At 49.2% G+C, this 115,343-nt stretch carries 83 protein-coding genes and 2 tRNA genes (2 of these 85 running past the window's edge); 31 read left to right on the forward strand and 54 right to left on the reverse strand.

The window, feature by feature from the left end:
- Window positions 1-2,069, forward strand: the 3' portion of a protein-coding gene (locus NZM05_03840; GenBank protein ID MCS7012748.1) for a glycogen/starch/alpha-glucan phosphorylase. It extends 457 nt beyond the left edge of the window; 2,069 of the gene's 2,526 nt are visible here — the last part of the coding sequence; its start codon lies off the left edge, out of view; it ends in the stop codon at window positions 2,067-2,069.
- Window positions 2,070-2,299: 230 nt separating this feature from the next.
- Entirely contained in the window at window positions 2,300-8,032 is a 5,733-nt protein-coding gene (locus NZM05_03845; protein MCS7012749.1) for an MG2 domain-containing protein, read from the forward strand.
- Between the two features lie 84 nt (window positions 8,033-8,116).
- On the opposite strand, the gene NZM05_03850 is transcribed toward NZM05_03845, so the two are convergent.
- The 15 genes from NZM05_03850 to NZM05_03920 all read right to left on the reverse strand — a co-directional run bounded on the left by NZM05_03850 (window position 8,117) and on the right by NZM05_03920 (window position 25,596).
- Window positions 8,117-8,899 carry an alpha/beta fold hydrolase gene (locus NZM05_03850; protein MCS7012750.1) on the reverse strand — a complete coding sequence of 261 codons (783 nt, stop codon included), beginning with the start codon at window positions 8,897-8,899 and terminating at the stop codon, window positions 8,117-8,119.
- A 24-nt stretch (window positions 8,900-8,923) separates the two neighbouring features.
- Window positions 8,924-9,271: an ATP-dependent Clp protease adaptor ClpS gene (locus tag NZM05_03855; protein ID MCS7012751.1), complete on the reverse strand. Its 348-nt coding sequence runs from the start codon at window positions 9,269-9,271 to the stop codon at window positions 8,924-8,926.
- Window positions 9,272-9,501: 230 nt separating this feature from the next.
- Window positions 9,502-11,859, reverse strand: a complete 2,358-nt coding sequence (locus NZM05_03860) for a tetratricopeptide repeat protein (GenBank protein MCS7012752.1) — start codon at window positions 11,857-11,859, stop codon at window positions 9,502-9,504.
- Between the two features lie 125 nt (window positions 11,860-11,984).
- Window positions 11,985-13,796: an ABC transporter transmembrane domain-containing protein gene (locus NZM05_03865; GenBank protein ID MCS7012753.1), complete on the reverse strand. Its 1,812-nt coding sequence runs from the start codon at window positions 13,794-13,796 to the stop codon at window positions 11,985-11,987.
- A 133-nt stretch (window positions 13,797-13,929) separates the two neighbouring features.
- Window positions 13,930-15,546 carry a M20/M25/M40 family metallo-hydrolase gene (locus tag NZM05_03870; protein MCS7012754.1) on the reverse strand — a complete coding sequence of 539 codons (1,617 nt, stop codon included), beginning with the start codon at window positions 15,544-15,546 and terminating at the stop codon, window positions 13,930-13,932.
- Between the two features lie 23 nt (window positions 15,547-15,569).
- Window positions 15,570-16,097, reverse strand: a complete 528-nt coding sequence (locus tag NZM05_03875) for a cupin domain-containing protein (protein ID MCS7012755.1) — start codon at window positions 16,095-16,097, stop codon at window positions 15,570-15,572.
- On the reverse strand, window positions 16,094-16,756 hold the full coding sequence (locus NZM05_03880; protein MCS7012756.1) for an adenylate kinase: 663 nt from the start codon (window positions 16,754-16,756) through the stop codon (window positions 16,094-16,096). The genes NZM05_03875 and NZM05_03880 overlap by 4 nt, the downstream gene beginning before the upstream one ends.
- Window positions 16,753-17,376, reverse strand: a complete 624-nt coding sequence (locus NZM05_03885) for a hypothetical protein (GenBank protein ID MCS7012757.1) — start codon at window positions 17,374-17,376, stop codon at window positions 16,753-16,755. The genes NZM05_03880 and NZM05_03885 overlap by 4 nt, the downstream gene beginning before the upstream one ends.
- A 16-nt stretch (window positions 17,377-17,392) precedes the next feature.
- On the reverse strand, window positions 17,393-18,520 hold the full coding sequence (gene rlmN / locus NZM05_03890; GenBank protein ID MCS7012758.1) for a 23S rRNA (adenine(2503)-C(2))-methyltransferase RlmN: 1,128 nt from the start codon (window positions 18,518-18,520) through the stop codon (window positions 17,393-17,395).
- Between the two features lie 72 nt (window positions 18,521-18,592).
- Window positions 18,593-18,667, reverse strand: a tRNA-Gln gene (locus NZM05_03895).
- Between the two features lie 212 nt (window positions 18,668-18,879).
- A complete protein-coding gene (locus NZM05_03900; protein MCS7012759.1) occupies window positions 18,880-19,620 on the reverse strand; it encodes a DUF481 domain-containing protein in 741 nt (246 codons plus the stop codon).
- A gap of 56 nt (window positions 19,621-19,676) precedes the next feature.
- Entirely contained in the window at window positions 19,677-20,633 is a 957-nt protein-coding gene (locus NZM05_03905) for a class I SAM-dependent methyltransferase (GenBank protein MCS7012760.1), read from the reverse strand.
- A 6-nt stretch (window positions 20,634-20,639) separates the two neighbouring features.
- On the reverse strand, window positions 20,640-21,524 hold the full coding sequence (locus NZM05_03910) for an ATP-binding cassette domain-containing protein (protein MCS7012761.1): 885 nt from the start codon (window positions 21,522-21,524) through the stop codon (window positions 20,640-20,642).
- A gap of 193 nt (window positions 21,525-21,717) precedes the next feature.
- Window positions 21,718-24,936, reverse strand: coding sequence for a hypothetical protein (locus tag NZM05_03915; protein ID MCS7012762.1), 3,219 nt, complete (start codon window positions 24,934-24,936; stop codon window positions 21,718-21,720).
- 276 nt (window positions 24,937-25,212) lie between these two features.
- A complete protein-coding gene (locus NZM05_03920) occupies window positions 25,213-25,596 on the reverse strand; it encodes a (2Fe-2S) ferredoxin domain-containing protein (GenBank protein ID MCS7012763.1) in 384 nt (127 codons plus the stop codon).
- 315 nt (window positions 25,597-25,911) lie between these two features.
- On the opposite strand from NZM05_03920, the gene NZM05_03925 reads away from it, so the two are divergent.
- The 3 genes from NZM05_03925 (at window position 25,912) to rpoC (ending at window position 35,697) form a co-directional block, all read left to right on the forward strand.
- A complete protein-coding gene (locus tag NZM05_03925; protein ID MCS7012764.1) occupies window positions 25,912-26,919 on the forward strand; it encodes an FAD-dependent oxidoreductase in 1,008 nt (335 codons plus the stop codon).
- A gap of 312 nt (window positions 26,920-27,231) precedes the next feature.
- Entirely contained in the window at window positions 27,232-31,134 is a 3,903-nt protein-coding gene (gene rpoB / locus NZM05_03930; GenBank protein MCS7012765.1) for a DNA-directed RNA polymerase subunit beta, read from the forward strand.
- An 87-nt stretch (window positions 31,135-31,221) separates the two neighbouring features.
- Window positions 31,222-35,697: a DNA-directed RNA polymerase subunit beta' gene (rpoC, locus tag NZM05_03935; protein MCS7012766.1), complete on the forward strand. Its 4,476-nt coding sequence runs from the start codon at window positions 31,222-31,224 to the stop codon at window positions 35,695-35,697.
- Between the two features lie 58 nt (window positions 35,698-35,755).
- Here rpoC and NZM05_03940 read toward each other — a convergent pair whose 3' ends face one another.
- The 5 genes from NZM05_03940 to efp all read right to left on the reverse strand — a co-directional run bounded on the left by NZM05_03940 (window position 35,756) and on the right by efp (window position 41,251).
- Window positions 35,756-36,874 carry an undecaprenyl/decaprenyl-phosphate alpha-N-acetylglucosaminyl 1-phosphate transferase gene (locus NZM05_03940; GenBank protein ID MCS7012767.1) on the reverse strand — a complete coding sequence of 373 codons (1,119 nt, stop codon included), beginning with the start codon at window positions 36,872-36,874 and terminating at the stop codon, window positions 35,756-35,758.
- Window positions 36,875-37,100: 226 nt separating this feature from the next.
- Window positions 37,101-38,474, reverse strand: coding sequence for a T9SS type A sorting domain-containing protein (locus tag NZM05_03945; protein ID MCS7012768.1), 1,374 nt, complete (start codon window positions 38,472-38,474; stop codon window positions 37,101-37,103).
- A 186-nt stretch (window positions 38,475-38,660) separates the two neighbouring features.
- Window positions 38,661-40,016 carry an acetyl-CoA carboxylase biotin carboxylase subunit gene (gene accC, locus NZM05_03950; protein ID MCS7012769.1) on the reverse strand — a complete coding sequence of 452 codons (1,356 nt, stop codon included), beginning with the start codon at window positions 40,014-40,016 and terminating at the stop codon, window positions 38,661-38,663.
- An 88-nt stretch (window positions 40,017-40,104) separates the two neighbouring features.
- Window positions 40,105-40,614 carry an acetyl-CoA carboxylase biotin carboxyl carrier protein gene (gene accB, locus NZM05_03955; protein ID MCS7012770.1) on the reverse strand — a complete coding sequence of 170 codons (510 nt, stop codon included), beginning with the start codon at window positions 40,612-40,614 and terminating at the stop codon, window positions 40,105-40,107.
- 61 nt (window positions 40,615-40,675) lie between these two features.
- On the reverse strand, window positions 40,676-41,251 hold the full coding sequence (gene efp / locus NZM05_03960; GenBank protein MCS7012771.1) for an elongation factor P: 576 nt from the start codon (window positions 41,249-41,251) through the stop codon (window positions 40,676-40,678).
- 236 nt (window positions 41,252-41,487) lie between these two features.
- Between efp and NZM05_03965 the strand changes: the two genes are divergently transcribed.
- The 3 genes from NZM05_03965 (at window position 41,488) to NZM05_03975 (ending at window position 43,547) form a co-directional block, all read left to right on the forward strand.
- A complete protein-coding gene (locus NZM05_03965; protein ID MCS7012772.1) occupies window positions 41,488-41,763 on the forward strand; it encodes an HU family DNA-binding protein in 276 nt (91 codons plus the stop codon).
- A gap of 164 nt (window positions 41,764-41,927) precedes the next feature.
- Window positions 41,928-42,635: a YebC/PmpR family DNA-binding transcriptional regulator gene (locus NZM05_03970; protein MCS7012773.1), complete on the forward strand. Its 708-nt coding sequence runs from the start codon at window positions 41,928-41,930 to the stop codon at window positions 42,633-42,635.
- Window positions 42,636-42,707: 72 nt separating this feature from the next.
- Window positions 42,708-43,547 (forward strand): MBL fold metallo-hydrolase, encoded by an 840-nt coding sequence (locus NZM05_03975; protein ID MCS7012774.1) that lies wholly within the window; start codon window positions 42,708-42,710, stop codon window positions 43,545-43,547.
- Here the strand turns inward: NZM05_03975 and NZM05_03980 are convergent.
- The 7 genes from NZM05_03980 to NZM05_04010 all read right to left on the reverse strand — a co-directional run bounded on the left by NZM05_03980 (window position 43,540) and on the right by NZM05_04010 (window position 51,842).
- Window positions 43,540-44,823 (reverse strand): HAMP domain-containing histidine kinase, encoded by a 1,284-nt coding sequence (locus tag NZM05_03980; protein MCS7012775.1) that lies wholly within the window; start codon window positions 44,821-44,823, stop codon window positions 43,540-43,542. The two genes, NZM05_03975 and NZM05_03980, sit on opposite strands and share 8 nt — an antisense overlap.
- A 273-nt stretch (window positions 44,824-45,096) precedes the next feature.
- On the reverse strand, window positions 45,097-46,560 hold the full coding sequence (locus NZM05_03985) for a glycine--tRNA ligase (GenBank protein ID MCS7012776.1): 1,464 nt from the start codon (window positions 46,558-46,560) through the stop codon (window positions 45,097-45,099).
- 130 nt (window positions 46,561-46,690) lie between these two features.
- Entirely contained in the window at window positions 46,691-47,323 is a 633-nt protein-coding gene (locus NZM05_03990) for a hypothetical protein (protein MCS7012777.1), read from the reverse strand.
- Between the two features lie 21 nt (window positions 47,324-47,344).
- Window positions 47,345-48,745, reverse strand: coding sequence for a hypothetical protein (locus tag NZM05_03995; GenBank protein ID MCS7012778.1), 1,401 nt, complete (start codon window positions 48,743-48,745; stop codon window positions 47,345-47,347).
- 14 nt (window positions 48,746-48,759) lie between these two features.
- A complete protein-coding gene (locus NZM05_04000) occupies window positions 48,760-50,103 on the reverse strand; it encodes a glutathionylspermidine synthase family protein (GenBank protein MCS7012779.1) in 1,344 nt (447 codons plus the stop codon).
- 20 nt (window positions 50,104-50,123) lie between these two features.
- Window positions 50,124-50,999 carry a DUF350 domain-containing protein gene (locus tag NZM05_04005; protein ID MCS7012780.1) on the reverse strand — a complete coding sequence of 292 codons (876 nt, stop codon included), beginning with the start codon at window positions 50,997-50,999 and terminating at the stop codon, window positions 50,124-50,126.
- A gap of 51 nt (window positions 51,000-51,050) precedes the next feature.
- A complete protein-coding gene (locus NZM05_04010) occupies window positions 51,051-51,842 on the reverse strand; it encodes a lipoate--protein ligase family protein (protein ID MCS7012781.1) in 792 nt (263 codons plus the stop codon).
- A 46-nt stretch (window positions 51,843-51,888) separates the two neighbouring features.
- On the opposite strand from NZM05_04010, the gene NZM05_04015 reads away from it, so the two are divergent.
- The 3 genes from NZM05_04015 to NZM05_04025 all read left to right on the forward strand — a co-directional run bounded on the left by NZM05_04015 (window position 51,889) and on the right by NZM05_04025 (window position 54,599).
- A complete protein-coding gene (locus NZM05_04015) occupies window positions 51,889-52,296 on the forward strand; it encodes a CoA-binding protein (GenBank protein MCS7012782.1) in 408 nt (135 codons plus the stop codon).
- A 107-nt stretch (window positions 52,297-52,403) separates the two neighbouring features.
- A complete protein-coding gene (locus tag NZM05_04020) occupies window positions 52,404-53,873 on the forward strand; it encodes a BamA/TamA family outer membrane protein (GenBank protein ID MCS7012783.1) in 1,470 nt (489 codons plus the stop codon).
- 3 nt (window positions 53,874-53,876) lie between these two features.
- The gene (locus NZM05_04025) at window positions 53,877-54,599 is read left to right on the forward strand and encodes a TIGR04283 family arsenosugar biosynthesis glycosyltransferase (GenBank protein MCS7012784.1); all 723 of its coding nucleotides are present in this window, start codon (window positions 53,877-53,879) and stop codon (window positions 54,597-54,599) included.
- A gap of 29 nt (window positions 54,600-54,628) precedes the next feature.
- On the opposite strand, the gene NZM05_04030 is transcribed toward NZM05_04025, so the two are convergent.
- From NZM05_04030 to NZM05_04065, 8 genes are all read right to left on the reverse strand, one after another.
- Window positions 54,629-56,152 carry an LPP20 family lipoprotein gene (locus NZM05_04030; protein MCS7012785.1) on the reverse strand — a complete coding sequence of 508 codons (1,524 nt, stop codon included), beginning with the start codon at window positions 56,150-56,152 and terminating at the stop codon, window positions 54,629-54,631.
- Window positions 56,153-56,356: 204 nt separating this feature from the next.
- Window positions 56,357-56,989: a hypothetical protein gene (locus NZM05_04035; protein MCS7012786.1), complete on the reverse strand. Its 633-nt coding sequence runs from the start codon at window positions 56,987-56,989 to the stop codon at window positions 56,357-56,359.
- A gap of 457 nt (window positions 56,990-57,446) precedes the next feature.
- Window positions 57,447-60,983: a chromosome segregation protein SMC gene (gene smc / locus NZM05_04040; protein ID MCS7012787.1), complete on the reverse strand. Its 3,537-nt coding sequence runs from the start codon at window positions 60,981-60,983 to the stop codon at window positions 57,447-57,449.
- A gap of 19 nt (window positions 60,984-61,002) precedes the next feature.
- Window positions 61,003-63,492 (reverse strand): hypothetical protein, encoded by a 2,490-nt coding sequence (locus NZM05_04045; GenBank protein MCS7012788.1) that lies wholly within the window; start codon window positions 63,490-63,492, stop codon window positions 61,003-61,005.
- A gap of 296 nt (window positions 63,493-63,788) precedes the next feature.
- Window positions 63,789-65,342 carry a YifB family Mg chelatase-like AAA ATPase gene (locus tag NZM05_04050; GenBank protein ID MCS7012789.1) on the reverse strand — a complete coding sequence of 518 codons (1,554 nt, stop codon included), beginning with the start codon at window positions 65,340-65,342 and terminating at the stop codon, window positions 63,789-63,791.
- A gap of 129 nt (window positions 65,343-65,471) precedes the next feature.
- Window positions 65,472-67,127 carry an acyl-CoA carboxylase subunit beta gene (locus NZM05_04055; GenBank protein MCS7012790.1) on the reverse strand — a complete coding sequence of 552 codons (1,656 nt, stop codon included), beginning with the start codon at window positions 67,125-67,127 and terminating at the stop codon, window positions 65,472-65,474.
- A gap of 95 nt (window positions 67,128-67,222) precedes the next feature.
- Window positions 67,223-70,060, reverse strand: a complete 2,838-nt coding sequence (gene ppc / locus NZM05_04060; protein ID MCS7012791.1) for a phosphoenolpyruvate carboxylase — start codon at window positions 70,058-70,060, stop codon at window positions 67,223-67,225.
- A 49-nt stretch (window positions 70,061-70,109) separates the two neighbouring features.
- Entirely contained in the window at window positions 70,110-70,637 is a 528-nt protein-coding gene (locus NZM05_04065; GenBank protein ID MCS7012792.1) for an RsbRD N-terminal domain-containing protein, read from the reverse strand.
- A 187-nt stretch (window positions 70,638-70,824) separates the two neighbouring features.
- Between NZM05_04065 and NZM05_04070 the strand changes: the two genes are divergently transcribed.
- The 10 genes from NZM05_04070 to NZM05_04115 all read left to right on the forward strand — a co-directional run bounded on the left by NZM05_04070 (window position 70,825) and on the right by NZM05_04115 (window position 80,491).
- Entirely contained in the window at window positions 70,825-71,136 is a 312-nt protein-coding gene (locus NZM05_04070) for a hypothetical protein (GenBank protein MCS7012793.1), read from the forward strand.
- Between the two features lie 44 nt (window positions 71,137-71,180).
- The gene (locus NZM05_04075) at window positions 71,181-72,218 is read left to right on the forward strand and encodes an NAD(P)/FAD-dependent oxidoreductase (protein MCS7012794.1); all 1,038 of its coding nucleotides are present in this window, start codon (window positions 71,181-71,183) and stop codon (window positions 72,216-72,218) included.
- Window positions 72,219-72,266: 48 nt separating this feature from the next.
- A complete protein-coding gene (locus NZM05_04080) occupies window positions 72,267-73,331 on the forward strand; it encodes a DUF4864 domain-containing protein (protein ID MCS7012795.1) in 1,065 nt (354 codons plus the stop codon).
- A 65-nt stretch (window positions 73,332-73,396) separates the two neighbouring features.
- Window positions 73,397-74,314: a carbon-nitrogen hydrolase gene (locus tag NZM05_04085; GenBank protein MCS7012796.1), complete on the forward strand. Its 918-nt coding sequence runs from the start codon at window positions 73,397-73,399 to the stop codon at window positions 74,312-74,314.
- Window positions 74,311-74,982, forward strand: coding sequence for an outer membrane beta-barrel protein (locus NZM05_04090; protein MCS7012797.1), 672 nt, complete (start codon window positions 74,311-74,313; stop codon window positions 74,980-74,982). Before NZM05_04085 ends, NZM05_04090 begins: the two co-directional genes overlap by 4 nt.
- A gap of 145 nt (window positions 74,983-75,127) precedes the next feature.
- Window positions 75,128-75,784: a hypothetical protein gene (locus NZM05_04095; GenBank protein ID MCS7012798.1), complete on the forward strand. Its 657-nt coding sequence runs from the start codon at window positions 75,128-75,130 to the stop codon at window positions 75,782-75,784.
- A 58-nt stretch (window positions 75,785-75,842) separates the two neighbouring features.
- Complete coding sequence (locus NZM05_04100; GenBank protein ID MCS7012799.1) at window positions 75,843-76,577, forward strand: DUF4412 domain-containing protein; 735 nt, start codon at window positions 75,843-75,845, stop codon at window positions 76,575-76,577.
- A gap of 101 nt (window positions 76,578-76,678) precedes the next feature.
- Window positions 76,679-78,124 (forward strand): proline--tRNA ligase, encoded by a 1,446-nt coding sequence (gene proS / locus NZM05_04105; GenBank protein MCS7012800.1) that lies wholly within the window; start codon window positions 76,679-76,681, stop codon window positions 78,122-78,124.
- A gap of 60 nt (window positions 78,125-78,184) precedes the next feature.
- The gene (gltX, locus tag NZM05_04110; GenBank protein MCS7012801.1) at window positions 78,185-79,687 is read left to right on the forward strand and encodes a glutamate--tRNA ligase; all 1,503 of its coding nucleotides are present in this window, start codon (window positions 78,185-78,187) and stop codon (window positions 79,685-79,687) included.
- 195 nt (window positions 79,688-79,882) lie between these two features.
- A complete protein-coding gene (locus NZM05_04115) occupies window positions 79,883-80,491 on the forward strand; it encodes an NAD(P)H-dependent oxidoreductase subunit E (protein MCS7012802.1) in 609 nt (202 codons plus the stop codon).
- 53 nt (window positions 80,492-80,544) lie between these two features.
- Here NZM05_04115 and NZM05_04120 read toward each other — a convergent pair whose 3' ends face one another.
- Window positions 80,545-82,752, reverse strand: coding sequence for a putative porin (locus NZM05_04120; protein MCS7012803.1), 2,208 nt, complete (start codon window positions 82,750-82,752; stop codon window positions 80,545-80,547).
- 333 nt (window positions 82,753-83,085) lie between these two features.
- Here NZM05_04120 and ftsH point away from each other — a divergent pair, with 333 nt between their 5' ends.
- Genes ftsH through NZM05_04135 form a run of 3 tightly spaced genes read left to right on the forward strand, consistent with a single transcriptional unit; the run spans window position 83,086 to window position 85,692 of the window.
- Entirely contained in the window at window positions 83,086-85,137 is a 2,052-nt protein-coding gene (gene ftsH / locus NZM05_04125) for an ATP-dependent zinc metalloprotease FtsH (GenBank protein MCS7012804.1), read from the forward strand.
- 15 nt (window positions 85,138-85,152) lie between these two features.
- On the forward strand, window positions 85,153-85,431 hold the full coding sequence (locus tag NZM05_04130; protein MCS7012805.1) for an acylphosphatase: 279 nt from the start codon (window positions 85,153-85,155) through the stop codon (window positions 85,429-85,431).
- 60 nt (window positions 85,432-85,491) lie between these two features.
- On the forward strand, window positions 85,492-85,692 hold the full coding sequence (locus NZM05_04135; protein ID MCS7012806.1) for a YtxH domain-containing protein: 201 nt from the start codon (window positions 85,492-85,494) through the stop codon (window positions 85,690-85,692).
- A gap of 3 nt (window positions 85,693-85,695) precedes the next feature.
- Here the strand turns inward: NZM05_04135 and NZM05_04140 are convergent, their stop codons facing one another.
- The 10 genes from NZM05_04140 to NZM05_04185 all read right to left on the reverse strand — a co-directional run bounded on the left by NZM05_04140 (window position 85,696) and on the right by NZM05_04185 (window position 96,580).
- Window positions 85,696-86,568: a CdaR family protein gene (locus NZM05_04140; GenBank protein MCS7012807.1), complete on the reverse strand. Its 873-nt coding sequence runs from the start codon at window positions 86,566-86,568 to the stop codon at window positions 85,696-85,698.
- A gap of 141 nt (window positions 86,569-86,709) precedes the next feature.
- Window positions 86,710-87,240 carry a TlpA family protein disulfide reductase gene (locus NZM05_04145; GenBank protein MCS7012808.1) on the reverse strand — a complete coding sequence of 177 codons (531 nt, stop codon included), beginning with the start codon at window positions 87,238-87,240 and terminating at the stop codon, window positions 86,710-86,712.
- A 62-nt stretch (window positions 87,241-87,302) separates the two neighbouring features.
- Window positions 87,303-88,421, reverse strand: coding sequence for a 4-hydroxyphenylpyruvate dioxygenase (gene hppD / locus NZM05_04150; GenBank protein MCS7012809.1), 1,119 nt, complete (start codon window positions 88,419-88,421; stop codon window positions 87,303-87,305).
- 222 nt (window positions 88,422-88,643) lie between these two features.
- Complete coding sequence (locus NZM05_04155) at window positions 88,644-90,434, reverse strand: amino acid permease (protein MCS7012810.1); 1,791 nt, start codon at window positions 90,432-90,434, stop codon at window positions 88,644-88,646.
- Window positions 90,435-90,530: 96 nt separating this feature from the next.
- On the reverse strand, window positions 90,531-91,400 hold the full coding sequence (locus NZM05_04160) for a universal stress protein (GenBank protein MCS7012811.1): 870 nt from the start codon (window positions 91,398-91,400) through the stop codon (window positions 90,531-90,533).
- A 2-nt stretch (window positions 91,401-91,402) separates the two neighbouring features.
- The gene (gene holA, locus NZM05_04165; protein MCS7012812.1) at window positions 91,403-92,473 is read right to left on the reverse strand and encodes a DNA polymerase III subunit delta; all 1,071 of its coding nucleotides are present in this window, start codon (window positions 92,471-92,473) and stop codon (window positions 91,403-91,405) included.
- Between the two features lie 65 nt (window positions 92,474-92,538).
- Window positions 92,539-92,612: transfer RNA gene (locus NZM05_04170), tRNA-Val, on the reverse strand.
- A gap of 146 nt (window positions 92,613-92,758) precedes the next feature.
- Entirely contained in the window at window positions 92,759-93,676 is a 918-nt protein-coding gene (locus tag NZM05_04175; protein MCS7012813.1) for a DUF58 domain-containing protein, read from the reverse strand.
- A gap of 11 nt (window positions 93,677-93,687) precedes the next feature.
- Complete coding sequence (sppA, locus tag NZM05_04180; GenBank protein ID MCS7012814.1) at window positions 93,688-95,508, reverse strand: signal peptide peptidase SppA; 1,821 nt, start codon at window positions 95,506-95,508, stop codon at window positions 93,688-93,690.
- A gap of 37 nt (window positions 95,509-95,545) precedes the next feature.
- Window positions 95,546-96,580, reverse strand: coding sequence for a dipeptide ABC transporter ATP-binding protein (locus tag NZM05_04185; GenBank protein MCS7012815.1), 1,035 nt, complete (start codon window positions 96,578-96,580; stop codon window positions 95,546-95,548).
- A gap of 199 nt (window positions 96,581-96,779) precedes the next feature.
- On the opposite strand from NZM05_04185, the gene kdsA reads away from it, so the two are divergent.
- The 3 genes from kdsA (at window position 96,780) to NZM05_04200 (ending at window position 99,427) form a co-directional block, all read left to right on the forward strand.
- Window positions 96,780-97,601 carry a 3-deoxy-8-phosphooctulonate synthase gene (kdsA, locus tag NZM05_04190; GenBank protein MCS7012816.1) on the forward strand — a complete coding sequence of 274 codons (822 nt, stop codon included), beginning with the start codon at window positions 96,780-96,782 and terminating at the stop codon, window positions 97,599-97,601.
- A 5-nt stretch (window positions 97,602-97,606) separates the two neighbouring features.
- Complete coding sequence (locus NZM05_04195; protein MCS7012817.1) at window positions 97,607-98,173, forward strand: HAD-IIIA family hydrolase; 567 nt, start codon at window positions 97,607-97,609, stop codon at window positions 98,171-98,173.
- 72 nt (window positions 98,174-98,245) lie between these two features.
- The gene (locus tag NZM05_04200; protein ID MCS7012818.1) at window positions 98,246-99,427 is read left to right on the forward strand and encodes an ATP-dependent 6-phosphofructokinase; all 1,182 of its coding nucleotides are present in this window, start codon (window positions 98,246-98,248) and stop codon (window positions 99,425-99,427) included.
- A gap of 240 nt (window positions 99,428-99,667) precedes the next feature.
- On the opposite strand, the gene NZM05_04205 is transcribed toward NZM05_04200, so the two are convergent.
- From NZM05_04205 to NZM05_04215, 3 genes are all read right to left on the reverse strand, one after another.
- Window positions 99,668-100,303: a 2,3-bisphosphoglycerate-dependent phosphoglycerate mutase gene (locus NZM05_04205; GenBank protein MCS7012819.1), complete on the reverse strand. Its 636-nt coding sequence runs from the start codon at window positions 100,301-100,303 to the stop codon at window positions 99,668-99,670.
- Window positions 100,304-100,470: 167 nt separating this feature from the next.
- Window positions 100,471-101,385, reverse strand: coding sequence for a dTDP-4-dehydrorhamnose reductase (gene rfbD / locus NZM05_04210; protein ID MCS7012820.1), 915 nt, complete (start codon window positions 101,383-101,385; stop codon window positions 100,471-100,473).
- A 233-nt stretch (window positions 101,386-101,618) separates the two neighbouring features.
- Window positions 101,619-102,950 (reverse strand): dicarboxylate/amino acid:cation symporter, encoded by a 1,332-nt coding sequence (locus NZM05_04215; GenBank protein ID MCS7012821.1) that lies wholly within the window; start codon window positions 102,948-102,950, stop codon window positions 101,619-101,621.
- A 280-nt stretch (window positions 102,951-103,230) separates the two neighbouring features.
- Between NZM05_04215 and NZM05_04220 the strand changes: the two genes are divergently transcribed.
- Complete coding sequence (locus NZM05_04220) at window positions 103,231-104,628, forward strand: cobaltochelatase subunit CobN (protein ID MCS7012822.1); 1,398 nt, start codon at window positions 103,231-103,233, stop codon at window positions 104,626-104,628.
- 29 nt (window positions 104,629-104,657) lie between these two features.
- Here the strand turns inward: NZM05_04220 and NZM05_04225 are convergent, their stop codons facing one another.
- Window positions 104,658-105,989, reverse strand: coding sequence for a TldD/PmbA family protein (locus NZM05_04225; protein ID MCS7012823.1), 1,332 nt, complete (start codon window positions 105,987-105,989; stop codon window positions 104,658-104,660).
- Window positions 105,990-105,997: 8 nt separating this feature from the next.
- Here NZM05_04225 and NZM05_04230 point away from each other — a divergent pair, with 8 nt between their 5' ends.
- Entirely contained in the window at window positions 105,998-106,192 is a 195-nt protein-coding gene (locus NZM05_04230; GenBank protein MCS7012824.1) for a hypothetical protein, read from the forward strand.
- Between the two features lie 106 nt (window positions 106,193-106,298).
- Here NZM05_04230 and NZM05_04235 read toward each other — a convergent pair whose 3' ends face one another.
- Together NZM05_04235 and NZM05_04240 are read right to left on the reverse strand one after the other, a co-directional pair.
- On the reverse strand, window positions 106,299-106,997 hold the full coding sequence (locus NZM05_04235; protein ID MCS7012825.1) for a Crp/Fnr family transcriptional regulator: 699 nt from the start codon (window positions 106,995-106,997) through the stop codon (window positions 106,299-106,301).
- 36 nt (window positions 106,998-107,033) lie between these two features.
- On the reverse strand, window positions 107,034-110,321 hold the full coding sequence (locus NZM05_04240) for an ATP-binding protein (GenBank protein MCS7012826.1): 3,288 nt from the start codon (window positions 110,319-110,321) through the stop codon (window positions 107,034-107,036).
- Between the two features lie 307 nt (window positions 110,322-110,628).
- On the opposite strand from NZM05_04240, the gene NZM05_04245 reads away from it, so the two are divergent.
- Complete coding sequence (locus NZM05_04245) at window positions 110,629-110,991, forward strand: hypothetical protein (protein ID MCS7012827.1); 363 nt, start codon at window positions 110,629-110,631, stop codon at window positions 110,989-110,991.
- Window positions 110,992-111,069: 78 nt separating this feature from the next.
- On the opposite strand, the gene NZM05_04250 is transcribed toward NZM05_04245, so the two are convergent.
- The gene (locus NZM05_04250; GenBank protein MCS7012828.1) at window positions 111,070-112,746 is read right to left on the reverse strand and encodes a methylmalonyl-CoA mutase family protein; all 1,677 of its coding nucleotides are present in this window, start codon (window positions 112,744-112,746) and stop codon (window positions 111,070-111,072) included.
- A gap of 158 nt (window positions 112,747-112,904) precedes the next feature.
- The gene (locus NZM05_04255; GenBank protein MCS7012829.1) at window positions 112,905-114,461 is read right to left on the reverse strand and encodes a bifunctional response regulator/alkaline phosphatase family protein; all 1,557 of its coding nucleotides are present in this window, start codon (window positions 114,459-114,461) and stop codon (window positions 112,905-112,907) included.
- Between the two features lie 494 nt (window positions 114,462-114,955).
- Between NZM05_04255 and NZM05_04260 the strand changes: the two genes are divergently transcribed.
- Window positions 114,956-115,343, forward strand: the 5' portion of a protein-coding gene (locus tag NZM05_04260; protein ID MCS7012830.1) for a winged helix-turn-helix domain-containing protein. Its footprint extends 209 nt past the window's final position; the window shows 388 of its 597 coding nt (coding positions 1-388); it begins with the start codon at window positions 114,956-114,958; its stop codon lies off the right edge, out of view.

Genomic DNA, 115,343 nt, shown 5'->3' on the forward strand with positions numbered 1-115,343 from the left:
CGGGCTATGGCTACGGTATTCGCTACGAGTTTGGGATTTTCGCCCAAAAAATTCGAAATGGCTACCAAGTTGAGACGCCAGACAACTGGCTGCGGTATGGCAATCCATGGGAAATCGTGCGCCCCGAATACCTTTACAAGATTCAGTTCTACGGTAATGTGCACGAGTATCTTGACCAGCATGGCAACTTGCGGCACGACTGGGTCAATACGCAAGAAGTTATGGCGCTGGCATATGATACCCCTGTGCCCGGCTACGGCAACAACACGGTCAATAATATGCGTCTCTGGTCAGCCAAAGCCACGCGTGAGTTCAACTTTGAGTGCTTCAATGAAGGCGATTATGACCGCGCTGTAGCAGACAAAGCCGAGTCAGAGACGATTTCAAAAGTGCTGTATCCAAACGACAGCACGCCTGAAGGCAAAGAGCTACGCTTGAAACAAGAGCATTTCTTTGTGTCCGCAACGCTGCAAGACATTATTCGCCGCTATAAGAAAACCCACACGACTTTTGACCAGTTTGCAGATAAAGTGGCAATTCAGCTCAACGACACGCACCCTGCGCTGGCTATTGCAGAACTAATGCGCCTGCTGGTAGATATTGAACACCTGAGCTGGGAGAAAGCGTGGGATATTACAACACGCACTTGCGCCTACACCAACCACACGGTGATGCCTGAGGCACTTGAAAAGTGGCCTGTGGACTTGATGGCACGCCTCTTGCCACGACACTTGCAAATTATCTATGAAATCAATCGCCGTTTCTTGGATGAGGTGCGGCAAAAATATCCAAACGACCTTGAAAAAGTGAGACGGCTATCACTCATTGAGGAAGGTCCAACTCGAATGGTGCGAATGGCAAATCTTGCAATTGTAGGTAGCCATACGGTCAATGGCGTGGCAGAAGTGCACTCCAACCTCATCAAACGCACACTATTCAAAGATTTTTATGAGCTTTGGCCAGAGAAATTCCAGAACAAGACCAATGGCATTACGCAGCGCCGCTGGCTCCGGCTCTGCAACCCCGAGCTTTCCAAGCTAATTGATGAAAAAATCGGCGATGGGTGGGTCACTGACCTCTATGAGCTACGAAAGCTGATTCCACTGGCTGACGACCGTGCATTCCAAGACGCATGGCGCAAGGTGAAGCGTAGCAACAAACTGCGTCTGGCAGAGTATATCAAGTCGCATAATCACATCACGGTCAACCCTGACTCAATGTTTGACTGCCAAATCAAGCGCATCCACGAATACAAGCGCCAACTACTGAATGCATTGCACGTGATTTGGCTCTACAACTGGATTAAGGCACATCCTTATGAGGAGGTAACGCCACGCACCATCATCTTCGGTGGAAAAGCTGCGCCCGGCTACTACAAAGCAAAACTGATTATCAAGCTCATCAACTCTATTGCTGAGGTAATCAATCACGACCGTGATGTGGCAGATAAGCTCAAAGTCGTGTTTCTCGAGAACTACTCTGTCTCGCTGGCTGAAAAAATTATTCCAGCGGCGGATTTGTCCGAGCAGATTTCTACAGCAGGCACAGAGGCAAGTGGCACAGGTAATATGAAATTTGCACTCAACGGTGCGATTACCATCGGCACGCTGGACGGCGCAAACATTGAAATCAAAGAAGAAGTTGGCGATGAGAATATCTTCATCTTCGGCTTAACAGTTGAGCAGGTTGAAGAACTACGCCGAAATGGCTACCAACCTTGGGAGTATTACAACCGAAACCCTGAGCTGAAACAAGTGATTGATATGATTGCAGGTGGGTATTTCTCGCCATCTCAGCCTGATCTATTCCGTCCAATTGTAAACTCGCTACTGCAAGGTGACCACTACCTCTTGATGGCAGACTTTGCCGATTATGTGCGCGCTCAAAAAGAAGCCAGCGCAGCTTACCGTGACACACAGAGATGGACGAAAATGAGCATTCTCAATGTGGCAAAAATGGGCAAGTTCTCGTCAGACCGCACGATTCGAGAGTATGCAAAGGATATTTGGGGAGTAAAGCCCATCACAATTGAGATGAGCCAGAAAGCCGAAGCAACAGCCCATACCTAATGTGCTCAAGAATAGATGAGGAATTCAATTAAAGTCGCTGAGCGCGCAAGCTCGCACAAGCGACTTTCTTTGTTGACGAAGAGGCGCTTGGATACAGGGAAGAGTAAGTCAGTGTCTGATTTGTCACCTCTTTTTGCAAGAAGCCTTGCAATGCTTGCCTACCGCAGAGCACCAGACATTTAGGGACTCAAAATTCATAACTCAAAAGTCACTGAAGATATGCTCAAGATATGCTTAAGCTAATGCGATATTTTGCGTTGGGGCTATGGCTGATAGGCTTTGCTGCCTCAGCCTGCAAAAAAGGAGATGATTTTGCACCGTTTGAAGCAGGGCAACTGGGCGCACTGACAACTGAAGAAAAACCAACTTTGGCCACTAATGAAACCCTGTCAATTCTTTCCGCTACGCCTATGGGCGAGCTGGAATCGTATTCCGATGCGCTGACGATTGCAGTAACTTTCAACCAACCAATGGTGGAAGTGAGTGATGAGACGCAAAGCGAATCGCTGCAAGGACTGCTGAAAATTGAGCCAACCGTGAAGGGCACTTATCGATGGCTTGGCTCTCGCACACTAATTTTTACGCCAAGTGATTCGCTGCCGCTTGCAACCACTTTCAAAGTAATAGTGCCAAAAGGCACAAAGGCACTTTCAGGCAAAGCACTGAACGAAGATTACACATTTGAATTTATGACCCTACGCCCTCGCATCGTGCAGATTGCGCCGATTGAACAGGTTGGTCTGCAGGATGAAATCATCGTGAAGTTTAATCAACCCGTTACAGCAGAAATTGGCGGGAAGCTGGCGCTGCAAAACTCCAGTGGCGCAGAGGTCAAATTTACCGTGCGACCTGTCTCGTTCGATGAGCTACAAAAAAAGCAAGAGATGTTTCGCAAAAGCCAGCAGCATAGCGAGGCATACTTGCTTTCGACAAGCAAGCCCAGTGAACTGCTGTTTCTGAAGCCTGCAGCCTTACAAGTAGGTGAGACCTACAAGCTACTGTTCAAAAAAAGCAGTGTAGAGACACAAACATTTTCTTTTGAGACCTTCCGCAAGTTTGAGTTTGTAGGCGAGCGCGAGCAGCGCATAGCGCCAAGTGATGATATTGTCCTCCAATTTTCCAACCCTGTCTTTCGCTCTGAGTTGATGCAGCGCCTTTCGTTTAGCTCGAAGGTCGATTCCGCATACTTGCGTCTTGACCCAGCAGAAGAAGACTATGCATCGACATTGCACTATCTCCAGCTAGGCTTCAAGCCTGCAACAACTGAGAGAATCACGATTTCAAAAAATCTGACGGATAGATTTGGCAATACGCTTCCAAACGATGTAGTCGTAACAGTGAAGGTTGGCGATTACCCTGAGAGAGTAGTAATGCCAACTGGTTACCTGACGATTGAGCACGATATGCCTTTTCTTGAAGTGCGCGCAATGAACACAGCACGCGCAACGCTCAAACTGGCGGCTCTGACGCCCGAAGAGGTGATGACGGTCTATCCGTACGGGTTTTACGAGACTCAAGAAGAGAAGCTGCCTTTCGGGCTACGCACAGTGTCAATCGTGTTCAAGAATCGGAAAAATCAGCTCAGCGTAGAGCCAGTTGATTTGCGGACGGTTTTGGAAGGCAAGTCTTCTGGCTTTGTGTTTGCACAGCTGGAGAGCGCTCCTTATGATGAGACGACCCAAAGCTATCAAGCCATCTACCAGCGTGCGTTGATTCAAGTAACGCCTTTTGCAGTGTCCGCAAAACATTCCAAAGATGGTTCGCTGGTGATGGTAACGCGTCTTAAAGATGCAAGCCCAGTGGCGGGTGCAAGTGTGCGGGCTTTTACCCGAAACCGCTCGTTACTATGGAGTGGCATGACTAATGCAGACGGAGTAGCAATTGTGCCTGAGCTGCGCGAAGCCCCCACCTACTTTTTTGTCGAGCATAACGGAGAAGTAGGATACTCAGAGTCCAGTTTCTCCGAAGGAATTGAGCCATATCGGTTTGAACTCTATGAGCGGCAGTATGAGTATGAAGAAGATGCAGTTGCTTCGTCGGAGACTTTGCATGGTGTGATTTTCACAGAGCGCGGACTGTATCGCGCTGGTGAAACTGTCTATTTCAAAGGCACACTGCGCGAGTATAGAAATAGCAAATGGCAACTGCCACGGCGGCGAAGTTACTACCTACTGGTCAAAAACAGTCGTGATGAAACCTTGCTGAGGCGCAAAATCACGCTAAATGACTTCGGCTCCTTTGCAGATTCTATCAAGATTGCCACTGCTGCGCCACTGGGCTACTACAACATTTGGCTCAAAGAAGATGAAGGAGACGACTTTTATCCATCGGTGGCGAACGCTAGTTTCCGCGTAGAAGCCTATCGCCCTGCTACCTTCAGCGTAAAGGTGCTGCCGGATCAACAGTCTGTGCTCAACGGTTCTGAACTTCGTGCAACAATTGAAGCGCGCTACCTCTTTGGCGCGCCAATGACGGGCGACAAAGTCTCTTGGTCCATTCAGCGCAGCCCGTTGGATTTCATCACATTTGAGGGCTATGACGGATATACATTCGGCAAAGTTCGCCAATATGGTGAGCCAACTGAAGATGAAACCAATTACTTGCTCGCATCGGGTTCTGGCGTCATTGATAACTTAGGACAGTATAAATTTTCGCAGAAGATTGACCTGAAATTGACGCAACCTGCTGTGCTGACACTGGAAGGCACCGTTACATCCCCTGCACGCCAAGCCATTTCTGAACGTGTCAGTCTGCGATTTCATCCTGCGGAGTTTTATATCGGTCTTAAGCCAAAGTCGCTTTTTGCCAGAGAAAATGAGCCGCTGGGATTGGATGTAGTAACGCTCTCACCAGAGGGCAAGCCGCGTAGCGAGAAAGTAACGGTCGAACTTGTGCATCGCCAGTGGGTGTCAGTCCGCCGCTTAGGAGTTGGCGGTCGCTTAGAGTGGTCATCAGAGCCTGTGGACTCCCTTGTGTTCAAGCAAGACCTAACCACCAAAGAAAATGAGCCGCTGGCGCTATCGCTACCTATTAGAGCTGCAGGGTTTTACCGCATTCGTGCAACAGGCAAAGATGCCAAAGGCAATCTTGCTCTGAGCGAGACGTATCTTTTTGCAACGGGCAGCAGCTATGCCGCATGGGAACGGCGTGACGATGACCGCATTGAGATTAGGTTAGACAAAAAAACTTACAAGCCGGGCGAAATTGCGACGCTCTTTATTCAATCGCCTTATGAGACCGCAACAGCTTTGCTGACGATTGAGCGTGAAGGGGTTTTGAGCTACCGACAATTTGAACTCAAAAGCACCGCTCCTTCCGTGCAAATTCCAATTAAGCCTGAATACCTTCCGAATGCATTTGTCTCCGTTATGCTGCTTAGAGGCAGAACAGCGCTGCCGGGCAAGTTTAAGGAAGGTGATTTAGGCAAGCCATCGTTCAAAATCGGTTATGCAAAGATGTCAGTCGATGCGTCTTCAAAGCGACTGAGCATAGAGCTAAAGCCAAACAAGAAAGAGTATCGTGTCGGTGAAACCGTCGAGATTGAGCTTCTAACCAAAGATGCACAGGGGCAGGGCGTGCGCGCAGAAGTGGCACTGGCAGCCGTTGATGTGGGCGTGCTAAGCCTGATCGGCTACAAGTTCCCGAATATGTTTGAACGGTTCTATGCTGCGCGCCCATTGAGTGTGCAAACTTCTATCAATGTCGTGCACCTTATTGACCAGCGCAACTACGGTGAAAAGGGCGAGACACGTGGCGGCGACAAGGGAGGCGATGGCACAGGGGGCTTTTTGTTCCGAAAAGATTTTCGCGCAACGCCTTACTGGAATCCCACAATTCTCACTGACGCAAGCGGCCAAGCCAAAGTGAGTTTCAAGCTGCCTGATAACCTTACTACCTTCCGCCTGATGGCTGCAGCGCAAACAATTGACCAGTTTGGCAACGCGCAAACTGAAATTCTTACGACGCAACCGCTGGCACTGACTGCTGCACTGCCACGCTTCGTGCGCATTGGCGATAAGTTTGAAGCCGGTGTGGTCATCACCAACAACACTGACCAGAAAACCGCCGTGACCCTATCTGCCGCAGTGCAAGGTCTAAAATTTGTGGGCGATGGAAAAGAGAAACTCACGCTCGAGCCACGCTCCTCGAAGGAAGTTCGCTTCCGCTATGAAGCTGAAGTGGAAGGCACTGCAACCTTTGGTTTCACAGCAGAAAGTGACGCGGGCTATCGTGATGCACTCAAAATCTCAATCCCTGTGCAGACGCCTTATACCAAAGAAACGCTGGCGTTGATAGGTTCAACGGAAGGTGCGCAAACTGAAATTGTCAAAATTCCAAAAGCGGTGTATCCAAATGTGGGCGAAGTATCCGTGCAGGCAGCGTCTACTGCGCTGGTTGGCTTGCGCGAAGCCGTGCAGTATGTCTTTGACTATCCTTACGGCTGCTTGGAACAACGCGCATCGAGTATCTTGCCTTACATCGTGGCTAACGACCTCATTGAGACCTTGGGGCTTAAAACTAAAGCTGACACGGCACAAGGTGGGTTTAGAGCAGTGGTAGAGAAAACCTTAGCAGACTTTGAAAAATACCGTGTGCCGTCAGGTGGGTTTGACTATTGGCCTCAGCCGTGGCGAGCCAGCGACTATGTCTCGGTCTATGCAACCTACACGATGACACTCGCCAAACTCAAAGGATTTGCAGTCTCGAGCAATCTGCATCAACACAGCATTGAATACCTGCGGCGCATCTTGCGCAAGAGTAACGATGCATATTTCGGATACTACGCAACCAGTAGCCTCAAGGCGTTTGCACTCTATACGCTGGCACTAAACGGTGAATTCGATAACTCTGCTGCTGAAAAACTCTATTCGGAACGGGCAACTTTACCCTTAGAAGCCAAAGCATACCTCCTTCGTGCAATGGTGCTACAAGGGGCACCTAAACTGGCAAGCCTGAGTGGCACCGGTACAACTACAAATCGATTCCAAGCACGCATCGCTGAACTCTCACGTGAGATGATAAACCTTGCTAAAATTCAAAACGCAACAGTGCATTTTGAAGATGGTTCAAAAAACGATTGGATATGGACATTTAATTCACCTGTAAAAATCACTGCAGTGGTGCTGCAGGCGCTCTTGGAAGCAGAGCAGGGCAAAGATTTGGCTGAAAAAGTCGTAGCGTGGCTTTTGCAATCGCAGCGCAAGGGACGTTGGGAAACGACGCAAGAAAATATCTTTGTCTTGCAAGCTCTAAACACCTACTTTCGCAAATATGAGGGCGATGTGCCTGACTTTCGGGCAAAAGTAACACTGGCTGCGCAAACACTGCTCGAGGAGAGCTTCAAAGGTCGCTCTCTCAAAGCAAAAGTAGCGACAGAAAGTCTCGATAAATTTGCCAAAGGCGATGCCCTGTCGCTCACTGTCAGCAAAGAAGGACAAGGCAAGCTATACTACGGGGTGCGACTGTCATATTACCCAACCTACGCACTAAAGCCGAAGGACAATGGCATTGCCATTTTCAAGAAAATCGAGCCACTTTCTCGTGAAAAACGAAACAAAGGCGAAGTGGGGGCAGGTGACATTGTAAAGATTACTTTGCAAATCGCTGTGCCAGAAGAATTGCATTATGTTGCAGTAAATGACCCATTGGCGGCAGGTCTGGAAGCTATTAACCCTACGCTAAACACATCGCCACGTCTTCCACAAGAAAGCAGTTATACAGAGGAGGAAAGTGAGGCAGCGCCCGATGCGCCATTGTACAGCTTCGATTTCATTGAGCTACGCGATGACCGTGTAACGCTGTTTGCCGAGCGCTTGCGTGCTGGAATACACACCTACACCTACTATGCTCGCGCAACAACTTATGGCAGCTTTGTTATGCCACCCAGTTATGGCGAAGAGATGTATGCGCCTGAAGTTTACGGCAGAACCGGCACTTCAAGGCTCAAAGTGGTAGCAAAGTAGTAGCAGGAAGCCAGCACGAAGCAATCTTCTTTTGCCAAGCCCATGAGTCAAAGTTGGTGTAAGAGATAGGCTTTTCTGGAACGCTCAGACAGGGGTGCTCTTGGGAAAAGAGACAGGAAGATACTTATCTAAAAAGGCTTTGATACCAGAGAGGTAATTAGGGCTATGAATGGCATCATCATGTCCATAGCGAACCTGCAGAAATTCTTTTGGCGACTTTGCAGCTTCAAATACGCGCTTACCGTGCTCAAAGGGCACGACTTCATCATCGGGACTGTGGATGACAAGAACAGGGCAGTTGGCTTGTGCAATGTGAGCCAAGTTGTCGTAGCGTGAGCGCATAATTTTGCGAAGTGGAAAGTAGGGGTAGAAGCACTTAGCGATTTGTTTCATCGTGGTAAAGGTCGCCTGCAAAATCACTGCCCCAGCTTTGACCTCTTTGCTCAGCCAAGCAGCTACGCCACCACCTAATGAATGTCCGAAAATAATAATGTGTTCAGGTAAGATATGCTTTTGTTCTACCAAGTAGCTCCAAGCTGCTTTTCCGTCACGGTAGAGTCCATCTTCGGAGGGTTGGCCGTCGCTTTGACCAAAGCCGCGATAGTCAAATGTAAAGACATGCAAGCTAAGCTGATGAAATGCCTTGATTTGGTCCAGTTGGTAGGATACATTGCCTGAATTGCCGTGACAGAGCAAAACGGTCGCACGGGCGTGGGGCACAGGCACCCACCACCCGTGCAGCTTAACGCCATCGCTTGCGACGAAGTAGATGCTTTCAAACTCAAGCCCATGTTCGGCTGGAGTGGTGACAAGCGATTTTTGCGGCGCGTAAATAAAGTATCTCTCAATGCTTGAGAGCAGTCCCATACTGTTCTGACCGACAGCACAAACCTAACAGGTCTGTATTTCTGTTTTGAGATGAATTTCTTCTAAGATGGCGCTCACGCGCAGGCATTCTTCCATTCCACCATCAAATACAATTGCTTTGCCTTTGGTATGTACTTCCCACGTATAGGCCTCTGCTTTCTCACGCCCACACCGAATCGCTTTCATAAGCTGGTTGATAACTTCTTCGAAGGTGTGATAGTCGTCATTGAAGAGCACGACCTTGTAAGGTTCATCAGTGATGGTATCTGTATCATCTTCGCGCTCTTGCGTTAGAAGAGAGGCTTGAATAGGCCTGATGGCCTGATGAATGAACTGCACGAAGTCTGGTTTTACGGCAACAAGTTCCTGCATAGCAATCGTTACATTTTTGGTTTCGTTGAGTTTCGAGAAGATAATCGGAAAATGCGTATTTGAAAACTTCTATGCAATTGGAAAAGTTCAGGTGCGCGGAATGCTGGCTCAATAGCAGGGGCTTGATGGAATCACCCGATATGCTGCTTTGCGTGAGACTTCAGTCGCTACACACCCAATTTACGCTCTATCGGGAGAAGCAAGCTTTAATCAGCGAGAAAATCAGGGGCTTAGTGGCGCGGCGGCAAGTACCGCTCTTGACCACTCTCGGAAACAGGAAGCTCTACAAAGAATGTAGCCCCTTTGTCTTTGCCTTCGGATTCAGCCCACACTTTTCCACCGTGTAGCTCGACAATTTGCTTTACAATCGCCAGTCCTAAGCCTGTGGAGCTTTCTCCGCCCGTAGGCTTTGCTGAAAGACGCTGGAACTTGCCGAAGAGTTTTTGCATATCTGCCTCACTGAGACCTTGCCCTTCATCTTTGACAGCAATGCGCACCACTTTTTGCAAGGTTGCAACATCTTGGTGTTCCTCCATGCTAACCCAAATGTGCTTGCCGTGTGGCGAATACTTGATAGCATTCGAGATGAGGTTATCGAACACCTGCTGAATTTTCTGACTATCCACCTCCGCTAAAATGTTAGATGCACTGCTAAGGTGTAGGGTTTGCGATTTTGCGTGTGCATTTGGCAAGTTGGTCTCAACAGTTGCACGCAGTATGTCAGAGATGTTGACAAAAGATTTCCTAAGTCCAACGCGTCCCATATCGTAGGCAGCGACATCAAGCAAGTCAACGATGAGCTTATACATTCGTTGTGAGGAAGCAACGATAATATCCGCCATTTCTTTGTTTTCTTTGCTGGTTTCTTCTTCAGCTAAAAGCGATGCAAAGCCCATAATTGTCTGCAACGGATTCTTGAGGTCGTGCGCAGCAATCGCCAAAAATTCGTTTTTCAGTTTGTTGGCTTCAATGAGTTCATCGCGCTGACGCTCAACGAGCGCTTTCTGTCGAGCAAGCTCGAGATTTTGCGCTTCAATGAGACGGTTTTTTTCTTCCAGCGCTTTGGCTGCACGCCGTGTTTGTCGGTATGCGACGCCCCCACCAAGAATGACAACCAATGCAAACGCAATGCTGCTTAGGAAAAGCAAGCGCTGCTGCTCGGCTTCCAATTCTTTGACCTGATTGGTCTTTGCCAGTAGCTCAATTTCTTGCTGCTGGCGCAAGCGCTCCGCTTCTTGTTCTCGTAGCTTAAAGGCTTGTTCCATTTTATCTCGCTCTAAGCGTGCAATCTCAGCGAGTCGTTTTTCTTCAATGAGCTTAATCTTGACATCACGCTGCTTGATTTGAAGCGACTTGATTTCCTGAGATTTTTCTAAGAGTGAAATAGACTGCTCTTTTTCTTTCAGGGCAGCCTGTTGGAGGGCTCGATCGCGCTGCAAAATTTCAATTTCCTTCTGGCGCTGCTCCGCTTCGTAATACTCTTTGAGTTCCGCAAAACGCTTGGCGGCCTGCATTGTGAAGATAGAGTCTTTGTAGGCAGTGTAAAGCGTGTAGGCATCTAAGGCATCGCGCGTGTTGCCAAGTTGAAACTGAATGGTGTAAAGCTGATGATAAGCATTCTTCAGGTCTGGCTTGGCGTTGATAGCTTTTGCGGCATCAAGGCTTTTGAGTGTGTAGCTCAGCGCATCTTGAATTTTCCCTTGCAAGCGGTAGATGCGTCCGATATTAAGCAGCGTGGCGGGCAAACCCTGCGCATCACCCATATCATTTTTGAGTTTGAGCACAGTAAAGTGGTAATCTAGTGCGTCGTAATACTTGCCTTGCTGCTCGTAGATATCGGCAATGTGGCTAAACGATGCAGCCACGCCTGCTTTATCGCCTAATTCTGCACGCACTTTCAGGGCTTGAATGTGGTAGTCAATTGCTTCTGTGTATTTGCCTTGTGAGAGATAAAGATTGCCAATGTGGTCTTGTGTAACGGCAAGTGCCCAGCGGTCGCCCAGCCGCTCTTTCATTTCGGCGGATTTTTTGTAGTAAGTGAGTGCATAATCATACTCACCCTGAGATTGATACATCTGTGCGAGATTGTCATAGACGATTGCAATGCCGCGTTGATCATTGGTTTGCTCAAAGAGTCGCAGAGCTTGAAGATGATAGTCTAAGGCATCTGCAAATTTCCCTTCAGCGCGATAGACGGCAGCCATGCTTGCCAAAGTATGAGCAATGCCGCGCTGATCACCTAACTCGTGCTTCAAGGCAAGAGCACGGCTGTAATAGTTAATTGAGCTACGATAACGCCCTCGCACGAAGGTGATAAAGCCGAGATTATCAAGCGATTGTGCAATACCTACCTTGTAGGCTAATTGCTCAGAAAGTTCCAGTGCTGCCTGTGCCAAGCTATCTGCAAAGCGGTAGTTCCCCTTCTGGCACGACTTAATAGCCATCGCGTTTAAGACTTGCACTCGTGCGCTGTCCGTTGCGCCATAAAGAAAACCAGCTAATTGCTCAGGATAGTAAGGCTGTGCCGCCGCTGTATTGGCAGCGGTAACTAAACCAAGTATGAGTAAAGCAGCAGAGACGACATACATATCCTTGACTCCCTTTCTTCATTCAATAGCAAGTTATGCCAGCAAGTTTATTGCAATTTTAAGCAAGTAGCTTTGGGGCGTATGTGATTTAGGCAACGCTGTTTTGCTGGGCGCAAACGCTGTGCTTAACTGAGGTCAAACTGCAACTCGGACAAAGTCCGATAAATGCCATGTTCTAACTCCATCAGTTCTTGATGTGTGCCTTGCTCCATCACTTGCCCATCTTTAACCACAATGATTTTATCCGCTGTGCGCACGGTTGAGAGCCGATGTGCGATGATGAATGTCGTGCGCCCTTGCATTAAGGTTTCCAGAGCATCTTGCACCAGTCGCTCCGACTCAGAGTCCAGTGAGCTGGTGGCTTCATCTAAAATGAGGATAGCTGGGTTTTTAAGAATAGCGCGTGCAATCGCAATGCGCTGGCGCTGACCACCTGAGAGCTTGATGCCTCGCTCGCCAACGATGGTCTTGTAGCCCTCTGGAAACAAAGATACAAACTCGTGGGCGTGTGCTTTCTTAGCGGCTTCAATAATTTCAGCCTCACTTGCATCAGGCTTGCCATATGCGATGTTTTCAGCAATCGTTCCCCCAAAAAGTAAAACATCTTGCGGCACAATTGACATCTGCTTTCGCAACGCGGTTAAGTCATATTCTTGGCTGTCTTTGCCGTCGATTAAAATGGCGCCAGCATCAGGAGTGTAAAAGCGTAGGAGCAGGCTCACAATGGTTGATTTCCCAGCACCAGACGGTCCGACCAGTGCCACGCGCTCGCCTGAACGCACGGAGAACGAAACACCTTTTAAGACCTTCACCTCCTTGCGAGAGGGATAGCTGAACTCCACATTTCGAAACTCTACATCCCCTTTAAGGCGTGGCAGCGCCGCGGCGCGCTCGGTAGCGTGGAGCGAACAATCTACGGCTTCCGTCGGCTCACGCAGAATTTCACGAATGCGCTCGGTGGCACCTACAGCACGCTGAATCTGACTGTATAGCTCCGCAAAGCTACCCATTGCAGCACCGACAAACGTCGTGTAGAGAATAAACGAAGTTAGCTCGCCCACAGTCAACTCGCCAGCCTGCACAAAGCGCGCACCAACCCATAACACCAAAATAATTGCTCCAAAAAGACCAAAAATGATAAACGAAAAGAAAGCACTGCGAAAACGTGCGTTGCGAAGCACAGTAGCCAGATAAGTCCCAATGGCACGCTGGTAGCGTGAGATTTCATAGTGTTCGTTTGCAAATGCCTTGACATTTGCAATACCCTGCAGCGTCTCTTCTACAACCGTGCTGCTGTCTGCTAGCTTATCTTGCGCCTCACGTGAGAGCTGGCGAATCTTACGCCCAAAATAAACTGCCAGCGCAATAAGCAAAGGCAGCGACAGCAGCATCACAGCAGTAAGTTTGATGGAGGTGTAAAAAATCAAAATCAAGCCGCCAACCAGAATTGTAGCTTGGCGAAGCAATTGCGCAAGCGTAAGCGTCAAGGTCTCCTGCAGCTGTGCAAGGTCGGCTGAAAGTCGGCTTGTAAGCTCACCGACACGCCGCTGAGCAAAAAACGACATAGGCAAGGCAACAATCTTAGCATATGTCTCTTTGCGGAGGTCGCTAAGGCTACGCTCACCTACTTCCACAAACCAAAGTGACTGGTAGTAGCTTAGCACGGCTTGCAAGGCTAAGGCAGTAAAAAGCACCAGAGCAATGTGGTCAATGTCGCCAAAGAATCCCTGACCTGTGCCGCGCAGCGCACCGTCAATGAGCTGACCTGTGATATATGGGAAAACCAAGCCCAGCAGGCTTGAAACCAACAGCGCAAAAAGCGCCGCAAAAAATTTCGTGCGATACGGCAGAAGGTAGCGAAAAATCGCAAGGGCTTCTTTCAGCGATTCTTTGCTTAGCTTCGCAGGTGCAGCGTCTGGTTTTTCTTTGCGTACCATAGTCACTTGCCTTGTTCTCAGAGCAAATTAAAAAACGCCACGAGTTTAGAATCTGTTCTGCAATCCTGCCCTGGAAAGAAAAAGTTTTCACAGAAAAAGGGGTGTCTCTGTTGTGCTGTAGAGACCAAAGCGCTTAGTGTCGTCGCAGCGGTTCAGTTCGATGTGCAAGCTCCCAACCTACGGCAAAAGTTAGCTTGACAATCTTCACCATTTTCTCGAGATGAATTTTCTCAAAGTCATCGCTGGGCTCGTGATAGTCAGCATGCGTGCCATTGAAAAAGAAAATGACAGGAATCCCGTTCTTGGCAAAGTTGTAGTGGTCGCTGCGGTAGTAAAATCGGTTGGGGTCGTTGTCATCGTTGTATCGGTAATCCAGTGTGAGATTGACCGTTGCACGATTCTGCCGTTGTAAGACGGCGTCAAGGTCTTTTGAGATTTTGTCTGAACCAATCACATACACATAGTTTGGGTTGCCAAGCTTTTCATACTTTTCATCAATGCGACCAATCATATCAATGTTGAGGTTTGCTACAGTGCGTTGAAGCGGAAACTTGGGGTGTTCGGTGTAGAAGCGTGAGCCTAAAAGTCCCTTTTCTTCGCCAGCGACCGTAAGAAAAATGATAGAACGAGGCGGGCGCACGCCATTTTTGGCAAAGGCTTCGGCAAGCATCAAAACGGCTGTTGTGCCTGAGCCATCATCATCTGCACCGTTAAAGACCCGTCCGCTGATGCCTACGCCCACGTGGTCGTAATGTGCAGAGTAGACAATTGCTTCGTGCTTCATGACGCTGTCGCTACCCTCTAACATGGCGCACACATTTTCGCTTGCTAAGATGTCTTCCTCAACATCAATCGTAAGCTCGAGCCGAACAGTTTTTAGTTCAAACGACGCAGAGCGAGAAAGTGAAAAAGCGGTTGCAAGTTCATTGACCGTCTTTTTGCGTGGCGAAAGGATGGCATTAGCGACTTCTGCCGAGATGAAAATGAGCGGTGCTCGTTCTGCACGGCTGAGCGTAGAAACTGGCTCTGACTCAGGCTGATGAAGCGACATTGTACTCATTGCAAGCTGGTCTTTCATAGTGGCGAACTGCTCGGCTAAACTCGGTGTACCACTATGTCCAACAACAATGCACACAGCGGCAGGTTGTGCGTCCAAAGCGGCAACATACTTAGTGTATGCATCACTCCAACGCTCCAGCGCAGCGGATTGAGCTTGCGTGCGCGGTGCACCAGCAAGCAAGAGCACCATTTTACCTTTTGCATCAACGCCATCGTAGTCGGAATAACCTAACTTCCTATCACGAATGCCATAGCCGCAGAACACAACGGTGCCACTCAGCTCTGCGGCGTGTGCACTGCGAAGTGAGAACGCAAAGTCTTCAAAGAGCTTGCGGTATGTATGAACGGTGTTTCCAGCTTTGACCACCAATTGACTCTTTTGCCCAAGGCGACGCTCTTTGACAGTGAAGCGCTGGAAAAAAGTGCCGCTATCGCCTAAGGGAGTCAGTCCCAAGCGCTCAAAGTGCGAAGCGATATATCGGGCAGCAATTTTTTGTCCGCGCTTCGCCGTTTCTCGACCTTCCAATTCATCGCTGGCTAAAAAACGCAAGTGAGCACTGGCTAACTGCGGTTGCAGAAGCTGATAGCCTATCTGCTCAGTGGCAGGGGGAACAGTTGGACGTGTAGCCAAAAGCAGCATCGCTAAAAGCGACGCTGTAAGTAAAAACCCTTTGAACCGATGGTGAGACATTGACTTTGCTTTTTTTGCGAATACTAAGCTATGCGTTCTCGTGTAAGCGCTTCAATAAGTTGGCGGTGCTGTGGGTAAGCCTCTATCAGTTTTTGGCGAGAAGCTAACTCAAAGTCTGCAAAATCAAAGCCGGGTGCAACAGTGCAACCTGTCAGTGCAAAAGAATCAGGCTGAGTTACTTTTGCAGCAAACCAACATTGTGCAGGCACAGTGGCTTGAAAAACTTGCCCATCTTCAATAGCACGACCTAACACAACGGTTTGCAGCGTTCCATCTTGATGAAGCATATACAGTGCAAGTGGCGAACCGTCATAAAAGTGCCATATTTCGTCAGACTGAATGCGGTGAAAAGCCGAAAAATCGTCGCTGCGCAAAAGAAAGTAGATGGAGGTGCCAAAGCAGCGCTCACCTGAAAAGCGTGCAGGCAAAGCAGTGTGTGCAATCATTTCCTGAGAGCGATAGACTTCTCGAAAGAAACCGCCTTCTGGATGAGCTTGCAAGCCTAACGCAGCAATGAGGTATTGAGCTTTGGAATAGGTGTGCGGAGTCATTCGACCTCTTTGCCATTGAGCGCAATTGCTTCAATCGCCTGCGTCACTTCCTCAATGCTTCGGTTAGCGTCTATGTCAATAGCTAAGCCTTTGGCGCGGTAGTATTCCAACACAGGCTCCGTTTTAGCGTGATACTCCCTGAGGCGTCGGCGCACAGTGTCTTCTTTGTCATCATCGCGCTGTCGCAAATCGGTGCTGCCGCATTTATCGCATTGACCAGCCACTTTGGGCGGCTGATAGAACTTGTTGTAAATCGCGCCGCAATTGGCGCAGGTAAGTCGGCCAGACAAACGGCGGATAACCTCGTCTTCTGGCACAGTAAGATTAATCACATGGTCAAGCGTTTGACCAGCACGCTGCAGCAAGTCACTTAGGGCTTCGGCTTGAGGCACAGTGCGAGGAAAACCATCAAGCAAAAAGCCTTTGCAAGCTTGCGGAGAGCTAAGCACTTGCTCAATCATTTCAATAATGACGGCATCTGGCACCAGCTCACCCCTGTCCATATATGCTTTGGCTTTTAGACCAACAGGCGTTTGTGCTGCAACGGCGCTGCGCAGCATATCACCTGTAGAAAGGTGAAGCACATGATGTTTCTCAGCCAAAATTTTGGCTTGTGTGCCTTTGCCAACCCCAGGCGTGCCAAATAAAATCATTCTCATTGTTCAGCCACATTTGTTTTGTCACTTTTCGGAATTTGCTTGATTTGGATTTTGCCGCCTTTTGTGCCTTGCACCACGATGGGTTTGCGTTCAGGCGTGGGCGTGGCAGGTGATTCAGGTTTGAGAGAAGGTTCGCTGTTGGGCGCTTGCGACGGTGCGGACGAAACGGTCTGGGTAATAGGCGTTTCAATCACTTCATCATCAAGGGCAGAGAGGAAAAATGCAATGGCGCGTCGAGTTTCGCCCAAGTCGCCTTTTGTTGGGGCATTAGAGATGCATTTGCAGTTGACGCTGGTTTGCTTTGTGCCGTCAGGCAACGTCTCTTCGGTAAACCAGATTGAAAGCTCAAGCGTATTGCCGCCAAGCGCCAGCGAGGTAACTTCACACTTAAGCAGCGCCATGCCGCCCAAATTTTTTTGGCGCGTCTTGATTTGCCAGCCAAGCCAGCGACTCAGCACCGTTACAGCCGCATCGTAGGTTTCACCAACAGGGGCGCGGTATCGCCGTGTTTTAAGTTCCAAAAATTCGGGATTGTCCGAGGTTTCAGACTCGCGCTGGGTAAAAGCCAGCACAAATTTTCTCAGAAGGGCTTCGGGGCGTAAGTCTAACTGAAAAGGCATACTTCAAGTGTTAAGATTAAGGTGATTCTTCAGAACAGACCGACTGTGCCAAACGAATGCGTTTTGCAGAGCGTGTTTGGGTTGCCAGTTGCCCACAGGCAGCATGGATATCGCGACCACGACTGCGACGCACCGTTACGGTTAGGTTCGCTTCGACCAACTTGCGAATAAATGCATCTCGGGTGGCATCGTCAGTGCGCGCATAATCGATGTTAACAATCGGATTGTAATCAATCAAATTGATTTTGCAAGGGACGGCGCGTGCAAATTTGATAAGTGCCTTCGCATCGTCCTCGCCATCATTGATACCGCGCAGCAAAAGGTATTCAATGAAGATGGGCTTATGTTGTTTGTGTGCATAGTGCTGCAGCGCAGTTTTTAGCTCCCCTAGTGAATACGTTTTCGCAATAGGCATGATCGCTTGGCGTTTTTCCTCAATCGCCGAATGCAGCGAGATAGCCAAGCGGCACTTATGGGGACTTTCTGCCAAATCCAAGATACCGGGCACAATTCCTGCGGTTGAAATCGTAATATGCCGCTCACCAATTTTGAACTGGTAGCGGTCATGCGAGAGAATATCAATCGCTTCTTTGACGCGCTCCAGATTAAGCAGTGGCTCGCCCATTCCCATAAAGACAACATTGGTAATGCGCTGGCTGTAGCGCGCCTGAGCAAGCTGCATCGCACCCAACACTTGGTCAGTGATTTCGCCAATTGTAAGGTTGCGGGAAAAGCCCATATAACCCGTTGCACAAAATGTGCAAGCAAGCGCACAGCCAACTTGCGACGAGACGCAAACAGTCATTCGCTTGCGTCCTTCACGCAAGTCAGGAATGAGCACGGTTTCAATGTGTGCGCCGTCCGAAAGCTTATAGAGCAGCTTAATTGTTTGGGCATTGTCCGTCTCACTTGATACGGTACTGACGACTGGCTCTAAACGAGAGATGAAGAAGCGTTGCGACAGTTTCTCCCGCAGAACTTTGGGCAACGAGGTCATTGCGGAAAAGTCCGTTGTGTCAGATGCGTAGACCGAGTGTCGCACCTGTTCCGCACGGTAGGCAGGCTCTCCCATGCTAATAAGCACGTGCTGAAGCTGTTGAAGGCTGAGCGACTTGAGGTCTTGCTTGCCTGTTTCCGCCGTCATTGCTCTACGATTTTAGCACATCGAAGAAAAAACGCCTGCAACGCTTTCAGCAGGCGTTTAAGCTAATCAGGTTGGTTGGGGTACCAGGATTCGAACCTGGGAATGTCGGCTCCAAAGGCCGATGCCTTACCGCTTGGCGATACCCCAATACACAAGAGTGGCGGTGATGAAAGCGCCTCGCCTCCAACTGGAAGTCTCCCGAGACTTCGTTGCAAGTAGAGAGGTTTAGGATAGATTTTCGCTTTACCCTGCGAATGAGGTTAAGGCGAGGCGACTTTCGAACTCGCTTGCTGCAAAAATAAGCAAAGTTTCTCTCGAATGCAACAAAGAAGGGGGCTGTGGCAGGAAAAAAGGCCAACCTAAAAGCTCAGCGTAAGTGCATTGCGCAGTTCAATGTCAAAAGGACGAACTGTGGGCACAGGCTCATTGTCATACCGATAATTCAAAATGATAGAAAGAATGAGCTTGTCTGTAATTCCCACAGCAAGGTTGCCTTCAATCAAAATGCGGTGGTCGTCCCAGTGGCGGGTATCCACTTGGAAGTAACCAATAAGCTGCACAGATGTGCGAGCATTAAGGCGCCAAAGAATGCTAAGGTAGTTTGTCGAGCGCAAGAGTTTTGTCTCGGGGTTATCTGCAGCAAAGATTTCATTTTCCCACATTGCACCAATGCCTAATGTAAGTCGGATAGACATCACCGAATCAATTGGCTGCAAATGCAGAAGCATTAGGCGCATTCCAGAGCCGAAAAGTGAGCGACCTTTGAGCAAAATAAACTCATTAAACTCACGCTGGACGAAAAACTCTGGGTGAAAAGTGGTATCGAGATGCCAGATAAAGCGACCGTGCACAAAACCGCGGTACAGCAAAATTTGGTTGTCGGCAGAAGCCTGTGCGATATCACCAACCACAAAAGTGGAAAACAGAGCAGTGTGATAGTCAGCGCGCAAACTGGCTTGCCAGCGAAAAAGCTCTGAATTGCCGGCATTGAAGCCAAAGCTAAGTTCAGCTCGCAATGAAAAGGGGGACGAACTCGATCGAAAAAGTGCTTCAGTGTTGACCTGCGCATAGATGCCTGAGCCAGCGTGTGAAAACAGCATACCCCACAGCAACACACTCCATCGCAGAAAAGGGCGCATCCTAAGAGGCGTAAGATTTAATCAACATGTTTCACATAGTAGCAGACGCTGGAGGCAAGCTCTGGCGTAATGCCGTTGATAGCAGCAAGTGAGCCCCACCAGATAGCGCGCAGCACTGTGCCAATCCCACTTGACTGTCCTTGCATAGCCGCACAAAGTTGCTCGCTGAGAAGCGCATTGTAGTAGCTATCTAGCGGCAAGCCATGCATATCCACAATTCTTAGGCGATGTTTCCCAAGCAAAGCGGCAAAACTCTCAGGTGTAAAGTGATAGAGATGACGGGGGGCATCTAAAGCCACCCAGTATTTGCCATAGTGCTGCGCATCGAGACTGTTTAAGTTAGGCATAGCCGTAACGAATAGCCCATTGCGCCTAAGCAAGCGGCGTAGTTTGTCAAGCGTTTCATTAAGCCGATGAATGTGCTCGAGTGTGTGCCACATCACGATAAGGTCCTGTGGCTCATCAATTTGCACAGTAAGCAATTCGCCGTGATAGACAACAAGTTCGTTTTCGTCGCGGGCGTATCGAGCAGCTTTTTCAGAGATTTCAATGCCAGTCAGGTTGAGCACCGCATCGCTGTGTCGTCTGAGCGCCAAAAGAAAATCGCCTGTGGCACAACCAATTTCCAGCACATTATAGACTCTGCCCGCTAATAGGTTTGCACGACGCAACACTTGTCTGGCTTTGTAGCGTAGCGAGATAAATTCTCGGATAAACTTGTAAGTCCGCTCTCGCCACGAGGTAGCTTGCCGAAGCGAGATGAAAGGATCATAGTCTAATGCATCATAGAATTTACCTATCTCCGCTTGTGTGGGGCGTGGCGACAGCAGGGTCAAGCCTGATGCCCGAGCCGTTACGACCTGCCAAACCTCGCCGCCCGAAAGGTGAAATCGGTCAGGAGCAGTGTAGCGCAGTTCAAACTCTGTAGAGCCAGAGATTGGACAAGCGGCCTGTTCAAGAGCGCAGTGAGACATGTTGCGTCAGGCTTCGGTCAGTTCCAAAAAGGCTTCTTCCAGTGAGCGATGCCGCAAGGCTAAATGCGACAGCACAACTCCCTTCTCAAAAAGGTAGCGGTTGAGGTCGGCTAAGTTGCCATCCGATAGCTCAACCAGTAGAGTGTCGCCTTCCTTAGTCGCTGAGACGAACTTTTCATATCCCTGCACGACGGCTTGCAGAAGCAGCATATCCTCGGCGCGCAACTGGGCAAGCGGATTTTTACTGATAATTTCACGCAAGCTGCCTTGTGTTAAGATTTTGCCTTGCTTGATAATAGCTAAATGGGTGCAGGTTTGCTCGACTTCGCTGAGCAAATGGCTTGAGAGGAAGACGGTCTTGCCCGATTCAGCAAGCGATTGAATGATGCGCCGCACATCACGAATGCCCTCTGGGTCTAAGCCGTTGGTGGGTTCGTCCAGAATAATCAGCTCAGGGTTGGCAAGGGAGGCGGCAGCAATCGCCAAGCGCTGCTTCATTCCTAAGGAGTAGGTAGAAAATTTGTCTTTCTGCCGTGAGGAAAGCTCAACCAGTGCCAGTGCAGCCTGAATTTGCTTTTCAGTAACATCTTTGATTTTGGCAACAATGCGTAGGTTGTCGTACCCACTAAGGTAGGGATAAAAGTTTGGGGTTTCCAGTGTGGCACCAATGCGTCGCCGAGCTGCATTAAGGTCATTTGTCTCAAAGAGCCGAACTGAACCCTCTGAGATGTTGATAATGCCGAGAAGCATACCGATTGTCGTGGTCTTACCGCTCCCATTGGGACCTAAGAAGCCGAAGACTTGCCCTTTCTCCACGTGAAATGTGGCGCTATCGACCACGCGTCGCCTGCCATAGATTTTCGTGAGCGACTCTGCTTCTATAACTCGCATGAAGTCTTGGTTTGGCTTGGCGCAAAGGTAAGGAATCAATGCTAAAAAATCTATGCAGATGTTGTGGCAGAACTTTGCATGAGGGCAGTAAGTAGGTAGTTTCAAAACAAGGAGCAGACCCTCCCCTGCTAAGGAGAGGGTCAGGCTGAAAGCACTTTTGAACGCAGCATCGTATATGAAGGCAAGCTCGAGGCTACTCCGTTGCGCTCTTTGGTTTCCAGTTCAAGTCCAGCGGCTCTTTTAATGTAAAGAAGGTTACTTTGGCAGTTTCAATCAGCTCTTGAAATTTCTTGACATCCGTATCAAAAACACGGTTGAAGTCAGCTAAGGCCTTGGCAAGGGTAGATTCAGCATAGCGAAGGTAAGTAAGCTGCGTTTCAGTCGGGGCGTCCCAAGACGACGAAAGTGAGCTGAGCACGCTGGTCAGTTTGCCAAGTGCATCGTTGTCGTCCCGGAAAATGCCTTGACGGTCTTGGGGCGGAACAAACTTTTCTGCGAGCGACTTAAGTGTTTTCTTCAAGCTGTCGCCAGCGCGCCTGAGTTGAGCAGCGACACTATCTTTGCGGTCACGAACTTGCTCGCTCACCATTTCAATCGAGCGGTTGGTTTGCTGAATGCGTGTCATCGCTTCTGCCACAATTCTGATTTTATCCTGCACGCTCACCATCACATCATATTTCTTTCTGCGCTCTTCAGGAGAGATATTGTAGCGTGGGTCTGGTAGAACCTCAATCGTGGCTGTCGCTTCATCTTTGCCCATCTTGATGCGGGCGGTGTATTTACCGGGCAAAACTTCAATGCCTGGCGGTTCATCGCCTTCTGCCATGCGACGCGAGCCTTCCACACCCGGCACGCGCACCCCATTTTGCCTGAGGTTCCATACAGCACGATTCAACCCCTTCTTCATTGGACCACGAAACGAGCGAATCACCTTACCGCTACCGTCAAGAATTTCAATCTGCACAAACTTTTGCGACTCACTGGCTGTATCGCTTGACGATTTATCTTTTTCCTGCGGTGGATTAAGCAAATAGGTGAGGAGCGCACCACGCGGACGGTTCTCACCCTTGAACATTGCATCTGCTGGGAAGTGATACGACTCTTGCTTTTCTTGATACTGAATAGCAGGTGGCACATCGAAGATATGAACCGGCTTTTTAAGAATCTCAGGTGAGAGTTGGCGTAGCGGACGAATATCGTCCAGAACGTAAATTGCGCGCCCGTGCGTGGCAATAACCAAATCATGCTCACGTGGATGCACGGCGAATTCTGTAACAGGCACGGTCGGCACACCTGCTGTCCACTTCATCCATGTCTTGCCATCATCAAAGCTGATAAAAAAGCCGAACTCTGTGCCTAGATAAAGCAGGTCTTTTTTCACAGGGTCTTGTTCAATGGTGTGCGCAAAACCCCACTTGGCATTTTTGGGCAATCCGATTGGGGTCGTTTTGGCAAGGTCAATCCAAGTCTTGCCGTAGTCAGTGGTCTTGAAGATGTAGGTTTCCCAATTGTTACGGCGGTGGTCATCAAAGACCACGTAGGCAGTGCCTGCGTCAAACTTTGAGGCTTCAATGTGTGGACACCATGTTGCTTTCGGCACGCGTGGAATGCGGCTGGTGAGATTTTCCCAAGTCTTGCCACCGTCTTGCGTCAGCTGCACATTGCCATCATCGGTGCCAACCCAGATGACACCTTGCTTAACAGGGCTCGGCGCAATTGTGAGGATAGTGCAGTGATTTTCAGCAGCCGTTACATCGCGTGTAAGACCGCCGCTCTCATCTTGCCGCTGCTTTTCTTTGTCGTTGGTCGTGAGGTCAGGGCTGATAATCGTCCAGCTATCGCCACGATTAGTAGATTTATGCACAAATTGGCTACCGTAGTAGATGGTGGCAGGGTCAAATGGGTCAATTGCAATAGCAGCGTTCCAGTTAAAGCGCAGCTTGACATCTTCTGATGGTGGGGCAGGACGAATGTTCTTGCGCTCGCCTGTCTTGGCATTAAAGCGTATTAAATTGCCACCTTGCGACATAGCATAACCAATGTTGGGGTCAACAGGGTCAGGCACGGTGCCAAATCCATCGCCGAAACCGACCTCTTGCCACTGGTAATTCTTAATACCACCATTTTCCCAAACAGAAGAAGGACCACGCCACGAGCCATTGTCTTGCAAGCCACCGTAGATGTTGTAAGGCTGCTCATTATCAATTGCCACGTGATAGAACTGTGCCAGCGGGAGGTTATCGACGAAACGCCATGTAGCGCCGCGGTCGTAACTGATAGCAACCCCTCCATCATTACCATTGACCATAAATGCCCCGTTTTTAGGGTGAATCCAGAGTGCATGGTGGTCGGGGTGCACGCTGTTATAGGGAATAAGAGTTTGGAAAGTTTTGCCGCCATCGTTGCTAACGGTGACGGTGACAGCCATATTGTAGAGGCGGTTTTCATTTTCGGGGTCAACGCGCAGGTCGCAAAAGTAAAAGGGGCGAGAAGCGATGTTGATGGTGTTGTTGACGACTTTCCACTTGCGCCCACCATCTTCAGAGCGCAAGAGCACGCTGCGTGTGGCTTCCACGAGCGCATAGACGACATTCGGGTTGCTATATGCAATCGCTACAGTCGCGCGCCCCAACTCACCTTTGGGCAAGCCGTCTTGGTCGGTCAGTTTCGTCCAACTTTCTCCGCCATCAAATGTAACATAGAGGCCGCTGCCCGGCCCACCTGATGTAAAGAACCACGGGTAGCGACGATGTTCCCACATGCAAGCAAAAAGCTTGTTCGGATTTCTCGGATCCATCACAAGGTCGCCACAACCCGTTTTGGGGTTGATGTAAAGAACTTTTTTCCATGTCTTTCCGCCGTCTGTGGTTTTATAAACCCCACGCTCTTCGCTATCGCCCCAAGTAGGACCCATCACAGCGAGGTAGGCGATATCTGGGTCTGTGGGATGCAGCACCACACGGTGAATACGTTCCGTTTTCTCTAAGCCGAGCCACTGCCAAGTCTCGCCACCATCAAGGCTTTTGTAGACACCATAGCCAACGCCTGCACTGTTGCGCGGATTGCCTTCACCAGTGCCGACCCAAACAATAGATGGATTGGGTTGAAAGACAGCAATTGCACCAATCGATGAAGTTGCTTGGTTATCAAAAATCGGTTTCCAAGTAATGCCACCGTTGGTAGATTTCCAGACGCCACCAGTTGCGGCACCGACATACATTATTCTCGGGTCGGACTCTACTACTTCAATTGCAGCCACGCGACCACTCATTCCAGCTGGTCCGATGCTGCGCGCTCGCATGCCGCCAAAGAGCGATGTATCGAGTGCTTGTGCCCAAAGCCCAGAAAGCGGCAAGAAAGCAATGAACAAAATAATGGGGAGATAGCCCAGAGAAAATCGGCGATATTTCATAGCAAAAAAGATTTTGTTGATGGAGATGCCAAAAAACGCATAGAAATCTAAACAAGCTAAACCGCCTGAGCAATGCTGGGACTTAAGCAATAACGAAAGAGCTGAGCAGTGTGGCTAGAGGAGCAACGGATTGGGAAAAGTTTGTAACACCAAAGAATAGCGCCCGAGTAACGGGTGGCAACTTGGAGAACGCTGAATGTCCGAAAACAGCAAATCAGGTTCTTATTAGCACAGATGTCGGGTAGCCAAACTGCGCTCTAAATCTGGCATTCTCCTCTACTGCGATGAAAGGAATTTGCCACTACTTGCTAATTGCGTGTTATGGGAAGATGTAATAGCTGGTTCACCTGCGAAGTGATAGTGTGGGTTAAGTTCTCGCACCATCAATCGCTCGACAGGCTTGCCGCCCAGAAGGTGTTGCTGCAAAATTTCTTCGGCTTCTTCTATGGTAGAGATACGATACCAAATGCCTTCAGGATAGATAACCGTAACTGGCGCAAATGAGCATCCGTCAAGGCAGCCAGACTTGTTGGCGCGAATTTCCCTGTGCAAACGAAGTTCCCTAAGGCGTGCTTTGAGATACTGCTGAATCTCTTCGCTGTTGTGCTGCGCACACGTGGCGGTATTGGTACAGGTGAAAAGATGGTGGCTGAATCTCATTGCAAATCTACTGCTTTGCTTGAAAAGTCCGCTCAAATCTACACTTTTTTTCCTAAGTGAGAAACGCAAGTGCTAAATTTCAGTCAAAGTCAAAGTGCCGAGTTGGTATCACTGAACAAGTTGACTGAAGGCAAGGTCTTGGGGATAAAACTCTGCCGCCAGCGGAATGTGCTTGCAAACTGAGCACTGTAGCATTCCCACGACTTCTGAAGCAAACTCAGCGAAAGCAAAGCAGCACAGCTTGGCACATACCGAGTTTCTACTTAACTTTGAAAGTTCTGTTAAAAGCGAATATTCAACTTATTTCGAACATTTATGGCAAAGAAAATCGCTACAACTTGCCTTATCATCGGGGCAGGCATTTGTGGACTGATTGCAGCCGATATGCTGCATCGTGCAGGTGTCAAAGCAATTGTCTTGGACAAAGGTCGTGGCGTAGGAGGGCGGTTGGCAACACGCCGTATTCAAAGTGGCACCTTCGACCATGGGGCACAGTATTTTACCGTCCGAGACCCAAAGTTCTATGCAATTGTCGAGGAGTGGCTTGCAGCAGGAATTGTTCGTGAATGGACACGGCATTTCCATACCGCAGCAGGACCTTGCGACAGTGATGCTGAGCCGCGATACTACGGCATCGGCGGGATGACGGCTATTGCGAAACACATAGCGCGCCACTTGGAGGTGCATCTCAATGAAACGGTGTCCAAGTTTTACCCAAACCACAAAGCATGGCACATTGAAACTACAGATGGCAAACTCTATCAAGCAGAGTCACTAATCTTGACACCGCCTGTGCCGCAGTCGCTCGAGCTTGTAAGGAAGTCGGGTATCTCTATTCCTATTAGGGAAAAGCGGATGCTGGAAGCGGTAACCTATCTGCCTTGCTTGGGGGTGCTGGCGCTTTTGGAGCAAGAAAGCAAGGTGCCGCATCCTGGAGGATTGTGGCTATACGATGATGCGGTGCTCTGGCTAGGCGACAATCAAAAGAAAGGGGTCTCACAAGTGCCAGCTGTCACCATTCACGCAACGCCAGCTTTCAGCCGCACTTACTGGGACGCAGACGATGCAGCAATTTCAAAGGCTTTAATTGAGCATGCGTCAAAATGGCTGGGTGCGAAAGTGCTTTATGCAGAAGTCAAACGCTGGCGATACAGTGCACCTGATTCCTTCGTGCCAGAGCCTTTCATAGCCCTGAATGCGCCATTGCCGTTGATTTTTGCAGGCGACGCCTTTGTTTCCCCTTGCGTAGAAGGAGCCGTGCTCTCAGGCATGGCTGCAGCAGAGTATCTGCTGCGACAAGATGTCTCAGTAGCAGAATCGTAAGTGCAGCGAACTGCGCTCAAAGCCCTTTGAGACATGCAAGTAGCTAACAGGACTTGGAATTAGAGCGGGAAGCAAGGGAGCACGGTGCTGCAGAGTTGTCGGACGCTCGCTTGCAGAGACTTGCAAAAGTCTAATCTGCGTTGCTATATTACCCGATTGCAAGGGTAGGCGTCTTCTTTCTCAAATGAGAATTCTATAGTAAGACATAGCAAAGACACAGGAAGCGCTTGCGTGCACATTGCTAGCAGGCGCTGGATTTATTTTCTTTCTTCGAGTTGTTTTGCAACTAAACCTATCAAAAGCGAGGCGACCGTGAAAGCGAAGACTTCCAAAAAGAAAGTTGAGCGCATCTCTTTCTCGAAAATTCAGCAGGTAATGGAACCCCCAGACTTGCTCAAAGTGCAACTGCGTTCCTTTAAGGATTTTATTCAAGATGATGTGCCACCTGAGCAGCGCAAGAATAAAGGGCTTGAACAGGTGCTGCGCAGCAGTTTCCCTATCACGGACACGCGTGGACTATACCTTTTGGAATACATTAGCTACAGCATTGACAAGCCGCGCTACACTGTCGAGGAATGCATTGAGCGTGGTTTAACATATGAGGTTTCTCTGAAAGCCAAGCTGCGACTTTCGCTGAAGGACGAACCTGAAGAGCCAGATTGGAAAGAGACAATCGAGCAAGAAGTCTATTTGGGCAAGATTCCGTATATGACGGAGAGCGGCACATTTATTATCAATGGTGCAGAGCGCGTCATTGTGGCGCAGTTGCATCGCTCTCCGGGCGTAGTTTTTAGTGACAGCACGCACCCCAATGGCAAGAAAATTTATTCAGCGAAAATTGTGCCCTTGCGCGGCTCGTGGATTGAATTCGTGACAGACATTAACAACCTGATGTATGTCTATATTGACCAGAAGAAAAAGTTTCTGGCAACCACGCTGCTGCGCGCAGTAGGCTTTCCACGCAACGACCAGATTTTGCGGCTCTTCGACTTAATGGTCGAAATGCCCGTCAAGCCAAACGAATCTAACGAGGATTTGATTGGACGATACTTGGCAGTCGATGTCATCAATAAAGAGACGGGAGAAGTAATTCCGGCAGGCACACAAATTACCGATGAGCATATTGAGCAATTTGTTGCCTCAGGTGTGACCAAAGTGAAAGTAACGCGCGCCGAGAAGGAAATGGATCTTGACCGCACAATTATCCTAAATACACTGGCAAAAGATGAGTCGCACACTGAAGAGGAAGCCTTAGAGACCATTTACCGTGAGCTGCGCTCTAATGAAGCGCCTGACATTGAAGCGGCACGGGGTCTCTTAGACCGCACATTCTTCAACAACAAAAAGTATGACCTCGGCGATGTAGGACGCTACAGGCTCAATAAAAAGCTCTCTACGGAGTTCAAAGAGCTACTCGATATTATCCGGCACGACAAAGAACTGCGTGAGATTAGCAACACTATCACGGAAAAGTTCAATATCGGCAAGTTCGATGAAAAGGGCATCAACCCAGACTTTACGGTGCTCTCGCAGTATGACATCATCGCCATTATGTACTACCTCATCAAGCTGATGAACGGCCGTGTAGAAGTCGATGATGTCGACCATCTCTCCAATCGCCGAGTGAGAACGGTGGGTGAGCAACTCTCTGCACAGTTCTTGGTGGGGCTGGCACGAATGGCAAAGAACATTAAAGAGAAACTCAATGCCCGAGATACAGAGAAAATAAGTCCCTCCGACCTTGTCAATGCGCGCACAGTGTCGAGCGTAATTTCCAGCTTCTTTGGCACAAGCCAGCTCTCGCAGTTTATGGATCAAACAAATCCGCTGGCAGAGCTGACAAACAAGCGCCGCACATCGGCATTAGGGCCAGGAGGGCTGACACGTGAGCGAGCAGGGTTTGAAGTGCGCGACGTGCATTACACGCACTACGGTCGACTCTGTCCGATTGAGACACCTGAGGGGCCGAACATCGGTCTTATTTCTTCATTCTGCATCTATGCCGAAATCAATGAAAAAGGCTTCATTGAGACACCGTATCGCCCTGTAAAGAATGGTGTGGTGGAAAACAAGCCTGTCTATCTGTCGGCAGAAGACGAAGAGAATAAAATCACTGTGCCAGCGACAGTGCCATTGAAAAATGGCAGAATCGCTGTCGAAAGCGTGCAAGCACGTCGCAAAGGAGATTACCCGCTGGTTGAGGCTACACAGGTCGACTATATGGACGTGGCACCTCAGCAAATTGTAAGCGCTGCAGCCGCTCTGATTCCGTTCCTTGAACATGATGATGCAAACCGCGCCCTGATGGGCTCTAATATGCAGCGTCAGGCAGTGCCACTGCTGCGCGCTGAAGCACCACTGGTGGGCACGGGGCTTGAAGAGAAAGTTGCTCGTGACTCACGCACAATGGTCATTGCCGAAGGGTCTGGCGTGGTGGAGTATGTCGATGCCAACGAAATTGTGGTGCGCTACGACAAGCGCTTGGACGATGACACCGAAGGCTCGCTCTTGGATACGGATGAGACGGTAAAACGCTACAAGCTCAAGAAATTTTTCCGCTCCAATCAGGATACGTGCATCAACCAAAAGCCGATTGTGTCGGTTGGACAGCGCGTCAAGAAAGGAGATGTATTGGCAGATGGCTCTTCGACAGACCACGGCGAACTGGCACTGGGTAAAAATGTGCTAGTGGCATTTATGCCGTGGCGCGGCTACAACTTTGAGGACGCTATTGTAGTCTCAGAACGACTGGTTAGAGACGATGTCTACACCTCTATCCATATTCACGAGTTTGAGCTCACTGTACGTGATACCAAACGCGGCGAAGAACAATTTACGCGTGACATTTACAACGTCAGCGAGGAAGCGCTGAAAAACTTAGATGAAAACGGCATTATTCGCGTTGGCGCAGAAGTAAAAGAAAAAGACATCCTCATTGGAAAAATTACGCCAAAAGGAGAAAGCGATCCAACACCAGAGGAAAAACTCCTGCGCGCCATTTTTGGCGAAAAATCCAGCGATGTCAAAGATGCCTCGCTCCATGCCCCGCCCGGAATGCGGGGAACGGTCATCAAGACCAAGCTCTTTAGCCGCAAAAAGAAAGTGGGTGAGGATATTAAAGTGCGCATTGCTAAGCTGGAAAAAGAGTTTGATAAGAAGAAACTCGAGCTGCGTGAAAAATTCATCAGCAAACTGGTGCACTACTTGGGCGATAAGGAATCAATCGGCGTCAAAAATCTGCGAGGCGACACAGAAATCCGCAAAGGCACGCGCTTTACGCGCGAAAACCTTGAACCATATGGTGCGCTAAACAAGCTGGAAAAGTTAGACTTAGAGCACGGCTTTGTAGAGTCCACCAAGACCAACAACCTCGTCTGCCGCCTGATTGAAGAATACCGACGCCGAATGAAGGAGCTGGACGACGATTTAGAGAATGAAAAGTACAAAATTACTGTCGGCGATGAGCTGCGCCCCGGTATTGAGGAGCTGGCAAAGGTCTACATTGCGCAAAAGCGCAAGCTACAAGTGGGAGACAAAATGGCGGGTCGGCATGGCAATAAGGGCGTCGTGGGCAAGGTGGTGCCAATCGAAGATATGCCGTTTATGGAAGATGGAACGCCAGTTGATATTGTGCTCAACCCGCTGGGTGTGCCAAGCCGAATGAATATCGGTCAGCTGTTTGAAACCTCACTGGGCTGGGCGGCTGAAAAGTTAGGGGTCAAGTTTGCGTCACCCATTTTTGACGGTGCAACCTACGAAGAAGTGCAAGAAAAACTCAAGGAAGCGGGGCTGCCCGTCAACGGCAAAGTGAAGCTCTACGATGGACGTACAGGCGAACCGTTTGACCAAGAGGTAACGGTGGGGGTGATTTATATGATGAAACTCTCACACCTTGTTGATGACAAAATTCACGCGCGCTCAACGGGACCATACTCACTCATCACGCAGCAACCGCTGGGCGGCAAAGCACAATTTGGCGGACAGCGCTTCGGTGAAATGGAAGTCTGGGCACTGGAAGCCTACGGCGCTGCACACATCCTGCAAGAAATGCTAACCGTGAAGTCTGATGATGTGCAAGGACGCACAAAGACTTACGAAGCGATTGTCAAAGGACAAAATCTGCCAGAGCCCAGCGTGCCAGAGTCATTTAATGTGCTGGTGCGAGAGTTACAAGGATTAGGCTTAGAAATTCGCATTGATGACAAAGTGCCCTAAAAACGGAAAGCAGCACTTTGCAGTAAGCCGAAAATCGGTGCAGTTTGAGACAAGTTTATTTCAACCTTCCAAAAAAGGAGCAAGACAATGGCATTGTTAGGCCCAACGACCATCAAGCGGGATTTTTCGAAGATTAAAATCAGCATTGCGTCGCCTGAAAGCATTTTAGCGCGCTCTCGGGGCGAGGTCTTAAAGCCAGAGACGATTAACTACCGCACCTATAAGCCCGAGCGTGATGGCCTGATGTGCGAGAAAATTTTCGGCCCCACTAAGGACTGGGAATGCTACTGTGGCAAATACAAACGCGTGCGCTACAAAGGTATTATCTGCGACCGGTGTGGGGTCGAGGTGACGACAAAGTCCGTGCGTCGTGAGCGAATGGGACATATTTCGCTAGCCGTGCCAGTGGTGCATACTTGGTTTTTCCGCTCTGTGCCGAGCAAATTAGGGGCACTTCTTGACCTTTCTACTAAAGAGCTGGAGCGAATCATTTACTATGAAGTTTATGTGGTGATTAACCCTGGTGAGCCGGGCGAAAAGCAAGGCTTGAAGTTTATGGATCGCCTCACCGAGGAGCAGTATTACACCATTATTAGCGAGTATGAAGACAATCAAGACCTTGATGAAAACGATGAGCGGCGATTTGTGGCTAAAATGGGTGGCGAAGCAATTAAAGCGTTGCTAAAGAAGCTAGACCTTAACGAAGAATCCAAGAAATTGCGCGAGATTCTGAGAACCACCACCTCAGAGCAAAAGCGAGCCGATGCTCTAAAGCGCCTAAAAGTGGTGGAAGCCTTCCGCAATAGCTATCACCCTATCCCGAAAGATGCAAAGAAAAAGGAAGAGTTTTCGCTCGAGCCACCAGAGCCATATCAATACGAGGGGAATAAACCCGAGTATATGGTGATGGACGTCATTCCAGTCATTCCACCCGAACTGCGACCGCTGGTGCCGCTTGAAGGAGGACGATTTGCAACATCAGACTTGAATGACTTGTATCGCCGCGTGATTATTCGCAACAATCGCCTGAAAAAGCTAATTGACATTCGCGCGCCAGAGGTCATTTTGCGCAATGAAAAGCGAATGTTGCAGGAAGCCGTTGATGCGCTGTTTGATAACTCACGAAAAGCCAATGCTGTAAAGTCTGGTGAGGGCACACGCGCCTTGAAATCGCTTTCCGATTCGCTGAAAGGCAAGCAAGGGCGTTTCCGCCAAAATCTACTTGGCAAGCGCGTCGACTACTCGGGTCGCTCCGTCATCGTGGTCGGTCCTGAGCTTAAGCTGCACGAATGTGGTTTGCCAAAGGATATGGCAATTGAGCTGTTCCAGCCGTTTGTCATTCGCAGACTGGTCGAGCGCGGCTTAGCAAAGTCGGTAAAGTCCGCTAAGAAAATGATTGACCGCAAAGACCGCGCCATTTGGGATGTGCTGGAAAAGGTGATTGATGGACACCCTGTCTTGCTGAACCGCGCCCCCACGCTGCATCGCTTGGGTATTCAAGCCTTCCAACCTGTGTTGATTGAGGGCAAAGCCATTCAGATTCACCCGCTGGTGTGCACCGCCTTCAATGCGGACTTTGATGGCGACCAGATGGCAGTGCATGTGCCGCTCTCGCAAGAGGCGCAGATGGAAGCCATTACGCTGATGCTATCGGCACATAACCTGATTCTGCCACAATCTGGTAAACCTGTTACCGTGCCGTCTCAAGATATGGTATTAGGTATCTACTACCTCACCAAAGAAGCAAGAGGGCGACGCGGTGAAGGGCGCATTTTCAGTGATGCCAGCGAAGTGATCGTAGCTTACAACGAGGGCGAGATAGATATGCACGCCCGCATTTTCCTACGCTACAGTGGCCTAAGAGACGACCGAGTCGATATTCCACGCGCACTGGAAATTGTGCAAGGCGAAGAAAAGAAAAAGTGGATTGAAGCAAAGCTGAAGAGTAAAGAAATCATGGCAACCACTGTCGGGCGCGTCATCTTCAATCAAATCGTGCCGCCCGAAGTAGGCTTTATCAATAAGGTTCTGGATAAAAAGGCAATGAAAGACCTAATCGCACAGGTCATCAACAAAGCCGGTAATGTAAAAGCCGTTCAGTTCCTTGATGCGATTAAGGATATTGGCTTTGCATATGCAACAAAAGGAGGACTGTCTATTGCGCTCTCCGATGCAATCGTGCCAAGCCGAAAAGAAGAACTTATCAAAAATGCACAGCGTGATAACCTCAAAGTCATCAAGGAATATAATGCAGGCACGCTGACAGAAAACGAAAAGTATAACAAGATTGTCGATGTGTGGCAGAAAGTAACGAACTTGGTGGCAGAAGAATCCTACCAAACCTTGCGTAAAGACCGTGAGGGCTTCAACCCGCTCTTTATGATGTTGGATTCAGGAGCCCGTGGCTCTCGTGAGCAAGTGCGTCAGCTAACTGGTATGCGCGGTCTGATTGCGCGCCCGCAAAAGTCAATGTCGGGTCAGCCCGGCGAAATCATTGAAAACCCGATTATCTCTAACCTCAAAGAAGGGCTGTCCGTGCTCGAATACTTCATCTCGACGCACGGTGCAAGAAAAGGGTTGTCAGATACATCGCTCAAGACGGCAGACGCAGGTTATCTGACGCGCCGCCTGCATGATGTTGCACAAGATGTGATTGTCACGGAAGAAGACTGCGGCACGACACGCGGCATTGTCATATCCAGACAGATTGAAGAAGAGTCGGGCAACCTAATGAAGTTCCACGACCGCATTCGTGGACGAGTGGCAGCGCGTGATGTCATTGACATCAATGATGAGACAGTGGTCGTAAAAGCTGGCGAGTTGATTACCGATGAGCTGGCGGATATGATTCGCGACCGAATGGGCGTAACAGAGGTAGAAATTCGCTCCGTGCTGACGTGCGAAACGCGTCGTGGCGTGTGCGCACGCTGCTACGGCGTAAACCTTGCGACGAACCGTCTGGTCGAAGTCGGTGAAGCCGTAGGCGTCATTGCGTCGCAGTCTATCGGTGAGCCGGGCACGCAACTGACGCTGCGCACCTTCCACCAAGGCGGTGCGGCACAAGGCACGATTACAGAAACTGATATTAAAGCACTCTATGATGGGCGAGTGGAGTTTGAAAATGTGCGCTATGTAGAGTCCACGCAGTTTAACGAGCTGGGCGAGGAAGAAAAAGTGTATGTAGTCGTGCGCAAAAATGGCATTATCAACATTGTTGATGACAATACGGGCAAGTCGCTTAAAAAATACACTGTTCCATATGGGGCAAGGCTTCATTGCTCCGATGGAATGAAAGTGAAGAAAGACCAACTGCTCTACACAATTGAGCCGAACAGCACGCCTATTATTTCTGAATTTAAGGGACGAGCAAAGTTCCTCGATATTGAGAAAGGCACGACCTATAAAGAAGAAATTGACCCGCAAACGGGCTATGTGCAGCGCGTCATTATTAACTGGCGCTCAAAGCTCAAAGCAACTGATGTGCGTGAGCCGCGTGTGCAAATTGTTGATGACGAGGGCAAAGTGCTGGCAACCTACTCCATTCCAATCAAGGCGAGTCTTATTGTCTATGAAAATGAAGAGGTCAAGCCAGGTGATATTCTGGCAAAAGTGCCCAGAGACCTTGCGCGCATCGGTGGTGACATCACAGCTGGCTTGCCACGCGTAACCGAGCTGTTCGAAGCCCGCAATCCTGCTGACCCAGCAATTGTCTCTGAGGTAGATGGTGTGGTCGAATTTGGAGCGCAGAAGCGTAATAACAAGCAAATCTTTGTAGTTACGGAATATGGTGAGCGCCGTGAGTATATGATTCCGATTGGTAAGCACATCTTAGTAAATCACGGTGATGAAGTGCGTGCTGGCGACCCACTGACCGACGGAGCGATTGCCCCCGAGCGCATCTTGGCAATTCAAGGTCCAACTGCGGTGCAGCAGTATCTGGTCAATGAAATCCAGAAAGTCTATCAAATCAATGCGGGTGTAGAAATCAATGACAAGCATATCGAGGTCATTGTACGCCAGATGCTGCAAAAGGTGCGAGTCGAAGATCCTGGCGACACGACGCTCCTACCCGGTGATTTGGTCGACCGATTTACCTTCAAAGAAGTAAATGAGCAGATGGCAAACAAGGTGCGCGTAACTGACAAAGGGGATGCACCACGAAGCATTAAAGAAGGCGAACTCTATCCAAAGGATGAAATCTTGAAAATTAACCGTGAGCTGAAAAAGAATGGCAAAGAGCAAATCAAATTTGAGCCTGCGCAGCTAGCAACATCGCAGCCCGTGCTTCTGGGTATCACCAGCGCAGCACTGCAAACTGAGAGCTTTATCTCAGCAGCGTCGTTCCAAGAGACGACAAAAGTGCTGACAGATGCGGCAGTAGAAGGCAAGGAAGATTACCTCGTAGGTCTAAAGGAAAATGTCATTGTGGGTAAGCTCATTCCCGCTGGCACAGGTCTACGAAAGTATCGCAATATGCGACTTTCAACTGAACAGCGCTATATGGAAATCAGTGAGGAAACCAATGGCCGTGAGCAACACGAGGAGACTGAGGTGGGCGACTGAAAAGCAGTTAGTTTTCGGCGGGGCGACCTTGTGTCGCCTTTTGCTTTTCGAGGGCAACCTAGGAGAGCAGCTTCTCTCTTTGCAGCGATTTTCTCACAAAAGCTGAGCTGTGACGCGTAGCAAATAACATAGCCTCACGCTGAGAATTGCGGCGCGAAACGAACAAAAGCCCAACGCCTAAAATGACATAGAGTATCAAAATGCCCAAAACTGCAAGTGCAGAGTGCACAAACGCAAGCAAGCCAGTCAGCAGAGAGAAAAGGTAGATAAATATCACTGCTTGCCGTTGGTTTAGGCAAAGCTGGTGTAACAATCTGTGGTGTAAGTGAAGCATGTCTGGCTTAAAGGGATGTTTGCCAGAAAGCAATCGCCGCACTGGCGCAAGAACGGTATCCAAGATAGGAAAAGCCAGTGCAAAAACAGGGGTGAAAAGTGAAAAGGAGGAAACAGAATTTGTAGAGGGGGGAATCGTGCTGCAGGCAAGCATAAAACCAATGAACAATGCACCTGCATCGCCCATAAAAATTTGGGCAGGGTGAAAATTGTAGCGCAGAAACCCAAGTATACCCCCTAAAAGCGAAGCATAGATTGCAAGTGAAAGTGTGTCGTGATTCAAGAAAGCACTGGCCATCATAAAGAGAAGGGCAATGCTGCTTACTCCGCCTGCCAACCCGTCTAGCCCATCAACTAAGTTGATGGCATTGCAGATACCTACAATCCAGAGAAATGTAAAGCCAAGGCTTAGCCAGTCACTCAGTAGAAGCGGTTGCTCCAAGAACGGTAATTCAATTGAGCGGACAGAGTAGCCACCGCCAAAAACTACGATTGCGGCGGCAAGAAATTGCATCAAGAACTTACGCCGAAAGTCTAAGCCACGAATGTCATCGAGGAGACCGGTAGCAAAGATGATGACACTGCCTAGTAAAACCGCCCAAAATTGAGTTTTAGTGAAAGCATAGAAGTCGGGCCAGAAGATAAGTGCAACAAGGGTAGTGAGTAAGAAAGTAAGAGCAATTGCAATGCCGCCCAAACGTGGGATAGGTTGACTATGCACCTTCCGATGTGCAGGCTCGTCAAGTAACTGAAAAAGTCGTGAAAGCTGACAAATCTTTGGCGTAAAAAGCCAAGCTGTGATAGTCGACAAGCCAAGCAGAACCGCAATGACATACAGACTCATTTTGCGAATAGAGAGATTTTGGCAAAGACCGCTCCAGCGTGAGAAGGGTAAACGAAGTCAAAAGATAAGCGTTGTGAAGTTAGCAAAAAGCTGTGATGCGGACAACAATAAATGCAAAACTGAGACAGCCTAACCTTATTCTCACTACTTTGAAAGGTGCATACCAGAAGTGCTATACGGACACAAGTAAAACACCTGCCTGCATAGCATGGTTGGTATATTTTGTTTACCGCATCAGTATCATTTTTCGTGTCTGCACGAAGTTACCAGCTTGCAAACGGTAAAAATAGAGCCCTGATGTCAGATTGCCTGCATTGAATTGTACTTGGTAACGACCTGCTTCCTGCTTTGCCTTGACGAGGGTCGCTACTGCACGACCCAGTATGTCATAGACTTGCAAGGTGACTTCACTGGCTACAGGAAGCTGGTAACTAATCACCGTAGCTGGGTTGAATGGATTCGGGTAGTTTTGTGATAGCTCAAATGTTTGCGGTAAGCCTGCTTCCACTTCAATTATAGGGCTATACTTGAATGTGCCGTCGAAGTCAACTTGCTTCAAGCGATATTGAACGAGACCTGATGCGGTTCTATCGATGAATGAATAGGATTGTGCTTCAGCAGTCGTGCCTTTGCCTTTCACGAATCCCAATACTTGCCAGCCTTCAGAGTCTATTCCATATCTCGCAGAGCGACGTTGCACCTCGAAACCAGCATTGTTACTTTCAGAAGCAGTAGTCCAAGCAATGCGTATGCCATTATCGATTGCTTGTGCGCTAAATGAGGTGAGCTCAACAGGAAGAGCAAGTGGACCTGTGTTAAACGGACCTAGTGTACCTACTGGCAATGAGGAAAGCAAGTTGAAGTTCGGATTGAAGCCAACATTGCCTGCACCGCCAGGAGCAGAGGTGCCAGGCACAAAGACATTTGAGAAAAAGGGATCATTGGCGCCAGAAATGATAGCGAAGATACGAACATTCCCTGCGGCAGTAGCGCCGAGTGCGGAGAGTGTGAAACGAATCTCAAAACCAGTGTGAGTCGTGCGAATGTCATTCCCCGTTTGGTTGTTTAGCGCAAAAGTAGCAGCGCCAGCAGGCAGAATGCTACCAGCTGTGTTGTTCGTGGGAGTACTGCTAGCATTACCAAGAAACTGTGCTCCTACATTGCCCCCTGATGTTTTTGCAAGATAGACTGCACCGTCGCTTGTACGAACGGCAAGCATATAATCAACTTCAAAATCAGCACGATAGTTGTTGTTGGTCCAAGTGCTGTCTAAGTAAGTGCCTGTCGAGTGTGCACAACTGAGTCGTGCACCCGCAGCTCGACCAGGGACTTGGTCGAACCCCAGCCAAATTGCAAGTTGATTCCCGTTTGCCTCGACCTTTGAGGGAACACCGATGTAGAAATCAACGCCGTTTGTCCAAGTGCGAATTGCTCCAATATCAGATTGAGGACCAAACCCATTGTTGGCAATAGGATTGACATTAGGGATAGAAACTTGATACTCAGCAGGGCTTGCTGTACCATTGATAACAGGTTGGGCGAAAAGTGGAAGCGTCCTAACAGAGAGCAAGCAGAGCAGAGGTAGTAGTATGTGCTTCATGGCTGCTGCAGTTTGAGTTAAGTGACACTTACAAAAGATACACAAATAAGGTATTTACTACAAGAGGGCAAAGGCGAAGAAATCGGTTGCTAAGCTCTGTTTGTGAGCAAACGTACTTAGATGTGTGGCATACAAAATACTATACCACTTATCTAAACTGATGTTTCCGAATGCAGGTTCAAAGGCTTACTTTGCCGAGAGCATTTTTAGTATCTGTGTTTTTTCAATAAAGCTGGTGTCGAAGTGTCCGCTGCGGAAAATTTCGGACTGGAAGATTTTTTTGTGGAGCGGAATTGTGGTTTTGATGCCCTCGACAATGAACTCATCCAAGGCTCGCAGCATGCGCTCAATCGCTTCTTCACGCGTGTGACCGTAGACGATAAGCTTGGCAATCATTGAGTCGTAGTAAGGTGGAATGCGGTAGCCAGCATATGCGTGCGTCTCAACGCGGACACCGTGCCCACACGGCACGTGGAAGACTTTTAGTTCGCCAGCAGAGGGACGAAAGTCATTTTCAGGGTCTTCGGCATTGATACGGCATTCAATTGCGTGACCTCTGGGGACAAACTTCTTGGTAGGGAGTTTTTTTCCAGCAGCAATTAAAATCTGCTGCTTAATCAAGTCTATATCATAAATCTCTTCGGTTACGGGGTGCTCAACCTGAATGCGTGTGTTCATTTCCATAAAGTAGAAGTTTCGGTGCTTGTCGACCAGAAATTCTACTGTGCCAGCACCCTCGTAGTTAATTGCTTTTGCAGCCTTAACACCCGCCTCACCCATCTTGATGCGCATCTCTTCACTGATGATGGGAGAAGGAGACTCTTCAATTAGCTTTTGATGGCGGCGTTGAACAGTGCAGTCTCGCTCGCCCAAATGAATGATGTTGCCGTGCTGGTCGCCTAAGACTTGGATTTCAATGTGTCGTGGCTCCTCGAGAAATTTTTCAATATAGACGCCGGGGTTTCCAAAAGCTTTCTCCGCCTCGCTGCGAGCCGTATTGAATGCCTTTTCTAAATCTTCTTCGCGAGAAACGACGCGCATGCCTTTGCCACCGCCGCCAGCTGTTGCCTTGATAATGATAGGATAGCCTACTGCTGCCGCGACTGCTTTGGCATCCTCTATCCGTTCTACTAGTCCTTCGCTGCCCGGAATCGTTGGGACATTTGCAGCTCTCATTGTCTCTTTGGCAGTGTTCTTATCACCCATTTTGCGAATCATCTCAGGCGAAGGACCGATAAACTTGATGCCAGAGAGGGCACAAATCTCAGAAAATTCGGCACGCTCAGAAAGAAAGCCGTAGCCTGGATGAATCGCATCGGCATTGGTGACCTCAGCAGCTGCAATGATGCGTGGAATATTGAGATAACTTTCTTTGCTCGGCGGCGGACCGACGCAAACGGCTTCATCTGCATATTTTACATGAAGCGAATCAGCATCAGCCGTGGAGTAAATTGCAACGGTCTGGATGCCCATCTCACGGCAAGTGCGAATAATGCGCATTGCAATTTCGCCGCGATTAGCAATGAGAATCTTCCTAAACAAGGCGCATCTTCCAGTTTAAGTTACAAGAGAGAGCTCACTTCCAAGAAAATACTGCAAATGCCTAAGTTAGGTAAGCTGTACAGCGTGGCTACTCCAGAAGAAAAAGCACTTGGTCATACTCTACGGGCTGCCCATTTTCAACCATGATTTTAACAATCTTCCCATCCACATCGCTTTCAATTTCATTCATCAGTTTCATTGCTTCAATGATGCAGAGGACTTTGCCTTTTGTGACTTGGTCGCCTACCTGCACATATGGATTGGCTTCTGGCGAGGGAGCACGATAGAATGTGCCTACCATTGGCGAGCGAATCTCCTTGTATTTCTTCGCTGGCGGCGCTGGCTCAGCCGTTTGAGAAGAGGTCGCAGGTGCAGCATTAGAGGTCGGAGGGGTTGGCAAAGTCGGTGGGGTGGCTGTAACCATTGGTGGTGCATACTGTGGCATAAAAAGAGACGGCATAGGCGTATGCACAGATGGGGCGGGTTGTTCACTTCTACGCTTCAGGGTAATCTTGAAATCGCCTTCCTCTATGGTCATCTCGTCCAAGCCTGACTCATCAAGCATCTTTAAGAGCTTTTGAATGTCATCGAGATTCATATACAAGCCCTCGGTTTTTTTAGGTTAAGATGAAAGAGCAGGCCACGAGAAATGAGGCATGCTATGCACTAGCCTTCTTGACTCTATCGACATACTCTCCTGTGCGGGTGTCCACGCGCACAACATCGCCGGTCAGCACAAACATTGGCACTTGAATGACCGCACCAGTTTCAAGCGTTGCAGGCTTTGTGCCGGCGGTGGCACGGTCATCTTTCGTAACAGAACTGGTGTCTGTAACCGTTAGCTCGACAAATGTAGGGGCTTCTGCTTGAACAAGCTCACCTGAGGTGGAGAAAACAACCTCAACGGGCATACCCTCCTTCAAAAACTTTGCAGACTCTCGGAAAGCTGAGACAGGGATATTGATTTGCTCGAAGGTCTCATTATCCATCAGCACGAAATCATCGCCGTCACGGTAGAGATACTGGAAATGCTTGCGCTCAGTTTGAACAATTTCGACTTCTTCGCCAGAGCGGAAGCGATTTTCTACAATTCGGCCGTTGCGGAGGTTGCGCATCTTCGCTTGAAAGAACGCATGAAGATTGCCCGGCGTGCGATGCTGAACTTCCTCGAGAATGTGCAATTCACCATTGAAGCGAAGAATAACGCCTTTTGCAAGGTCCCTTGTGGTCGCCATATCCCTTTGAAAGTTGTTGATTTGGTTGCTGACGCTTTGGTTAGAGAAGGCGAATATAATACTGCTGGGAAGGATTTCAAAACAGGCACAAAACGACTGAAAGCCTGCAGCGACTTGATTTTATTAGGGGTTTCGGGTGTATAAGGCTTGACAAGCTCTCTTCTTTTCGTAAATTTGCCTCAGTTTAGCAGGGGCTAAACAACACTTCAAACCAATCATTCGAAAGGAGAAGCGATATGTCAAAAGCCGACATCGTAGAGAAGATTGCCAAAGATGCGGGCATCTCTAAAGCAGCGTCAGAAAAGGCGGTCAATGCGTTCATTGAAGCGGTAACAAACTCGCTAAAGAAAGGGCAGCCTGTAACGCTCATCGGGTTTGGCACATTCTCGGTCGCCAAGCGCGCAGCACGCATTGCACGCAATCCTAAGACGGGTGAGCAAATTAAAGTGAAAGCAAAGAAGATAGCCCGGTTTCGCCCAGGCACAGCATTGAAGAACGCGGTCAACAAGTAAAGTGCTGTTAGAAAGCCGTAGCAGAAAAGCTCATCGCCGAAGCGATGAGCTTTTTTATTAAAAAAGTAAGAAAAGCGTGTTCGCATCTTAGAAATTCTCGCAATTGAGGCGCTTTTGTATCTTTGCGTTCTGTTTGACTGGTTACCAACAATTCGCCAAACCATATGGGACGCATTTTTGAGAAGCGCAAGTATAGAATGTTTGCGCGCTGGGCAAGAATGTCCAAAGCCTTTACCAAAATTGGGCGTGAAATCTCAATTGCGGTTAAAATGGGTGGTCCTGACCCTGATAATAACCCACGATTGCGGCGCGCAATCCAGAATGCGCGTAGTGTCAATATGCCCAAAGACCGTGTGGAGGCAGCCATCAAACGCGCCGTCTCACGAGAAGAGGCAGACTACCAAGAAGTGGTCTATGAAGGCTATGCGCCACACGGTGTGGCGCTGATTGTAGAAGCGGCAACAGATAATCCAACTCGCACGGTGGCAAACGTGCGAATGTATTTTAACCGTAGCGGTGGCTCACTTGCAGCAAATGGCGCAGTGAGCTTTATGTTCGAGCGGAAAGGTGTCTTTAAACTCCAAAAGCCAGACGTCAATCTTGAAGAACTTGAGCTAGAGCTGATTGACTACGGTGCAGAAGATTTCGCCCTTGAAGACGATGACCTCCTAATCTATACCAGCTTCAATGACTTTGCCACGATGCAAAAAAAACTGGAAGAAAAAGGCCTGACGGTGCAAATGTCTGCCTTGCAGTATGTCCCAACCACGACGGTAGAAGTAACCGAAGAGCAAGAAAAAGATGTAATGGAACTAATTGAAAAACTGGAAGATGATGATGATGTGCAAGCAGTCTATCACAATATGCGTTAAAAGAACAAAAGAACGCATCACCTTTTCTTAGAGTGTTAAAAATTCCCAACTCGAACTTAAACCGAAAACGCTATGCAGGTTGGAGCATATCAAATTTTTGCTGTGGAGTGTGAGCGCTTTGCGTTAGATGGAGGCGCTATGTTTGGCACTGTGCCCAAAGCACTGTGGGAAAAGCAAATTCCTGCAGATGAAAAAAATCGCATCGATATGTCGGCGCGCGCGATGCTTATTGTAGGGAATGGGCGCAAAATTTTGGTCGACACGGGAATGGGACAGAAGTGGGAGCCAAAATATCGTGAGATGTATAAAATCTCTGAATCGTTTTTGGAAGCAAACTTGCGCCGTGCAGGCGTAACACCTGAGGAGATTACAGATGTGATTCTGACACACCTACACTTTGACCACGCAGGCGGCGCAACCAAACTGGTTGATGGCAAACTGGTGCCTACCTTCCCGAATGCGACCTACTATGTGCAAGAGGAGAACTACAAGTGGGCGATGAATCCGAATGCTCGCGAGAGAGCCAGCTACCTCAAAGAAAACTTTGTGCCACTTTTAGAGCACAACAAGCTCCAGTTTACCAACGGTGAAATGGAACTTTTCCCTGGCGTGCATCTTATTCTTTCGAATGCGCATACGCGCGCACAGCAGTTAGTAAGAGTAACTGATGGAAAGACGTCCGTGTGCTACTGCGGCGATGTTATCCCCACAGCGGCTCATATTCCGCTCCCATGGGTAATGGGCTACGACCTGTATCCACTTGAAATTATGGAAGAAAAGCGGCGACTCTTGGAACAAGCAGCAGACGAACACTGGACGCTTTTCTTTGAACATGACCCCTTCAAAGATGCCGCCGATGTGGTGCGTAGCGAAAAAGGGATTGTAAAAAACACAACCTTTTTCATCAATTGATAATAAGCTGATTGAGTGAAGTGGATTCTTCCTCTTTGGCGATAGGTAGCTCTACGATGAATGTAGCGCCTTTGCCAGCAGAACTTTCGCACCAGATTCGACCACGCATTGCATCGACAAGTGTTTTGCAAATCCAAAGTCCGTAGCCTGTAGAACTCTCGCCACCTGTCGGCTTTGCAGAAAGTTGCGCTTGCTTTTGAAACAGTAGATTCATCTCCTCTGGCTTGATGCCCAGCCCTTGGTCAGTTACGCTAATGCGCACGCGGCTGCGATGTCGGTAGAGGCGTATCCAAACTTTCCTATCAAATGGCGAAAACTTGATTGCGTTGGAGACCAAGTTCTCTAACACCTGCAGCATAGCAATGCGGTCAGCGCGAGCTTTTGGCACTTCCTTGCTAGCCTCAACAATGAGTTCAATTTGCTTAGCGCTGGCTTGCATCTGGAGCGATTGCACAATGGTTTCAATAAGATTAGCTAATCCGACAGGTTCAAGATTCAGCTGTGGCTTACTATGAAAGGGACTATGACCCAGCAGAAGACTCTCGGAAATACTTTTCATTCGCCCCACACAATCGCGAATGCTAATAAGTCGCTTCTCAATCTCTTCTTTGGAGAGTTTCTCATACTTTTTTGCAAGGATATCCACAGCAAGCAAAATACCTGACATTGGGTTTTTAAGGTCGTGCGCTAAAATTTCCATTAGCTCAATTTTTTCTTGATTGGTATACATAAGGTCGCGCGCCGCGTCTTGATGAAGGTGGACATATGCAAGCGAAAGTGCAATATCTTCTATTAGCTCTTGGTCGAGGCTACCCCATTCTCGTTCTGTGTCGCAGTCATCAACGCCGAGAAAGCCCAAGAAGCGGTTTTCAGCTAAAAGTGGAGCAAGTAAAAGCGAGCGCACATTGTGAGTAGCCATAAAAAATCGCTCCTCGCCTTTAGCTTTGCTCTGGGTTTCTGCGACCAAGCCCCCGTGCGAAAGTATCGTTGTCCAGCGCGGTAGGTGCGTGTGTGGTAAGGCGGTCATCGTAGCCAGCTCAATCCGCTTGGACAAATGTGCCAGATGCGATTCTGCTACCAGCGAGTAGACAGGCTGACCATCCAAAAGCAAAGAGTTTCTAAAAAGATAGGCACGGCTAGCACCCATAGCTTGGCGTATATCGAAGAGAATCGTATCGTAAAGACTGGAAACATCTTTGCTTTTGAGAAGTGCGCGCTGAATCTTGACAATCGTCTCAAGACAGGCGTTTTCTTTGATGAGGCGAGTATCATCCATTTCCAATTGCATTTGTAGCCTTCTTACGTTTGTGATGCATACCAGAATGCAGATACTGCGCACATCGTATTCCTTTCAATGCTTCTCATCCAAGAGAAGCGTACTGAACGAAAGGGACTCAATTTAGCAAGCCCACCTAAGGAAAAACTAAGATGTGTGATGCCATACGGCGCTGTGAAAGGTGTAGGTGGGGGGAGTGTAGCTAGGTCATCGTGAATGCAGCCATTCTAACTAGGCGGCTAAGGTAGCAGCAAGTGGCGAAGCGTGTGTGACTTAGTTAAGAATCCTCTCCATCAAGTAGGTCTTAACTTGCTCAATGTGAATGCGTTCTTGGTGTGTAGTGTCACGGTCGCGCACAGTAACAGTATCGTCTTTCAGGGTGTCGTGGTCAATAGTGAAGCAGTAAGGTGTGCCGATTTCGTCTTGACGGCGATAGCGGCGACCGATTGAACCTGCGTCGTCATATTGGACTTTGAAGTGCTTTTGCAAATCGCGAAAGAGCTTTTCGGCGCGCTCAGGCAAGCCATCTTTTTTCAGAAGAGGGAAAACGCCAGCTTTCACGGGAGCAAGTTTGGGGTGCAACGAAAGCACCGTGCGCTCTTCATCTTCGACAATGTCTTCTTGATAAGCATCACAGAGCACGGCGAGAAACACGCGGTCGCAGCCAGCAGAAGTCTCTACGACAAATGGGATATATCGCTCCTTGCCATCAGGCTCAACATACTCCATGCTTTTGCCTGAATACTCTTGATGCCGACGCAGGTCAAAATCCGTGCGAGAGTGAATGCCCTCGATTTCCTCTGTGCCAAATGGGAACTTATACTTAATGTCGTAAGCCGCATCGGCATAGTGAGCTAATTTGTCGTGCTTATACCAAACCAAGTTTTCTTTCCGAATACCCAAGCGTTCCACATACCAATTCATGCGCTTCTCTTGCCATGCCTCGAAGGCTTCTTGCTGACTGCCGGGCTTGACGAAATACTGCATTTCCATTTGTTCGAATTCAATCATTCGGAAGATGAAATTGCCCTTGACGATTTCATTGCGGAAGGCTTTGCCGATTTGTGCAATGCCGAAGGGCACTTTGAGGCGCGAGGACTCACGAACTTGATGAAAATTGACAAAGATACCTTGTGCAGTTTCTGGCCTGAGGTAAATGATGGATGTGTCGTCCGCCACAGCGCCTAACTCCGTTTTGAACATTAGGTTAAACTGCCGCACTTCTGTCCAATCAAATGCACCTGAATCGGGCGACCGAATTTGCTCCTTGATAATCAGGTCGTAGAGCGCTTTGGTCATATCTGGGGCGTTTTGTGCTGCGACAAATTCAGCTTGCACGCGCGCTGCTTCATCAGTTTTGCCCTTCTTTTCAAGAGACTTAATGTAGCCCTCAATGAGGTGGTCTGCACGGTAGCGTTTTTTGCTGACTTTGTCATCAATAAGTGGGTCGCTAAAGCTGGCTACATGACCAGAGGCTTCCCAAGTGCGCGGGTGCATCATAATAGCGGCATCAATGCCGACCACATTGTCATGCTCTTTGGTCATTGCGTCCCACCATGCATCTTTGATGTGGCGCTTGAGTTCCACGCCTAACGGACCGTAGTCATAGCAAGCGCCAAGTCCGCCATAAATCTCTGAGGATTGAAACACAAAGCCGCGTCTTTTGCAAAGCGAGACGATTTTTTCCATTACGCGCTCAGGGGTCTCCTGCTTCTTTCTAACAGTTGAGTCCGCCATGTGTCAGTTTTAGAAAATTTGTGCGAAAAATCGTTTGAGGCACTTGCGAAAACAACCAAAATCTGCGATGCGAAAATGTGCAACGCATCTATGTGCTAGCCTTTGTCAGAACTGAAGCCATGAGCAAGGCCTAGCTAATCAGTTGCAAGTATTCCCAGCCCTCACCAGCAAGGTCTTCATATGAAATGCCATCTTTTTCGTTGCTAGGCATAATATAGACTGCATCGCCGTAACTATACTCAAAGTCAATGTAGTTAATCGCTGAAATCAATTTTGCGAAAGTTTCACGGTCAGCAAAGGCATCTTCTGGAATCTCACGAATCATATCGGTAAGGTCGTTCAGCATTGGCGACGCTTCAAGAAGAAAGATGAGCGAGATAACTACATAGTATTTTGAGCTGCTCAGGCGCATCACTTCATCAACGCTCTCGCCGACCTCCTCTTCTTCGGTGGCGATATTGGCTTCAATGTCATTAATCCAGTGATGAAACTCGCGCTCAGCCGCTTCAGCCTCAATGATAAAATCCCAGTAGCCATACTCAAAGTAAGGAATGGCTTCTTGAAGTTTGCCCGTCAGGCGCTTGTAGAAGCGGCGCTTTTGTTCAGGCGTTTCATCATCAACGCTTTCTTCAATCAGGCGATGCAATGCACTGCGCAGTGTTTCTTTGCCGTAGTAGTTAAATGCAACTTGCACGGCAAAAAATGCCATTTCGTCAGGATACTTTTTGCCAAACAGTTTAGAGAGAAAACCGCGTCGTGTCATACTCATGAGAATTCGCTTGGGTTAAAGAGAAAACCCGCTACGGCTGCGACCAAAAGAGCCAAAGCGCCCTGCACGCAGCCCTGTCATTCTGCCAGTGGTTGAGGAAACACGCATTGAGACGCGTCCGAACCCTGTAGGTTTCACACGCCCGACCCCAGTTGCTAAACCAGTAGTGCGTGACGAGAAGAGGGTAGGTCGGCGCACAGGGGTATAGGTTGGTGCAGAAAGTGTACGTGGCGCTGTAGTGCTACGGTAGTAGCCGTAGTCGTATCGTGGGTAGTAAATGGGCGATGGTATGAACATCGGGTAGTAGAAGAAAAACCAAGGTGCAAAGCCGGGCATACCGCCGTAGTAAAACGGAGTGTAACCTGCACTGTAGCGCGCTACCGTATCATTGCCGACCAGCTGCGAAGAATCCACAGCGGCTTTAGGCAGTGTCGAGGTGATGCCAGCCTCAGGGGTAGGCGGCCTGAAATCTGAGAGCTTAATCATTGAGACCGTAAGCCCTTTTTCCTTGTAAGATGCAAAATCTTCGTTAAGGTCATCGAGTTCCTGCGAGCGGCTTTCGTCAGGGCTGCAGTAGAGCACGCTCTTAATGCCGAGTTTTTCGAAGTTTTCAGCGGTCGGCACTTTTGCGATGTAACGGTTATCAAACTTGGTCTCTGCGTCAGTGTTTTCGCTGTAGGGCAGAAGGCGATTGCTGTCGAGCAACATCACCATTGGCGCTTTTTCAGGTCGGATTTTTGCTTTTTGCGAAACCTCTTCGGCATAGTAAAGCATAGCGCCCAGTGTTTGCTGCGAGGGCACTACGCCGATTGGATGAGGCCAGTTGTCAAAGCCAATGACAAGGTTTGCCACATCTGCCATGGCGGCGCCAAACGCAACGCTTTCTTCGCCTTCAAGGTCGACGATGAGTGCTACTGTGTCGGGATTTTTGCTTTGCTTCAAAAGCTCCTTCATTCCCAAGCCTCGCGAGTAGGCCTCTTTCATCTTGGGCGTAAAGACGGGTGCCATCTGGCTTTTGAGCGAAGGTTGTGCCAGTGCTTGCACTAAGGTGTTCACCACAAAAGGCTTGAACTCCGCACGGGTCGGCTGGTATGCTTGAAGCAAGGCTTCAGGCTCTAAATACATTGTCCAGCTTAGCGAGTGGCCGCTGTCGTGGGTTTGCTTGCCGTTCAAAGCAAGTGGCTTATCAGGTGAGCCGACATTCCAGCCTTCCTTGCGCTGCAGTTCGGTGGTGTCCACGACAATTTCCTCTTCGTCTTCCAAGTCACAACCTTGCAGGATACCTGCGGTAGAAAGCAATGCCGAAAGTGAGACGAGCTGCAGCAAGCGCTGATTTGCCTCTCGGCGTGAAATCATCTCATGCCACCAATCTGCACCGTGCTTTTGCACATTGGATTGGGAAGTGTGCTCTGACATAAATCATCTAAGAGTTACGATTCTGCCACAAAGGTTGCAGCGCAAGGCGTGGTGTAATCAGTCGGTAGTGGAGTGTGGTTTTCGGTGCAACCTTTGGAGACACGTGTGTAAAACCCGGCAGCTTTGCCTCCAATCAAATAAACACCAAAATTTGCAACACCGCCTTGCGGCAACACCTTTGCATCAAAATACTTTTGGACAATCCAGCGTGTCTTTACTGCTTGCGCCAAAGAAAGTTTCCAAACTTCATCTGTCGTAAGTTTGCCCAAAATTACTTCTGCACCCTCGCAGCCGTAGTCTGACTTCATGACCCATTGGTCTTTTTCATCGCAAAGCTGTTCAGGTGAGACATCAATTAAGCGATAAGTCTCAGGAATGTAGGCTTTGATCGCAGCTTGTGAGGCGGGCGAGAAGCGATGCCGATGTGCCCACAAGAATGCCAGCGTGAGTTTATTCTGCGTGAGCACAGCGCCGAAAGGATTGAGAACAGAGACTTGATGCATCGCTTCTGCTTCCAATACCGCCAGCAGCTGATTGTGCATTGGGTAAGGGTCTGGGTAATCGTCTTCGTCATACCAAACAGGCAAGCGCTCGCCCCACCAGTCTGTTTTGTAATGGCGAATCACAATGTCAATTGGGCGAGAGAAAAGCCGCAGCGCATCAGGCGTTTTAGACAAGTTAAACGGTGAACCCAAAACCGTCTCAAATCCACGCTTTTCAAACCAATGTTTGTAGAGCAAAATCATTGACAGGTCTTCAGTCAAGTCCGTCGGGTAGATGATACCAATGGTGGGAGAGGCTTTTGGGCAAGCTACATCAGCGCGATACATGGCCAGCATTGCATCAACGAACTGCGACTCAAAGTGAGCATTAGGGTTGCAAAGTTTGGGCGTATTAGGATGAAGCAGTTCGTTAAGGAAAACGGCTTCGGCTTCACCGCTGGGTGTATCGCTATTCATCTCGCAGATTTTAATGCCGCCTGCGCTATCCTGAAAGACGTCCAAGCGAGCGATAAAATGCCAGCGTCCACCTGACGAAAGCCACATGAGTTTTTGATAGGGCGTGAGGTGAAAAAAGTCATCTAACCAATTCGGCTCTTGCCAGATAAGCTGTGCGAGTTCATCGTAGACTTGTCCCACCGTCTCCGCAGCAATTTGCATAGCTTGGGCTTCTTTGGCTGAAAGAATAACAGGCTCAAGCAAGAAACGCTCTTCGCCGTTGAGCCATGGGTCGGTGAGAATGTGCGTGCGGTAAAGCTGCTCAGCGAGTGCTTCATACCGTGCTTGATAAGTTGTTGCATCGCTAAGCTGCGCAGCATGATGCGACATGAAGGGCAATGAGGTCTCGTTTTCAGTCATCACCAAAGTCTTATGATGCGTTACATCAATCGCGTAATGAGCAAGGCGGTAGCAATGTAGGCGGCAGCTTCAATGGCGCCCGCTGCGATATTGCGGTCGCGGCTGATTTCCTCATCGAGTGTGCCACCGTAGAGCGAGAAACTGCCGCCAACCAAAATGCCTTGCACCAGAAACTGACGAATCGGGTAGAAAGCAAGAACAATCAGCATTGACTTGCCGTATGCCAGCAAACCTGCCGCATAGCCGATAAATTCGCCCTTGATGCCTTTGTGAATCGCAAGGCTAACGCCAATCATAAGACCAGCGTAGCTCAATGCGGCTGCGATGTTGCCACTGGCAAGCTCTTTGGCATCATCATATGCAGTGAGGAGTCGGAAAAGCCGAGTTACAACAATGAGCGTAAGCTGACCGACAAAGAAAAAAACAAGCGAAGCTAAGGCTGCACCCCCTTCTGAAAGGGCGATGTCGCTGTCGCCTGTGTTTTCGCCCGAAACCGCAGCCGCAATAATGCTGGAAGTGGCAATAAAGCGCGCAGCAGCGACAATGCCTACAGCGACATTGCCTTTTTGCACTTCTTCGGTGTAATCGACTCCGTGAAAGAGCTTAAAGCCGAAGAGCGAAAGAAGTGCAAGCAAGATGATGCCACTTAGCCCCCACAGTGCAACCAGTCCTGCGTCAATGAGCAAGCTGCCATGTCCCTCACCAGCCAAGACTTCGCTGGTGATTTGCACGACACCGAAAAGAAAGCCCGCAAGCGCAATACCAACAGCCGTCTGATCTTGCTTCGTAATCACCTCTGTCATATTCGCTTTGAAGATGAACTGGTTGACTAACCGCGCCATAGTGAGCATTGCAATAAGCGTAGCGCCAATGAAAAGAATCGCTTGCCAAGCCATATTCTGACAATGGTTTTGGAGAAAAATAGCCGAAAATCGCAAAATCTCAACCTAAGCGTGCTCGACATAGCTAGGCAGCACCTCGAGCAAAGCAGATTCTGGAAGCACAGAAAACGAGGCTTGCCATGCAGTGCAAAATCCATAACTGAAAGCAGAGACAGCCTCACGGTAAGACACGTCCTGTCCTAAGCATTCGGCGACAGAAGTGGTTTTTGCAATTAAGTCTTGTGCGATGCGTGCCTTCACATCGGGGTGAGCACAGAGGTATTTGGTAAGCTCGCGATGCTTGGGCGAGAGCAAAATAGAGCCGTGCTGCAGCAAAATGTCGCCGTAACGCCGCTGTGCAGAGCCAATGATTTTTTTGCCCTTCACCTCTAATTCGTCTCTGGCTGAGGCGGTAAAGCAGGGCAGGCTTTCTTCAGAAGCGTATCGGGCGCGCAAATCAGGTTGGCGGCGCTGAAAGTGTGCCTCAATGCCAAGCTGGCAAAGTCCAGCACGAAGTGCCTGCGCAATTGCAGCATAGCAATCTGCATTAGAGTGCCGCGTGCGCATCACGACTGCATAGGTTAGTTCATCGGCGTGGAAAACGGCTCTCCCACCTGTAGGGCGACGCACCCAGTCAATCCCATCGTGCTGCAGGGCAGCAAAGTCAAGCGAGGTCTCTTTTTGGTGGTAGCCAAGTGAAACGCAAAAGGGCGACCACTGGTAGAAACGAAGGAGCACCAGTGGCTTGCCAAAGCGAGCTTCTAAGGCGGCAAAGTGAAGCGCCAGTGCTTCATCAAGCCACATCTGAAAAGCGCCATGGTGCGCGCCAGAGTCAATCAGAAAAATTTTGCCGAACATTTCAGAGTTATGTTCAAATTTCTAAATTGCTGACTGTGTGTCGCAAATGACAATCCCAGATATCCTGAGGACATATCGCACGATTGCGGTCGTAGGACAGTCTGATAAACCCGACCGACCAAGCTATGCAGTTTCAAAATATATGCTGGTTCAGGGCTACAAAATTTTACCGATCAACCCGAGCCTAAGCTATGCCTTGAACCTGCCGTGCTATCCAAGCCTGAGAGAATTACCCGATGCGCTAAGACGAAGTGTGGAGATTGTTAATGTGTTTCGCAGACCTGAATATGTGATGCCAGTGGTAGAAGAAGCTATAGAAATTGGGGCAAAGGTGGTGTGGATGCAATTAGGAGTGGTGAATGAACAAGCCCGCCGCCGTGCGGAGGAAGCAGGCTTGATAGTCGTGCAGAACCGTTGTATTGCCGTTGAGCACCGTTTGCATATCCTGACATAACTTTCGCTTGTGGAATGAATCGCCAGAGCAATATGCCTTGCTGCGCACCATGCTGCTTGATGGGGTTGGTCTGCTTGATACTCACGGTGTGGAGCGTTTCGCCCGCAGTGGCAGACTCAGAGCGTCGTTATGGCTTTTTCTTTACACCAGCGGAAACTGAAGCAGCATGCGGCACTGTAATTGACCGCATCGTCATTACAGGCAATACAACCACCAAGCCTTTTGTAGTGCGCCAAGAAATGCCCTTCAGTGAAGGGGACACGCTCACAATGGAGGGACTGCAAACGGCGCAGCAATTGATTTACAACCTGCAGCTCTTCAATGTGGTGTTCGTTTCAGCCAAGCGTTTTTTCCCAAATGAACCGCCTGCACCGATTGCGATAGAGGACGAATACGATTCCCTGTTTGCCGCATTTGTGCATCAATGTTACGAAGAAGCGCAAATGCGCCAGTCACCGCTAACGGTGGTGCTGGTCTCTGTCCACGAGCGCTGGTATCTGTTCCCACAACCGCGCTTTGACTTGCGAGGAGTGAGCCTTGCAAACTGGATTCGAAATCCGACGATTGCGAACCTAAACATTGGCATCATTACTACGCATCAGAATCTAACAGGGCTAAATGACCCATTTTCCGTTGCGTTTGGGGTCGGCTTTGATCCCTACATTCGTATTTCTTACTACACACCATATCTATTTGGCACATCGCGCACAGGCGCAGGCTTTGCGCTAACTTGGCGAGACCTAAACAACCTTGCCTACGACACCCAGACCGAGACGATTCCACGTTACATTCAAAAAACTTTTACTGTCTCAGGCGCACTCAGCCAACGCTTATCGCCATTTGCCTTTTTCAATCTTAATTTTGGTTACAGCCGCGTCTCCGTTTTTGATGAAACCAAAGCAGCCTATCCAAGCGCCACCGTTGCAGCAAATGGGCAAGACGACTACCCATGGCTACACCTAAACTATGTGTATTCGCAGCTGGATCTCAATCAGTGTCCAACCAAAGGTTGGTTTATTTCGCTGAATTTTTTCCAGCTCGGCTTGCCATCTTGGCACGATAAGATGAACATCACACGCGGCATCTTCGACATTCGCTTCTATGAAAAAATCTGGGGAGAGCTTTCACTGAGCTTGCGTAACTACACGGCAATTTCACTAAATGCGCCCGTGCCAAACCACGAGCGGCTTTTCTTTGGCTACACACGCATTGTAGTCAGAGGTTACACGCGAGAGGTGTTCGAGGGCGATAACTTGCAGCTCAACTCCATTGAGCTGCGCTACCCACTGGTGCCGCTGCGCACAATGCGCTTCGATTTTGTGCCCGTAGAGCAGTTCAAGGTGATGCAATGGGCGCTATATGCCACAGCGTTTCTTGACGCAGGTAACATCTGGTATAACTCCCGCACGGTCTTCTTCGGCAACCGTCCTACACGCTTTGAGTGGCAAAATACGCAATACGGCTACGGTGCAGGCTTGGTGTTGATTGGAGGATATCGACTGGCAGCTCGAGTAGACTTTGCGTGGAATCAACGTGGGACATTAGACATCATTTTTGAAAACATTGTCTCATTCTGAGCGGTGAAGGTTTCCATTATCATTCCGACGCTCAACGAAGAACAATACATTTCAAACGCGCTCCAGAGCATTGCCATGCAGGCACTTCCAGCAGGTGTAACCACCGAAGTGCTCATCGTAGATGGAGGTAGCACCGACCAGACCACACAGAAAGTGGAGAAGTTCTTCGAAACAATTGATTCCTTGCCTGTGCGGGTGTTTGCAAGCATAAGGGGACGCGCCGTGCAAATGAACTGCGGTGCTGCATTTGCGAGAGGTGATGTGCTGCTATTTCTCCACGCCGATAGCACGCTCTCGCCAAATGCGATTTCAGAATTAGTCGCCACGCTTGAAAACCCAGCCGTGCAATATGGCTACTTCCCAATGAACTTCAGTAGCAATCACCCGCTGGCGCAGCTATACGCTGCAGCCACGCGCATCAATTCAATCCTGACGCACTACGGCGATTCAGGCATCTTTGCGCGCAAAGAGTTTTTCGAAAAAGTAGGACAATTCCCAGAGCAAGAGTTGATGGAAGATGTGGAATTTCTCTTTCGTGCGCGAGCCATCTCTGAACCAACTTTGATTCGAAATGCCTTTGTAACCACCTCGGCGCGTCGTTTCGAGAAAAATGGATTTCTGCGACAGCAGTTGCTCAACATCTATCTGGTCGTGCAGTATATCTTCGGCGCTGATGTGGCCACACTGAAAGCGCAATACGAGACAGGAAAATGGTTATTGAGATAAAATTCCTTGCTCAGGCGATGCGTTCTGGGTTACTGCCGCAGCTTGGGCATTGTGGTAATGGTTAGAGCAGTTTCGCCAAGTTTTAAATCTTTGGCAGATGCACTTTTCTTTAAGCCGCGCGTTTTAGTAAGTGACTGTGCCAGCGGCTCTGCAATCACCTCATATTCCTCGCCGGAAATCTTTTCTACCTTCACACTTGGCTTGGGTGGTTCGCTGCTGAACGCCGTAACAATAAGCCGCTCTACGCCAAAGGGAGGTGAGCAGACAAGCTCTGAGGGATACTTTACTACTTGATTGACACGGTCAATGCCGATGTAGAACTTTTCCTCCAGCAAAACTTGCTGCCCAGTTGAGAGCAAATAAGTGAGACGCAAAAATGCAGGCTGATTGACGCGAAAGTAAAGCTCAACTTTTTCGCCCTCTTGGAAAGCCACGTGCTCTAAGTTTCTACCCTTATTTGTCCACACCTCGACGCTAATGCCGCCTTCTACTAGAGCCCCCTCTGCAATCACTTTTTGGTCTTTGAGCGCCTGTTCAAAATTTCTTGGCTTGATTTCTATATCCTTTGGCACAATAGTCTTCGGAAAAGTGAGCGAGACGCTACCGATTTTTTCGCCGTTTGTCTTCTGTGCCAGAAGCACCAGTTCAATTGCGTTGCCGCGCTCCCAATAACTACCACGCACAACTTGCGACTCGGGGCTGCGTTTGGGTGCGCTGCTTAATTGAGCATCTAACTTGCGCGCAAAAAATGCACCGAAAACACTGGAAAAGTCAGAGTCTTGGTAAGTCAGGTCTAACACTTGAATGGTGCCAATCGCCATACCTTGAAGTTGCAACTGCTGCACCGCATTTGCAGCGGCGTCATCGAGCGAGGCAATCGGTTTCTGGAGCAGCGTATTGACTTTTGTGCGGGTTTCTTGCTCACGATAAGCCAAGAATTCCATAGCGCTGGAACGCACTGGCACACCGATTTCATCGGACGAGAGGGATTTACCCGTTAGGGCACGCACAAGCGCAACCCATTCCAAGAGTTCCGAGAAACGCAGCAAGGTAGCAAGATACTTCTCTACGGCAGCAGTGGGGTTAGATGTGTCTTCCGCTTGGGAAAGTGTGGCTTGAAGCCGCACTAGACCAGCTTTGATGCGCTGAGTGTATGCGTCGCCTAACTCAGCACGCTTGATAAATGCCAGCGCATAGAAGTTCTTGTCGTCCTTTGCTGTAAGATATTCAATCCCTTCAAGCTGCAGGGCACTAACCGACTGCACCACCGAAGTCAGGCTTGAGGAAAACTTGCCGTCAATCTCTTGCGAGATGGAGACCATATCGCTGGAAACCGTCACTTGGATTTTCTTGATAAGGTCTGATGCAGCTTGCGCTTTGGCATTCTCTAAGGCAACAGACTCAGCGCCCGCCAGCATAGCCATTCCGAACCCTGTTAGATGGGTGCTGCGTGAGAAAGGAATGTTTGAGCCGTAACTTTGGGCCCATTCAGGCAGTTGTGCAAAGCTGGAGAGCGGAAAAGCAAGCAAAAGAAGCAGTGCAAGTCGACGCATAGCAGGCATAGTTTGAAGTTTAAGAGTAGCAAGGTGAAGAGCCGTTGGCAAAGCGAGCAGCGTGCTGAGTCAGTCAATGCCGCTTGCGTCACCCACAATTTCTGCACCACAATGCTGCAGAGAATATCGCAAAGTTTGAGCTTTTGCAAAAAAAGAAAGCGCTGCTTTGTGCAGCGCAAGCAATTGAGACATCAGGCGCTGGCCTTAGCCTAAACCGACTGATAGTCCTTCACTGACTGGAGCAGAGCTAATGCTGCTGCCGTCTTTAGTGCTTGACTTACTTTGAATATGCCGCACAGGCAATCGCCGACTGACAGGGCTTTGTGGCACAAACCACTGCTCAATGCGGTATGCTTCGAGCAGCAGCTGCTTGTCAATGCCAACGGTCTCACGCACTTTACCGAGCGGCCAGTCGAGCATTGGGCGGAAATCAACCTTGTAGATTTCCTTGCATGGCGATTTGATACCGCACTCGACACCCAAGTCAAAGATTTTAAGGTCGTTGTCGTCGAAGCGATACTCCTTAGGGTAGAGCTTCTGTGTGGCGAACTTAAAGAAGTTACGTTGCCAGCGCGGCAAGCGCTTGCTAGTGCCCATTGTGAAGCCAATAACGAAGGCTTCATCCTGTGCAAGCAAGCCCCTACCTAAGAGCACATGCACGCAATCGTGTCCGAAAAGGTCAATAGCTCCTGTCAAAGCAAAGGGGCTTTTAGGATTCTCCAAAGCTCTAACCAGCCAGCTAATCTCGCTCTGTGAGTATCCGGGCAGGGACTCATAGACTTCACGCAGCGTGAGATCGTCGTTGTTCAGACCGGGATTCCACTCCATCCAATGCATATAACCCTCCGTCTTAATAATTAAGGCATTTTTGGCACTTCAGTGCTAAATGCAGTAGCAAATTTAGACAAAAGTAACCCAAAAATCCAAGCCGAATGATCCCGAAAGATAGCGAGACTGAGTATGTGAGTGTGGAAAAAATGCGTTTTTTCGCATAAAAACGCAATTTTTTGCATAATTATGCAACCGAGACTGTGTCAGAAATTTGCTGGGAGAAATATATGTAGATAGCTATTTAGTAATAGAATGAATGCCTTAATTTTTAAGGTATTTGTAAGCCTCGAGGCCTCTTTTTATGCAGCGAGAGGCAAATAATGAGATAGTGTGTAGAGGGATTGGGTTAGGCTTTGCGGAGTTAAGTGCAGAGGGGGCACAAGTGGGTGCAAGCAGCATATGGGTGCTCTAATTTGGAGTACTAATGCATAAGGGGGGACTAGTGGCTCTTGCTCAATGCGGATTAGTTCTTGCGCAGGTCATCCAGTCGGGCGGCAACTAACTTCGAGACCCCCTCTTCTTCCATCGTAACGCCGTAGAGCGTATTAGCCGCTTCCATCGTACGCTTGTTGTGCGTTACAATGATAAACTGCGTGTCTTTGGAAAACTTCTTGATAAGCCGAACAAAGCGGTCAATGTTGGCGTCATCAAGCGGGGCGTCAACTTCGTCAAGGATGCAGAAAGGACTAGGCTTGACAAGGTAAATAGCAAACAGTAGCGCTGTGGCGGTCAATGTTTTTTCGCCGCCTGAGAGCAGCGTGATAGCTTGTGGACGTTTGCCTTTGGGCTTAGCGATGATTTCAATGTCGCTTTCAAGAGGGTCTTGCGGGTCTTTGAGTAAAAGATCAGCCTCGTCACCTTCGCTAAAAAGCTCACGGAAAATGGTAATAAAGTTTTGCCGAATGGCTTGAAAAGTTTTGTTAAACAGCTCAATCGCTGTTTTGTTGATTTCTTCAATTGTATCGCGGAGCTGTTTTTCAGCGTTCAGAAGGTCATCGCGCTGTGAAGTAAGGAACTCTAAGCGCGCCTTTTCTTCTTGAAATTCCTGCAGCGCTAGCTCATTAATCGGGCCAAGTGACTTGAGCTTTTGCCTAAGCTGCTGCACGCGCTCTTGAGCAGCGGAGATTTGAAAGTCGTCGTGTTCAGGGAATTCTTTTTGCTCAAGTTCAAGGTCATATTCGGTTTTGATAACAGTGCGGATGTGTTCAGCTTTGACCGTGTTGTGCGAAATCTGCTGCTGAAATTCCAGAATGAGGTGCGAGACCACTTCACGCTGGCGAGAGAGGTCGCGCAACTTGGCTTCGTGGGCACTGATTTCGCCTTTGAGCGAAGAAAGCGTGCCTTCAAGCTCAGCAAGTCGGGTTTGCACCGTATCGCGCTGGGCATAGAGCACGCGCAAGTTGGCGTTCATCGTTTCAAGCTCGGCACGCAGGCGGAAAATTTCATCACGGTTTTGCTCAATTTGCAAGGTGAGTCTTTCCTTTTGCCGCTCCTTAGCAAGCTGTTCTTGCTCAAGATTCTGCAGGGCGGAGCGAGTTTTCTCGAGGCTAAATTCAGCTTCTTTGAGCCGAAGGCTTTGCTGCTGGAGGGCTGCGTTTTCAGCTTGCACAGCTTGCTCACGCTCCCCAATGAGGCGCTGCTGGACTTCGAGCGCTGCACTAAGTTCAGAAAGCTGCAGATTCAGTTCAGCTTGTTCGGGCTGGCGCATAGCCAGCGTTTGCTCAAACTTGATTTTCTCGCTGGCAAGTGTAGCAAGGCGGGCAGCCAGCTCAGCACTTTCAGTTTCAAATGAGCTGCGTTCAAACTCTGCCTGCGAGAGGCGCTTTTCCAGCTCGGTAATGGAAAGCTCAGTGCGGCGAATCTCTTGTTCCATTTCGGCAAGACGGATGTCGCCGATGGTGCGCTGCAGCGTCGCAATGTATTGCTCCAAGTGCTCAATGTGAGCATTCAGTTCATGTTGCTCGCTAAGCAAGCGCTCCATTTCTTCGCGCTTGCCGATGCGCAAGCCTTCGGATTCCTTAATGCTACCGCCACGAACAAATCCACGCAGGCTATACCTTTCGCCCGAGCGCGTAACGGCTTCAAGGTGAGGAGCCGTTTGCAAAAGTGCATGAGCGTGGGCAAAGTCATCAGCGATAATGATATGCCCAATCAGTGCAGCAAGAAGCGGACGGATTTCAGGGGCGCAGCGCACCACATCCAACAGGCGTAAGGCAGAGGGCGGCAGAGCTGGCTCGGGTAAAGTGAGCGCAGCAAAGTGTTCCAGCACAGCAAATGTCAGCTTGCCTTTGGCAGAGGCACGCAGCATCTCAATCGCTTGCAGGGCGGAGTCGGCAGTAGGAGAGACGTAGAAACTTTGTGCTTCGCCTAAGGCAGCCGCTAAGGCAAGTTTGTATTCTTCATCGGTGGAGACAAGGTCGGCAAGACTGCCCAAACCGAAGCGTTTTTGTGCATCAATATCCAGAAATTTCACGCCCTCAGGTAACCCCTCGTAGCTCTCCAAAAGCGATTGCAGCACGGCGATTCGTCCAGCTGTACGGTCGCGCTCGGCGCGAGCTTGTAGCAATTGCTCTTTGTGGCTATCCAGCTCGGCTTGCAGATGGGTGCGGCGCTGTTTGGCTTCCGAAAAGGCAACCGTAGCAGCCAACAAGGCATCTTGCGCTTGTGCAAGAGCGGCTCGGGTGCTTTGTAGGTAGGTTTCGCGTTCCTGAATTTTTTGTGCTAAGTCCTTTTGGCGCGCTTCGTATTGCTGGCGCTGTGAGTCAAGGTTTTCAATGCGGCTTTGAATTGACTGAATCTCGAGGGCAAGGGTGCTAGATTTTTTGCTCAGTTCTGCGGCGCTGGAGCGCGTCTGTTCCAGCAAAAGCCGTTGCTCGCGCAGTTGCTGTTCTGATGCAGCAAATGCACGGCGCTGCGCTGAGAAAGTCTCCTGAGCCTGTTGCAGCTCCAATTCTTTTAAGCGCAATTCTTCTTGCAGTGCAAGTTGTCGGGCTAATAGCTCGCCAAGCTGAGTTTGCAGAGAAGCTAACTCGGCTTCAGCACGCTGAATCGTTTCGGCAAGAGATTTTGTGCGCTCTTCGTTGGCAAAAATCTGCTTTTCTGTAGCGGTAATCCGTTCCGTTTGCTGGCTCAGCTCCTTTTGCACTGCAGCTAATGCTTTTTCAACTTCAAGCAGCGAAACGGCTTTCTGCTGAAGCTCGGCATCTAAAGTGTCGATTTGCGTCGTAAGTGAGAGTTTTTCTTTCTCGTGTTCGCTAAGTCGCTGCGACAGCGGCACTATAAGGCGATAGAGGCTTGCAAGCTCGCGTTCAGCGATAGCAACTTCTAACTCACGCAGCTCGGTTTTCAGTTGCCGAAATTGCTCGGCTTTTTTGGCTTGGCGTTCCAGCGAAGAGACTTTCTTTTCAACTTCCAGCACAATGTCCTGCACGCGAGAGAGGTCTTGTGAGGTGGTTTCCAGTTTCTTGAAAGTTTGCTTACGACGCTGTTTGTATTTCGTAATGCCCGCTGCTTCCTCAAAGAGCCGGCGCCGTTCTTCGGCGTTCTCGGAGAGGATTTGCTCAATCATTTTTAGCTCAATGACGGAGTAGGCATCGCTGCCCATGCCAGTATCGGCAAATAAGTCAGTGATGTCTTTGAGGCGGCAGGGCACTTTATTGAGAAGGTATTCACTTTCCCCGTTACGGTAGAGTCGACGCGTGATGGTAACCTCGCTGTATTCGGTGGGCAAAATGTTGCGCGTGTTTTCAATCGTGATGGAGACTTCCGACATACCCAACGGCTTGCGTGTCTTAGTGCCGTTGAAGATGACATTTTCCATCTTGTCGGAGCGTAGCACGCTGGTCTTTTGCTCACCAAGCACCCAGCGAATCGCATCGACAAGGTTAGTTTTGCCGCAGCCGTTGGGACCGACAATAGCAGTCAGCCCACTGTCGAACTTAATTTGAACGCGCTGTGCAAAACTTTTGAAGCCAAAAAGCTCTAAGCGGGAAAGATACATTTCAGCGTGTTTGGAAAGTTTAATATGGTTGAATAGGTAAGTTTTTCAGCCCGTACTGATACTGTAAATACGCAAAAGTGTGATTGGAACTCTCTGTCCAATACACCAATGCCCCGAGGCTCAGCACGATAAACAAAATTCCAACCAGAGATACGCCGAAGCGATTTAGCTCGGCGACCACCGACACACCACGAAGAAGTCGCCCAACAGAAATCAAGAAAAGAAACAGCGAAAGCAAGAGCATGACATAGTTAAACTCTCGATTCTCCAAGCGTTCAATGAACGCAGCGGCAAAAATCAGCACAACCCACTGCGCCCACGACCAGATGCAGACATTAAGAAGTTGCAAATAAGTGGGGCAGTGTCGGTGCCGAAGTGTGATAAAGAGTCGCACAAGAAGCGGCAAAAGCAAGATGAGCACAAAGAAAGCGACACTGAATGCAAGCAGAGCAAGATGTGGGTTAATGATGAGCACATTGAGCCACTCTTTGAAACGAGAAGCGCCAAAAAAATGCGAAAGCCAAAAGTCCAATCCCTCGCTGTATCGCAAGCTGTAAAGAAAAGCGGCTAAAAGTGAGGCCCATATCAGTGAAAGAAGGGTGAGCATGAGCAACGGGTCGAAGGCAGCATAAAGCCGCTGGTCACGGATGTCCATAAAGAGATTGACAGGGCGAACCAGCGCACGCTGCAAGGTCTCTTGAAACCGCTTGTTGCCATTGAGCACATAGACGAAAAACGCAGTCAAAAATACGCTCACCAAAATTAAGACAGGCGAGAAATCCGTCTGGGGATTGCCAACAGGAGGGTTGAATGCGCGCTCGCCTAAGTAAAGCGTTGTGAGCATCTGAAAGCTGGATTTTTTTTCGCGCTGAAGGGTGCAAAGCCCAAATGTGGCTAAGTCTTTGTCGCGCTCGCTGGCTTGCAAAATGGGCGCAATTGCAAGGTGATAATCATAGAGCGTATGAACGAATCCGCCGCACACAGCGCTACGGCGTGTGTGTTCATCTTCTAACCAACGAAATCGGTCCAAAAGAAACTTAGCTTGATGTTCTAAGGAGCGCGGGTCGCTGTAGCCGTTGTGGTTATCAGGCTGTGCTAAAACGCCATAGCTGAGCAGCAAGACCGGTTTTTCGGCACTTGCAAGACTTTTTGCTGTCTCACCCAGTTGCTTGAAGTGCTCGAAGGAAGTGCCATAGTCAGTAAAGGCGATAAAGTCAATGTGTTGCCAAACCGTGTGGCTGAGCAGCGTCTTGGGTGCAAAATACACAAGGCTACCTGTAGCGGCTTTCACCAAATTGGTGAGCGTTTGAACATATTGCTCGGTGCGAGCGTCACGAAGGTCTAATCCCTCGCCCAAGCCGTAGCCAATCACCGATGGGTGAAATTGTGTGAGCGACAAGGTTTCTTGCAAAGCCAGTTCTGCTTGCTGAAAAAAGGACGACTGCGTAAGGAGCGGAGTGGGCAGGTTGCGCACAGGCAGCTCAAGAAAAACTAACAGACCAAGACTGTCGCAAAGCTCAAAAGTAAGGGGGTGAGGAATATCGGTAAAGCGAATTGCATTTGCCCCTGTGCTGCGAGCCAATAGTAAATCACGCAAAATATCTTGCTCAGACATCACAGAGGCAGCTTGTGGGAGTTCTTCGGCAAGATGAATGCCTTTCAGAAAAATCGGTTTGTGATTGAGCGTCAGAGCGCCAGCGCGATTTTGCACAGTCCGAAAGCCAAGTCGATACTCGAGGTCATCGAGCGTGTCGCCAGCGGCTGTGCGCAGCACCAGTTTCAGGCGATATCGCACGGGCGCATTGGGCTGCCAGAGTGCCGCACCTAGCACTTGCAAAGTGGTTTCATATCGATGAACACGGTTGCTTTCAGCTTCAAACTGCCCAAGTTCAGTAGAAGGGGTAACAGGTAATGTATCCAGAAACAGTTGTGCCGTTGCCCTAAGAGTCGTTCTGCCAAGCGAATCGGGAGTCAGCTGAAACCCACGCAAATTGAACTGCTTAATGCTGACGGCAAGCGACACATGGACAACCACCTGTGTGTCGACTGGCTCTGTGCGGCGCAGCGTAAGGTTCGGTGAAAGAAGCGTATCGCGCACAGCATAGCGCACGGCCACTTCGCTAAATCGAATCGGTGCAGAGCGCACCAAATAAAGATTGCGAAAAAGCCCTGCATAAACCTTTTTGTCAAAGGCTTGTGAGCGGAGCGGAAAGCTAGTGCGCATATTCAGACGACTGTCGCAAACAATAGAGAGTTTGTTCTCGCCATCAGGGCGTAACATTTCGGCAGGAATATCCATCTTGAACGGGGAGTGCCCGACATGCGTGCCAACAAACTGGTCGTTAAAGAAAATCTCGCACCGATTGCCCATTCCTTCACTCACCAGCGTCAGCAAACTTGACCCGAAATGCTTAGGAAGCAAAAAGGTCTTCTCGTAGGTTACCTTGCCTGCAAACTCGAATGCCGAGGGCACACCAACTTCACTGGTCGTGCCATCTGGCAGTCTCACCGTCCATTTGCCTGCTAAGGGAAGAATTTCACGCGTCTTGGACGCTGGATATGCGCAGCGTGCCGTAGGAAGAGTCGCTGCATTCTCAAAAAAAGTATAGACTTGTGCGAAAAGAAGACATGGAAAAAGAACGCTAAGAGACAAAAAGAGTTGAAGCGCTCTCACGACAAAATGAGTTTTTTGGATTCAAGTGAAAAGCCATTGCAGCATTGTCAGAACCCGAAGCCATATCGGAGCAAGCGTGTTGAACCACCTGCACCATCGGAGCTGCGCTGAGCGTGCAAATATAGGGCGTCTTAGGCATTCCAGAATTCTCTGTCAAGGCTGCGATACTGAATAGCTTGAATGAGGTGTTTCATTTCAATGCGCTCTGAATTATGAAGGTCGGCAATCGTGCGGCTCACTTTTAGAATGCGGTCAAGTGCGCGGGCAGAAAGGCTAAGGCGCTTCATACTTTCCAGTAAGCGCGCTTCACTGGCTGCGTCTAAGCGGCAAAATTCTTTGATAAGCTTTGTGTGCATCTGTGCATTGCAAAAAATCGATTGCGCGCGGTATGGCTTAAAGCGGTGCTGCTGAATCTCACGGGCGCGCATCACACGCTCACGAATCACCTCAGAGCGCTCTGCAGGGCGCTTAGAGAGCAACTCTGAATGCTCTACTTTCGGCACATCAATGTGAATATCAATGCGGTCTAAGAGCGGACCAGAGATGCGCGAAAGGTAACGCTGAATTTGCTGTGGCGTGGCGGTTAGATTGCCGTGTTCATCTCGCAGGGCGCCAGCAGGACTGGGGTTCATTGCAGCAACCAGCATAAAGCTAGCAGGGTATCTGACTGAAATCGCGGCGCGTGAGACGGTTACCTCACGGTCTTCAAGCGGCTGGCGCAAAACTTCCAGCGTTGTGCGTGCAAATTCAGGTAACTCGTCCAGAAAGAGCACCCCGTTATGCGCTAAACTGACTTCACCGGGCTTTGCCGCCGTGCCACCACCGATAAGCGCTACGCTGCTGGTCGTGTGGTGCGGGCTACGAAACGGGCGCGTTGTGATAAGTCCAACGCCAGCAGGCAATAGCCCCGCAACAGAATAAATCTTCGTGGTCTCCAGAGCTTCTTCAAAAAGCATTGGCGGCAAAATGCTGGGTAGGGCTTTGGCAAGCATCGTTTTACCGCTACCGGGCGGACCCATCATGAGAATGTTATGACCACCAGCCGCAGCAATTTCCATTGCAAGTTTGGCGTCTTGCTGTCCCTTGATATCAGCAAAGTCAACGGAATACGCAGGGGGCGTGGCAAACACATCTTGAAGCGAAACACGTGCAGGTTGAGCACTCTCAGGCTCATTCAGGATTTTGACTGCGTCCGCAAGCGAGTGAATACCGAAGACTTTTGTGCAGGATTCACCTGTAGCAATGGCTGCCTCAGACACGTTCTCGCGAGGTAGGAGCATCATGGAAAACTTTTCTTGCGCAGCCATCACCGCAATCGGTAGTGCGCCCGTAATGCGTCGCAGCATACCATCTAAGGCAAGCTCGCCCAGAATGAGCACGCCTTTTAGGCGCTCTGGTGCGACTACACCCATACAGGCCAAAATGCCAATCGCAATCGGAAGATCGAAGGCAGTGCCCTCCTTGCGCACATCTGCTGGGGCAAGATTGACCGTGATTTTCTTCGGCGGCACGGCATACCCAGAGTTTTTGAGCGCCGTGAGCACGCGCTCACGGCTTTCCTTGATTGCGCTGTCAGGCAATCCAACGACGCTGAACGCAGGTAAGCCGTTATCCAAATTCGTCTCGACCTCAATGCGTAAGGCGTCCACACCGATAACGGCGGCTGAACAAAGCTGTGAGAGCATACCCTTTGGTGGCAAACGTTGGTCTAAACAAATCAAAGATACGCACAGGCTGGAAACTTTTGCTGGGTCAGTGTCAATCGCAATGAGCACCACCTGACCCTCTTAGCTTGAAAGGAAGCAGCTCGGCGGTCAAGTTTGAATCACGCCGACCTTGAATTCTGGTATGTATGGATTTTCATTGACAAGCTCGAGACAATATGCCACTACTGAGCGCGTCTCTCTGGGGTCAATGATGCCGTCAACCCAAAGTCGAGCAGCGGCGTAGAGCGGATTCATCTGCGCTTCGTAGCGGTCGGAGATTTCTTTGAGGAAAGCCGCTTTTTCTTCTGGGCTAATTGTGCGACCTTCTTTTTCCAGCTGACTAAGTTTGATGGAAAGCAAGGTCTCAGAGGCTTGTTTGCCGCCCATCACCGCAATCTGTGCAGTGTGCCATGCAAAAATAAAGCGTGGGTCGTAGGATTTGCCGCACATTGCATAGTTGCCAGCGCCGAAACTGTTGCCCATAATGATGGTGATTTTGGGCACCACAGAGTTGGAAACCGCATTGACCATTTTCGCACCGTCTTTGATAATACCTCCGTGCTCAGCGCGGCTGCCCACCATAAAGCCCGTTACATCTTGCAAGAAAAGCAGCGGAATTTTGCGCTGGTTGCAGTTCATAATGAAGCGTGCGGCTTTGTCGGCGCTATCCGAGTAAATCACACCGCCAACTTGGATTTCGCCTTTGGCATTTTTTACAAGCAAGCGCTGGTTGGCAACAATGCCCACTGCCCAGCCATCAATGCGAGCGTAGCCGCAGATAATGGTTTTGCCGTAGTTTTCTTTGTATGGCACAAAAGAGTCCGCATCGACAATGCGCTCAATGATGGGCATAACATCGTAAGGTTTAGCGCGGTCTTCAGGAATCAAGCCCAAAATTTCCGAAGAGGGGTATTTGGGGGGTCTAGGTTCAATGCGGTTAAAGCCGGCTTTAGGGCGCTCCCCAAATTGCGAAACCAGCTCACGAATTCGAGCAAGGCAGGCTTCATCGTTAGGCATTTTGTGGTCAATGTTGCCTGAAATGAAAGTCTGTGTGGTAGCGCCGCCTAAGGTTTCATTATCAATAACTTCACCAATAGCAGCTTTGACAAGGTGCGAGCCAGCCAGAAAGACGCTGCCCGTGCCTTCTACAATAAGCGATTCATCGCACATCAAGGGCAAATAAGCACCTCCCGCAACGCAAGGTCCCATCACTGCAGCAATTTGCGGAATACCCATTGCGCTCATGATTGCATTGTTACGGAACTGCCGACCGAAATGCTCTTTGTCAGGAAAAACTTCATCTTGCATTGGCAGATAAACGCCAGCAGAATCAACAAGGTAGATGACAGGCAAGTGATTTTCCATTGCAATCTCTTGGGCGCGAAGGTTTTTCTTAGCAGTCATTGGGAACCAAGCGCCAGCTTTGACAGTGGCATCGTTAGCCACAATGACGCAATTGCGCCCGTGAATTTTGCCAATACCAACCACTACGCCCGCAGATGGACAGCCGCCTTCCGCTTCATACATCTCATATGCGGCAAAGAGTCCGATTTCTAAGAATGGTGAGCCTTTATCCAGAAGGAGCGCAATGCGCTCGCGTGCAGGGAGCTTGCCTTTGGCACGATGCTTTTCCATTGCAGACTTACCGCCACCCTGCTTGATTTTCTCGGCAATGGCGCTGATACGCTGCCACTTGGTTTTGAGAAGGTCTTCGCGCACATAGAATTCAGGGGGGTGCTCTAAAGTAAATTGTGACTGAGTCATAGCTGAAATGCTGGTTTGAAGTGCGCAAAGATACGTGGAGAGGGAAGTTGCGCCAAATACTACAACGCAGCCAGAAGACGGCACAAGAACACGCTTTATCCTGTATTGCGAATGCCAGCGGCAATAGAGTTGACCGAGTTGCGCAAAACGGAGAGCAATTTTTTGCGCTCTTCTTCGCTGGCTTCAGAGCGACGATATTTTTTGAGGGCAATGACTTGTATGTAGCTCAGTGGGTCAATGTAAGGCTCTCGGGCACGAATAGAGCGACGCAAAGCGGGGTTATTTTCCAAAAGCTCCTTTTGGCGTGTAATGGTGCAAATAAGGTCAATTGTGTGGTAAAAACGGGTGCGAATCGCCTCAAAGATGGTCATACCCATGGCAGTGTCACTGACCAGTTTGGCATACTCTTCGGCGACGCGAATGTCGCACTTTGAAAGCGACATTTGCATACTGTCAAGAAGTGTGCGGAAGAATCGCCAGCCATCATACATCTCTTGGAAAAGCGCAATAGAGGTGCCTTGTGCAAGCACGGCATCTACGCCGTCGCTAAAGCCAAACCAACTGGGCAGGGTAGCTCGACTTTGCGTCCACGCAAAAACCCAAGGAATTGCGCGCAAGTCTTCGATGCGTCCTGCGCCGCGCCGTTTGGCAGGGCGAGAGCCAATTTTCATTTCAGCAATAATGTCAATTGGCGTGGCTTCATAAAAGTATTCCACAAAGCGAGGATTGTCATAGATGAAGGCACGATAAGCTTTGAACGAGGCTTCGGCTGCCTGAGCCATGGCTTGTAGCCACTCAGGTTTGGGGTCAGGTTCATTCTGCATATTGAGCGACGCAAGCATAACCGCAGTGGTCGTTAGTTCCAAGTTACGCGTGGCGATGTGTGGGGTAGCGTATTTGGACGAGATGATTTCACCTTGCTCCGTAAGTTTAATGCGTCCATCGACAGTGCCCTTGGGCTGCGCCAAGATAGCTTGATGAACTGGTGCGCCGCCGCCTCTGCCAACTGTGCCGCCTCGTCCGTGAAAGAGCTTGAGCTTGACGCCGTAACGCTCTGCGCAGGCTTTCAAGCGCAGTTGCGCATTGTAAAGCTCCCAACTCGATGCCAAAAGCCCGCCATCTTTGCTCGAGTCGGAGTAGCCAATCATCACTTCTTGCAGCATACCACGGGCACGCAGTTGCTTTTGATAGACAGGCATTTCAAACAGCTCCCGCATAAATTCATCCGCATGCCGAAGGTCATCAATTGTCTCAAAGAGCGGGACAATGTTGAGGTCGCTTTGGAACTCATCGTTGTCCGTCAGACGAATCAGCGCCGCTTCTTTGGCAAAGAGCATGACTTCCAGAATGTGGCTCACCTTTGCGGTCATACTGACGATGTAGGTCTGGATAGCGCGTCGGCTGATAGATTCCAGCGAGCGGCGAATTTGTCGGAAGGTGCGCACGACCTCGTCAGTTTCTTCGGAAAAGCCCAGCTTGTAGGGCAGAATTGGACGACGGCTTTGAATTTCCTGAGCAAGCCACGCTCGTTTTTCAGACTCATCCATTTCAGTATATCGCTTGGGCAGAAGCCGCAGTTGGGCTACAATTTCATCGAGCGCTTGCGTGTGTTTGCTGCTATGCTGGCGAATGTCGAGCGTAAAGAACGAAAAGCCGAAAACTTCGGCGCGGCGAATCAGTTTGCGCACTTGCGTAAGGGCAAGTCGCTCACCTTTGTTCTGGTGTAGGCTGCGTTCAATGATGCGTAAATCCTCAAGGAAAGTCTCTTCGTCAGGGTAAGCGCCGGGCAAAGCTCGCTCTGAATCCAGCGATGCCAACGTTTGCGAAAGGCGATAGGAAATATAACGCAGTTTGATGCGATAAGGCTCATTAAAATTGCGCCCAGCCCAGCCAGCTTCAATAGCTGCGCGTCCATAGGCTTGCTCATCGCGCGCAATAGACTCGCGCAACTCACCTGAAATTTTCACGCGATTGAGCGAGCAACTAAGTTCCACTACAGCAGCTTCCACCGCGTCAATGTATCTTTTGAGCACCTCGCGTTTGAGAAAGCGCAGCGTCTCACGCGTAACCTCATGCGTTACGAAAGGATGACCGTCACGGTCGCCGCCCGTCCATGAGTGAATGCGTAGGAAGGGTGGAATTTCAAAATGAAAGTCAGGATAAAACTCCGCCAGTGCATGCTCTAAATCGGCATAGAGCTTTGGCAAGACGTCCCAGAAGATGTTTTCCAAGTAGTAGAGTTGGTTGCGAACTTCCTCGAAAACGGTAAGGCTGCCTTCGCGGACATCATCGGTCTGCCAGAGTGCAGTAATGATAGCAGTGAGTTCTTCGGTAAGGTCTCGGCGTTCATTAGGAGTAAGATTCGGCTGGTTGAGGCGCTCAAGCAAATACGCAATGTTACGTCGCTTAAAGAGCACGCTTTGTCGCACCGCTTCAGTCGGATGCGCAGTGAGCGTTGGCTCAATTGAAAGCCGATTAAACAGAGCCTGCAGCTCTTCGGCAGTTTTGCCTTCCTGTTTGAAGCGAGCAATCACATCGTAAAGTGAGCCTTCTAAGACAGGAGGGCGACCGCTTTCGGCTAACTCTCGCAAAGTTTCTCGGTCACGCCGAACTTGATGAACTTGTTCGGCCACATTCGTCAGATGAAAAAATGCGCCAAATGCACGTACCAAATTCCCAGCTTCCTCGATAGAGAGCGACTCAAGCAAATTCATCAATTCGGCACGCAGTGAATCCTTTTTGCCCATACGAATCTCTTTGCAGAGCAAGCGCACCTTTTCTTCCAGCTCCAAAAACTCAGCACTCTCTTGCTCAACCAGCACTTGCCCAAGCAAATTGCCAAGCATTTTGACATCACGCTGCAGCAGTGCATCGACGCTGGAGAGCTGAGCGTCAGCGGCAAACTCAACCTTCACTTCGGGACTGTGTATCATAACTGCAACACAATAGGTTCAAGGTTACAACAACCGCCAGAGAGAAGCCTTACTTCGGCGCAGGACTTGTGCTCGGTGAAATGCGGAATGCACTGAAAAAAGCTTCAAAGATGCTGCCTTTTCGCTTTACAGCCGACTCTTCCTCACTCTGGGTCTCAAATCCAATCGTCGTAAAGTAAATTGCCTTGTCATAGAAATAATTGAGACGCTGCGAAAACTCCAGCGCACGCTGCAACTCTAAGCTGTCCTCGAAGACGCCTTGACTGCTGACATAATTCCAAAGCTCGACGCGCGATAAAATAAGCGAATAGACAACCTCACTGAGCTTGAAACCTTGCTTGGCACGCTCTCGCCCAAGCATAACGAAATACTCGGCAATGTCTTCTAAGGTTGACTCTTCCTTCTTAATCCAGTATCCCAAACGGCTATAAATCTGATAGACCGAATCATGCAGCGCCTCGTCCGAAAAGTTGCGATAACTTTTCGTGCAAGCGTTTGTTTTGACCTCTTGAATCCAAGACTTGGTGAGGGCTTCTGCGTGATTTTCAATCAGGTAAATGAAGCGATTGTACAGCATACTGCAAATGAATTTGAGTGTTCAGTGTGTGAATGTAACGGATTTTGCCCTTCATTCAAAGGCGAACAAGTGTGGCAAAGAAGCCTTTCTGGCAAAAAGAAAGAGAAGTCTGCCTTATAGAATAAAGATTTCTCTGAGGAAGTCGCTATATTCCCTTGAGTGCTGACAGAATCAAATATGTTGCGTTATGGAATTTCCGCGTTGTGATTTGTATCCTGCCGAAGCCGGCTTTTACTGCCAGTGTGTCGGTTGCCCTGTAATTTCAAACCTCCAGCCGGGTTGTGTGCTCAGGGAAAAAGAAACAGGTATCTACGAATTCATCGGCCCAACACCGAATGGTGGCATAAGGGCTATACTGGTTTTCACCAACGATGAAGGTGAGATTGTCCCTAAGCCTGATGCGAAACATGTCGAAATCCGGGAGCTAAATGAGAAGGGTGAGACAGTGCAAGTAACTTTCGGTGTGGCTGACCCACAAGGCTTCTACTTGGATAGATGATTCTACCAGAGAAAGCTGTATGTGGAAAAAAGGAGAATCGCTCAATGAATAGCGTAGCGCAAAACGGCACAAGCACGGTTGACCTCACAATCGTAGGCGGCGGTCCAACTGGCATTTTTGCCGCATTCCAGTGTGGAATGAACGAACTAAGTTGCCGAATCATTGACAGTATGCCGGAGTTAGGCGGTCAGCTCACCGCACTGTATCCCGAGAAATACATCTACGATGTAGCAGGCTTCCCACAAATTATTGCGGCGGATTTGGTGGGGCAGCTCTGGGAACAGGCTTCGCAGTTTTCGCCCGAAGTAGTGTTGAATGAACAAGTGCTGAGTGTTCAGAAGCAAGAAGATGGGTCGTTTCAGGTGCGGACCAGTGCAGGGCACACATACTTCAGTCGTGCCGTGCTCATCGCCGCAGGATTGGGAGCATTTTCGCCTAGAAAGTTGGAGCAACTTGGCGATGTATCGCACTTAGAAGGACAGTGCATTTTCTACGCGGTTAAACGGATTGAGGATTTCAGAGGTAAGCGTGTGGTGATTGTGGGTGGCGGTGATTCCGCACTGGACTGGACAATGGGGCTGTTAGATGTGGCAAAGTCGGTAACACTGGTGCATCGAATGAACACATTTCAGGGACATAGCAAAACCGTAGCCGATGTGCTGGAAGCCGAAGAAGCAGGTAGAGTAAAAGTCTATCTCAAAGCTGAAGTGCGTGCTATTCACACGGTTGGCAATGAACTGCGATATGTGGAGGTCGAATGCAAACCGGATGTGCTACACTTGGAGGCGGACTGTCTTTTGCCACTAATTGGTTTCAAGTCGGACTTAGGTCCAATTAAGAACTGGGGATTGAAATTAGAAGGTAATGCAATTGCTGTCGAAGCCAGCACGATGCAAACCTCAATTGAAGGCATTTATGCGGCTGGCGACATTGCCAGCTATCCGGGGAAATTGCGGCTCATTCAGACAGGACTAAGCGATGCCGCAATGGCAGTTCGAAACAGCCTCAGCTACATTCGACCGGGCGAAAAAGTCAAGCATCAGTTTAGTTCAATCAAAATGGCAGCAAAAAGGTTGTCGTAGTACCTTGTCTTCTGCAAAGAGTGCGAATAACCCTTATCGCCAGACACGATGAGACTTAAATTGAACTATGCCAAAGCGCTGGCATGGCTAATTGTCTTGATAGGTTGCTCTGGAGCTTGTGAGTCGCAGAGGCTTGCAACAAATAGAGATGGCAAATTTCAACCCAAGCAGCAAAGTCTAAGAATGATGGAAGAGTCAATTTATCGTCCAGATGACCCGAAACCACATCCAGACCTCTTGCCAGAGGACGTTGTAAGGATTCAGCTACGCGCCTTGAAGCATAACGACAGTAGCAATCACGGCATTGCCGTGACCTATCGGTTTGCATCGCCTGACAATAAGCTTTACACAGGACCGTTGCCGCGATTTATTCAAATGCTGCATAATCCCCTCTACGCCCCAATGCTGAACTACGAAACTGAAGAAATTGGCGAAATAAAAAAGAAAGGCAACTATGCAGAGCAGAAAGTTGTCCTAATTGACAAAACTGGGCGTGCCTACACATACCTCTTTATGCTCTCCAAGCAAGAAGAAGGCGACTATAAAGGCTGCTGGATGACAGACGGAGTGCGCAACCTGACCGCTGAGCGACAAAGCGAAGCAACTCGACTGACGCTCACACTGGAGCAAAAGAAACAAATGCTGGATTCGCTTTTCGAACAGCTAAAAAACGCTGAAAGCGAAGAGGTAGCCACGTTTGTCGAAAACCTGATTTGGGAGCTTTGGATGACGAGTGAGCGAGAGGAAATCAATGTCTTGATGGCGCGAGGTATAGAAGAAATGCGTGAAAGTAACTACGCACGTGCGATTCAAGTGTTCACGGCGATTACAGAACTGGCACCAGACTTTCCAGAAGGATGGAACAAGCGAGCGACGGCATACTACCTCAAAGGTGATTTTGCCAAATCGGTCAAAGACATCGAGCGCACTTTAGCTCTGGAGCCACGCCATTTTGGCGCACTGTCTGGCTTAGGGCTAATCTATTCAGCATTAGGCAATGACCAAGCGGCGCTGAGAGCATATGAAGCTGTGCTGGAAATTCATCCGCAGCAAAAAACATTGCGAAAGTATGTCGAAGAACTGCGCCGCAAATTGGGCATTCGGCGATTGTAGATAAGCCGACTGAGAAAACATCGCAGCATGGCAAGTTTTCATTAACACGCCTAACCCTAGAACCTGTGAACGCATCGCATACTGTAAAGATTGGATTGGTGCAGCGCAAAGGTGCACCAAATCCAGAGGAGAATATCGCCCGCACCTTCGCAGGCATTCGAGAAGCAGCGGCTCGAGGGGCACAGATTGTCTCCACGCAAGAGCTTTTTACGACACTGTATTTTTGCCAAACGGAAGACTATGCGCCTTTCGAATTTGCAGAGCCGATTCCGGGCGAGACAACCGACAAACTGTGTGCTCTCGCAAAAGAATTAGGCATTGTGATTGTTGCGGCACTGTTTGAAAAGCGCACGCAAGGACTGTATCACAACACTGCCGTTGTGATTGATGCCGATGGGACTTATTTAGGCAAATACCGCAAGATGCACATTCCTGATGACCCCGGCTTTTATGAAAAATTTTACTTTGCGCCCGGCGATTTGGGCTTTAAGGTCTTCAAGACCCAATTTGCAACCATCGGCGTATTGATTTGCTGGGACCAGTGGTATCCTGAGGCGGCACGACTGACTGCACTGCAAGGGGCACAGATTCTTTTCTACCCGACAGCAATTGGCTGGGCAACAAATGAGCCTGACCCTAAGATGCGCGCCGAACAATATGCAGCGTGGGAGATGATTCAACGTAGCCATGCAATTGCCAACGGCGTCTTTGTCGCTGTAACCAATCGGGTCGGTCGAGAAAATTCACCTGAAAATCCAGGTGAAGGCTTGGAATTTTGGGGACAAAGTTTCGTGGCTAATCCCTTCGGTGTCTGTTTGGCAAAGGCTTCTGCTGAACAAGAAGAAGTGCTCGTGGTCGAGTGCGATTTGTCTCAAATTGACTTCTATCGGCAGCATTGGCCGTTTCTACGCGACCGCCGCATTGATACCTATGCCCCGCTGACCAAACGATTTTGGGACAGCGAAACTGAAGCCGAAGTTTGAGACCAAAGTGCTATTTTGCAGCTACGCTGGCAGAAAGCAACGACTGCCAGAAGAAAGTAACCCAAAACAGTAAAAACATCAATCAGATGAAAAAAGCACTTATACTGGTTTGTCTGCTGCTGCTTCTTTCAGTTTCTGCTCAAGCTCAACTGCTGCCTTCGCTGCGATTGGGTGCAGGAGGCGGGTTTTCTGGCTCGAGTCAGACAACCACCGTCTTGGGCAGAGACATTACCACTACATATGCAGGCTTTAACTTGGGAGGCAAATTTAAGGCGACGATTCCGCTCGTGCCGCTAACGCCTATGGTGTTTGTCAACTACAGCTCCTTTAGCCTCACGACCGAAAATGTAACCTCAGACATTCGCTCAACGATGCTTGCATATGGAATTGGTGCAGAGTTGGTCATTTTACCCTTGCCTGTTATCTCACCGTATGTCGGCGTGGATGTGGGGCTTTACAGTGCCTCCTCGACAGCACAGAATGCCACGACCACCACACGTACAGGCGTAGGAGTGGGATTAGGGGCCGAAATCAGTGTGCCCCTCGTGCCGATTGCGTTTGAAGTAGAGGGCAAGTATCGCCTCTCAAACCTTCTTGGCAGACAAGAAGGAGAGCGTGCATTCAATTACTTCCAAGTCTCCGCAATGCTCATGCTGAAAATACTGTAAGACAAGTAAAGCTGGACTGCATCTACCCCTCGCTTCCACAGCATAGGTTAGGGGCAAAGATGCAGTTCCGCACCGCTTTTAGAACATGACTTTGCTCATTCAAAAAATCTCAGTCGCATCAATCGCGGCAGAAAGGAGAGAAAAAATGCGCACAATCAAAACTTTGATGCTCTGGCTTATCGGGGCTACGGTAATCGCAGATGTGGCAGTTGCACAGCCCGGACTGCGCTTAGGAATTGGAGGAGGCTTTACCGCAGGCGGGCATGATGTGTCTTACAATCCCGTTGCAGGCTCAGGATTTGTGTCAGCTGTGCGGAGTGCACAGTATAGCGGTGGCAACATCAACGGCAAGCTCAAGCTGGACTTTCTGCTCACGCTAACAGGACACCTGACATACAACTTGCTAACGACTTCTTCGCAAACTGCTGTAAATGTCGGAGGCGTCCCTATCAATAACCCGTTTGCGCCTACGGGCTCAAGGCTCAATGTGCTAAATGCAGCTGTGGGCTTAGAGCTGCCGCTACGCTTGCCCATTATTACGCCCTACATTGGCGCAGATATTGGACTGTATAACATCACGCCAGAGGGACAGTCGGCTTACACGCGCTACGGAGCAGGCATTGGAGTTGGTGTAGAAATCTACCCGCCGCTAATTCCAATCGTCTTCGAGGTGGAAGCACGATACCGCTTTGCAAATCTCATCGGTCGTGAAGAAATCACGGTGCAAAACCTTGTGCGAGCGCCTGAAAATGCTCTAAATTATGTGCAGATTTCAGCAATGCTGCTCTTCAAGTTGTTCTAACGTTTCGGAAATCATCAGTCTTAGGTTGAAAAATCGTAACTAAAGCTGCATGTGCACTATGCGAGTAAGTGTGTACCTTGTTGCTTTTCTTGCTTTTGCGAGCTCAGCGCTGGCGCAATTTGAAGGCGTCATAGAGATGAAAATGACCGCAACAAGTGCCGCAGGGCAGGAAACAATGACTGCGACAATGGTAAACTCCATTAAAGGTGCTTCGTTTCGTGGGGAAACTAGCACAAGCGTAGGCGGCACAGTAATCAAGCAAATTATGCTGCTGCGAGGAAGTGAGCCGAACAAAATCTATATGCTGAATCCAGACACGAAGACCTACACGGAAATGGATATAGCAAGTATGACAGACGCGATGACGCAAAGCGACGAAGACTATGAGGTAAAAAAAGTAGGGAGCGAGAAAATTCTGGGCTACAATTGCACCCGCGTGCAGGTCAAGTGGAAGAAAAGCCAGCTCACAATGGAGATGTGGACGACAAAAGATGTGTTGGATTGGGCAACCTATGTGAGAATGCAAAATAACCCTGCTTTGCGTAATAACAAGCTCGCCACTGCGCTGCGTAACGCTGGAGCTGATGGAATGGCGCTGAAAGTGGTAAGCGAAACGCAAGATGGAGGCAAGAACATAATGGAGGTCGTAAAAGTTGAGAGGAAAGCAGTGCCTGCATCGCTCTTTGAGATTCCGAAGGATTACAAGAAGTCCGAAGGAATGTTCGGCATACCCGGCATGACGAAGGAAAAAATGCAAGAGATGATGAAGCAAATGAAAAAGCAGCAAAATTAACCCAAAGCTTTCAGCAAGTCGCAGGCAAAGTACGCCCCAGTGCAATTGCCAGCGGCACATTTCACCTCTTTTCATCAAACCAAACCTTGTGCAAAACATCTGTGGCAGAGAAAATTACGCCTCGTGCAAAAGATTATTCCCAGTGGTATATCGATATTGTCCGAGAAGCCAAACTGGCTGATTACAGCGATGTGCGCGGCTGTATGGTGATTCGTCCCAATGGTTATGCAATTTGGGAGAAAATGCAGGCGGCACTGGACAAAATGTTCAAGGATACAGGTCACGTCAATGCCTACTTCCCGCTCTTTATTCCCGAATCTTTTATGAAAAAGGAAGCAGAGCATATTGAGGGCTTTGCGCCAGAGTGTGCCGTAGTAACGCATGCAGGCGGTGAAGAATTGCAAGAAAAGCTCTATGTGCGCCCAACTTCAGAGACGATTATTTGGTCGACCTACGCCAAATGGATTCAATCGTATCGCGATTTGCCGATTCTAATCAATCAATGGGCAAATGTGGTGCGGTGGGAACTGCGCACGCGACTGTTTTTGCGCACCGCTGAATTTCTCTGGCAAGAAGGACACACCGCACACGCCACCGAAGAAGAGGCGATTGCAGAAACCCTGCAGATGATTGAAGTCTATCGCCGCTTTGCCGAAGAGTATATGGCGCTGCCAGTAATTATGGGCAAAAAAACAGAGTCAGAGAAATTTGCAGGCGCAGTCGATACCTACTGCATTGAAGCAATGATGCAAGATGGCAAAGCACTTCAAGCAGGCACATCGCACCACTTGGGGCAAAACTTTGCCAAGGCCTTCGACTGCCGCTACCAAACCAAAGACGGTAAGTTGGAATACGTCTGGGCAACCAGTTGGGGCGTCTCTACGCGGCTCATTGGCGCACTGGTTATGGCACATTCTGACGACAAAGGGTTGGTGCTGCCACCGAAGTTAGCATCTCGTCAGGTCGTCATTGTGCCAATTTTCAAAGGCGATAAAACAGCTGTCGTAGAAAAATCACATCAAGTTGCTCAGATGCTCCGAGAAAAAGGCATTACGGCATTTGTTGACGATAGTGAGCAAAACACACCCGGCTGGAAATTTGCGGAGTATGAACTGCAGGGCATTCCTGTGCGTCTGGAAATTGGACCAAAAGACCTTGCAGCCGAGCAGTGCGTAGCCGTGCGACGCGATACAGGTGAAAAAACCACGCTGCCTATTAACACGCACCTTAGCGAATGCATTACTGGACTGCTGGATGCGATGCAGCAGAATCTCTTTGCACGGGCAAAAGCCTTCCGCGACGCCAATACCAAAGAAGTGCATGACTATGACGAGTTCAAAGCCCAAGTAGAAAAAGGCTTTGCAATTGCACACTGGGACGGCACACGCGAAACCGAAGCCAAAATCAAAGAAGAAACCAAAGCCACGATTCGATGCATTCCAATTCAGAAGGAGTTCATTGAGCAATATCGCTTGCACGAAGAAGGCAAGTGCATTTACTCGGGCAAGCCATCGAAGCAAAAAGTGGTCTTTGCAAAGGCATATTAGCCTCAGAGTGTTTTTGTATCTTTGCGCCTTCGTTACGCTAACTCAACGCTGAAAACGACAATGGTTCGCACGCGCTTTGCGCCGTCGCCGACGGGCTATGTCCACGTAGGTGGGCTTCGCACGGCACTCTACAACTACCTCTTTGCCAAGAAACACGGCGGCAAATTCATCTTGCGCATTGAGGATACCGACCAGACGCGCCTTGTAGAAGGGGCAATGGAAGGAATTATCAATGTGTTGGAATGGGCAGGTATTGTGCCTGATGAAAGCCCAAAGCATGGGGGTGAGTTTGGTCCTTACATTCAATCGCAGCGGTTGCAGCTTTACCAAAAGCATTGTGAAGAACTGATTGCCAAGGGGTATGCCTACTATGCGTTTGAGACGCCTGAAGAATTGGAAGAGATGCGTAAGCTGCAAATCAAGCAGGGATTGCAGCCGAAGTATAACCGTAAGTGGCTGCCAGAGTCAATGGGCGGCACAATGCCAGAGAGCAAAATCAAAGCGGCGCTAGAGTCTGGAATGCCCAAAGTGGTGCGAATGAAAATTCCTGACCACCGCACCATCAAAGTAGAGGACAAAATTCGTGGTGTGGTGGAGTTTGATTCGTCCGTAATTGATGACCAAGTATTGCTGAAAGCCGACGGCTTCCCAACTTACCACCTTGCTGTGGTCGTCGATGACCACTATATGCAGATTTCACACGTAATTCGCGGCGAAGAGTGGCTGTCCTCGACACCGAAGCATGTCTTGCTCTATGAATTTTTCGGCTGGGAAAAACCAGTCTATGCCCATGTGCCACTGCTGCTCAATCCTGACCGCACAAAGCTCTCCAAGCGTCAGGGGGATGTAGCTGTTGAGGACTACATCAAGAAAGGTTACAGCAAAGAAGCGCTAGTCAATTTTGTGGCGCTGCTGGGCTGGAATCCGGGCGGCGGCTCTGAGCAGGAGATTTTCACGATGCAAGAGCTGATTGAGCAATTTTCACTCGAACATGTGGGTAAGTCTGGCGCAATTTTCAATCTGGAAAAGCTCAGCTGGATTGAAAAACAGCACATTCGCCGCCAGTCGAATGAGGAACTGGCACGACGCATCAAGCCCATCTTACTCGAGCACTTGAAAACAAAGCCTACAGAAATGCCGCTCGAGAAAATCACCAGCGAAGCCTACCTTGCCGAAGTGGCAGGGCAAATGAAAGAGCGAGTGGATTTCATACACGAGTTCGTAACATTTAGCAGCTACTACTTCTTCGAGCCCGAAGAGTATGAAGAAGAAGCCGTGCGAAAACGCTGGAAACCAGAGACAAACGCGCAGCTTATCGCCTTTGCAGAGCGGTTGCGTGCGCTGCCAGACTTCTCCGCACAGGCTATAGAATCGGAACTCAAAGCCTTTGCAGCATCGGTCGGCATTAAGGCGGCTGATTTGGTGCACCCAATTCGCTTAGCCGTTACAGGCAGAAGTTTTGGCGCAAGCCTTTACCATCTCTTGGAGACGCTCGGCAAGGAAACCGTTCTACGCCGCATTGAGCGAGCCGTGCATTCCATCAAGGCTGAACCAGTGGGATAAAAATAGCGCGGTGGCAACAGGGCCTTCAAGCGAAGGTGAGCGACGCTAAGCATGCTTCGTGCAGTCACTGCGAGTGCTTCTTTCTGAGCAAAGGAGTCTATCTCTGCAAGAAAAGTGTTACTTTTGTAGAAAGTCTTTGCATAGTTAGAGCATCGTTGAAGTTTCTGAACCAACACTACTGCAGTACGACGAAGTATGACAAACACACCTGAGCATGGACATCGCAACGGAAAGCAGCAGCGCTTTGCACCGGGCACACACGGCGATAGCTTAGAACCTGCCACAGGTATTCAAGAATTTCACTTGCGGCATGCTGAAGACCCCACTAAAATTTTCTTTACCGAAGAAGACAAGCGAAAAATTCAGGAATTCATTGCGCGCTATCCCGCAAAAGAATCGGCTGTAATGCCTGCACTGTGGTATGCACAAGAGAAATTTGGTTGGCTCTCAATTGAAGCCCTCAACCTCGTGGCGGATACCATTCCGATGCCGCGCGCCGATGTCTATGGCGTCGCCAGCTTCTACACCATGTATTGGAAAAAGCCAATGGGCAAGACGCACCTTGCCATCTGCACCAACATTTCTTGTATGCTTTGCGGGGCATATGAACTTTACAACTACATCAAAAAAACATATCGGATTGGCAACGGAGAAGTAACGCCCGATGGCTTGCTATCGCTGGAAGAAGCAGAGTGTTTAGGTAGCTGCGGCACTGCGCCCGCAATGCAAGTCAATAACTACGAGTATGTCGAAAATCTCACGCTCGAAAAGCTCAAGGCGTTTCTGAAAGAGCGCGGTCTGTAGGTGAAATGAGTGGCTTGCCTATTCAATCCCACTGACGCATAGCCGAGCATAACCTAATTCAAAATCAGCCAACTGATACCAAAGCGAATCGCACGAGGCGGAAGCGGGAAAATCGGGGCGCGAATGAGTGCCAGTCCGGGCAAATTTTCCCACATCAGAAAAGCCGTTGCACTGCCAATTTTTGCCCAAACCTGAAAATCAACTCGCCCAGAAAGTCCCTGCACGCCAAATTGAAGGTTGTTATCAACATACTCGCCTCTGCCGCGCTCGTAGAGATTGAAGTAAAAAATAGTCTGTCGCTCACTGTTGCGCAGTGATGCGGAAAAGTCTGAAAAGGCAAACCCTGCAAAGCCAATTTTTAGGTCTAATGCGCCTCGAAAGAGCTTGTCGTGAAAAAAGAGACCAAAGCTGCCATAAATGCGTGGCAAGTAAAAAATGCGGCTGGTGGTCGTGTCAATGAAGTCATCAATGCGCTGAAAAGTAAAGCCCACTTCATACTCACGGTCAGGGGCAGGCACCATAGTGTAGTTCAACACAAAAGTGGCATCAAGAAAACCCTCGAGTTTCCACAATTGCGTTTTGAGACTGATGCCCACGCCTGTGTAAGTCAGGGACAGATCTTTCAGCGGACGAAATTCACCACGATACTCGACACGCACCGTGTCCAACTGACGCAGCGCTTGCACAACCGCAATGGGTGAGAAGACTTGATTGTTCAGAAACGACACACGTAGGCTGAGGAGACTATCAAGCTGCAGCAAGCTACCCGCTTCGAATTGGCGAATAAGCTCACTTTGCCAGTCCAGCGAGCCTTGCAAACGGTCGTCACGCGAAAAAACCTCTTGGAGCGTGGCAAAGCGCGTGGTAAAAGAGGCGTTGAGAAAACCACCAAGACTGGAGGAACGCGCAAGTGGCAACGGGAAAGCAATTTCACCACCAAAGCCGCTGTTAAGTGCTGTGCCCGTAAAATCATTTCCACCCGTTTGACTGACAGATGTCGTAAGCCAACTAAGTGCACCGCCTACTTCTAAATCTTGCCCAAAAAGCAATTTTTCTAAGCGCAATTTGCCTCCCGCATTGAGGTCGAATGTGGCAACCGTTGGCAAAAAGAGTGTGTCACCTGCTGAATTGCGTAGCGTGTTTTGTGAATGCACACGGTCAAAGAGCAAGGTAGCTTTTCCTTGCAGCGAAAGAATCCAGAGCTTTAAGGCTTGCTTTGCGCCAAAGCCAAGACGGGAGGTGTTCTCAAGGTCAGAAAACGGCAAAATTTGATAGACCGTATCGGGGCGAGTTTTCACAAACTTACGCTCAAAGCGAGCCAAATATGCCCAGACCTTGAACAAATTGAGTGAATCTTGCATAAACGGTAGCGCAGTTTGAAACTCGCCCTTGATGACACTGAGAAATAAATCACGTCGCGTGAATTGATTAACGATAACAGCATTTCGAGAGTCCAGTCTATCAATAAACCCGAGACTTTGCATGAGGTCAATGCCGCCAAAAGGAAGCATACTAACCGTGTGGTTCTCAATTGCTAGCGTGGCGAAAGTGCGTTCCGAGAAGTGGTAACGAAGCCGACTGCGAATGTAATTGCCAAGACTGTTAGAGCCAAATCGCTCTATGCCGATTGCATTGAGGTTGGAATAATTGCCGTCTGTGCCCTCGTATTTGTAACCAGCATAGAAGTTAAGTCGCTCAGAAAGATTGAGCGAAAAAGTAAAGTCGAACTTGGTGGTGATGCCTGCAAATTGGAAATAGCGTGCCTTCACATAGCCTTTTAGTGCAGTAAGGCGCTGCGTATGGGATTCCAAGACTTGCGGTGCCGATGACTCTGCAAGCGCACGGTAACCTGTAAAAAAGGAAAGTCGTGAAAAAGACTCACTGGAAAGAAAGTTGAACGGTGCAATTCGCATAACCGGGTCGTTGAGTAAAATTTCATCTAGCAAGATGTGTTGCTGGCGCATTCCCAAGCCGCCATACAGGAGTTCGTTGATTTGACCAAACTCGCTTTTGTCGCGCAGGTAAAAGTGTGCTTGCTCGGCAAAGTAGTCTTCCACAAAGCGATGGTAGAGCATATCCCGCATAGAGTCGCGCACAAGGTAAGGCGTGGCAAATAGTGATGGCGTCTCATAGAACTTGTAGAAAAGACGCAGCGAATCCATCGGCGAGAGTGGTTTTGCTGCTTTGGGAGCAGTAGCAGAAGACACTGTGCCGACAAGTGTATCTACTGCCAGCGTATCAGGCAACAGCACTGGTGGCATGATTGCTTGGGGAAGTGTATCAGGCTGAGCCTGCACAAGCAAATGTGTGCAAGAAGAAAAAGGAACACGATAAGCAGACGCTTTGTTGAAAAAAGAGAACAGTAAAAGCGCAAGAATGGTTAGTTGCAATATGCCTTTGAGCATTGAGCGAAAGCGCCGTTTGCAAAACAGCAAATAGTTTGGCAATATAAGGCATCTTTACTAATTGCTCTCGAGTGCAAGTAGCAGAAGGAGGCGAGCACAGAGAGTAACCAAATGTGGAAAAGTTACGAATAGAAACGCAAAGATGCTCTAAGCCAGAGAACTTACAACCTGCAAAGAAAGGAAATTTTTATGGCAAACAATTTTTTTGACTTTAACGACGACAGCAACGACAAGCCGCGCAAGGAAAAAAACAAGTTTCCGACGGCAATCTGGTATGTGATGGCCATCCTTATCTTGATTGGCATTCAGATTACGTTTCTGTGGTCAAACACCACGACTGAACTGCCTTACAGCCAGTTCCGAAAAGAGCTGGAGCGTGGCAACGTAGAATCAGTGAAAATTTCGCCCACTCGAACATGGGTGCGCACAAAGGAAGAGCTGGTGTTCTCCAATCCGCCCAATTCCCTAATGCGAGCACGCCCAGCAACCAAAGAATTCTACACCATTGCCCCAATGACGCTGGCAAACAATGAATTCGTCAAAGAACTGGAAGAAAAGGGCGTCAAGTATCAGTTTGTGCAAGATGGCAACTGGTTCACCGATATGCTCCAGTGGATTTTCCCATTTATCATTCTACTGGGCATTTGGATGTTTGTCTTCCGACGAATGAACCCCAACTCTCAGGTGATGAACATTGGCAAAAATAAAGCTGCCCTGTATGAAGAGCCAGCGGATGGCAACCGCATTACCTTCAAAGATGTCGCAGGCTTAGAGGAAGCCAAAGAAGAGGTAATGGAAATCGTAGAGTTTCTTAAAGATCCGAAAAAATTCACCAAGTTAGGCGGCAAGTTGCCCAAGGGTGTGCTACTGGTTGGACCTCCAGGAGCTGGCAAGACTTTGATGGCAAAAGCGGTTGCAGGTGAAGCAGGCGTGCCATTTTTCTCGCTTTCTGGCTCTGACTTTGTGGAGATGTTCGTAGGTGTCGGCGCTGCACGCGTGCGCGACCTATTCCGCACCGCTAAGGAGAAAGCACCATGCATTATCTTCATTGATGAAATTGATGCAGTCGGTCGCTCTCGTGGCAAGGGAATGATGATGGGCATCAATGATGAGCGTGAAAACACTTTGAACCAGCTACTGGTCGAGATGGACGGTTTTGCGACCGACAAAGGCGTGATTATTATGGCTGCGACGAACCGTCCAGACGTGCTCGACCCTGCCCTCTTGCGCCCCGGACGCTTCGATCGCCAAATCGTGATTGACAAGCCAGACCTCAATGGGCGTATTGATATTTTCAAGGTGCATACAAAGAATATCCCACTGGCAAAAGATGTCGATATTCGTGCCTTAGCCGCTCAAACGCCGGGCTTTGCAGGAGCAGAAATTGCCAACGTGTGCAATGAGGCAGCTTTGTTAGCGTCAAGACGCGGCAAAGATGCTGTGGAGATGATTGATTTTCAGGACGCAATTGAACGCGTCATTGCAGGCTTAGAGAAGAAAAATAAAGTCATCAATCCGAAGGAAAAGCGGATTGTGGCCTATCACGAATCGGGTCACGCTATCGTAAGCTGGCTATTGCCCGGCTGCGACCCACCGCAGAAAGTAACTATCGTGCCACGTGGCGTAAGCGCCTTAGGCTATACGCTGAATACGCCACTCGAAGACCGCTACTTGATGACACGTGAAGAACTCTTTGACCGAATCTGCGGCTTGTTAGGCGGTCGTGTAGCCGAAGAGATTGTCTTCGGAGAAATCTCAACTGGTGCGCAAAATGACCTCGAGCGTGTAACGGATATTGCATACAGTATGGTTGCGATCTATGGAATGAGCGAAAAACTGGGCTACTTGTCGTTTGCAGACACCAGCAATGCCTTCTTGCAGGGCATTGGAATTGAGAAACGATATGGCTCTGAGATTGCGCATCTGATTGACTCCGAAGTCAAGCGAATTGTCGATGAAGCGCGTGAGCGGACACGGAAACTGCTCACCGAAAACCGCGACAAACTGGAGCAAATGGCACAGGAGTTACTGAAGCGTGAAGTGCTCACTGCAAAGGATATTGAAGAAATTTTAGGCAAACGACCTAATCCTGACGATGGTCTTGGAAGAGAAGAGCGCGCCGCACCACGAAGTGAAGCCAGTCACGAACCTGTGGCAGTAGGCACCATGTCAAGTGAAGAGCGTGCCGAGTTGGAGGCGGCAGTAGAGAGAATTAAAGCAAAACGGGCTTTGGAAAACTGAAACCTGCAGTGTCAAATGCAAACGCGTGTCTATGCGATTGTCTCAGGTAGGGTGCAAGGCGTAGGCTATCGCTGGTTTATTCAGCATCATGCCGAGCAACTGGGACTATCGGGCTATGTGCGCAACTTGCCCGATGGGCGCGTAGAAATGGAATTGCAAGGCGAGACCGCAATGGTGGAAGCCTTACTGGAAAAAGCGCGCATCGGTCCGTGGGCAGCGCAAGTGAGCAGCTTGAAAACGGAGGTGCGGCCTGTGCAGCCACTGGCGCAACCATTTTTCGAGATTCGCCGATAAAACATTTGCCACCTGAAAAGTGGCATTTAATAATCAATCGCATTGAAAAAGGAGGGAAGTATGACTCGCATGCAAGGCTTGCTCATTGGCGCAATTTCGTTTGCAGCCGGTGTCGCAATTGGAATGCTCTTTGCGCCAAAATCAGGCAGAGAACTCCGCCAAGAGCTGCGTGAAACCGCTAAGAAACTTCCAGACCTATACGACGACCTCAAACTCCCAAAAGTCTCATCAAGCGAGATTGAGCGAGAGCTGGTCAAGTAACGCTTAGCGCCGCAAGATATACTGTAGCCGCTCTGGATACTGGTGGAGCACTTTGAGTCGTTCTGGCAAAATCACGGTTGGTTGGACAGAGCCTGTGGTGTCGCTGAGCACATCGTAGTATCGGACAAAAGCAGTAATTTGTTCAGTGCGCAGCGTCTCTAAATCGCTCACAGCCCCACCAACCGTGAGCTTGATTTTGTTTGGAATAAGCGTAACCGATGCTTCGGCAGAAGCTTGGACCAGCTGAACAGGGATGTCGGCAAATTCAATCTGGGCGAGCTTGTCTGAAATGCCTGTAAGCGTAACTTGGCTGGGGGAAATGTGAAGATGCGGCGCAAAGCGACTGTCGGATACTGTGGCACGAATCGAAAAGTTACCCTTCAGGTTGTTACTTTGTGGCACAACTTGCAAATACTCAATAGGTTCAACCAAGCTAAGGGCCCCCGTAACGGTTGCGCTATCAGGGTTGAGTTGATAGCTTACAATAACATATCCACTGGCAGGTGTAATAGTCTGAGCAAGGCGTAGCGGCACCACCTTCGTAACCTTTTTTTCCAGCTCGACAACCAGCACAGGTGGCTGAACATCGAGCACCGTCAGCCCTTCTGGAAATGGCTTAATGTATTGTGCGGCATTAGGCACGGTTTCAATCGTAAGGCTGGGGCGCTGTAGCTCATTAGCAAGGTCAATTGACCACTCAGGGCGATTGAGATAGAGTGAGAGAATTTTCCAGCCCTCACCTGATACCTTCACTTCAATTTGCTTGGGCAAAGTGCTGCGGACAGCCAAGGACGAGCGTTCCATCTTTACCGAAAGCGGAATCAACTGCGTGGCAACATAGCGTTTGGACATTGCAACGAAGATCCACGCCAGCATAGCAAATAGTGCAGCACCAGTTAGTGCAGGAACTCGAGCCAGAAGTTGCCGCATCACTGCAAAGTCTGAGGTCTATCCTTGAAAAGAAAAAGGCAACGCCAAATGGGTTGCCTAAGGTGTGAGAAAATGGTCTGCTGTCGCCTACTGAATTGCGCGCTGAATTGCTGCTTCAAACGTGCGCTTGTCGCGTGCGCCGACAAATGCTTCAATAATTTCACCTTTTCTGTTAATTACAAACGAGGTGGGAATACCGCGAATTTGACCGCCCTCTACGAACTTACCATAATCGCTAATCACCTTTTCATCGCCCATCACGACAGGATAGTTCATACCTTGTGCTTTGACAAATGCAGCAACCTTCTCGGCTCGGTCGTTAATTACAATGCCGATGAAGGTAAATTTGTCTTGATAGGCTTTTTGTAACTCAATCATATCAGGAATTTCAGCACGGCATGGTGGACACCAAGTTGCCCAAAAATTGAGAATCACACCTTTGCCTTTGAAGTCCGAAAGGCTGACCTTTTTGCCGTCGAGGGTCTCAAGCGTAAAATTCGGTGCTGGTGCCGCTGATACCGACAAGTCTGGCGAAGCGGGCACACCAGTATTCCGAACGCGAGTCGGTCCCGTCGCTACAATTGCAACAAGCAAAGCAGGCAAGATGAAGAGCTTCATTGTGAGTGGTGTTTAGGTTACATTCATTGACGCTTTTAACGAAAGTGTGCGCAAGAAGTTAATCAGAGATTTCCACGCGCAGCTTGGTCACGCTCAATGGCTTCAAAGAGTGCTTTGAAGTTGCCTTTACCGAAGCTCTTTGAGCCACGCCGCTGAATTATCTCATAAAAGAGCGTTGGACGATCTTGCACAGGCTTAGTAAAAATCTGCAGCATATAGCCATACTCATCTTTGTCAACCAAGATGTGCTGGGCTTTCAGCTCTGACAGCGGTTCACGCACCTCAGGCACGCGCTCGAGCAGCGTATCGTAGTATGCATCTGGCACGCTAATAAACTCTACCCCGCGTGCACGCATTTCCTTAACGGTGTGAAGAATGTCGTCTGTAAGCATCGCAATATGCTGAACCCCTGCACCACGATAAAACTGAATATACTCTTCAATCTGAGAGCGCTTTTTCCCCTCTGCAGGTTCATTGATAGGAATTTTAATTCGCTCCGTGGCATTGGTCATTACTTTGGAACGCAAAGCAGAAAACTCCGTTGAAATGTCTTTGTCGTCAAAGCTTTGGAATTGGTGGAAATCAAAAACGCGCTCATAGAATTTCACCCACGTTTCCATCTGATTCCAGTCTACATTGCCGACGATATGGTCAATCGCTCTTAGACCAACAGGTGAAGTCGCCTCAGGTTGGCGAGCAACAAAGCGCGGTAAAAACGCTCGGTAATTTTTTCGCTCAATGAAGCTATGCACCGTGTCGCCAAATGTGCGAACCGTAGCACGAATGAGCGTGCCGTGTTCATCAGAGTAGGTAGTGGGCGGCAGCACACTTTCCGCACCCCGAGCAACGACTTGTTCGTACACCCGAGTGGCATCGCCGACCTCGAAGGCAATGTCGCGCACGCCATCCCCGTGCCGCTTGATGTGTTCAGCGATTTCGGAGTCAGGTGAAAGTGGGGAGGTAAGCACAAAGCGAATTTTGCCCTGCTCGAGGAGATAGGATGCCTTTTCACGCTCCCCAGTTTCTGGTCCAGCATAAGCTGTGATGCGAAACCCGAAAAGCGTGCGGTAATAATGCGCCGCTTGTTTGGCATTGCCTACATAGAACTCAATGTGGTCAAAGTCGCTAAGCTGCAGCGCTTGATTGGATGCAAGGGTGGTGTATTGTTCGAGAACTTGCATAACCGTTGGATTTTGTATTAGCAAAAGTGCTGCAGAATTTAGCAAAAAGTTTAGGAAATAGGCTTGCGGCGTGGGGAGCAAAGAATCGATTGGACGCCTCACAATTAAGTAGCCTGCCTTCATTTCTATGAGAAAAAAGTGGAGCAAAGCGCTCCAAGAGTGGCACAGGCTAAACAGCTTTGCACCGATTCATCAGTCTACACCCTTTGCGTGAGGAATAAGTCAGGTGGCACTGTTCGTAGGCGTTGGAGCAGGCTGCAGAGTATGACGCAAGTGACTGCGGCGGTAGCCGTATAAGAAATAAATTGCAAGGCCGAAAGCAACCCAAAGTGCGAAGCGAATCCAGTTGGCCGTGCCCAATTCGGTCATCAAATAGCCAACCGAAAGCACAGCAAGGGCGGGGATAAGGGAAAATTCTCGCATGTAGCAGTAGTAAGCCAGAATAATGGTGCCAATTGCGTAGAGCGTTAGCGGTATGCGGTGTCCTATCTCTGTCCAGAGCGATTCATTGGTTTGCCCAATTGTGAAGAACGCCTGAAATCCTTGCCAATTAAAGACTGCCACCGAGCACCAAATAGCGATGACAATAAGTGGCACGAGGTATTTGCCATTCACAAATGGAATCTTGAACTTGCGCTGGATAAGTGGCTCTGACTTTTCCAGCACCATCACGCCGCTTGAAACCAAGAGAAACGCAAAAAGGGTGCCGATGCTGGTGAGGTCTGTCACGACAGTCATATTTGCAAAAAGTGAAGGAATCCCAACAAGGAGACCTGTAACAATAGTAGAAAATGAAGGGGTTTTGAATCGTGGATGAATTTTGGCAAAACGCTTGGGTAGAAGACCATCACGGCTCATCGCCATCCAAATGCGCGGTTGCCCGAGTTGAAAGACCAGCATCACAGACGCCATTGCAATCACGGCGCTGAAGGCAACCAGACCAGAAACCCACTGCAGGTTGGCGCCTTCAGGACCGAAAACAAAAGCTAAGGGGTCGCCCACATTGAGCAGCTTGTGATTGCTCATTCCTGTGAGCACAAGCGCAACAGCAATGTAGAGCAGTGTGCAAATAAGCAGCGAGTAAATCATTCCACGTGGCAGATCTCGCTGAGCATCTTTGCATTCCTCTGCAGTGGTAGAAATCGCATCAAAGCCGATATAGGCAAAGAACACAGCAGACACACCCTGCATCACGCCTGAAAGACCGTTTGGAGCGAAAGGACGCCAATTATCTGGATTGACATAAAAAGCACCCAGCACTACCACCAAAAGCACAATACCCACTTTCAGGAATACCATAATGTTCGTTGTAGTGCGTGATTCCTTAATGCCGATATAGACAATAGCAGTAATAATGGCGTTGATAAAGAAGGCGGGTAGGTCACATATCAAACGGAAGTTGCCAATCTGCGGGGCGCTTATCCAGGCCGTGTAGCCATCTAATGCGGTAGCAAAGTCTAGATTGTTTTTCAGAGCGTCTATTGAAACACCTTTCGCAAGCTCTGCTTCTACTTTGGCAGCGGCTTCTGAGGCAGTGAAGTAATCCATACAGAGGTAATCAGGAATGTGAATACCGTAGCCAGCCAGCAAGCCTGTGAAGTAGTCGCTCCACGAAATTGCGACGACGATGTTGCCGACAACGTATTCCATAATCAGTCCCCAGCCAATTACCCACGCAAAGAGTTCGCCAAAAGCAGCATATGCATATGTGTAAGCCGAGCCAGAAACTGGAATGAGAGAGGCAAACTCAGCATAGCAGAGCACCGAAAAACCGCAGGCAATAGCTGTAAAGACAAAGAGCAATGAAACAGCGGGACCACCAGAATACGCTGCATTGCCAATGGTAGAAAACACCCCTGCACCGACGACGGCAGCAATGCCTAACATGGTGAGGTCAAAGACCCCTAATGCTTTAACAAGTGAGTGTGCTGGCTCGCTATCTCCAAAGCCATTTTCTATGTCGTGTCGAATCTGTTGAATTGTTTTTTTGCGAAAGAGCGAGTGATTCAGCATATCTCAGGAAATAAGTTTTTCGCCTTACGCAGCCTTTTGCGTAGGCTGTACGTCAGTGTTGAGAGTGCAGCGGCGGCGATGCATAAGATAGGGCATTTAAAGCGACCAGTCAATTTTGCGCACAACCAGTACAGGGCATTCGCTGCGGCTGGAAACTTCTACTGCCGTAGTGCCTAAGAAAAACTGTTTGAACCCGCTTGCGCCGTGCGCCGAAAGAATGATGAGATCAATTGCATGTTCTTTGGCATACTTCAAAATTGCTCCGCCCGGCGTAATACCTTCAATGTGGTCATTCACAAAAAGTCGCTTAAGTCCATTGAGTGTGGCGGTGCGTTTCAGTGCATCCATCTCGAGCTTGGGGTCACGGGTTAGGGTGCTTTGCACTTGGCGGAAGTGCACAAGATGCACATCGGAATCATACTCTTTGGCAAACTTGAAGAGGTAGGGCAGGGCTTGTTGTGAAAGCTCAGAAAAATCGGTGGGGAAAAGTAACCGAATCGGACGAAACTTTTGCTCAGGGCGAGAAAAGACCATTAGAGGACAAGGTGCAGTGCGAATAATGCGGTAAGTTGTGCTGCCTAAAATGAACTGGTTGGTAATGCCCATACTGCGCGTCGCCATCATAATTAGACCCGCATGTTGCTCTTTACCAATGCGCGTAATCATCTCCGTGGGCTTACCGAATGCAGTCAGCATCGCAACCGATTGAGCTGTGCGCAATCGTGGCTGAATATGCATTTTCATTCGATTCTGCGAATCTTGCTCCAAGGTGCGACGGAGCATTGAGATGTCGCTGCTGGATTTACGATAGGGAGCATACTCTGGTGCAAGGTCATCGACCACATTGAGGATCGTGATTTTGGAATTAAAAATCTCTGCAACTTTGGTTGCATGCTCCACAACCGCTTGCGATTGCGGCGAAAAATCCACTGGGCAGAGAATGTTTCGAACCACCGCTTGTTGCATAGTCAAGGTTCTGTCAGGGTTTGAGTGTTCGAGACCAATTTCTGAATGAGATCCAGCGTCAAAAGTGGTTCATCGAGCTGAGGCGTGATGCCTTTAAGCGCTAAATCAGCTTTGTGCAAAGCCAGCAGGGCCCGCTCAATGTCGCTGATGGAAAAGACTTCTGCATACCGCCGATACTCTTTAAGGAAGTAAATCTGCCCACCGAAAAGCCCAATTTCCTTTGCAGCATCTTGGTCATTCATTCGCAACACGGCTGGTGATTTAAGTTTCCAGAGCTTGGTAAAAAAAGCGGCAAAGTAGTTGATGATAGGCATCAGAGTACCTTCCTTTTCCAAAATTTTGAGCGCAATGCCTGAGGCTTGGCGTAAATCTCGCTCGGCGATAGCTTTTTGCAAGGCAAATACGTCATACTCTTTGAGCACCGCCACAACATTCAGTACATCTTGACCAGTGATGGTTCGATCGTTCCGAGAACCCACATAGTTGATAATTTTTTGAATTTCGCTGCCCAGTTCGCGAGTGGAATTGCCGACGAAGATGTCAAGGTTGCGGGCTGCTTCAGGAGTGAGTCGCCAACCTAAGCGTGCAGCATATTGCTCGGCAAACTCTGCCCCTGATTTTAGTGGCGCAAATTCGTAGCTCATCTTTTCAAGCCACATGAAAGGCTCTTTTTTCAGCTCCTGCCTGTCGAGCGCACCTGCAACAAGCACCAGCGTGGTCGTAGGCAAGGGGTCTTGTAAGTAACGCAAGAACTCCGTGAGGTGCGCTGCTTGCTTGTCCTTGCTGGATTCCTTGCGCACTTTCTCAAACTGGCGCACAATGACCAGACGTCGCTCAGAAAACATTGAATATTCTGAGGCTACTGAGACAATCGTGCCTAAGCTGATGTCTGGACCGTAGAGCACTACGGTATTTGCAGCTTGCTCCAGCTCACTACTAAACAGGGCACTTTTAAGTGCGCTGAGGGCTTCCTCAATAAGAAAATCCTCTTCGCCAAAGAAGAAGTAAATAGGCTCGAGCTTTTTCTTCTGAAACAGTCTATCGAAATCGGAGAGAGAGGCGTGTCTTGACACAGTTACGATGCTTTATGGCAAGATACGCAGTAGCACGTGCATTTGAAAGAAGACACTGGGGGTTGTGGGCAATACTAGATTCGAACTAGTGACCTTTCGCGTGTGAAGCGAACGCTCTAACCAGCTGAGCTAATTGCCCATTCTTGATGCAACGAGAAATATATTGCCTGCAATGCAAACTTCAAAATCGAAGTAGCGCCAGAAAAGTTTCAAGCAATCTGAGCTGCATAGCTCAGAGATTCAGGGTGGTCAAGTGCAGCCAACAGTAATACAGAGTGCGGCGACTTAGAAGATGCGATGCCGCTTTTTGAGATATGCAAGTAAGGCAATATCGAAGGGCTGAGCTGTGTCAATAGCCACGTAATCAATTCCACTGTCGACTAATGCTTGCTGAAGTGTGCGGGTGCGAGCTTGCAGAGCAGCTTGGTAAGCTGCTTGCAGTTGGCGCGGACTGGTGAAGAGTCGCTCACCAGTTTCAAGGTCAATAACTTCTACATCTGTGGCGAAATCAAAGGTCTTTTCCTTAGGGTCAAGGATGTGGAAGGCAAGCACCTCATTATGCTGGTGCTGGAAGTGTTTGAGGGCAGCCGCCACCTTTTCTGGCGTGTCCCAAAAGTCGCTCAGCAGAATAATCAAGCTGCGTTTGCTAAGGTGCTTTGCAAAGTCTTTCAGAGCGGCTGAGGTGTCTGTAGTTTGATGGCGTGCCTGCTGTGTAGCTTGGCTGGTCTGATGCAGCGTCTGCAAAATGAGATTTTGGTGTGAGGGCTTGAGACTAGGTGGCAGAAATGTATGAAGTGTATTGCTGTATGTGGCAAGGCTGACCGCATCACGCTGCCCCATCATCAAAAGCGTTAGAGCAGCGGCAATGTAACTTGCATACTCAACTTTGGGCAAAAGGCTCTTGGAGGAGTGAAATGACATTGAGCTGGATTGGTCGAGCAAAATGTAGCAGCGTAGGTTGGTCTCTTCTTCATACTGCTTGATGTAATACTTGCCAGTTCGTCCATAGACGCGCCAATCAATGTGGCGCGGTTCATCGCCAAAGGTGTATTGACGGTGCTCCGCAAACTCTACGCTGAACCCGTGATAAGGGCTTTTATGCAACCCAGTGATGAAGCCTTCGACAATCATTTTAGCTTTCAGCTCAATAGAGCCTAAGCGCGAGACCACCTCAGGTTGCAGATATTTGCGATAGTCTTGCACGCCAGTGGACGCTATTTGACGATAATCTCTCGTGGCAGACGCGCCATAAGTGTCAAAGGTGAGCGCAGCATTTCAGTGAGTGCATTTCGCCAGCGCTGTGCTTCCTCGGCAGCCACTGGGCTGAGGAAAAGTTCCAGATACATTTCTCGCCGAAAAGCGGCCTTGAGCCATTCATACAATTGAGCTTGTGCATCGCTATCATCATCTTCACCGAAAAGAAGGTCAAAGAAGCTCTTGCGCTTGGGATATTCTACAAACTGGACGCTGGTCTCGGGTTGAATGCCTGCCAGTTCTTTGGCAATATCGACGGCACGGTAAAATCCACCCAGTTCGTCGACAAGTCCGAGGTTCTTAGCGGTCTCACCGATCCAAACTCGTCCCTGCGCAATGCTGTCGACTGCAGCAGTCGTCATATTCCGTCCGTTTGCCACACGAGAAAGAAAGCGCTGGTAACCTTCGTTAATCAGCGCATCGACTTTTTGGTAGGCTTCAGGCGAAAGTTTCTCAAAGAGATTGTACGCATCGGCGTATTTGCCACGCAGAAGCACTTGGCGCTTCAAGCCAATTTCATCTTGCAACTTTTTGAGGTTGGGTTTGAGTGCGAAAATGCCAATGGAGCCCGTAATGGTAAGGGGATGTGCAAGGATTTTGTTTCCATCAGCTGAAATCCAATAGCCACCCGATGCAGCAACGCCTGACATAGAGACGACCACTGGTTTTTTTGCTTTGGCTTTGAGAATGGCTTGTGCCATTTTCTCAGAGGCAGTAACAGAGCCGCCAGGGCTGTCAACACGGAGAATAATCGCTTTGATGCTTTCGTCTTCTCTGGCATCTTCGAGAGCTTTGGTGATAGGAGAGTCGCCTGTGTTGTCATTGCCGTCAGGTTGTGGCGCACCTTTGCCGTCGACAATGCCGCCCTGCACATAGACCACCGCGATTTTCTCACCTGTCTTTTCCCGCGTCTCTTGAGCATAATCAGAAAGGTCAATGAAAATCTCTTCGTCGTCGTCCGAGATGCCGAGCTGTGATTTAAGACGCTCTTTCAAATCATTCATATAAGTTACGCTGTCCGCTAGCTTAGCGCTCACAAATGCGTTCTCTGAAAAATATGCGACATCGTTAATGAGCTGGCGCACTTCACTTTCCGACAAATTCCGACCCTTTGCAATTGCTTGAACGTATGCCTTGTCAAATGCGTCAAGTATGGCTTCATCTTGCTCGCGGTCAGCATCGCTTTGGCTATCACGCGTAAATTGCTCAACCGCACTTTTGTATTTGCCCCGTCGGATAGCTTCTACTTCAATGCCCACTTTTTCCAGCGCGGTCTTAAAGTAGAGGCTCTCAAAACTGAGTCCGTCAATGATGAGCACACTGTAGGGCTCGACGTAGATTTTATTGCAAGCAGTTGCAAGGTAGTATTCTTTGTCGCTCCCGCCACGCAGGTATGCCCAAACTTCTTTGCCAGACTGACGAGCTGCTTCAACAGCTTCACGAAGCTCGGCGATTTTTGAGAATGAGGCAGAAAGATTAGAAATGTTAAGCACAACGAGTCTGATGCGTGCATCACTTTTGGCGCGGTGAAGAGCACGCAAAATGCTCTGAAAAGTTGGAAGAGGCTGTGATGAACCGAAGGGGGCATCAAACGGTGGAGCATCAATGAAAATGCGCTCGGGCAGCGGCCCTCTTACTTCTAACATTAAGACTGCCTTTTCAGGAATGCGACTTTGGGGCTGCAAGGCACGAAAAATGACAATTGCACTGATAATCAGTAGCAACAAAAGAAGAACGAGCGTGATGCGGCGTGAGCCACTGGGCTTTTTCTGTTCAGGCATAGTCTAGATTGAGGCGTTAGATTTCATTTCGCAAAATTTATGTGCGTGCATTTTCTTGCACAAGAAAAGAAGACTCATACAGCAAACAGCTAACAGAATGCGCGGTGTCGCTCTGGATAGTGTGCAAGGTGGGTGCAATATGCTGGCAGCGTGCCTCTGCTTTGTGACAGCGTGGGTGAAAAGCGCATCCACTGGGCACATTGATAGGACTGGGAATATCGCCTGTAAGCACAATTCTCTTTCGCTTGACATTTGGGTTCGGAATTGGCACGGCTGAAAGCAGCGCTTCCGTGTATGGATGCTTAGGCTGGCGATAGAGTTGCTCGCAAGGGGCTATCTCCACAATTTTGCCTAGATACATCACAGCGACGCGGTCAGAGATGTGCTCCACTACGGAAAGGTCGTGCGCAATGAAGAGGTATGTGAGCCCCAATGATTTCTGCAAATCCTGTAAGAGATTAATGATTTGCGATTGAATTGAGACATCTAAGGCTGAAACGGGTTCATCGCAGACGATAAATTTCGGCTCCACAGCCAATGCGCGCGCAATACCTAAGCGCTGCCGCTGACCACCTGAAAATTCGTGTGGGTAGCGGTTCAAATACTCACGCGACAGACCGACTTGCTCCAGCAACTCTGCGGCTCTCTTTTCAGCTGCTGCCCCTTCGGCAAGCTGATGCACTTGCAAGACTTCAGTAAGCATTTGCCCAACCGTAAGGCGTGGGTTGAGCGAACTAAACGGATCTTGAAAGATAATTTGCATCTCCTTGCGAATCTGGCGAAGCAAAGACCGCTCCATTTTGAGAATGTTCTGACCGTTGAAGAAGACTTCACCGCTGGTCGGCTCAATAAGACGCAAGAGACTTCGCCCTAAGGTAGTTTTGCCGCATCCAGATTCGCCAACTAATCCAAGCGTCTCACCACGTCGAATCACAAACGACACATCATCGACGGCTTTAACATAGCCGACCACTTTTGAAAAAAAGCCTTTGCGGACTGGAAAGTAAGTCTTGAGATTCCTAACGACGAGCAAAGCATCTTGGTCGGACACTGGCGCTGAAGGCACTGACATAGCTTTCATAGAAATGCTCAGAAGCAAAATACACGATAGCGAGCATATTGCATAAGAGAAATCTTGCGGTTTGGCTCCAATGTGGTGAAGAGCAAATTCTTGCTGATAAGCCGTCACGCTCAGAGTCTTGAAATTTGCGAACGGTGAATTAGATTTGCAGTTTAGACTAAACACACCCGTGAAAAGCACTTCATTTTACATTGATGCACTCAAGATTGGTGACCCAAATGAGCTGTTTTTCATCGCTGGTCCGTGCGTGGTAGAAAGCCGAGACTTGGTGATGCGAACTGCAGAAAAGTTGAAGCAAGCTGCAGAGAAAGTTGGGGTCGGGCTGATTTTTAAGGCGTCCTACAAAAAAGCCAACCGCACCTCTGTGAAGTCCTTCACAGGCATCGGCGATGAGGCAGCGCTTCGGATTTTGCGTGAGGTGAAAGAAAGCCTTGCGTTGCCCGTGCTAACGGATGTGCACTCGGTTGAAGAAGCAGAGTTAGCAGCAGGCTATGTCGATGTGTTGCAAATCCCTGCCTTCCTGTCGCGCCAGACGGAGCTTCTGCAGGCTGCAGGAAAAACAGGCAAAGCCGTCAATATCAAGAAGGGGCAGTTTATGGCGCCTGGCGATATGCATCAAGCAGCGGAGAAAGTGCTGGCAACAGGCAATCGAAAGGTGATGCTCACAGAGCGCGGCGCCAGTTTCGGGTATCACAATCTGGTAGTGGATTATCGTTCCTTGCCGATTATGCGTGAGACGGGTTTGCCAGTTGTCTTCGATGCCACGCATAGTGTTCAGCTACCGAGTGCAGGTAACGGAGTGTCAGCCGGTGAAAGACGGTTTATTCCCGCCCTAGCGCGTGCTGCAGTAGCCGTAGGCGTCTCTGGCGTGTTTATGGAGGTGCACCCCAATCCGCCTGCTGCAAAGTCTGATGCCGCAACACAAGTGCCGCTGAGACAATTTGAACCGCTTGCACGTGAGCTGAAAGCGCTTTTCGAACTGTCTAGAACCTTTAAAGTCAAACTCGCATAGCAACTATGGAGTTCATGGGCGTACCCGTACCAGCAATAGATGAACAAGAACGTTACAAACGCTACCGAGAAGCACTAAAGCAAATTCGAATTATCATCTTGACCGTCGACGGTGTGCTGACGGATGGCCATATCAATTACACAGAGTCGGGTGATGAAATTCGCACATTTTTTGCCCGTGATGGCTTTGCGATTAAAGAAGCGCTGGCGCAAGGTCTGAGGGTTGTGGTGATTTCCACACGTCCCTCGAAAGCAACCATGCGCCGAATGATTGAACTCGGTGTAACCGATGTCTATTTAGGCATTCGCAATAAGCTGGAGACTTACGAAGAAATTAAGATGCTCTATGGCGTAACTGACGAGGAATGTCTTTACATTGGTGATGATTACGATGACCTGCCAATCCTGAAGAAGGTTGGCTTTTCAGCAACGCCGCTCAACGGCATTGAAGCATTGCGTTACAATGTAGGCTATGTATCTGCCTTCGAGGGCGGTAAAGGGTGTGTGCGCGACGTGATTGAACTGACGCTAGTCGAACAAGGCAAATGGCAGTATGGCGAACTTTATCGCTGAGGCCAAATTTCACGGCTGCAGCCTCTTTTCGTATCTTGATAGGCAGAACCAACAACCAAATTTGCAGGCAGTATGGAGTCCGCAGTTTTATCCACACCAGAGAAAGCCCACTCCTTTGCATCACCACAAGCAGCGGATGGCAGAAAAGTCAAGACGGTTGGCGTGCTCACAAGTGGGGGAGATTGCTCTGGGCTTAATCCAACACTGCGCGCCCTTGTCAAGACGCTCATCAATGTCTATGGTGTCAAGGTGATTGGCTACCGCGATGGCTTTCGCGGAATGATTGAAAACGACTATGTCGAGCTGGACCTAAGGAGCGTGTCAGGTATCATTGACAAGGGGGGCACCATTTTGGGCACATCGAATAAAGCCAACCCATTCCGACAGTATCAGCCTGAAACGGGTGAATTCAAAGATGTCTCCCAAAAAGTTGTAGCCGATGCGAAGAAACTGGGTATTGATGCACTGGTTGCAATCGGGGGCGATGGCACGATGTCCATGGCTGCACGTTTCACCGATATGGGCTTGCCGACTGTAGGCATTCCCAAAACAATTGACAATGACCTGATGGCAACGGACCTCACATTTGGATTTCACAGCGCCGTGCAAGTGGTCTGCGAAGCTATTGACCGCATCAATACGACGGCAATGTCGCATCACCGCGTCATGATTATCGAGGTGATGGGGCGATACGCAGGGTGGATTGCGCTTTACGGCGGCGTTGCAGGAGGCGCAGACGTGATTCTCATTCCTGAAATCCCCTACTCTGTCGAGACCGTTGCTAAAGTTTGCGACCGTCGTAATCAGCAAGGCAAAGGTTTTACGATTATCGTGATTGCCGAAGGGGCGAAGCCAATCGGTGGGGAGCTCACGGTGCAAAAAATTGTAAAAGATAGCTTCGACCAGATTCGCTTAGGGGGCGTTGGAATGCAGCTGGCAAGCCAGCTCGAGCAACTCATTCCGCGTCTGGAAGTGCGCGTAACCATCTTGGGGCACTTGCAGCGAGGGGGCTCACCAATTGCTTTTGACCGATTGCTCTCGACGCGCTTTGGCGTCTATGCGGCGCATATGGTGATGCGCGGCGAGTTTGCAAAGATGGCAGCGCTGCGCGGTAACGAGATTGTCTCCGTCCCAATCGCTGAAGTCGCAGGTAAAAACAAATTTGTGCCCTTAGACCACGACCTCATCCATGCAGCAAAGTGCGTAGGCACTTCATTCGGCGAACCTGAAGAAAACACATCTAAGCAGGCTTAGTGCTGGGCGGTGCATTAGGCAGATTAGGCACCTAACCCTACCTCGCCCCTAACGCCTCTCCCTACGAAGGAGAGAGAATGATTCTGACGACGTCAGAATCGGAAGTGAGGTAGGAGCACTGCAGTTACACTGTATCCACGAGACTGTGGAAACCACACTGCCGCAATAAAATCACGGCGTCATAGTGTGCCTGCGGCTGGTTGCTTGGGCAGTTCTGTGAGTTTGATAACACGACATAAATCAAAGCATTGTCTTGGAGACAAGTCGCGTGCCATCATACTCATAGACAATCGGAATACCGTTTGGAATGTTTAGCTCAAGCACCTCTTCTTTGGTAAGCTGGTCAAGTTCCATCACGATAGCGCGTAGGCTATTGCCATGCGCAGAAACTAACACGTTTTTGCCTTCGTGCACTTTGGGTAGGATTTCCTTGTGGAAGTATGGCAGAGCGCGGGCGGCTGTGTCTTTGAGACTTTCTGTGTAGCCATCTGGATTGAGTTCGGTAACATCGTTAGGTGGCGGAATGTCGTAACTGCGTCGCCAAAGTTTAACCTGCTCTTCTCCGTATTTCTTTGCGGTTTCTGCTTTGTTAAGCCCTTGCAGGGCGCCATAGTGGCGTTCATTGAGAGCTTTGTTGAAATAGGTAGGCACGCAGTCAATTTGTCCAGCAGCAGTTAGGGCAAGAATGTGTGTTTCAATGGCGCGGTAAAGCACAGATGTATAGCCGAAGTGAATAGGAATATGTTTGATTTTTTCCCCGGCCTCACGCGCTTCACGTCGACCTTTATCTGTTAGGGGCACATCAACCCAGCCTGTGAAGCGGTTTTCTAAGTTCCACTGTGATTCGCCATGACGGACGAGAATAAGTTTTGCCATTTGAGCAGAGCGTTTTTCAGATGTGTGCAATTGTCAGGGTTAGCTTAGCTATAATGCCAAATTACGCATTTTTTTCAAATGAACCCTTCGCAGAAAAGAAAGGGTGCGGATTGGGGAGAAAATTGAGGAAACAATGCAAGTGATTAACGCAGGGTGCCAGTCGAGGCTTAGACGGCAGCACTTTCCATAAATTGATGTTTGAAAATTCGCAGACTTTCTTCTACACCTAAAAAGTTGATACCCAGTTCGGACTGTGCTTTAATCGTAATCAAGCCTGATTGCAACGGTCGGGGGGCTAATTGGTTAAGGTCTGCCGTCTTGATAGGCGTAATGAGCGATTTATCGAAGCCAAAAACCTCAGCCAGCTTGAGAGCAAACTCGTAGCGAGAAAGGTAATCGGCTCCGGCGATATGATAGACGCCTCGTTTGCCCCAGCGAACCAGCTCGTAGATGCCACGAGCAAGGTCGTCAGCCAGCGTGGGGTTACCGTATTGGTCATCAACCACCGTGACAGGGCGGCGATTTTTCAGCTCTTGCGTCAGCCAAATAGCGAAGTTTTTCTTAACACGGGGTGCAACACCATAAACTACATTTGTTCTCACAATAAGCCAGTTTTCACCTGAGGCACGCACTGCATTCTCAGCAGCCAGTTTTTCGCGACCGTAGTAGTTAAGTGGATTAGGCAGGGCCGTCTCGTCGTAAGGACCGGCTTTACCGTCAAAGATATAATCAGTTGAAATCTGCACGACGCAAGCTTCTACCAAACGTGCGCCAGCAAGCAAATTCTCGACCGCCGTTACATTTGCTTTCCAAGAGAGTTCTTTTTCGCGCTCACATGCGTCGACATCCGTGAAGGCTGCAGCGTTGATAATGTAGTCGGGTGAAAAATTCCAGATAAGCTCTTTGACCGCGCCACGTTGCGTAATGTCAAGTGAAAGGTAGCCGAAACTCGCTAATGCATTATACGGTGCAGGCTGGCGGGCACAGACCAAAAGGTCAAACTGGCGGTCTCTGGAAAAGACCTCTACTAACTTTTGCCCGACCAGTCCGTTAGCTCCCGTTATGAGAACACGCTTATACATTCACCTGCCTGAAAAATTTCGACTGCATGTCGCAAAAATACGCAAACTCACTTACGCTAATTGCGAGGCAATGTTTAGTGCGGCTAAAGCAGGAAGCAGAGGCAATAATGTGCAAGCAAGTCCAACAGCCACTCATTTCGCTGAGGTTGGTATGCGATGTGGCTGGTAAAAGGAAGGTGAAGTGCTGGAAAGAGAGCAGAACGTGACCGCTACAGTGTTGCAATTCCCAAATTTCAGGCTGATTCATTTTCTACCTCGACAGGGGTAGCAAGTGGCACACTCTTGGGAGAGTAGGTTGGTTCAGCAGATTCTACCCATGCTGCCAGCGTAATATCGCCTGTTACATTAACAACGGTGCGGCTCATATCTAAAATTCTATCTACGCCCAAGATAACGCCAATCCCTTCGACAGGCACACCAACTTGCTGCAAGACCAGCACCACCAACGGCAGCGAGCCGCCGGGCACACCGGCAGTGCCAACCCCAGCTAACACTGCAAGCATCACGACCAGCACTTGCTGTCCCAGACTAAGGTCAATCCCATAGAACTGAGCAAGAAAGAGCACTGTAATACCTTCATAGAGCGCTGTGCCATTTTGATTGGCGGTTGAGCCAATGGTAAGCACAAAGTTTGAAATGTCGCGATTGATACGCAGAGTCTCAACTGAGACACGTAGTGAAGTAGGCAGTGTGGCATTAGATGAGCTGGTAGAGAAAGCCGTCAGCATCACTTCTACGATGCCCTTGAAAAATTCAATCGGGTTACGTTTGGCGCCCAGCTTGAGGATAATTCCATAGGTTACAAACTGGTGGAACGCTAGCGCAAAGAGCACAACAAAAACATACTTTGCTAAGACAGCAATGATTTGAAAGCCAAGCTGCGAAGTGGCGGTAAAAATCAGTGCCGCAACGCCGTAGGGGGCAAGCTGCATGGCAAGGTCAATGATTTTCATAACTGCATCATTAATGCCTTGCAGCACTTTGGTCAGCGGCTCAATGCGTTCAGGTGCGCACATTGTCATTGCAATGCCGAAAATGAGCGCAAAGAACATAATTGCAATCAAGCCGCCACCACGATAGTTCGGGTCGAGAAAAAAGGTAACTTCTACAAAAGGATTGCGAGGAATGAAGTCCAAAAGCGTTTGCGAAAAGGATTTGCTTTCACTGGCGCTGGTCAGAATGCTGCTAACTGCCTGATTGTTTGAAAGCGTGCTCATCAGCAGCTTACGGCTTTCTTCTGAAAGACCGACGCCGGGCTGAATAAGATTGACCAGCACGATGCCAACCACAACCCCCAGTGCAGTAATCACTACGGTAAAGAGCAAAGTTTTAATGCCCACTCGTCCAATTTTCTTCACATCGCCTAAGTCCGCAACACCCAAGACTAATGCAGAAAAAATCAGCGGCACAATCACCATAAAAATGAGGCGCAAGAAAATCTGCCCGACTGGATAAGCAACTTCTTTGGCAATCCACCTAACGGTTTCATCATTTGGGAAAAAGAGATTCGCAATTAACCCAGCTAGCAATCCAACTGCTAGCCCAATAAAGATTTTGGTGTGCAAAGCGAACTTTTTGGGTTTTGGTGTCTCCATGTTCTCAGCAGCTTGCTTATGCGGTTTCTTACCGCTGTTTCGTGTTTGCTGAAAGAAATTGTGCACAAGAATTGGAGTATAACACTTTTGGGCAAAATGTTAGAGTGATAGAGGTGCAAAGCAGCCACAGCACTACTCTAGCAAAGCAGAGCTAAGGTTAGCGAGCGTTGCGCACACTATTCCATTCTTGTATCTTACGCTATGCGCTGCAGCGCAAGCAGTTACAGAAACATTTACAAAGGAGTTGGCTATGAACGACAATGCAGCAAAGCCGGTGCGCCCCCTTTCGCCAGAGGAACAAAAGCAACTGGCTCATATCGTGCACGAGGGCAAAGCACTGCTCTCCAAGCTACTAACCAATCAAGAAGAATTGCGTGCGCTCATCAACGGGCTAAATGGAGGTTATATTGCTCCACAATTCGGCGGCGATGTGATTCGTGATGGGGCACGTGTGTTGCCAACAGGACGCAACATCCACGCAATGGATCCATGGCGAGTGCCTTCCGACCTTGCAATGAAGCGTGGGGAGATGATTGCACAAAAACTTTTAGATGCGCACTATCAAGAGTCGGGCAAGCTGCCTGAAACGGTTGCTCAAGTGCTATGGGGAATGGATACCATCAAGACCAAAGGAGAGCCAATTGCAATAGCACTTGCCTTGATGGGCGCACGACCCGAAAAAGATGCACACGGCAAGATTTCTGCCTACAAGCTCATTCCACTGAGCGAACTGGGGCGACCCCGCATTGATGTTTTGATGACTGCCTCAGGCATTTTTCGTGACACTTTCGCAATGCAGATTGACTTTTTAGATCGGCTTGTAAAAGATGCGGCGCAAGCAGATGAACCGCTCGAGATGAACTTTATCAAAAAGCATGTGCAAGAATTGATGTTAGAACGGCGCGTCAGTTTTGAGGAGGCAACGGCACGTGTATTCACCCAGCGCCCAGGAGACTATGGTAACTATGTCGATGATATGATTGAAAATAGCTCATGGCAAGAAGAGAGAGAGTTAGGCGAGATGTTTGTAAAGCGCAATGGTTATGCATATGGTGGCGCAAAGCAAGGCAAGCTCTGTGCAGCTGTGTTAGATGCACTGATGTCAAAGGTAGAGCGGATTTCTCAGGAAATTGATTCGGTGGAATACGGCATCACTGACCATCAGCATTACTTTGCTGAGTCAGGCGCACTGCGTCAAGCCGTGGCAAATCGGACCAATCGACAGGTGCAGGTCAGCTACATTGAGTCCTTCACAACAGAGACGACGGTGCGCAGCTTGGAAGCCACACTGCGAATGGAAGTGCGCACGAAACTGTTGAACCCGAAATGGTTTGAGACAATGCTCAAAAACGAAGCCAGTGGCGCAGCAGAAATTTCCAGCCGATTTACTTACCTCTTGGGTTGGTCAGCAACTGCAAAAGCAGTAGACAAGTGGGTGTTTGATGAATCTGCCAAGACCTACTTGCTCGATGAGGCAATGCGCAACCGTCTGCTCAAGCTCAACCCAGCGGCTTTGAAGAATATGACAGGACGCTTGTTGGAAGCCGCTGGGCGAGGACTCTGGCAGGCTGACCCAGATATGCTCGAGAAACTGCGCGACCTTTACGCCGATTTGGAAGACCGACTGGAAGGCGCAGTCGTCTCTTAGAGCGGTTACGACGATTTCAAGTGTGCACCTTATACGGCATCTGAAAGGCTGGTAAAGGTGAAATCACGCACACGAATAGGCGGAATAAGACTATTGCCGATACGCTCGGGCTTGCCTATTGCGTCTAAGTTATTGAGCATAATAATCGGGCTTTCATTGAAGCGGAAGTTCTTAACGGGATACTTGATTTTGCCATTTTCAATGTAAAACGTCCCATCACGTGTGAGACCAGTAAAGAGTAATGTTTGAGGATCAACAGGGCGAATATACCAGAGACGCGTAACCAGAATACCACGCTTGGTGTCTTTGATAAGGTCTTCAAGAGTCGCATTTGTGCCTTCCATAATGACGCCGCCGGGCGGTGGAACGGCTTTCTTACCTTGCTTTTCAGCCCAGTAGCGCGAGTAGAAGAGATTTTTCACGACACCTTTTTCAATCAGCATCATTTTTTCACGTGGGCGACCATCAGCTACAAAAGGTGCGGAAGGGATTTCAGGGTGCTGTGGGTCCGCATAAATCGTAACACGCTCATCGACAATTTGCTCGCCAATTTTGTTGCCACCGCCTTTCTTAGAAAAGAAACTCCGTCCTTCATCGGCTTGCCGCGCATCCATCGCAAAGAGCATACCACCTAAGAGACTGGCATCAACAGTGCTAACCAGCGCTGCAGGTTCGAGAATCACCGTATATTTGCCGGGCTCGAGAGCGCGGGGATTACGCGACATCAAAGCTTTGTCGATTGCAATTTTAGAAGCTTTGGCTGAATCAAACTTTCGCACATCGCTGTAAGAGCGCACAGCATAGCCAGACCCTGTGCCATCTTCGGTGCGCATCGTTACAGAAAAATCCATCGTGGTGTATTTGTAGTAAGCAAAAAGTCCGCGCCGATTCATCAAAGCTTGGAAACCCGTTGTGTCGTTAAAAAAGCCGGCAGCCGTAACCTTTTTAGCGGCAGCTGGCACAATGCTGTCTTCGGCAACTTTTGCACGGAACTCTGGCGTAATGTTCTCGGTAGATTCAAATGCGCCTTTGACCTCTAAGTAAGTTTGCGGCTCCAAAGAAGGCATGGTCTCGGGGTTATCTGGCGCTAACTGAGCCAGCTCTTCTGAGCGACGCACACATGCCTCTAAGGAGGCATCATCAAATTCATTGATGCTGGCGGAGCCAACTTTCTTGCCAAAGCGAGATTGCACAGTGAGCGTCAGCGTGTCTTGCAAGCCGCTGGTGGTGACGGTATTGCGCGCGTAGCGAATGTTGCCTTCTATGCTACCATTTAGCGTAGCATCAATGTCGTCCGCCTTCGAGAACGAGATGACTTTTTTGAGAAGCGCTTCAGCTTCGCTCTTAGATAGAATCGCCATTTGAGTGTGTGTTTAGAGTTACTGAATTCACCATTGAGGTGATCAAACTCGCCGAAGCCATTTCGCATACTAAGGAACAGGTGTCTCCATTCGTCTCTGTAACAATCGTAAATGTGGGGACGCAGAACCGATGCCGAATTTACAGCTTCAGCGGTGAAATGCAAATTGAAGTGGCTGCACTGAGTGCAGGTGCAGTGCGCTAAGTTGAGAAGAAAAAGCATAGCAGGCCAAATGCACGCCAAACTAAGCGATGAAGAGAAAAGTGGGTGCAAGCTGCTGTGCAGAGGTGCAATGATTCAAATTGGGGCTTTAGAATTCGCCAAACTTGCGCTTGAATTCTTCAAAGTTATTGATAATGATTTTGTTCATATCGCGCTCAATAAGACCATCGCGCTCGAACATAGTCAGCACGCGCGAAATTGTTTCACGTGATGTCGCCGCATAGTTGGCGATTTCCTGCTGGCTGGCGAAGTTTTCAATCTCGACCCGCCCCTTACGAACTCGCCCCACATCGTTGGCTAAGCGCACAATCACAGATGCCACCTTTCCGACAGCATCGGCAAGTGAGATGCTCTTGATTTGCCCATCTGTCTTGCGCAGTCGTGAGACCAGCTCGCGTAGCAGCGCGAGTGCTAACTTGGGGTATTTTTCAACAAACTCTAAAAAGACCTTACCATCAATGCGCAAGACTTGGACTTTGGATAGCGCAACCGCATCGGCAGACCGAGTCGCACCGTCGATGACCGACATTTCACCGAAGAATTCCTTTTCACCCAATATTGCTAAAATGACTTCCTTGTAGTCATCATTAGTGCGGCTGATTTTGACCATTCCTTCAAGAATCACATAGACGCAGTTGCCTTCCTGACTTTCAAAGATGATGACATCATCTTTTTTGAAAGTCATAACTTGGCTTCGCGCAACCAGATCCGCCAGTTCTTTTTCACCCAAGACTTCGAAAATGCTGACTTCCTCGAGTTGTCGAATCAGTTCCCGTTGATCCATCATCTCTGGTAAAGTTTTGTTATAGCAATATAGCATTTTCTAAGTCGTTATGGAATGCTGGGGCGCAGGGACAGATGCAGGAAGCTCAAATGAGAACGTCGTGCCTTTGTGCTTCCCTTCCGACTCTGCCCAGACTCGACCACCGTGCATTTCAACAAGCTGCTTGACAATTGATAGACCTAGTCCGGTGGAAGGTTCGCCGCCTGTGGGCTTGGCAGAAAGTTTCTGAAACTTACCAAAAAGTTTTTTCATATCTTCTTCAGTCAAGCCTTGTCCTTCATCTTTGACTGAGACGATAATCGAAGGGGGCGGCGCAGTGCTATCAGCTTGACGGGCTTGTGCAGGAACAGTAGGCGACGAGTCTTTCCGACGCACGCTCACCCAAATTCGCTTGCCAGTTGGTGAGTATTTGATGGCGTTGCTAATGAGGTTATCAATAATTTCCGCTAAGCGTGCAGGATCGGCGAAGACCAAACAGTCATTATCGGCACTAAAAATCAGCTCTTGCTGCTTGCGCTTGGCTTGCGGCACATTTTGTTCCACAACAGTCTGAGCGATGCGCTCAACATAGCAGGGTTGGCGATTGAGCGTTACCTTCCCCAAATCCACTTCAGTCGATTGCAAGAGGTCGCTAATCAACTGCACCATATTTCTGGATGAGCGCTCAATCACAGCTGCGGCGCGTGAAACTTCTGCGTCAGGGTGTTCTTTGAGCAGGGAAGCAAACCCAATGATAGATTGCAGGGGACTTTTGAGGTCATGTGCGGCAATGCCCAGCAGTTCTGTTTTAAAGGCATTGGCTTCCTCCGCGCGTTGCTTTTGTGCACGTGCTTCCCGGAGCGCTTCAGCGAGTTCCTCGGTGCGCTTGGTAACCTCGACTTCCAACTCGTAGTTGCGCTGATTAATAGTGCGAATGCGAAGCGTGTAGGCATAATAGACAGCACCTAACACGCACATAACAAATAGCGCTACGGCCTGCCACCTTTTCCAGAAGGGTGGATGCACGATGATGTGAAGCGTCGTGCCAGCTTCGTTCCAAATCCCGTCGCTGGAACACGCTTTGAGGCACAGACGATATGCACCACCATCTAAGTTGGTGTAACTGGCAAAATGACGCGAGCCGCTGTAAGTCCACTCCTTGTCCAGTCCTTCTAACTTGTAAGCATAAGTGTTTTGAGCTGGGTTACGGTAGTGCAAAGCTGCAAACTCAACGGAGAAAAACGGTGCATCGGGCGGAAGATGAAAAGTGTTGGATGACAAGGGTAGCGACTCATTACGCACCATAAAACCTGTAACCACAACAGGGGGCGGCAATGAAATCTCGTGAAGAGAGTCAGGCGCAAAGCACAAAATTCCTTTTGCTGTTACCATATAGAGCAGACCACTTTGGCTGCGCCAGTAGCCATTGATGCCAAACTCATTGCTGGGTAAGCCATCGCTGGTGTTGTAGGTTCTAACACGAAAAGTAGTGCGATGAAAGCGACAAAGTCCATTGCTGGTGCCAAGCCAGAGATGCCCACTGGCATCAGGCAAAATGCCAAAGATGTGATGACTCGGTAAGCCATCACGGGTGGTAAAGTGCTTGAAGCGAGCGGTATCTGATTGAGCACTGGGGTCAAAGCGGAGCAGGCCTCCATCGTAAGTGCCAATCCATACCACGCCTGTTGAATCTTCATAAATAGACCGAATAATTTTGGGCAAAGGCGCTGATGAACGAGCTATCTCCACATATTGCTCTGTCGCTGGATTGAAACAAGCAAGACCGTCCTCCTCGAAGCCAACCCACAGCCAGCCATTTCTGCTCAGGCGAAGCATACGCACTTTCCGATAGGCATTGCTTTTGGAAGACTCTTGCGGGTGAGCGAAGCGTACGAAAGTCTGAGTTTCAGGGTTAAACTTCTTTAAGCCGTTCCATGTACCAACCCATAAATTGCCCTGTGCGTCTTCGCAGATCGTAGCAATAAAATTATCCTTCAAGCTATCGCTGCTGTGATGGCGAAAGGTGCGAAAGCGTTTCGAAGCTGCATCATAGAGTACAAGGCCGCTGCCCCATGTGCCAATCCACAGCCTGCCCTTGCGATCTTGATACAGTGAAAGAATCATATTAGAGCTTAGCTCTGAGTCTTGTCCAAAAGCCCCCTTGCGATACTGTTTCCACGCTTTCGTGTGAGGAGAATGTTGATACAAGCCGCTGCCAACTGTGCCAATCCAGAGTGTGCCATCTTGTGTTTCAAGAATAGATTCAATAGCGGTGCGTGTTCCAGAAGGCAATGCCAAAGTGCCAAAATGCACCGCTGCAGCGTAGAACTTATTTAGCTTGCCGTTTGCAACACCGACCCACACGACACCACTTCTATCTTGGAAAACGGCTTCTACTTCAGCATCACTGAGGCTGTATGGGTTGTCACTTTCAGGCAAAAAAAGTAGCAAACGATTTTCAGCAGGACGAAAGTAGCCCAAGCCGTGACTTTGTGTGCCTAACCACAAGCCACCATGGTTGTCAGGACAAAGTGCGTTGATGATAAGGGAGGTTGTGGTGCCAAATGCATTGCGTTGCTTAAAGTCGTATCGAGTGATGTAAGCACCTGTGTCTGTTTCCACAAGGGCATTTAAGCCTCTGTCAGTGCCGACCCATAGTGTGCCGTTTGGCGCAAAGTAAAGCGAGCGAATATGGTTGCTGCTAAGCGAGCGCGAGTCTTCTGACTGGTGATAGTATCGTATGAGAGTGCCGTGATGCAAATCCAGCTGGTTTAGTCCGTTGTCAGTGCCCACCCAGAGCGTATGACCATTGCCAACAGCCAGTGCCGTGATGCGGTTGCTGCTGAGCGATGCGGAGTCATTGGGATTGTGCGTGTAGCGTTCTGCTATGCCTGTCTCAGGATTAAATCGGTTCAGTCCTGTCAATGTGCCCACCCAAAGCATACCGCTCGAATCCTGTGTGACGGCGGTGACTGCACCGCTGGTTAGACTCTCAGGATTGTCGGGCTGATGTTGATAGTGAGTGAAAGTTTCGGTTTGAAGGTCAAAGCAAGACAGCCCTGCGTTGGCCCAGGTGCCTATCCAGAGTCGCCCCTTTCGGTCTTGATAGAGCGTACGCACGCCTTTGCCCAAAAGCGAGTGGCGGGGGTTGGGGTTGAAAGAGTAGTTGGAGAACGTGTAACCGTCGTATTTGCTGAGTCCATTAGCTGTGCCAAACCAGAGATAGCCAACTTGGTCTTGAAAAATCGCATAAATGCTTTCAGATGGAAGCCCTTGCTCCACACCGAGATGCTCAAACTTAATTTTGATGTCTTGTGCCCTCGCCTCTGGCCAAAGTAGTAGTATCAATGCGCTGAAGAGATAACCTTGCGGACGCATGCTGCAACTCTGGGAATTAGTCAAGCAAAAGTTAAGAATAAAATGCGGCAAAGTTTACGCCAAAGAGCGTGGCGAGAGCGGCACTGCACCATAAGCCCCTTCACTTTACAGAGAGAGAAAAATCCGTGCCACAAATTGCAGAGGTAGCTGTCTCTCATTCGGCAGAGCGGCAAAGGCTTGCTTTGAAAACCTGCAGCCATGCGCTAACTTTATGCAGCAGTCGCAATCGCAAAGGCGATTTTCAGTTGTGGTAGCAACCTTTCGAAAGGAGAACACTATGGCGGACGAACCGAAAAAACTTTCGCCGATGATGGCGAAAAAATTGGCGCAGCAAAAAGCAGCGGAGGCAACACCAGCAGAAACGACAGCAGCGCCTACAGCAGCAGAAAAGCCCGTCGAAGCCGATGCACCAGCAGCTAAGCCAATGACAGTGCCTATTGCAAAGACCGCGCCGGCAAAGGCAGATACTGCTCCGAAAAACCCAGATGGCACGCGTTATGGCTACAGTGATGGGATGCCATCTGTCTTTGGCACACCGCCCGCTATTGATGACGCATACTTTGTGGTGAAAACCTTAGCGTCTATTCCCGCAGCTATACTTGACGGCGCAATCGGCTTCTTCAAGAAAGTAACCAGCTAAGTTCTGCTGAATAAGCTCAAGCTGAGGCAACCTGCCAAGCGCTCAGGCAGAGACACTTGGCAGGTTTTTGAGCAAGCCTTAGAACACAGGTGTTTCTTCATAGATGCCGAAAACTTCACGCAAGACATCGCAGATTTCGCCGAGCGTAACGAAATTGTGCATGGCTTCAATAAGTGGCGGCATAAGATTCGTGCCATCTTGAGCGGCAGTGCGAATTTTTGCCAGCGACTGTTCAACTGCCTCTTGATTGCGCGAGGCTTTCACTTCACGAAGGCGCGCAATTTGTTTCGCTTCAACTTCTGGTGTGATGGTTAGAATCGGGATATCGATTTTTTCGTCAGGTTCTTGGAATGCATTGACACCCACGATGATACGCTCTTTGCGGTCGATTTCCTGCTGATAGCGGTAGGCTGCGTCGGCAATTTCCTTCTGCATATAGCCTTGCTCAATAGCGGCAATCACGCCCCCTAAGGCATCAATTTTTTCAAAATACTTTTCTGCTTCTTGCTCCATTTTCATGGTGAGTGCCTCGACATAGTAGCTGCCGCCGAGCGGGTCAACGGTGTTTGTAACACCTGTTTCATAGGCGATAATTTGTTGGGTGCGCAAGGCGATTTTAACGGCTTTGTCGCTGGGCAGCGCCAGTGCCTCATCCATTGAATTGGTATGCAGCGATTGCGTGCCACCTAATACAGCAGCTAAGGCTTGAATGGCAACGCGCACGATGTTGTTTTCAGGCTGCTGCACCGTGAGCGTACAGCCGGCTGTTTGCGTGTGGAAGCGCAACTGCCAAGAGCGAGGGTCTTTTGCGCCATATTTGTAGCGCAAGCGTTTTGCCCAGATTTTCCTTGCGGCGCGGAACTTTGCAATTTCTTCAAAAAAGTCGTTGTGGGCATTGAAGAAGAAGGAGATACGCGGGGCAATCTCATCTACGTCTAATCCAGCAGCAAGCGCATGCTCTAAGTAACAAAACCCGTCAGCAAGCGTGAAAGCCAACTCTTGCACCGCCGTAGAACCCGCTTCACGAATATGGTAACCACTGACCGACACGGGATTGAACTTGGGCATCTCTCTGGCGCAGTAGACGAACATATCGGTGATAATGCGCATTGACTGGCGAGGAGGAAAGATATACTCTTTTTGTGCGATATATTCCTTCAAAATGTCGTTCTGAATTGTGCCACGCAGTTTCCTGATGTCTCGTCCTTGCCGTTGTGCCGTAGCGATGTAGCCAGCAAGCGCAACCATGGCGGTCGAGTTAATGGTCATTGAAGTTGAAATCTCCTCGAGGTTGATACCGCGAAAAATCACTTCCATATCGGCTAAGGAAGAAAACGAGACGCCGCAGACACCCACTTCACCTTTTGCAAAATCTGAATCGCAATCGTAGCCCATTAACGCAGGGAGATCGAAGGCAACCGATAGTCCCGTTTGACCACGCTCCAAGAGAAAGTGGTATCGAGCGTTGGTTTCCTCTGGCGTGGCAAAGCCTGAAAATAGGCGCATGGTCCAGAGTTTGCCACGGTAGAGATTGTTGTGAATAGAGCGTGTATAAGGGAACTCGCCACTGTGTCCAATTTCCTTGAGGTAGTCAATGTCTTTTACATCTAAGGGCGTGTAAAGTGGCTTAATTTTCTCCCAGCTTAGGTTTTCATACTTGCCGGGAAGTTCTTTGGTCTCACGATTTTTTTCAAGCCACCGCTGGTAACTGGCTTCTAAATCTTGCCAAGCGTGTTCAGTAGAGATGTGTGCCATTGTCGAGTTAATTGGAATTGTGTTGAAATGTGTTGGGAAAGTTACACAATCTTCCGAAAAACGGAAGTTGCGGCAAGCTAGCAAGTCGGGGCATCACACAGGCAATAAAGAAAAATCGTGGAGAGCAAATTCCCACGAGCGAGATCGCTTCTGCACTACTAACCTTTTGGGCGAAGTGTAACCATCGGCACAATCATTTCATCGAGTGAAATGCCGCCATGCTGGAAAGAATCCTTGTAGTAGTTGATATACTTATGATAGTTGGTTGGATAGACAAAGTAAAAGTCTTCCTTAGCGATAATGTAATTTACGTTCAAGCCGTGCTGGGGCAGTTTCCAGTCGTTGGGGTTTCTGATATAGACGGCTTGCTTTGGCTCACATTGCAGGTTTCGTCCGAACTTGTAGCGTAGGTTGGTTGAGGCTTCTCGGTCGCCAATAACCTTTGAACTGCGAAGGCAGCGAATGCTCCCGTGGTCAGTTGTGATAAGAATAGTCACATTTTGCTTGACCAGCGCTTTGAGCATGCGGAGAAAAGCAGAGTGCTCAAACCAAGTTTGCGTAAGACTGCGAAAAGCAACTTCATCGGGCGAAAGTTCCCTAATAACCTGAGAGTCTGAACGGCTGTGCGCCAAGATGTCGACAAAATTAACGACCACTGCGTTCAGTTGATATTTGAGATGACCGAGAATGTTTTGCTCGAAGGTTCTGCTGTCGTCAGTGCTGGTAAGCTTGGTGTATTTCAGGTCTTTGACCGGCAAGCGACGGCGCTTAAAGAAGTCTTCCAAGAAATCAGGTTCGTAAAGGTTTTTGCTGCTTTCACTCTCTTGACTGGCTTGCCAAAGCGTTGGATAGCGCTTCTCCATTTCCACTGGGAAAAGTCCGCTAAAAATGGCGTTACGTGCATAGCTGGTGGCAGTTGGCAGGATGCTGAAGTAGGCCTCTCGCTCAATGCGGAAGTAAGGCTGCAAAATTTTTTCCATCACAAGCCACTGGTCGTAGCGCAAGCAATCCACCACAAACAGAAATACGGTTTCACCATTCTGAATAGCTGGGGAAACTTTTCGGTCTAAGACATCGACGGAAAGCATTGGGCGTGCGGAGCGGTCGGAGAAGATCCAATCACGGTAGTTTCGCTCAATGAACTTCCCAAACTCAGCGTTACACTCTCGCTTTTGGTCTAAAAGGGTTTGCCGCAAATCAACTTGTGGGTAGCTATCGAACTCGACTTCCCACTCTGCAAGACGGCGGTAAATGTCTATCCAATCCTCTGCAGTGAGAGGCTCAAGTAAAAGGCGGGAGATGCGGTTAAACTCTTGCACATAGCCTTGCGTGGCGGCATTGCCTTTGATGCGCTCAGCATCCAGCAGCTTCTTGCACGCCAGCAGAATTTGATGGGGATTGACGGGCTTGATAAGGTATTCAGCGATATTGCGTCCAATCGCTTCGTCCATAATGGACTCCGTTTCGTTTTTGGTAATCATCACGATAGGCGTAAATGGCAGATGGGATTTGATGGCTGTGAGCGCATTCAATCCACCCATGCCAGGCATTTGCTCATCTAAGAAAATGATGTCGAACCAACTTTCGCGAGAGAGTTGCACTGCATCTTCCCCGTTGGTGACAGTGGTCACTTCGTAGCCCCTTTCGCTGAGGAAGAAGATGTGTGGCTTGAGATACTCAATTTCGTCATCAGCCCAGAGGATTCGGTATTTCATATTTTCTTGTTGTTTGCAGTTAATCAATGAATACCCACCTATTCGTGCCCAGACAGAGGTAGTTACATCCGAGTTACATCTGGCATAGCTCCAACCGATTACTTCGACAGCTGCTCCGCATAGAGAGACCAGAGCCAAATATGCTTTTGCAGAGCGGTTGAAAGACCAGCAATGAACACTAGTGCTGAAAAGTAACTTGCGGCGGTTTTCGTTTCAAGTTTCTTGGCATGGCTGCTGTCTGCAAGGTTGCCTTGCCAATGCAAACACGAAGGGTAGCAATAGCAAAAGCATAGCAGAGTTGGTGAGCAACTTGCAAACCAAGCGACAGTGGAACGAGCCAAAGTATGTGGGTTGAGGGAGGAGCGGATTGAGTATGCATCTGCAGGGTGTAACCAGTGCTTGGTAAGGAAAGAGGATTTGGAAAAGTGGTGTCTTTTGAGTAAGTTTGTTACTCAAACGAAGGAAAAATTGTTACTCGAAATCTCTTTGCATCTGTGTTAGAATCGCTGGTTACATCGAAGACGCGCGTTAAGCTACTCTTGAAGTTCTTTCTGAATCAAGGCACGCAGGCATATCTGCGCGAACTGGCTGAGGAGTTTGGCGAGTCCACCAATGCTGTGCGCGTAGAACTCAACCGCCTTACCGAAGCGGGCTTTCTTACTGTGCGCGACGATGGGCGCACCAAGCTCTATCAAGCCAACCCCTCTCATCCGCTCTTTCCCGAACTACACAGCCTCGTCAAGAAGTATCTCGGCATTGACCAGTTGATTGAGCGCGTGTTAGGACGACTTGGTCCTGTGAAGCTCGCATTCATTACAGGTGACTATGCTGAGGGACGAGATTCAGGTATCATTGATCTCACAATTGTGGGAAAGATTGATA

It is taken from the genome of Chloroherpetonaceae bacterium (assembly GCA_025056565.1).
Classification (GTDB): Bacteria; Bacteroidota; Chlorobiia; order Chlorobiales; family Thermochlorobacteraceae; genus Thermochlorobacter.

What these genes read in the sequence shown, in the direction of transcription:
- NZM05_03860 (MCS7012752.1), bottom strand. Translation starts at nt 11,859, where the DNA reads ATGTATGTCGTCTCTGCTGCTTTACTCATACTTGGTTTAGTTACCGCT.
- NZM05_04005 (MCS7012780.1), bottom strand. Translation starts at nt 50,999, where the DNA reads ATGGCTTGGCAAGCGATTCTTTTCATTGGCGCTACGCTTATTGCAATG.
- NZM05_03920 (MCS7012763.1), bottom strand. Translation starts at nt 25,596, where the DNA reads ATGAGATTCAGCCACCATCTTTTCACCTGTACCAATACCGCCACGTGT.
- NZM05_03970 (MCS7012773.1), top strand. Translation starts at nt 41,928, where the DNA reads ATGGGACGCATTTTTGAGAAGCGCAAGTATAGAATGTTTGCGCGCTGG.
- efp (MCS7012771.1), bottom strand. Translation starts at nt 41,251, where the DNA reads ATGGCGACCACAAGGGACCTTGCAAAAGGCGTTATTCTTCGCTTCAAT.
- NZM05_04145 (MCS7012808.1), bottom strand. Translation starts at nt 87,240, where the DNA reads ATGAAGCTCTTCATCTTGCCTGCTTTGCTTGTTGCAATTGTAGCGACG.
- NZM05_04200 (MCS7012818.1), top strand. Translation starts at nt 98,246, where the DNA reads ATGGAGTCCGCAGTTTTATCCACACCAGAGAAAGCCCACTCCTTTGCA.
- NZM05_04095 (MCS7012798.1), top strand. Translation starts at nt 75,128, where the DNA reads ATGCGCACAATCAAAACTTTGATGCTCTGGCTTATCGGGGCTACGGTA.
- NZM05_04225 (MCS7012823.1), bottom strand. Translation starts at nt 105,989, where the DNA reads ATGGCGATTCTATCTAAGAGCGAAGCTGAAGCGCTTCTCAAAAAAGTC.
- NZM05_04115 (MCS7012802.1), top strand. Translation starts at nt 79,883, where the DNA reads ATGACAAACACACCTGAGCATGGACATCGCAACGGAAAGCAGCAGCGC.
- NZM05_03965 (MCS7012772.1), top strand. Translation starts at nt 41,488, where the DNA reads ATGTCAAAAGCCGACATCGTAGAGAAGATTGCCAAAGATGCGGGCATC.
- NZM05_04255 (MCS7012829.1), bottom strand. Translation starts at nt 114,461, where the DNA reads ATGAAATACCGAATCCTCTGGGCTGATGACGAAATTGAGTATCTCAAG.
- NZM05_04160 (MCS7012811.1), bottom strand. Translation starts at nt 91,400, where the DNA reads ATGCAACAAGCGGTGGTTCGAAACATTCTCTGCCCAGTGGATTTTTCG.
- rfbD (MCS7012820.1), bottom strand. Translation starts at nt 101,385, where the DNA reads ATGTATAAGCGTGTTCTCATAACGGGAGCTAACGGACTGGTCGGGCAA.
- NZM05_03845 (MCS7012749.1), top strand. Translation starts at nt 2,300, where the DNA reads ATGCTTAAGCTAATGCGATATTTTGCGTTGGGGCTATGGCTGATAGGC.
- NZM05_03980 (MCS7012775.1), bottom strand. Translation starts at nt 44,823, where the DNA reads ATGGATGATACTCGCCTCATCAAAGAAAACGCCTGTCTTGAGACGATT.
- NZM05_03905 (MCS7012760.1), bottom strand. Translation starts at nt 20,633, where the DNA reads ATGTCTCACTGCGCTCTTGAACAGGCCGCTTGTCCAATCTCTGGCTCT.
- NZM05_04010 (MCS7012781.1), bottom strand. Translation starts at nt 51,842, where the DNA reads ATGTTCGGCAAAATTTTTCTGATTGACTCTGGCGCGCACCATGGCGCT.
- NZM05_03975 (MCS7012774.1), top strand. Translation starts at nt 42,708, where the DNA reads ATGCAGGTTGGAGCATATCAAATTTTTGCTGTGGAGTGTGAGCGCTTT.
- NZM05_04065 (MCS7012792.1), bottom strand. Translation starts at nt 70,637, where the DNA reads ATGCTGTACAATCGCTTCATTTACCTGATTGAAAATCACGCAGAAGCC.
- NZM05_03925 (MCS7012764.1), top strand. Translation starts at nt 25,912, where the DNA reads ATGGCAAAGAAAATCGCTACAACTTGCCTTATCATCGGGGCAGGCATT.
- NZM05_04075 (MCS7012794.1), top strand. Translation starts at nt 71,181, where the DNA reads ATGAATAGCGTAGCGCAAAACGGCACAAGCACGGTTGACCTCACAATC.
- NZM05_04220 (MCS7012822.1), top strand. Translation starts at nt 103,231, where the DNA reads ATGAACGACAATGCAGCAAAGCCGGTGCGCCCCCTTTCGCCAGAGGAA.
- NZM05_04130 (MCS7012805.1), top strand. Translation starts at nt 85,153, where the DNA reads ATGCAAACGCGTGTCTATGCGATTGTCTCAGGTAGGGTGCAAGGCGTA.
- NZM05_04155 (MCS7012810.1), bottom strand. Translation starts at nt 90,434, where the DNA reads ATGCTGAATCACTCGCTCTTTCGCAAAAAAACAATTCAACAGATTCGA.
- NZM05_04080 (MCS7012795.1), top strand. Translation starts at nt 72,267, where the DNA reads ATGAGACTTAAATTGAACTATGCCAAAGCGCTGGCATGGCTAATTGTC.
- NZM05_04055 (MCS7012790.1), bottom strand. Translation starts at nt 67,127, where the DNA reads ATGACTCAGTCACAATTTACTTTAGAGCACCCCCCTGAATTCTATGTG.
- NZM05_03880 (MCS7012756.1), bottom strand. Translation starts at nt 16,756, where the DNA reads ATGAGAATGATTTTATTTGGCACGCCTGGGGTTGGCAAAGGCACACAA.
- NZM05_04120 (MCS7012803.1), bottom strand. Translation starts at nt 82,752, where the DNA reads ATGCCACCAGTGCTGTTGCCTGATACGCTGGCAGTAGATACACTTGTC.
- NZM05_03945 (MCS7012768.1), bottom strand. Translation starts at nt 38,474, where the DNA reads ATGAAGCACATACTACTACCTCTGCTCTGCTTGCTCTCTGTTAGGACG.
- NZM05_04015 (MCS7012782.1), top strand. Translation starts at nt 51,889, where the DNA reads ATGACAATCCCAGATATCCTGAGGACATATCGCACGATTGCGGTCGTA.
- NZM05_03910 (MCS7012761.1), bottom strand. Translation starts at nt 21,524, where the DNA reads ATGCGAGTTATAGAAGCAGAGTCGCTCACGAAAATCTATGGCAGGCGA.
- NZM05_03855 (MCS7012751.1), bottom strand. Translation starts at nt 9,271, where the DNA reads ATGCAGGAACTTGTTGCCGTAAAACCAGACTTCGTGCAGTTCATTCAT.
- NZM05_04035 (MCS7012786.1), bottom strand. Translation starts at nt 56,989, where the DNA reads ATGCATTGGATGGAGTGGAATCCCGGTCTGAACAACGACGATCTCACG.
- NZM05_03900 (MCS7012759.1), bottom strand. Translation starts at nt 19,620, where the DNA reads ATGCTGTTTTCACACGCTGGCTCAGGCATCTATGCGCAGGTCAACACT.
- NZM05_03990 (MCS7012777.1), bottom strand. Translation starts at nt 47,323, where the DNA reads ATGACACGACGCGGTTTTCTCTCTAAACTGTTTGGCAAAAAGTATCCT.
- sppA (MCS7012814.1), bottom strand. Translation starts at nt 95,508, where the DNA reads ATGCCTGAACAGAAAAAGCCCAGTGGCTCACGCCGCATCACGCTCGTT.
- NZM05_03985 (MCS7012776.1), bottom strand. Translation starts at nt 46,560, where the DNA reads ATGGCGGACTCAACTGTTAGAAAGAAGCAGGAGACCCCTGAGCGCGTA.
- hppD (MCS7012809.1), bottom strand. Translation starts at nt 88,421, where the DNA reads ATGCAAGTTCTCGAACAATACACCACCCTTGCATCCAATCAAGCGCTG.
- NZM05_03870 (MCS7012754.1), bottom strand. Translation starts at nt 15,546, where the DNA reads ATGTCTCACCATCGGTTCAAAGGGTTTTTACTTACAGCGTCGCTTTTA.
- NZM05_03875 (MCS7012755.1), bottom strand. Translation starts at nt 16,097, where the DNA reads ATGACTCCGCACACCTATTCCAAAGCTCAATACCTCATTGCTGCGTTA.
- NZM05_04070 (MCS7012793.1), top strand. Translation starts at nt 70,825, where the DNA reads ATGGAATTTCCGCGTTGTGATTTGTATCCTGCCGAAGCCGGCTTTTAC.
- NZM05_04245 (MCS7012827.1), top strand. Translation starts at nt 110,629, where the DNA reads ATGGCGGACGAACCGAAAAAACTTTCGCCGATGATGGCGAAAAAATTG.
- gltX (MCS7012801.1), top strand. Translation starts at nt 78,185, where the DNA reads ATGGTTCGCACGCGCTTTGCGCCGTCGCCGACGGGCTATGTCCACGTA.
- NZM05_04235 (MCS7012825.1), bottom strand. Translation starts at nt 106,997, where the DNA reads ATGATGGATCAACGGGAACTGATTCGACAACTCGAGGAAGTCAGCATT.
- NZM05_04250 (MCS7012828.1), bottom strand. Translation starts at nt 112,746, where the DNA reads ATGGCACACATCTCTACTGAACACGCTTGGCAAGATTTAGAAGCCAGT.
- NZM05_04205 (MCS7012819.1), bottom strand. Translation starts at nt 100,303, where the DNA reads ATGGCAAAACTTATTCTCGTCCGTCATGGCGAATCACAGTGGAACTTA.
- ftsH (MCS7012804.1), top strand. Translation starts at nt 83,086, where the DNA reads ATGGCAAACAATTTTTTTGACTTTAACGACGACAGCAACGACAAGCCG.
- NZM05_03885 (MCS7012757.1), bottom strand. Translation starts at nt 17,376, where the DNA reads ATGCCTTTTCAGTTAGACTTACGCCCCGAAGCCCTTCTGAGAAAATTT.
- rpoC (MCS7012766.1), top strand. Translation starts at nt 31,222, where the DNA reads ATGGCATTGTTAGGCCCAACGACCATCAAGCGGGATTTTTCGAAGATT.
- ppc (MCS7012791.1), bottom strand. Translation starts at nt 70,060, where the DNA reads ATGATACACAGTCCCGAAGTGAAGGTTGAGTTTGCCGCTGACGCTCAG.
- NZM05_04195 (MCS7012817.1), top strand. Translation starts at nt 97,607, where the DNA reads ATGGAGTTCATGGGCGTACCCGTACCAGCAATAGATGAACAAGAACGT.
- NZM05_03995 (MCS7012778.1), bottom strand. Translation starts at nt 48,745, where the DNA reads ATGTCAGAGCACACTTCCCAATCCAATGTGCAAAAGCACGGTGCAGAT.
- NZM05_04000 (MCS7012779.1), bottom strand. Translation starts at nt 50,103, where the DNA reads ATGACTGAAAACGAGACCTCATTGCCCTTCATGTCGCATCATGCTGCG.
- accB (MCS7012770.1), bottom strand. Translation starts at nt 40,614, where the DNA reads ATGAATCTCGATGACATTCAAAAGCTCTTAAAGATGCTTGATGAGTCA.
- NZM05_04030 (MCS7012785.1), bottom strand. Translation starts at nt 56,152, where the DNA reads ATGCGTCGACTTGCACTGCTTCTTTTGCTTGCTTTTCCGCTCTCCAGC.
- NZM05_03915 (MCS7012762.1), bottom strand. Translation starts at nt 24,936, where the DNA reads ATGAAATATCGCCGATTTTCTCTGGGCTATCTCCCCATTATTTTGTTC.
- NZM05_04135 (MCS7012806.1), top strand. Translation starts at nt 85,492, where the DNA reads ATGACTCGCATGCAAGGCTTGCTCATTGGCGCAATTTCGTTTGCAGCC.
- NZM05_03940 (MCS7012767.1), bottom strand. Translation starts at nt 36,874, where the DNA reads ATGAGTCTGTATGTCATTGCGGTTCTGCTTGGCTTGTCGACTATCACA.
- NZM05_04185 (MCS7012815.1), bottom strand. Translation starts at nt 96,580, where the DNA reads ATGTCAGTGCCTTCAGCGCCAGTGTCCGACCAAGATGCTTTGCTCGTC.
- rlmN (MCS7012758.1), bottom strand. Translation starts at nt 18,520, where the DNA reads ATGACGGCGGAAACAGGCAAGCAAGACCTCAAGTCGCTCAGCCTTCAA.
- NZM05_04050 (MCS7012789.1), bottom strand. Translation starts at nt 65,342, where the DNA reads ATGCTCTCACAGCTTTGTTCAGCCGCCGTTATCGGTGTGGACGCCTTA.
- NZM05_04140 (MCS7012807.1), bottom strand. Translation starts at nt 86,568, where the DNA reads ATGCTGGCGTGGATCTTCGTTGCAATGTCCAAACGCTATGTTGCCACG.
- NZM05_04100 (MCS7012799.1), top strand. Translation starts at nt 75,843, where the DNA reads ATGCGAGTAAGTGTGTACCTTGTTGCTTTTCTTGCTTTTGCGAGCTCA.
- NZM05_03850 (MCS7012750.1), bottom strand. Translation starts at nt 8,899, where the DNA reads ATGGGACTGCTCTCAAGCATTGAGAGATACTTTATTTACGCGCCGCAA.
- NZM05_03865 (MCS7012753.1), bottom strand. Translation starts at nt 13,796, where the DNA reads ATGGTACGCAAAGAAAAACCAGACGCTGCACCTGCGAAGCTAAGCAAA.
- smc (MCS7012787.1), bottom strand. Translation starts at nt 60,983, where the DNA reads ATGTATCTTTCCCGCTTAGAGCTTTTTGGCTTCAAAAGTTTTGCACAG.